Source organism: Escherichia sp. MOD1-EC6300, from assembly GCF_002965045.1.
Classification (GTDB): domain Bacteria; phylum Pseudomonadota; class Gammaproteobacteria; order Enterobacterales; family Enterobacteriaceae; genus Escherichia; species Escherichia coli_F.
Genome location: NZ_PTRH01000006.1, coordinates 115343 through 230685 on the forward strand (window position 1 = coordinate 115343; position 115343 = coordinate 230685).

Consider the following 115343-nt stretch of genomic DNA (forward strand, 5'->3'; position numbering starts at 1 on the left):
AATCGTTACGCAATGTTTGTGTTATCTTTAATATTCACCCTGAAGAGAATCAGGGCTTCGCAACCCTGTCATTAAGGAGGAGCTATGTCGTCAACCCTACGAGAAGCCAGTAAGGACACGTTGCAGGCCAAAGATAAAACTTACCACTACTACAGCCTGCCGCTTGCTGCCAAATCACTGGGCGATATCACCCGTCTGCCTAAGTCACTCAAAGTTTTGCTCGAAAACCTGCTGCGCTGGCAGGATGGTAACTCGGTTACCGAAGAGGATATCTACGCGCTGGTGGGATGGCTGAAAAATGCCCATGCTGACCGTGAAATTGCCTACCGCCCGGCAAGGGTGCTGATGCAGGACTTTACCGGCGTACCTGCCGTTGTTGATCTGGCGGCAATGCGCGAAGCGGTTAAACGCCTCGGCGGCGATACTGCAAAGGTTAACCCGCTCTCACCGGTCGACCTGGTCATTGACCACTCGGTGACCGTCGATCGTTTTGGTGATGATGAGGCATTTGAAGAAAACGTGCGCCTGGAAATGGAGCGCAACCACGAACGTTATGTGTTCCTGAAATGGGGAAAGCAGGCGTTCAGTCGTTTTAGCGTCGTGCCGCCAGGCACAGGCATTTGCCATCAGGTTAACCTCGAATATCTCGGCAAAGCAGTGTGGAGCGAATTGCAGGACGGTGAATGGATTGCTTATCCGGATACACTCGTTGGTACTGACTCGCACACCACCATGATCAACGGCCTTGGCGTGCTGGGGTGGGGCGTTGGTGGGATCGAAGCCGAAGCCGCAATGTTAGGCCAGCCGGTTTCCATGCTTATCCCGGACGTAGTGGGCTTTAAACTCACCGGAAAATTACGTGAAGGTATTACCGCCACAGACCTGGTTCTCACCGTTACCCAAATGCTGCGCAAACATGGCGTGGTGGGGAAATTCGTCGAATTTTATGGTGATGGGCTGGATTCACTACCGCTGGCGGATCGCGCCACCATTGCCAATATGTCGCCAGAATATGGTGCCACCTGTGGCTTCTTCCCAATCGATGCTGTCACCCTCGATTACATGCGTTTAAGCGGGCGCAGCGAAGATCAGGTCGAGTTGGTCGAAAAATATGCCAAAGCGCAGGGCATGTGGCGTAACCCGGGCGATGAACCGATTTTTACCAGTACGTTAGAACTGGATATGAATGACGTTGAAGCGAGCCTGGCAGGGCCAAAACGCCCACAGGATCGCGTTGCACTGCCCGATGTACCAAAAGCATTTGCCGCCAGTAACGAACTGGAAGTAAATGCCACGCATAAAGATCGCCAGCCGGTCGATTATGTTATGAACGGACATCAGTATCAGTTACCTGATGGCGCGGTGGTCATTGCTGCGATAACGTCGTGCACCAACACCTCTAACCCAAGTGTGCTGATGGCCGCAGGTTTGCTGGCGAAAAAAGCTGTAACTCTGGGCCTCAAGCGGCAACCGTGGGTCAAAGCGTCGCTGGCACCAGGCTCGAAAGTCGTTTCTGATTATCTGGCAAAAGCGAAACTGACACCGTATCTGGATGAACTGGGATTTAACCTTGTGGGATACGGTTGTACCACCTGTATTGGTAACTCTGGTCCATTGCCCGATCCTATCGAAACGGCAATCAAAAAAGGCGATTTAACCGTCGGTGCGGTGCTGTCCGGCAACCGTAACTTTGAAGGCCGTATCCATCCGCTGGTTAAAACTAACTGGCTGGCCTCGCCGCCGCTGGTGGTTGCCTATGCGCTGGCGGGAAATATGAATATTAACCTCGCTTCTGAGCCTATTGGTCACGATCGTAAAGGCGATCCGGTATATCTGAAAGATATCTGGCCATCGGCACAAGAAATTGCCCGTGCGGTAGAACAAGTCTCCACAGAAATGTTCCGCAAAGAGTACGCAGAAGTTTTTGAAGGCACAGCAGAGTGGAAGGAAATTAACGTCACACGATCCGATACCTACGGTTGGCAGGAAGATTCAACCTATATTCGCTTATCGCCTTTCTTTGATGAAATGCAGGCAACACCAGCACCTGTGGAAGATATTCACGGTGCGCGGATCCTCGCAATGCTGGGGGATTCGGTTACCACTGACCACATTTCTCCGGCGGGCAGCATTAAGCCCGATAGCCCGGCGGGGCGATATCTACAAGGTTGGGGTGTTGAGCGCAAAGACTTTAACTCCTACGGTTCGCGGCGTGGTAACCATGAAGTGATGATGCGCGGCACCTTCGCCAATATTCGCATCCGTAATGAAATGGTGCCTGGCGTTGAAGGGGGGATGACGCGGCATTTACCTGACAGCGAGGTCATCTCTATTTATGATGCCGCGATGCGCTATAAGCAGGAACAAACGCCGCTGGCGGTGATTGCCGGGAAAGAGTATGGATCAGGCTCCAGCCGTGACTGGGCGGCAAAAGGTCCGCGTCTACTTGGCATTCGTGTTGTGATTGCCGAATCGTTTGAACGAATTCACCGCTCGAATTTAATTGGCATGGGCATCCTGCCGCTGGAATTTCCGCAAGGCGTGACGCGTAAAACGTTAGGGCTAATCGGGGAAGAGAAGATTGATATTGTCGATCTGCAAAGTCTACAACCCGGTGCGACGGTTCCGGTGACGTTTACGCGCGCGGATGGTAGCCAGGAAGTCGTACCCTGCCGTTGTCGTATCGACACCGCGACGGAGTTGACCTACTACCAGAACGACGGCATTTTGCATTATGTCATTCGTAATATGTTGAAGTAACGAGTATTTGCTTGCCGGTTATTTTGCTTCCGGCAAGCAAATGAATTACACAATGCAAGAGGGTTATTTGTTCAGCAAATGACCCATTTTCTCGGCTTTGGTATCGAGATAATGTTCGTTATTGGGGTTACGACCTACAATCAACGGTACGCGTTCAACAATATTAATCCCAGCTTCGGTCAGAATTTCGACTTTTTTCGGGTTGTTGGTTAACAAGCGGACTTCATTGACGCCAAGGAGTTTGAACATATCAGCGCAAAGAGTGAAGTCGCGCTCATCAGCGGCGAAGCCTAACTGGTGGTTAGCCTCTACAGTATCGTAACCTTGATCCTGCAGTGCATAAGCGCGGATTTTATTCAGCAGACCAATGTTACGACCTTCCTGACGGTGATACAGCAAAATACCACGGCCTTCTTCGGCAATTTGCGTCAGTGCCGCTTCGAGCTGGAAGCCACAATCGCAGCGCAAGCTGAACAGGGCGTCACCGGTCAGACATTCGGAATGGACGCGCGCAAGTACCGGGGTATGCCCGGAAATATCGCCATAGACTAGCGCGACATGATCGTGTCCGGTTGCCAGTTCTTCAAATCCCACCATCAGGAAATCGCCCCATGGGGTTGGCAGTTTGGCTTCTGCCACACGTTTAAGCTGCATGAAATTCTCCAGATAATGCTGGTTCTGTATTGGCTTATTTTGCCATAACGAGAAGGGGTTCACCTAATCACGACGCGTCGATCGTTCACGGAATGGCACAAATCTGTCAATTTTTCCTGGAACTGGCATTTTCAGTTATGATTGTGGGACTTATCAAAAAGGAGATGCCATGCGTTCGATTGCCAGACGTACCGCAGTGGGAGCTGCACTATTGCTTGTTATGCCGGTAGCCGTATGGATTTCTGGCTGGCGTTGGCAACCTGGAGAACAAAGTTGGCTACTAAAAGCGGCTTTTTGGGTTACTGAAACCGTTACCCAACCCTGGGGTATCATCACGCATCTGATTTTATTCGGCTGGTTTCTCTGGTGTCTGCGTTTTCGCATTAAGGCCGCCATTATGTTATTTGCCATTCTGGCGGCGGCAATCCTTGTGGGACAAGGCGTTAAATCCTGGATCAAAGACAAAGTCCAGGAACCACGACCTTTTGTAATCTGGCTGGAAAAAACACATCATATTCCGGTTGATGAGTTCTACACTTTAAAGCGAGCAGAACGCGGAAATATAGTGAAAGAACAGTTGGCTGAAGAGAATAATATCCCACAATATTTGCGTTCACACTGGCAGAAAGAGACGGGGTTTGCCTTTCCTTCCGGTCACACGATGTTTGCTGCCAGTTGGGCGCTGTTGGCCGTTGGGTTGCTGTGGCCGCGTCGGCGAACGTTAACCATTGCTATCTTGCTGGTCTGGGCAACAGGAGTCATGGGAAGCCGCCTGCTACTCGGGATGCATTGGCCGCGCGATCTGGTGGTAGCTACGTTGATTTCGTGGGCGCTGGTGGCGGTGGCAACGTGGCTTGCACAACGAATTTGTGGGCCATTAACACCACCTGCGGAAGAAAATCGCGAAATTGCGCAACGAGAACAAGAAAGTTAACGCTGGTTGATTTTCTGAATTTAGCCCTTAAATCATCAACAATGCGCGTGGTTGCCATTTCGCAGACGGCGCGAAAATGGTACTTTAAAGGGCTATTGCGGTAAGTTGACCATAATTTATTCGCTCTAACCACATAACGGGAAGTAATGTGAAATATTTACTCATTTTCTTACTGGTGTTAGCGATCTTCGTGATTTCGGTCACGTTGGGTGCGCAGAACGATCAACAGGTGACGTTTAATTATCTGTTAGCGCAAGGGGAGTACCGTATTTCCACATTGCTGGCGGTATTGTTTGCTGCGGGGTTTGCTATCGGTTGGCTGATTTGCGGCCTGTTCTGGCTGCGAGTTCGTGTTTCCCTGGCGCGCGCTGAACGTAAAATAAAGCGACTGGAAAACCAGCTTTCACCCGCGACTGACGTGGCTGTAGCGCCGCATTCGTCAGCGGCGAAGGAATAACTTTCTATGCTGGAGTTGTTGTTTCTGCTTTTGCCTGTAGCCGCTGCCTATGGCTGGTATATGGGCCGCAGAAGTGCGCAACAAAACAAGCAAGATGAAGCCAACCGCTTGTCGCGTGATTACGTAGCGGGGGTTAACTTTCTGCTTAGTAATCAACAGGATAAAGCGGTAGACCTGTTTCTCGATATGCTTAAAGAGGATACGGGTACCGTTGAAGCCCACCTTACGCTCGGAAACCTGTTCCGTTCGCGTGGCGAAGTTGATCGCGCTATTCGCATCCATCAGACCCTAATGGAAAGCGCCTCGCTGACCTATGAACAGCGTCTGTTGGCGATTCAACAACTGGGGCGTGATTACATGGCCGCCGGGTTATACGACCGCGCGGAAGACATGTTCAATCAACTGACCGATGAAACTGACTTCCGCATTGGCGCGCTGCAACAGTTGCTACAAATCTATCAGGCTACCAGCGAGTGGCAGAAAGCAATTGATGTTGCCGAACGCCTGGTGAAGCTGGGTAAAGATAAGCAGCGCGTCGAAATTGCTCATTTCTACTGCGAGTTAGCCCTACAGCATATGGCCAGCGACGATCTCGATCGTGCCATGGCCTTGTTAAAAAAAGGTGCGGCGGCAGATAAAAACAGCGCCCGCGTATCCATCATGATGGGACGCGTATTTATGGCGAAAGGAGAATACGCCAAAGCCGTCGAAAGTTTGCAACGCGTGATATCCCAGGACAGAGAATTGGTCAGCGAAACGCTGGAAATGCTGCAAACCTGCTACCAGCAGTTGGGTAAAACTGCCGAATGGGCAGAGTTCCTGCAGCGCGCGGTGGAAGAGAACACCGGTGCCGATGCTGAACTAATGCTTGCGGACATCATCGAAGCGCGCGACGGTAGTGAGGCCGCACAGGTCTATATTACGCGTCAGCTTCAGCGTCATCCGACCATGCGTGTGTTCCATAAGCTAATGGATTACCACTTAAATGAAGCGGAAGAAGGGCGTGCTAAAGAGAGTCTGATGGTGCTGCGTGACATGGTTGGCGAGAAGGTGCGTAGTAAGCCTCGTTATCGCTGCCAGAAATGTGGTTTTACCGCATACACCCTCTACTGGCATTGTCCATCTTGTCGGGCCTGGTCAACCATTAAACCGATTCGCGGTCTTGATGGCCTGTAATTTTTAAAAAAATCCGACTTTAGTTACAACATACTGGTTATTAATGTTCCATTGTGCTCCGGTAACTCGGGCGCAGAAAAGCCTGCCAGGGGGAAATCGCAACTGTTAATTTTTTATTTCCACGGGTAGAATGCTCGCCGTTTACCTGTTTCGCGCCACTTCCGGTGCCCATCATCAAGAAGGTCTGGTCATGACGTTAACTGCTTCATCTTCTTCCCGCGCTGTTACGAATTCTCCTGTGGTTGTTGCCCTTGATTATCATAATCGTGATGCCGCGCTGGCCTTTGTCGACAAGATCGACCCACGCGATTGTCGTCTGAAAGTCGGCAAAGAGATGTTTACGCTGTTTGGACCTCAATTTGTACGCGAACTTCAACAGCGTGGTTTTGATATCTTCCTCGACCTGAAATTTCACGATATTCCCAACACTGCAGCGCACGCTGTCGCTGCTGCAGCTGACTTAGGCGTGTGGATGGTGAATGTTCACGCCTCCGGTGGGGCGCGTATGATGACCGCAGCGCGTGAGGCACTCGTCCCGTTTGGCAAAGATGCACCGCTTTTGATTGCTGTGACGGTGTTGACCAGCATGGAAGCCAGCGACCTGGCCGATCTTGGCGTGACGCTGTCACCTGCAGATTATGCAGAACGTCTGGCGGCACTGACGCAAAAATGTGGCCTTGATGGTGTGGTGTGTTCTGCTCAGGAAGCTGTGCGCTTTAAACAGGTATTCGGTCAGGAGTTTAAACTGGTTACGCCGGGCATTCGTCCGCAGGGGAGTGAAGCTGGTGACCAGCGCCGCATTATGACGCCAGAACAGGCGTTGGCGGCTGGTGTTGATTATATGGTGATTGGTCGCCCGGTAACGCAATCGGTAGATCCAGCGCAAACGCTGAAAGCGATCAACGCCTCTTTACAGCGGAGTGCATGATGAGTGATTCCAACAGCCGTCTGGTCTACTCAACGGAAACCGGACGTATTGATGAGCCAAAAGCGGCCCCTGTACGCCCTAAAGGCGACGGTGTGGTGCGTATTCAGCGTCAGACCAGTGGACGTAAAGGTAAGGGCGTTTGCTTGATTACCGGTGTCGATCTCGATGATGCCGAACTGACAAAACTGGCAGCGGAACTGAAGAAAAAATGCGGCTGCGGCGGGGCAGTTAAAGATGGAATTATTGAAATCCAGGGTGATAAGCGCGATTTATTAAAATCACTGCTTGAAGCGAAAGGGATGAAGGTAAAACTCGCCGGCGGTTAACATAAAAAGCCACGGATATATCCGTGGCTTTAGAATATTTTACTGTGTGTATTATTCAGTTATTTCGTACTGAACAGAATCAAGTGTATTATAATTGCGAGTCGATAATCGACATTTATTTACGATTATTTACCGACCTGGTGACCAATAACACCACCGACGGCTGCACCACCTAATGTACCCAGCGTACTGCCATCGGTCAGTACTGCACCGCCTAATGCACCTGCGCCCGCGCCAATTGCGGTGTTACGGTCTCGTTTAGACCAGTTAGAACAGGCACTCAGAGACATTGCCAGGGTAATTGCCAGAACAGCCGCGGTCATTTTTTTGCTCGTTACAAACATAATACTCTCTCCTGAATTTATGATTCACGGAAGTAAGCTCTCTATAACTATAATAGCTAAGAATAAGCTTGGTGAAATTATTCCGTGAAATCCGCTCGCGCGCAGGGTTATATCACGCAGGTGATAATGACTTCCTGTTATATCGCTGATAATAATTTTATATCTTGAGAGTGTTAATAACAGGTAAATAGTCTTAATTATCAACCAGGAATCATCTTAGAGCGGATGATTTGCAAAACAGCAAATCATCCGTAGAGAAGGGAAATGGTTAAATGTCAACGACGTGAACGGTGAGTTTACTGTGCTCAAGATGCATCAGATCGCTGGCGCGTATTTTCGAATCGGTAATCACGCGATTGAATCGCTCAACGGGGCCGATGGAGTATGAATGTACAGCACCAAATTTCGAGCTGTCAGTCAGGACTATCGCTTCGCACTCTTTTTCCAGCACGGCATTGACCACATCGGTACGCATCATATCGCGACCGGTAAACCCAGTTTCAGGCTGCCAGCCATCAATACCAATAAATGCTTTGCTGAAATGCACCTGTTGGATGCACTGGCGTGTCAAAGGACCAACCATACTTTCGCTTTTTTTCTGGTACACGCCACCGAGCAAAATGACTTCACAAGGCGCGTCTTTAAGCAAATGTGCAATATAGCTGCTGACCGTGATGATCGTGACATTTTTCTTCTGCTCGCCCAGAGTCCGGGCGAGCAGGGCATTGCTGCTGCCATTTTCGATAAAGATAGTTTCGCCCGGTTGAACCAGTGACGCGGCAAACTCGGCGAGTTCACGCTTCAGTGTATAGTTGCTCATCATACGGGTTTCGACGTCATCACTATCAAGCGAAACTGCAAAGCCATGTGCACGGCGGAGGTAACTCAGTTTTTCGAGGGTGTTGAGATCCTGGCGAATGGTAACTTCAGAAACTCCAGTGGCTTTTGCCAGATCGGTTACGCTAACCTGACCCTGGTCAATGACCATCTGTAGAATAGTTTGTTGTCGGGAATTCATCGCTGTAATTCTTATAACGTTATAATACTTAATAAAAAAATACTGACGCGCCGGGCATCCTCAAATAGGAAAACCTGAAGGCACGATTGTTAAATCTCCCACGGTGCCTTCGGGATGTCTGGCGTAGATTCAGCAACCTGGCGCAAGAGTTCTGCTTTAAGTATCTCGAGATTATGGATCGCAGAGTGGTAATCGCCTGCCACAAGGATATCTAACACAATATCAATACGTTCGGCAACGCGCTGGGCATCAAATTCAGACATCAAGGACATCCTTATAGCAAAAGGGAGAAAATGAATAATGCAAAAATTGCCGCTAAAAGAGAAGTGTTTAACGGCAACGGCTAATTATCATCCGGGAATACGATATATAATGACGGAATACATCGCTAAGTATATATATTCATCTACTTATGAGCGCTTCAGATAGCGTTTATACCAGCGTTCGAAGGCGACGGCGGGCATTGGTTTGGCAAACAAAAATCCTTGCCGCTCATTGATCCCGTTCTTGGTTAAAAAAGCATCTTCCTTTTTACTCTCCACTCCTTCAGCGATCACCTGAAGATTCAATGCCTGGGCCACAGCGACGATCGCCCGGACCAGCGACTGCGATACAGGTTGTTTGTGAATATCTCGAACAAAAACCTGGTCAAGTTTAATCGCATCGATCGGAAAGCGCGCCAGTTGCGAAAGTGAAGAGTAGCCGGTACCAAAATCGTCCAGATGCACTTGCGCACCTAGTTGGCTAAATTGTTGAATAACAGACAGTGCCAGTTCATCATTCTCAATCAGGCAGCTCTCCGTCAGTTCAACATCAATAGGGCAGTATTCAAAATTGAGTTCCTGGAGAACCTGTTTCAGGGCGGTGAAAATGGTTTGATCGGCGAGCTGACGTGCAGAAATGTTTACCGCCACTCGCAGGTTAATGCCTTTATCCCGCCACTTCGCCACCTGGCGTACGACATCGAGAATCACCCAACGGCCTAAAGGCACAATTAGCCCTGACTCTTCGGCGTAGGAAATAAAGTCCAACGGTGGAATCAACCCACGTTCAGGTGACTGCCAACGTACTAAAGCTTCCAGACTGCGTACTTCGCCACGCCAGGTGATTTTCGGTTGATAGTGAATAACCAACTGATCGTTTTCCAGTGCTTTACGCAAGTTGGTATCCAGCCAGAGATATTCAAATACCCGCTGATTCATTTCTGGGGTAAAAACGCAAAATTGTCCTCGTCCGCCTTCCTTCGCTGTGTACATTGCTGTGTCGGCGTGACGAATAATAGCCGCGCTGTCCGAACCATGTTCGGGAGAGAGTGAAATACCCACTGAACAGCTGGTATAAACTTCAATTAAACCAATGCGGAAGGGGAGTCGTAAGCGGGTCAAAATTCGTGATGCCATTGCTTCCAGCGCGCTTTGTGAGGTATTGGATGCCAGTACCAGAAACTCATCGCCACCTGGACGCGCCAACACCTGATCATGTTCGAGACAGCTTAAAATGGCCAATGACACTTCGCGTAATAGCTGGTCACCAAACAAATGCCCATAAGCGTCGTTGACCTTTTTAAAATTATCCAAATCAAGATACACAACCCCAACTTTATTGTTATCTGCCTGATTAATGGCGTGATCGATTAACTCCTGCATTGCGTTACGATTCGGCAGTCCGGTGATACTGTCGGTATTTGCCAGAATACGCAGTCGCTCCTGAGCGCGGCGCTCTTCGGTAATGTCGGTGCCGGAACAGATTAAAAAAATCTCGTTCTTGCCACTGCCGCTGTGGACAAATTTATTGCGAAACAGAAACAGCCGCTGGCCTTTACGTGTTGGTATCCACAGTTCGACTTCATATGCATTGCCGCTTCGAAAAAATACACGGTTATTGCGCCTGGATGCCGCAGCTTCACGACGGCTCATAAACAGTTTAAACACGCTTTGCCCAATGACGTCGTGTTCTTTCAACCCTGTGTAATCTTCACATAACCGATTGAAGCGTTGGATATTCCCCCGACTGTCGAGAATCACTATTGCGGAATGTGCTTCAGAAACTACCTGCTCAGCAAAGGAAAGCCCGTGTGATAAATCACGAGCAACCGCCGGTGTGTCATGCCATGCCGACGCGTTGCCAGCCCATTCCCGTTTATTGATTTTTCGTCCTACCAGATGCACAGAAAGATCGCTTTCATCGACGGTCAGACTCATCATCAGGCTGGAAGTGATGACCGTCATTTCCCTGATGCGAGCAGCCTGTTCGGCAGATAACTGCAACGTACGTTCAGGTTCTGTGGTTTCGGTGGTAGAAAAGCGCAAAACATCGCTGCTTTCCGTCAACCGCCAGTATGGATTGTGCGATCCGAGAAAGTTGTACAACGTTGTGGACTCCCTAACGGTTTTCATGATGCATATCCTCCGGTTAACAGCGGAGTCCGCAGTTAAATAAAAGGAACAACATGACTTACATGAAATTAACGGCGGCTAAACGCATTGTTTTTTTTATCTATTTATTTGTAATCCAGTTTTGGAAAAACGCCAGTTTTCAAACGAAAGTCAGTTAAAAATCTGCCGGGATATGGCGAAGGTGGAGCGGGGAAATAAACGGCCCATTCATGAGGAATGGGCCGTGAAAGGAGATTACGCGACCGGGCGTGCAATAATGCTGCGGGTTTCCATGCGGACTTCGGCAATGGTGACGTCAATAACGTCGGTCACTTTGTAAGCCGTTTCACCTTTAATTTGTACAGTGCCGTTTTCCTGGCTGCAAACCAGTTCATCGCGCACAGCGTGTAAGAAAGGTGCTGGAATAAAGGCGATAGCGCCGTTATCAACCAAACGCACACGCATGCCGCCACGGCTGATATCGACAATTTCCGCCGCGAAATGGGTGTCGGTCCCGGCTTTGTCTTTCAGGAAGCGTGCGTATAACCAGTCGCCAACATCACGTTCTGCCATTCGGTTGAGACGGCGACGCTCGGCCATTTGGACAGTGATTTCATCCTGCGGACGCGTCGCAGTTTCGCCTTTGATAACCGCTTTCAGCAGACGGTGGTTGATCATGTCGCCATATTTACGGATTGGCGAAGTCCAGGTGGCGTATGCTTCCAGACCGAGGCCAAAGTGAGGACCGGGTTCAGTGCTAATTTCAGCAAATGACTGGAAGCGACGAATGCGGCTGTCGAGGAAACCAGTTGGTTGCGCATCCAGTTCACGACGCAGTTTGCAGAAACCGTCCAGCGTGAGCACTTCTTCGGCATCGACATGCAGACCGTGGGTTTTCAGCAACGCTGCCAGCGCGTCGGCATTCGCCGGATCAAAGCCCATATGCACGTTATAGATGCCAAAACCGAGCTTATCGCGCAGTACGCGGGCCGCACAAATGTTAGCGGCAATCATCGCTTCTTCGACGATACGATTGGCAATGCGACGAGGCTCGGCGACGATATCCAGCACTTCACCTTTTTCACCGAGAATAAAGCGGTAATCCGGGCGATCTTTAAATACCAGTGCGTGGCTATTACGCCACTCGCCACGGCGTTGGCAAATTTGCGCTAACAAACGGACTTGTTCGGCAATTGCTTCACTTTCAGGCTGCCAGTCACCGGTATTTTCCAGCCAGTCAGAGACCTGGTCATACACCAGCTTCGCTTTGGATTCGATGGTGGCGGCAAAGAATTCGATATTATCTTCAATGGTGCCATCAGCGGAGAGCGTCATGCGGCATGCCAGTACCGGGCGGACTTCATTGGCGCGCAGTGAGCAGAGATCGTCAGAAAGCTCGCGAGGCAGCATAGGGATGTTGAAGCCAGGCAGATAGTTGGTGAATGCGCGAATTTTCGCGGCTTTGTCCAGCTTGCTGCCTTCAGCAATCCACGCGGTTGGATCGGCAATCGCCACAATCAGCTGAAGTTTGTCATCCGGCAACGCCTTAGCGAAAAGGGCGTCATCCATATCTTCTGTGCTGGCACTGTCGATGGTGACAAAATCCAGCGCTGTCAGATCTTCACGAACCAGACCTTCATCGAGCATTTCGGTAGCGACGCCGTCTGGTGCTTCTTTTTCCAGGTTATGGCGCGCCAGGGTAACCCACCACGGTACAAAGTGGTCGTCACCAAAAGTGATGTATTGTGTTAGTTCAGCATAGAAAGAACGATCGCCTTTCAGCGGATGACGGCGCATTTCGGCAACCGCCCAGTCGCCTTCTTTAAACTCGTGGTTCAGGCCACGGGCTGCGCGGCAAGGAATGGCGTCTTTTAAGAGTGGATGATCAGGAACGATGGCCAGACGGTCATTTTTGCCCTGAACTTTACCCACGAAACGAGTCAGAAACGGTTCAACCAGTTCTTCTGGCTCTGCGGATTCACGTTCTTTTTCACTGTGGATCACCGCGATAATTCGGTCGCCATGCATGACTTTTTTCATCTGCGGCGGCGGAATGAAATAACTTTTTTGCGCGTCGACTTCCAGGAAGCCAAAGCCTTTTTCTGTGGCTTTTACCACCCCTTCAGCGCGTGGCGTCTGGGAATGCAGTTGCTGTTTAAGCTGCGCTAGCAGCGGGTTGTCCTGAAACATAATTGTCTATTTTGGTGGCCATTAGAGCGGCTGACAGTTTTACGCGAATCTGTCTGACGCGGCAAGGTTAATATGTCTCACCCAACGCGATTTTTAAGCGATTTATCCAGCCACACAGCCCGCTCCATACCAGCAGATTAATAATCTGCGTTGATGATTTTTCGTGTTCGAGTAATGGGCTGAACTGGGCGGCGCTAAAGCGATCGGGTGCTCGGGTCAGCCATTGTATCGCCTGAACGGTAGCGCGCTCAACAGAATCACGGTCAGCCCATTGGTTAATTTCATTTTCGCCCTTGCGCAGAAGGGGGCTGATTTTTTTATATTCATTTGATGAATTCATACAGGCGGCAAAACAAGCAGGACTGCCATTAATACGCGCGCATAACAACGCCGCAAGCTTATTATCCGGCTGTGTATTGACCCGTGTGCTGTTTAACAACTTTTCGAGAAGGGAAAGTGAAATAGGGTGGAGAGAGAGCGTTTCAGCCAGTTGGCACAGTTCTGCCGTTGAACTTTTTGCCTGTTCTTCAGGGAGTTTTTCCACCTCATAGCAGCTTCGCCAGCGTATTGATTCAACCGTAAACAGCGACGCGTCGGCGTAGTTTTGTATCTCCAGACCGGGTAACCAGCGTACCGAATGCCCGAGATAAGCCTGAAATGTCGCAATTGCCCGCGCCTGAAAGCCAATAAAACCAATGATTTGGTTGATAATCACACAGTCCCAGGCAGTAAGACCGACGTCATTCAGATGTTGGCGCGATCGGTTGTCGATAATAGAAGGCGAGCTGGCCAGTTGGCGGGCATATTGCGTGATTTGTGCCAAACGATGATTACTTTCCCTGGAGGAATCAGGCCCGGGGAGCGGCGTAAGTCGCGCCGAATAGTAGTTACATAACCGCTGGACGCCGCAAACCTGAGCAACCGTCAGGGCCGTCGACAAGCGTTCATAAGCGGTGAAGGTCTGTGAACGGGTCACAGTAAGCTGGTCAGGGAACAACTCCGCTGCAAGAATGCGCGCCGGGACCATCCATGAAAGGAAGGGGGCCAGCGTTTCTTTATCAAGGATCACGTCGAGCAGAAAGGGATCGCGAACCTTTGCGGCTTCCGGGACCAGAGGCAGAACGTCATTCTCCGCAGTACTGGATTGCGTTTCATGATACCAGTGGCTTTTGCCGGTGATGTGGCGTTGTTCCATGGGCGCTCCTTGGTCGTAAAGGAAATCGTTATCCTGACGCAAGGCGGGAAGGGGAGAAAGACGGATCGGCGATAACAAATATCAGAAAGGTATAACAGAGATAATGGGCGGCAGAACGCCGCCCATCTTGACCAACAGAACGATTATTTCAGTTCGAGTTCGTTCATAGCAGCGATGCTGAAACCGCCGTCAACATGGACCACTTCACCGGAGATACCGGCAGAGAGATCGGAGCACAGGAACGCTGCGGAGTTACCGACGTCTTCGATGGTAACGGTGCGACGAATCGGGGTAACGGCTTCGCAATGAGCCAGCATTTTGCGGAAGTCTTTGATACCGGAAGCCGCCAGAGTACGGATCGGACCAGCAGAGATGGCGTTAACACGCACACCTTCCGGACCCATCGCGTTCGCCATATAGCGCACGTTCGCTTCCAGAGACGCTTTTGCCAGACCCATAACGTTGTAGTTCGGGATAGCGCGCTCAGCGCCAAGGTAGGAAAGGGTCAGCAGGGCAGAACCCGGATTCAGCATGGAGCGGCAAGCTTTTGCCATTGCAACGAAGCTGTAGGAGCTGATGTCGTGGGCAATTTTGAAGCCTTCACGAGTAACGGCGTTAACATAGTCACCATCCAGCTGATCGCCAGGTGCAAAACCAATAGAGTGTACGAAACCGTCAAATTTCGGCCAAACTTTCCCCAGTTCAGCGAACATGGTGTCGATGCTGGTATCTTCGGCAACATCGCACTGCAGAACGATGTCAGAACCCAATTGAGCGGCAAATTCTTCTACGCGGCCTTTCAGTTTGTCGTTCTGGTAGGTGAATGCCAGTTCAGCTCCTTCGCGGTGCATCGCCTGAGCGATACCGTAGGCGATGGACAGTTTGCTGGCAACACCGGTTACCAGAATGCGCTTACCGGAAAGAAAACCCATAGCTTTAATCCTTATTGTTGATGCTTGTTGTGCCTGAAAATCAGGCGATTCGTCGTTTTAGTAAACAGTACGAACAGATAAACGGTTATTATAATCAACCTGGCTGTGGGTGGCTATAGTTGCGCTTTCTGTAGCGGAGAGAAGCTGCGGTACAGAGCATTTTGCGTTATCTACTCCTGACGCCTGCAAGGGGGAGGTTGGGGAAATATCTTATAGAATCTGACTTTGAAACTATTCGTATTAGCTCCGATAAGTTTGATGATGAAAACAGAACTGGCGACAACAAGTCGCTGTCTTTCTGATGAATTGACTCCAACTTAATATTGTCAACTATCTTCACAGAATCTCCACAATCTCTTCATTATCAGAATATGCATCATGAATAAATAAAAATACTTTCCATTACTTTGGAGAAACGTATAATTAGCAAAAATGAGAATGATCATTCTCACTAAGTGATAGGCCAGGAGACAGAAATGACCAGCAAGCTGGAGATACGCCACAAACAGCGTCAGGATGAAATCATTAACGCCGCCCGTCGGTGTTTTCGTCGCTGCGGATTTCATGCCGCCAGTATGTCGCAAATTGCCAGTGAAGCTCAGCTTAGCGTGGGTCAGATATATCGTTACTTCGCCAACAAAGACGCCATTATTGAAGAGATGGTTCGCCGTATCATCGACTTTCGTATTGCCCAAATGGACATTGACGCGCGTACCGATCACTTCCCGGAAGTCCTTGCCTTGCGTAAATCCTTAAATGAGGACGACGACGCGCTGATGCTGGAAGTGGCTGCAGAAGCCACACGCAACCCGCGGGTTATGGCAATGCTTGAAGAAGCTGACGCCAGAATGTTCGCTAACGGTTGTGCACATATGAAAAGAATGCATCCCCATCTTAGCGACGATCACATTCGTTGCTGCGTTGAAGTGTTTGCTACCATGATGGAAGGTACGGTTTATCGTCGTTTAACACCGCAAAAAAGCGATCCACAACATCTGCAGGAAATATATCAGGATATTGTTAGTATGTTGATAAATAAATAAGAACAGAATTAACCAATAGCGGGGGATATTAATCCCCCTTATTTCATTGCGAAATTCATTTCGCGATGCGGGTTCGTTATAACTGAATATCCCTGACATATCCTCATTAATTTCAATGAGGAGGGTATTTCTCACCCTGGAGAAAATAATGAAGTATATAGCAACATCTGTAGTGGCAATGCTGCTCTTATCGGGTTGTGATAATACGCAAAGTAACAATTCATCCCCGTCAGAAACAGAAGTCGGCGTTGTTACGCTCAAATCTCAACCGGTTTCGGTAGTCAGTGAATTAACCGGACGCACCAGTGCTGCGCTCAGTGCTGAAGTACGTCCGCAGGTTGGGGGAATTATCCAGAAACGCTTATTTAAGGAAGGTGATCTGGTCAAGGCTGGACAGCCTCTCTACCAGATTGATGCGGCCAGTTATCAGGCTGCATGGAATGAAGCCCGGGCAGCATTACAACAAGCACAGGCACTGGTAAAAGCCGATTGCCAGAAAGCGCAGCGTTATGCCCGACTGGTGAAAGAGAATGGTGTTTCACAACAGGATGCTGATGATGCTCAGTCTACCTGTGCACAAGATAAAGCCAGTGTAGAGGCGAAAAAAGCCGCACTGGAAACTGCGCGCATTAATCTTGACTGGACCACGGTAACCGCACCGATTTCAGGGCGCATTGGCATTTCGTCGGTAACCCCTGGCGCACTGGTGACCGCGTCGCAAGATACAGCGTTAACGACTATTCGTGGTCTGGATACAATGTATGTCGACCTCACTCGCTCCAGTGTCGATTTATTACGTCTGCGTAAACAGTCACTGGCGACCAACAGTGACACCATGAGCGTCTCACTTATTCTGGAAGATGGCACAACCTACAGCGAAAAAGGGCGTCTGGAACTCACCGAAGTCGCTGTAGATGAGTCTACCGGTTCGGTGACATTACGGGCGATTTTCCCCAATCCACAACAGCAGTTATTACCGGGAATGTTTGTTCGCGCTCGTGTCGATGAAGGCGTGATGGAAGACGCTATTCTCGCGCCGCAACAGGGCGTCACGCGCGATGCTAAAGGCAATGCAACTGCGCTGGTGGTGAATAAAGACAATAAAGTAGAGCAGCGAACGCTCGAAACGGGAGAAACGTATGGTGATAAATGGCTGGTGCTGAACGGCCTGCACAACGGCGACCGACTGATTGTTGAAGGTTCTGCCAAAGTCACTTCAGGGCAGACCGTCAAGGCTGTTGAAGTTCAGGCTAATGGAGGCAACGCCTGATGTTTTCGCGCTTTTTTGTTCGCCGCCCGGTCTTTGCCTGGGTTATCGCCATTTTGATTATGTTGGCGGGGATTCTGGCTATTCGCACATTGCCCGTCGCGCAATATCCTGACGTTGCGCCACCGACCATTAAAATTTCAGCCACTTATACTGGTGCTTCTGCCGAAACGCTGGAGAACAGCGTGACTCAGGTTATCGAGCAACAACTCACTGGGCTTGATAATTTACTCTATTTCAGCTCAACCAGCAGCTCTGATGGTTCGGTCAGTATTAATGTGACCTTTGAACAAGGTACCGATCCAGATACTGCACAGGTTCAGGTGCAGAATAAAATTCAGCAGGCGGAGTCGCGCCTACCCAGCGAAGTGCAGCAAACGGGTGTTACGGTGGAGAAATCACAAAGCAACTTTTTGCTGATTGCTGCCGTGTATGACACCACTGACAAAGCCTCCAGTTCGGATATCGCCGACTGGTTGGTTAGTAACGTTCAGGACCCGCTGGCGCGTGTTGAAGGTGTGGGGAGTCTGCAAGTCTTTGGCGCGGAATACGCTATGCGCATCTGGCTTGACCCGGCCAAACTGGCGTCTTACTCGCTAATGCCTTCAGACGTGCAAAGTGCTATTGAAGCGCAAAACGTGCAGGTTACTGCCGGGAAAATAGGGGCATTGCCTTCACCGAATACTCAGCAACTGACCGCAACGGTACGTGCGCAGTCTCGCTTGCAGACGGTGGATCAGTTCAAAAATATTATCGTGAAAAGCCAGTCAGACGGCGCAGTTGTTCGTATAAAAGATGTGGCTCGCGTTGAGATGGGCAGTGAAGATTATACCGCTATCGGCAAACTTAACGGTCACCCGTCTGCCGGGGTTGCTGTAATGCTTTCGCCCGGTGCGAATGCGCTGAATACGGCGACGCTGGTCAAGGATAAGATTGCCGAATTCCAGCGGAACATGCCGCAGGGATACGACATCGCATACCCGAAAGACAGCACTGAATTTATTAAAATCTCTGTAGAGGACGTAATTCAGACGCTGTTTGAAGCCATCGTATTGGTGGTTTGCGTGATGTATTTATTCCTGCAAAACCTGCGTGCCACACTGATTCCGGCGTTAGCTGTCCCCGTCGTTTTGCTGGGCACATTCGGCGTTCTTGCGTTGTTTGGCTATTCGATTAATACCCTGACGTTGTTTGCAATGGTGCTGGCGATCGGCTTGCTGGTGGACGATGCCATTGTGGTGGTGGAGAACGTCGAACGCATTATGCGTGACGAAGGGTTGCCCGCGCGTGAAGCCACGGAAAAATCAATGGGCGAGATTTCTGGCGCACTGGTTGCCATTGCGCTGGTGTTGTCAGCCGTATTCCTGCCGATGGCCTTCTTTGGGGGATCTACGGGCGTAATTTATCGTCAGTTCTCCATCACCATCATCTCCGCAATGCTGCTTTCCGTGGTGGTGGCATTGACCTTGACTCCCGCCCTGTGCGGTTCCGTCCTCCAGCATGTTCCGCCACATAAAAAAGGCTTTTTCGGCGCATTTAACCGCTTTTACCGCCGTACTGAAGATAAATATCAGCGAGGCGTAATTTATGTCCTGCGCCGTGCAGCCCGAACGATGGGGCTTTATGTCGTGCTGGGTGGTGGAATGGCCCTGATGATGTGGAAACTGCCGGGCAGTTTCTTACCCACTGAAGACCAGGGCGAAATCATGGTGCAGTACACGCTGCCGGCCGGGGCGACCGCTGCCCGTACAGCAGAAGTGAATCGCCAGATTGTTGACTGGTTCCTGATTAACGAGAAAGCAAATACCGATGTCATCTTTACCGTTGATGGTTTCAGTTTTAGCGGCAGCGGACAGAACACCGGGATGGCGTTTGTTTCGTTGAAAAACTGGTCTCAACGTAAAGGGGCAGAAAACACCGCCCAGGCTATCGCCCTACGGGCAACCAAAGAGCTGGGCACAATTCGTGATGCCACGGTATTTGCGATGACGCCGCCAGCCGTTGATGGGCTGGGGCAAAGCAATGGTTTTACGTTTGAATTGTTAGCTAACGGTGGAACCGATCGTGAAACACTGCTGCAAATGCGTAATCAGTTGATAGAAAAAGCGAATCAAAGTCCGGAGTTACATTCTGTACGCGCCAATGATTTGCCACAAATGCCGCAATTGCAGGTAGATATTGATAGTAATAAAGCGGTGTCATTAGGGTTGAGTTTGAATGATGTCACCGACACCCTGTCCAGTGCGTGGGGCGGTACTTATGTGAATGACTTTATTGACCGTGGTCGTGTGAAAAAAGTCTACATTCAGGGCGACAGCGAATTTCGTTCCGCGCCGTCAGACTTAGGTAAATGGTTTGTGCGCGGCAGCGATAACGTCATGACACCATTCTCTGCTTTTGCGACCACCCGCTGGCTGTATGGACCGGAAAGACTGGTGCGCTACAACGGCTCGGCAGCCTATGAAATTCAGGGCGAAAACGCGACTGGCTTTAGTTCCGGCGATGCAATGACAAAAATGGAGGAACTGGCAAACAGTCTTCCTGCGGGAACAACCTGGGCCTGGAGTGGTTTGTCATTGCAGGAGAAACTGGCCAGCGGTCAGGCATTAAGTCTGTATGCAGTTTCTATTCTGGTGGTTTTCCTCTGCCTTGCAGCACTGTACGAAAGCTGGTCAGTCCCGTTCTCGGTCATTCTGGTGATCCCTCTGGGGCTTCTTGGCGCGGCGCTGGCGGCCTGGATGCGTGATTTAAACAACGACGTTTACTTCCAGGTAGCGCTATTAACTACTATCGGCTTGTCGTCGAAAAACGCCATTCTGATTGTGGAATTTGCTGAAGCGGCGGTTGCAGAGGGCTATTCCTTGAGTCGTGCGGCATTACGCGCGGCGCAGACTCGTTTACGCCCAATCATCATGACCTCGCTGGCGTTTATTGCGGGGGTAATGCCGCTGGCGATAGCAACCGGCGCAGGGGCGAACAGCCGCATCGCCATTGGTACGGGCATTATTGGCGGCACGCTGACCGCTACATTACTGGCCATTTTCTTCGTTCCTCTGTTTTTTGTACTGGTGAAACGTTTGTTTGCCGGTAAACCGCGCCGTCAGGAGTAAGTTATGTTGCGCCGTTCTCTTATTTTTCTGGTGTTGTTGAGTGCGGGATGTGTCTCGCTCGATCCTCACTACAGTACGCCTGAATCCCCAATCCCGGCGACCTTGCCGGGAGCACAGGGCCAGGGGAAGGCAATCAGCCATGACTGGCAGCAGGTGATCCACGATCCCCGATTGCAGCAGGTAGTAACCATTGCACTGAACAGTAACCGCGATGTGCAAAAAGCGATTGCTGATATTGACTCAGCACGGGCGCTCTATGGGCAAACTAATGCGTCGTTATTTCCGACGGTGAATGCGGCCTTAAGTTCGACTCGCAGTCGTTCGCTGGCGAATGGTACGGGAACAACTGCCGAGGCTGACGGCACGGTGTCCAGTTATACGTTAGATCTGTTTGGTCGTAATCAGAGTTTATCTCGGGCGGCGCGGGAAACCTGGCTTGCCAGTGAATTTACAGCCCAGAACACTCGTTTAACGCTGATTGCTGAAATCAGCACCGCCTGGCTGACACTGGCGGCCGATAACAGCAACCTGGCCCTGGCAAAAGAAACGATGGCCAGTGCAGAAAACTCATTGAAAATTATCCAGCGCCAGCAACAGGTTGGCACGGCGGCAGCGACAGATGTCAGTGAGGCGATGAGTGTTTATCAGCAAGCGCGCGCCAGCGTTGCCAGCTATCAGACACAAGTGATGCAGGATAAAAATGCGCTGAACTTACTGGCAGGTACAACGCTTGCGGAAAATCTGCTACCGGGAACACTGGAAAGCCTGCCGGAACAAATGATAAGTCTGGTTCCTGCGGGAGTATCATCTGATGTTCTGCTGCGTCGCCCGGATATCCAGGAAGCGGAACATAATTTGAAGAGCGCCAATGCAGATATTGGCGCGGCGCGGGCTAACTTTTTCCCGACGATTTCGCTGACTGCCAGTGCCGGTGTGGGCAGTGACGCATTGTCGTCGTTGTTCAGCCACGGAATGCAGATCTGGTCATTTGCACCATCGGTCACATTACCGCTGTTCACTGGCGGAAGTAATCTGGCGCAGCTTCGTTACGCAGAAGCACAAAAGCGTGGGCTCATTGCCACCTATGAAAAAACCGTTCAGAGCGCATTTAAAGATGTCGCTAACGCACTGGCGCGGCGGACCACGCTTGAAGAGCAACTGGATGCACAGCGCCAGTATGTTAAAGCTGAGCAACAAACGGTCGATGTTGGCTTGCGTCGCTATCAGGCGGGTGTTGGTGATTACCTGACCGTGTTGACGGCGCAGCGCAGCTTGTGGAGCGCACAGCAGGAGCTGCTGGCACTGCAACTGACTGATTTTACAAACCGAATCACGCTCTGGCAGTCGCTGGGCGGCGGCATGTCATCACTCAAGTAAGGAATAATATGGCTAGAGTCTCTCTTTCATGGGCATTGATTCTTGGTCTTTTAGCCGGTATCGGCCCGATGTGTACCGATCTTTATTTGCCGGCTTTGCTGGAGATGTCTGAGCAACTGGCGGCAACCACGACCATAACGCAATTAACCCTGACTGCATCACTGATCGGTCTTGGCGTCGGACAACTGTTATTTGGCCCTCTGAGCGACAAAATAGGGCGTAAACGTCCGTTAATCTTGTCGTTGCTATTGTTTATTGTTTCTTCCATTTTGTGCGCGACAACGAACAATATTTACTGGCTGGTGGTCTGGCGTTTTATTCAAGGGATCGCGGGGGCGGGTGGTTCGGTGCTCTCTCGTTCTATTGCTCGTGACAAATATCAGGGAGTAACGTTGACCCAGTTTTTTGCGCTGTTAATGACGGTGAATGGCCTGGCACCGGTGTTGTCGCCAGTGCTGGGCGGGTACATTGTTAGCACTTTTGACTGGCGCACTTTATTCTGGGTAATGGCTGAAATTAGCACCGTACTGTTGCTGGGCTGCCTGTTATTTATTAATGAGACCTTGCCAGAAAATAAAAGGGGCTCATCATTGCTATTAACCGGACGAAGCGTGGTGCAGAACCGCCTTTTTATGCGCTTTTGCCTGATTCAAAGTTTTATGCTGGCCGGTTTGTTTGCGTATATCGGCTCTTCGTCGTTCGTGTTGCAGAAGGAATTTGGCTTTAGTCCAATGCAATTTAGCCTGGTGTTTGGCCTTAACGGCATCGGACTTATCATTGCTTCATGGATCTTCTCGCGCCTGGCGCGACGGATTAACGCGATGACATTGTTGCGAGGTGGCCTGATAGCGGCAATTTTGTGTGCATTGCTCACGGTCTTATGCGCATGGGTACAATTGCCCATTCCGGCACTGGTGGCATTATTTTTCACCATCGCATTTTGTAGCGGCATCGGCACTGTTGGCGGGGCAGAGGCTATGAGTGCAGTAGGGACGCAGGAATCTGGAACGGCGTCTGCGTTGATGGGGATGAGCATGTTTGTCTTCGGCGGTATAGCCGCGCCATTGTCGGGAATTGGCGGAGAAACACTGTTAAAAATGAGTCTGGCAATTACGGTGTGTTATACGCTGGCATTGCTGGTTGCTCTCACCAGAATCGACAATCAAAAGTAATGAACACCTCATCCTGAGGGGGGCCCTGTCAGGATGAGGTGCAAAACACTAACGGTCCTTACGCCACGCATCCGCCGTCAATGCCTCGCCAAAATGACCGGCAATCAGTCGTTTAGTGAGGTCGTGCAGCGGAGAGGCGAGCACATCCGCAGTACTACCTCGCTCGACAACCTCGCCCTGATGCATCACCAGCACCTGGTCGCTAATGTGCTTCATCATTCCGATATGCTGGGTAACATAAATATACGAAATGCCCTGTTTTTCCTGTAACTCCAGCATCAGATTAATCAACTGCGAACGCATCGACATATCCAGTGAGGCGAGGGCTTCATCGGCAATAATCACTTTTGGGCGCAATATCAGCGCGCGCGCCAGACCCAGACGCTGTTTTTGCCCGGGTGCTAACATATGCGGATAGTAACTGACGTGATCCGGTAGCAGCCCAACCATCCGCATCGTTTCAATAATCTGTTTGCGACGCTGTTCAGGTTCCAGATCGGTGTTCAGACGCAGTGGAAAATCCAGAATTTGCGAGATACGTTGACGGGGATTCAACGAGGTCGAAGGATCCTGAAAAATCATGCGAATACGCTGACTGCGGAAGGAATAATCGCCAAAATGCAGCGGATGATCGTCAATCAATAACTCGCCGCTGGTAGGTTCTATCATTCCCGCCAGCATTTTTGCCAGCGTGGATTTACCAGAACCATTCTCGCCAATGATCGCCAGTGTCTGGCCTTCACGTAGCGTAAAGCTCAAGGGTTTTACCGCTTCTACGGTCTGACGACGAAACCAGCCGGTCCGGTAGCGGAACGTTTTACTTAAATTACGCACTTCAAGCAGCGTTTCGATCATCTCACTCTTTCTCCATGTTCAGCGGGAAATGACAGGCATAGAGATGATTTTTCGCCCCCGTCAAACGTGGCGTCACAATGCATTCTCGTTGTGCATACGGGCAACGCGGCCCCAGACGACACCCAATCGGTAACTGTTCCAGCAGTGGGATAGCGCCGGGCAGCGTATTGAGGCGACTTTTATGCGGCATCGCGCTGCCGAAGTCTGGTATCGCGCGGATCAGCGCCTGGGTATAAGGATGGTGTGGCATCGTCACCAACTCTTTACTCGGCGCGGTTTCCACCGTTTGACCGCAGTAAAGCACGTTAATTTTATCCGCCCATTGGCTAAGCATTTGTAAGTCATGGCTGATAAGCAAAATAGTGGTATTGCTGTTTTGGTTGAGACGCGTCAGCAGGCGAAAGATTTGCGCCTGGGTTGTTGGCTCCATTGAGTTTGTCGGTTCGTCAGCAATCAGCAGACGCGGTTGATTCGCCAGTGCAATGGCTATCATCACTTTCTGACATTCACCTTCGGTCAACTCATAGGGAAAACTGCGCATCGCATCTTTGTGATCTTTAATCCCCACGCGGTGCAGCAGTTCAATGGCACGGCGTTTGCGCCAGCCAAAACGCTGCCACCAACGGCCTTTATAGGTCCAGGCTGGGATGTTTTGCATCAACTGGCGACCCACACGTTCTGAAGGGTCAAGACACGACTGCGGTTCCTGGAAAATCATCGACACGTTGTGACCAACCAGCTTGCGCCGTTCGCGTGCGGAGAGACGCAGCAAATCGATATCATCAAAACGCATACGATCAGCTGTAACACGCCAGTTATCTTTATTCACCCCACAAATTGCTTTCGCAATCAAACTTTTGCCGGAACCTGATTCGCCAACAAGACCGCGGATTTCACCTTCGGTTAAGGTCATACTTACGCGGTCGACGGCTTTAACCCACTCATCACCGGTTTTAAATTCAATGGTCAGGTTACGAATATCGAGTAATGGCATTATTCCACCCCCGCAATAATTGCACGACGGACACCGTCGCCAAGGAGGTTAACCAACAGCACGCTAATCATAATTGCCGCACCTGGCAGCATGACAGTCCACGGGGCGACATAAATCAGTTCCAGCGCATCACCGAGCATCGCTCCCCATTCAGGCGAGGGGAGTTGTGCGCCGAGATCGAGAAAGCCCAGCGCGGCGATATCGAGAATTGCCATCGACAGTGCGCGGGTGATCTCGGTGACCAGCCCGGCGGTGATGTTTGGCATCACAGCAAACCAGAGAATATTCAGCGTTGATGCGCCATCCAGACGGGCGGCGATAACGTACTCTTTTTCCAGTTCGTCATGCACCATGCTGTAAATCGAACGTACCATACGAGGCAGCAGCGCCAGCCAGACGGCAAACATGGCGTGCGACAAACTCGGTCCGGCAAACGCTACAACGATAATTGCCAGCAGTAGGGAAGGGATCGCCAGTAAGGTATCCAGAATATGGTTAAGCACCGCTGAGCGTAGGCCGTGCGTCGCCCCGGCGAAGGTGCCCAGTACCAGGCCACAGATCGTCGCGGCAAGCGTCACCACAAATGCGCCACCTACGGTTGGCGCAGCTCCGCTCAGTAAACGGCTTAAAACATCGCGTCCGAGGTCGTCAGTCCCCAGGAAGAAAGAAACTTCGCCATAGCGCGACCATGACGGCGGCAATAATTGATAACCGAGAAATTGTTGGTCGATGCCGTAAGGCGCAAACCAGCCGCCAAAAATACACAGTACAGCCAGTCCCGCGCAGCCGTACAGACCGACCATCGCAGAGGCGTCACTATAAAATTTGCGCCAGGCGGTACGCAGCGTGCCCGGCGGGCGCTTTTCGCTGTATACGCTATCGTAAGGCATACCATTCCTTATGTTTCAGAGGGTTAGCCATGGCACCCAAAATATCAGAAATCACGTTAACAATAATGACCAGTGAGCCACACACCATCACTCCGGCGGAAATGGCCGCGTAATCTTGCTGGCGGATGGCGTTAATTAACCAGCGCCCTAAACCCGGCCAGCTAAAAACCATTTCGGTGATCATCGCCAGCGTCAGCATGGTAGAAAACTGTAAGCCCAGGCGAGGAATAACCGGAGGTAACGCGTTATGCAGAACGTGGCGACGCAAAATAGTAAAGCGCGACAAACCGCGGGTCGCCGCTGCTTTAACATAGTTCTGGTCATACACTTCGATAGTGCTGATACGCATCAGTCGGATCACTTCAGTTGTTGGCGCAACCGACAGGGTGATAACGGGCAATATCATATGGCGGATTGCGCTCATGACCATTTCATCCCGCCATGGTGAGTCCGAAAGCCAGGCATCAATCAACGCAAAACCGGTAATCGGTTTCACTTCGTAGAGCAGATCGAAACGCCCTGAAACGGGCAACCAACCTAGCGTGAGTGAACAAAACAGCGTCAACAGAAGCGCCAGCCAGAACACCGGGATGGAAAAACCCAGTAAGGCGATGGCGTTGATCAAGTTATCCTGCCACTTATGGCGCGTAATCCCGGCAATCATCCCCACGGGGATCCCGACAATCAACGCAAATCCGAAAGCGAGGATGCACAACTCCATTGTTGCCGGAAAGACTTCTTTTAACTGTTCGGCAATCGGCTGACCGTTAATGCTGGAAACACCAAAATCCCAATGGATCAGGCCGTTAAACCAGAACACCCAGGCATTCCACAGTGACGCACCTTGTAACGGCGCATGTGGGGTGAAATAGCTCAAGCTAAAGCCAACGAACGTCAGCAGGAACAAGGTGACAATCAATAACAAAATGCGGCGTAAGGTGAAGATAATCATGGTTTTTTCACCTCATCCTGTTTCTCGCGATACACACCAGCAAAGGAGGCGTTACCAAACGGGCTAAGAACCAGCCCTTTGATATCGTAACGGTAGGCTTGCAAGCGCAATGACGACGCCAGCGGCAAAATGGGTAATTCCTGCGCCAGAATACTTTGCGCTTCGTCATAGGCTTCAATACGCGCCGCCAGCTGCTGCGAGGAGAGCGCCTTACGCAACACGCTGTCGAATTTCGGATCGCACCAGTGGGCGAGGTTGGTCTGGGAATGTATTGCTGCGCAGCTCAGTAGCGGACGAAAGAAACTGTCCGGATCGTTACTGTCTGTCGCCCAACCGGATAACGTCAGATCATGGCTCATATCCATCAACCGCGCCTCCTGAAAACGACCTTCTACCGGCACAATCACCACTTTTACGCCAACCTGCGCCATATCCGCCTGAATCAGTTCGGCGGTTTTCAGTGGGCTGGGGTTCCACGCCTGCGAACGTGTGGGCACCCAAAGTTTCAGCGTTAAGTTTTCCAGCCCTAACGCCTTCAACTGTTCGCGCGATTTCGCCGGATTGTATTCAGTAATTTTAGCCTCGTTGTCATAGGCCCACGAGGCGCGCGGTAAAATAGAGGCCGCCGTTTCAGCCGTACCATAATAGATGGATTGCATCAGGCGTTGGTTATTGATCGCCAGAGCCAGCGCATGGCGCACGGCGGCATTATTAAGCGGCGGTTTGGCGGTGTTAAATGCCAGATAGGCGACATTCATCCCCGGACGCAGCGTTAAACGCAAGCGCGGATCGTCACGCAAAATAGATAGCTGGCTGGCAGCAGGCCAGGCCAGAACGTCGCACTCCCCGGTCAGGAGTTTCGACAGACGTCCGGTACCGCCGGAGCCTAAATCCACCACCACCTGCGGCATTAACGGTTTGCCGCGCCAGAAGTCATCATGACGTTGTAGGCGAATAAATTGCCCGGCGCGGTATTCCGATAACTGATACGGTCCAGTGCCAACCGGTTGACGGTCGAGTTGCTCCTGGCGATCTTCTTTCTCTAACTTCCCGGCATATTCTGCCGACATGACCGATGCATAATGGGTCGCCAGGTGCCACAAAAAAGAAGCATCCGGCTGGGCGAGTCGGAACTCAACGGTATGATTATCCAGTTTGCGGACGCTTTTCACGTTATCGGCAAATTGCAGGCTGTCGAAGTAGGGAAAGTTGCTGCCGTTGACGTTATGCCACGGGTTGTTGCGGTCAAAAATTCGCTGGAAGGTAAACACCACATCGTCGGCATTCATTTTACGAGTGGGAGTAAACCAGTCGGTTTTTTGAAACGGAACATCGCGACGCAGGTGGAAGCGATAGGTCGCGCCGTTGTCGAGCACTTCCCAGCTTTCGGCAAGTTCCGGCATCAGGCGATAGGTATAGGGATCGACATCCAGGAGTCGATCATAAAACTGGGCGGCAAGGGTATCGACAATTAACCCACTGCTCGCTTTGGATGGGTTAAAGGTGTTGACTTGCCCGCTGACGCAATAGACAAAACCGCTGTCGCGGATATCAGCATGCGGGGGGGATTCAGGCGCGGCGATTGCCTGACCACTCACAAGTCCAGCAATCACCAAAAGAGACGATAATACCTGGCGCATAATATTAAGAGATTTTATGTAAAGAGGCTATCTTACTAATATTTAATGACATTTGCCATTACCGTTTGTGTTCAGGGGTCGTAATGAGGGCCGTGTGGTTGGTCGTTGAACAGGTGACGTCGCCATCTGTTCAACATTCGTACCCGTGATTTCTCTATAACTATAACTCACAGAACAACTTAGCGAGGAGCAGAGCGGTACGATCGTGAGAAACCCATTAAAGCACGCTGCAGTGCGTGTCATTTTTAGCCGGATGCGGCGTGAACGCTTTATCCGGGCAACGATACTGACCGAGCGTCCGCAATGAAATAATTACTCATTACCCCATTGATTCAAAAACTCTGCGATCTCATCAATGCGTACGGGATTAATCCCCGCTTCAGCAGCCATTTCATGTTGGGCTTCTTCGCTGATCTCTTCATTGTTCATCAAACGGGTGAGCAGTAACTGGAAGTAGTGGGCCAGCGGTGTGCGTTCAGCGTCTGCGACAGGCTCTGCGCATTCGGTCGCGTACTCATCGGCAATATCAAAATATTTTAGCGGGATATCGTGGTTCATTATTTGCCCCTGGGGTTAATGCGCTAAGCATAAGGGCGGATGATAGCACTCGTGATCCGGGTCATACATCTTTTTATAGTTAATGGCGCGGCGCATTACCCTCAGGCAGGATAATGCGCCGCGCATCCGACTATTACGTTTCGCTCACCGGCGTTCTGTCACCATCATACAACGGCACTTTGCGATAGCGGCGGATCAGATACCACAAATATGCGCCGCCTAATGAAGCCCATACCAGACCGAGTGTCAGTGACGTTGACTCGAGGTTAACCCACAGCACGCCCACCGTCAGCGCGCCAACCAGCGGCATCAGCAAATAGTGAAAGTGTTCCTTCCAGCTTTTATTCATGCCTTTACGCCGCCAGAAGTGATTAAACACCGACAGGTTAACGAAGGTGAACGCCACCAACGCGCCGAAGTTAATCAGTGCCGTGGCAGTGACTAAATCAAAGAACAGCGCTGACAACGCGACAATCCCGACCATAATGACATTCAATGCCGGAGTCCGCCATTTCGGGTGCACATAGCCAAACACGCGTTCCGGAAACACATTGTCGCGCCCCATCACATACAGCAGACGCGACACGCTGGCATGTGACGCCAGGCCAGACGCTAACGTGTTCACAAACGTCGTGCAGAGGAAAATCGACTGGAACAACTTGCCGCCAACGTACAGTGCGATTTCCGGCAGTGCGGCGTCCGGATCTTTAAAGCGGCTGATATCCGGGAAGAACAGCTGCATAAAGAACGACGCCGCGATAAAGATAACGCCGCCGTATACCGCCGTCAGGAAGATGGCTTTCGGAATAACACGCGCGGCGTCCGGCGTCTCTTCCGAAAGCGTGGTCACCGCATCGAAACCGAGGAACGAGAAACAGACAATCGTCGCCCCGGTAATAATCGGGATCAGGTGCGCGTTCTCGCTGATAAACGGCTGAAGTGACCAGACGGTGCCAACGCCTTCTCCTTTATGTAGTCCCTGAACCACCAGGAAGATAAACACCACCATGATGGAGATTTGCACCAGTACAAACAAGGTATTGAAGTTAGCGACCAGGTTGACGCTCTTCAGATTCGCGGCGGTTAAAATGGCGACGAAGGTTACCACCCACACCCACGGCGGCACTTCCGGGAAGAGGGCGGAGAGATAGATTTTCGCCAACAAAACGTTGATCATCGGCAAAAAGAGATAATCCAGCAGCGATGACCAGCCGACCATAAATCCGACGTGCGGGTTAATCGACTTTTGCGCGTAGGTATAGGCCGAACCGGCCTCCGGAAACTGGCGAACCAGTTTGCCGTAGCTGATCGCGGTAAACAGCACACCCGCCAGCGCCAGCAAATAGGACGCCGGAACGTGACCGTCGCTAATGCCGGAAACAATGCCAAAGGTATCGAACACAGTCATCGGCGTGAGATAGGCCAGACCCATCATCACCACCTGCCACAATTTCAGTGATTTTCGCAGACGGGTTTTGCCGGGTTGCGCAGCAATATTCAGTGGTGAATTAATAGCCATAATTGCTGCCTCCCCTGCGTAATAAGGTTTGCGGTCGTGTTGACCTGAAATCAAACCTGTTTAGCAAGGGAAGCAAAGGGGGCGGAGTCCAGTCAGTCGCAGGAGGGGCGCATACGCAGCCTCCCTCGCCATGCGGGGATTTAATCATCGGCATCATCTCATTTCCTCGTCACAGTCTTAATCGTTAACGGAAGCCCGTTGCCGCCTGCGCTCCATAACGCGACATCCGGGAAATGTCTGGATTACCAGCAAATGTCAGGCCAGGCTCCGCTCAGGCCGGTGATACATACCCCGCAAGGGGTCACTACGCGTTTTTCAACATCCACTCAATTTCGGTTTCTGTGATGAGGCGCTCAAACTGCAACAGCTCATCATTCTTACAGGCGTGATACACATGGCAGAAACGCTCGCCCAGATAGTGGCGCAGGTCGTCGTTTTGCATAAACTCCCACAGCGCATCGCTCTGACGAATCGGGAAGGGTAAGCCTTCCTGTTCCAGCCCGTTGCCTTCGACTTCTTCCTGTAATGGCAGTTCGTTATCAAGGCCATGCAAAATACCGGCAAAAATCGCTGCCATCACCAAATACGGGTTGGCATCGGCACCCGCCACGCGATATTCCACGCGGTGATTATGGCGATCGCCGCAGGGAATACGCAGGGCGACGGTGCGGTTGTTATGGCCCCACGACGCCTGCGTCGGTACATACATCCCCGGCTGGAAGCGGCGATACGAGTTCACGTTTGGTGCCAGCAACGCCATTGATGACGGCATCAGGTCAATCATCCCGGCGAGCATCTTTTTCAGCAGCGGCGAATCTTCGCCTTCCGCGTCAGAAAGCACGTTCTCGCCACGATTATTTTGCATACTGATATGGATATGCATCCCGCTGCCCGCGTGCTCTTCATACGGCTTCGCCATAAAAGTGGCGTGCATCTTATGCTTTTCTGCCATCAGACGCACCAGGCGTTTTAGTGCCAGCGCATCATCGCAAGCTTCCAGCACGTTATCGGTATGGTAAAGATTGATTTCAAACTGACCTGGCGAGGCCTCGGCGACCGCGCCATCTGCCGGAATCAGCTGTAACTGCGCCAGCTCATCAATATCATTGAGCACGTCGGCGAAGTGGTTGAGGTTATCAACGGAGTAAACCTGACTTTGTGTATTGCGGTCATCGGTGCCGGGCGCGCAGGGCGGTTGCAGATACCCTTCAGCGTCGCGCTGGCGATCCAGTAAATAGAACTCCAGCTCTACCGCTACGACCGGGAACAAGCCGCGCTGGCGTAGCTGCTGCCACAGGCGGTTGAGAACGTTCCGTGGCTCAACGTCAAAGGGAGCGCCATCTTCATCGACCATGGTCAGGAGCATCTGACCGATAAACTCAGGATCTGCAGCAGAAGGGGTTAAGGAACCGAGAACAGGAACACAGGTACGATCCGGCTCGCCCATTTCCTGACCCAGGCCCGCTTCTTCTACTACGTTGCCCAGAATATCCATTGCAAACACCGAGGCCGGGAAATAACACCCTTTCTCCAGCTTCTTCAGACTTGAAACAGGAATACGTTTCCCGCGAAAACAACCATTCAGATCGGTAAGTAAAACATCAACATATTGCGTATTTGGGTAGCGCTCCAGGTAGCGTTTCACTTCCTGCGTAAAGGCGCTACCCCGCCTCTCTTCTGACTGCTGAACAAAGTTTTCTACTTCAACGATATTGGTTTCCATGATTCTTCGCCTTTGGTTTGTTTTCCGCTCGTTATCAAAACGTAAAATATAATGACCACTCTTCGAATCTGTATGCAAACTAAATGTTTGTCAAATGTTAAATTGAGTTTGCAAAAATGAAAACCCACTGCTAGATTGAAAAAATATTGAACATAAAGGTCATTTAAAGCGCAGTAATGGCGATAATTTAGTCCACTTTGTGAGATTGAGCATGGAAAATATAATGAACAATCCGGTTATCGGTGTCGTAATGTGCAGGAACAGGCTTAAGGGTCATGCGACCCAGACTCTGCAAGAAAAGTACCTGAATGCCATCATCCACGCAGGCGGCTTGCCAATTGCGCTGCCACATGCGCTGGCGGAACCGTCATTACTTGAACAACTTTTGCCGAAACTCGATGGTATTTATCTTCCTGGTAGTCCCAGCAATGTGCAGCCGCACCTATATGGTGAAAACGGCGATGAGCCTGACGCCGATCCCGGGCGTGATCTTCTGAGCATGGCGTTAATTAATGCCGCACTCGAAAGGCGCATCCCCATTTTCGCCATCTGCCGGGGTTTACAGGAACTGGTGGTGGCAACCGGTGGTTCGTTGCATCGCAAGCTGTGCGAACAGCCTGAATTGCTGGAACATCGGGAAGATCCCGAACTGCCGGTGGAACAGCAATATGCACCGTCGCATGAAGTTCAGGTTGAAGAGGGGGGATTACTGTCTGAGTTGTTACCTGAATGTAGCAACTTTTGGGTAAACTCTCTGCATGGACAAGGGGCGAAGGTCGTTAGCCCACGGTTGCGTGTTGAAGCTCGCTCGCCGGATGGCTTAGTTGAGGCGGTTAGCGTCATCAATCATCCTTTTGCGCTGGGCGTACAGTGGCACCCGGAATGGAACAGTAGCGAGTACGCGCTTTCGCGTATATTGTTCGAGGGCTTTATCACCGCTTGTCAGCACCATATCGCTGAAAAACAGCGACTCTGACCACTACAGTTTAAGGAAATGCAAATATGAGTGATGAGGGACTGGCGCCAGGAAAACGCTTGTCGGAAATCCGCCAGCAGCAGGGGCTTTCACAACGTCGTGCCGCCGAACTCTCCGGGCTGACTCACAGTGCTATCAGTACGATAGAACAAGATAAAGTCAGCCCTGCCATCAGTACGCTGCAAAAGCTGCTGAAGGTGTATGGTCTGTCACTCTCGGAATTCTTTTCCGAGCCGGAAAAACCTGATGAACCGCAGGTCGTCATTAATCAGGACGACTTAATTGAAATGGGTAGTCAGGGTGTGTCGATGAAGTTGGTGCATAACGGTAACCCGAATCGTACGCTGGCGATGATATTTGAAACGTACCAGCCAGGCACAACCACTGGGGAAAGAATTAAGCATCAGGGTGAGGAAATAGGCACTGTACTGGAAGGTGAAATCGTTCTGACGATTAATGGTCAGGATTATCACCTTGTCGCGGGGCAAAGTTATGCCATTAATACCGGCATTCCGCACAGTTTCAGTAATACGTCGGCAGGCATTTGCCGAATTATCAGCGCCCATACGCCCACCACGTTTTAATCTTTTTGTTCTGTAAGCCGGGTAAGCGCAATGCGCCCGGCAATCCATAAAGAATGTCGCCGGAAATAAACGGGCTTATCGCTCGGGGATCTCTGCGCCCTGACGTTCACAAATTGCATATATCTGATAGACGTGAAACAGGAGTCATAATGAATTTTCATCATCTGGCTTACTGGCAGGATAAAGCGTTAAGTCTCGCCATTGAAACCCGCTTATTTATTAACGGTGAATATACTGCTGCGGCGGAAAATGAAACTTTTGAAACCGTTGATCCGGTCACCCAGGCACCGCTGGCGAAAATTGCCCGCGGCAAGAGCGTCGATATCGACCGTGCGGTGAGCGCAGCACGCGGCGTATTTGAACGCGGTGACTGGTCACTCTCTTCTCCGGCAAAACGTAAAGCGGTACTGAATAAACTCGCCGATTTAATTGAAGCCAACGCCGAAGAGCTGGCACTGCTGGAAACTCTCGACACCGGCAAACCGATTCGTCACAGTCTGCGTGATGATATTCCCGGCGCGGCGCGCGCCATTCGCTGGTACGCCGAAGCGATCGACAAAGTGTATGGCGAAGTGGCGACCACCAGTAGCCATGAGCTGGCGATGATCGTGCGTGAACCAGTCGGCGTGATTGCTGCCATTGTGCCGTGGAACTTCCCGCTGCTGCTGACCTGCTGGAAACTCGGCCCGGCGCTGGCGGCGGGAAACAGCGTGATTCTAAAACCGTCTGAAAAATCACCGCTCAGTGCGATTCGTCTCGCCGGGCTGGCGAAAGAAGCAGGTCTGCCGGATGGCGTGTTGAACGTGGTGACGGGTTTTGGTCATGAAGCGGGGCAGGCGCTGTCGCGTCATAACGATATCGATGCCATCGCCTTTACCGGTTCGACCCGTACCGGCAAACAGCTGCTGAAAGATGCAGGCGACAGCAACATGAAACGCGTCTGGCTGGAAGCGGGCGGCAAAAGCGCCAACATCGTTTTCGCTGACTGCCCGGATCTGCAAAAAGCCGCGAGTGCCACCGCTGCAGGTATCTTCTATAACCAGGGCCAGGTGTGCATCGCCGGAACGCGTTTGTTGCTGGAAGAGAGCATTGCCGATGAGTTCTTAGCCCTGTTAAAACAGCAGGCGCAAAACTGGCAGCCGGGCCATCCACTTGATCCCGCAACCACCATGGGCACCTTAATCGACTGCGCTCACGCCGACTCGGTGCATAGCTTTATTCGCGAAGGCGAAGGTAAAGGGCAACTGCTGCTGGATGGTCGTAATGCCGAACTGGCTGCGGCCATCGGCCCGACCATCTTTGTGGATGTCGACCCGAATGCGTCCTTAAGCCGCGAAGAGATTTTCGGCCCGGTGCTGGTGGTCACGCGTTTCACATCAGAAGAGCAGGCGCTACAGCTTGCCAACGACAGCCAGTACGGCCTGGGCGCGGCGGTGTGGACGCGCGACCTCTCCCGCGCGCACCGCATGAGCCGCCGCCTGAAAGCCGGTTCCGTCTTCGTCAATAACTACAACGACGGCGATATGACCGTGCCGTTTGGCGGTTATAAGCAGAGCGGCAACGGTCGCGATAAATCCCTGCATGCCCTTGAAAAATTCACCGAACTGAAAACCATCTGGATAAGCCTGGAGGCCTGAAATGACCGAACATACCAGCAGTTATTACGCCGCCAGTGCGAATAAATACGCGCCATTCGACACGCTGAATGAGTCGATTTCCTGCGATGTTTGCGTGGTCGGCGGCGGCTATACCGGGCTTTCCTCCGCGCTGCATCTGGCAGAGGCGGGCTTTGACGTGGTGGTTCTTGAAGCCTCACGTATCGGCTTCGGCGCAAGCGGACGCAACGGCGGGCAGCTTGTGAACTCCTACAGCCGCGACATCGACGTGATCGAAAAAAGCTACGGCATGGATACCGCCCGTATGCTCGGCAGCATGATGTTTGAAGGCGGCGAGATCATCCGCGAACGTATCAAACGTTATCAGATTGACTGCGACTATCGCCCCGGCGGCCTGTTTGTGGCGATGAATGATAAACAACTCGCCACACTCGAAGAGCAGAAAGAGAACTGGGAACGCTACGGCAATAAACAGCTGGAGCTGCTGGACGCCAACGCTATTCGCCGCGAGGTCGCCAGCGATCGCTACACTGGTGCGCTGCTGGATCACAGCGGTGGGCATATTCATCCGCTAAACCTCGCCATTGGTGAAGCCGATGCCATTCGCCTGAACGGCGGGCGCGTGTATGAGCTTTCCGCCGTGACGCAGATCCAGCACACCACGCCAGCCGTGGTGCGGACTGCCAATGGTCAGGTGACGGCGAAGTATGTGATTGTCGCCGGGAATGCGTATCTGGGCGATAAAGTAGAGCCGGAACTGGCGAAACGCAGCATGCCGTGCGGCACGCAGGTGATCACCACCGAGCGGCTGTCGGAAGATTTAGCCCGTTCGCTGATCCCGAAAAACTACTGTGTGGAAGACTGTAACTATCTTCTTGATTACTACCGCCTGACTGCCGATAACCGCCTGCTGTACGGCGGCGGCGTGGTCTACGGCGCGCGCGACCCGGATGACGTTGAGCGTCTTGTTGTGCCGAAACTGCTGAAAACCTTCCCGCAGCTGAAGGGCGTGAAAATTGATTACCGCTGGACGGGCAACTTCCTGCTGACCTTGTCGCGCATGCCGCAGTTCGGTCGCCTTGATACCAACATCTACTACATGCAGGGCTACAGCGGTCACGGCGTTACCTGTACCCATCTCGCCGGGCGTCTGATTGCCGAACTGCTGCGCGGTGACGCCGAACGCTTCGACGCCTTCGCCAATCTGCCGCATTACCCGTTCCCCGGCGGGCGCACGCTGCGCGTGCCATTTACCGCGATGGGCGCGGCTTATTACAGCCTGCGCGATCGTCTGGGTGTTTAATTTCCGATTAACAGTGAAGAGTCAAAAGGTGTGAAACATGAGCAACAATGAATTCCATCAGCGTCGTCTTTCTGCTACCCCACGCGGGGTTGGCGTGATGTGTAACTTCTTCGCCCAGTCGGCAGAAAACGCCACGCTGAAGGATGTAGAGGGCAACGAATATATCGATTTCGCCGCAGGCATTGCGGTGCTGAATACCGGGCATCGCCACCCTGATCTGGTCGCGGCGGTGGAGCAGCAATTGCAACAGTTTACCCACACGGCGTATCAGATTGTGCCCTATGAAAGCTACGTCACCCTGGCGGAGAAAATCAACGCCCTTGCCCCGGTGAGCGGGCAGGCTAAAACTGCGTTCTTCACCACCGGTGCGGAAGCGGTGGAGAACGCGGTGAAAATCGCCCGCGCCCATACCGGACGCCCTGGCGTGATTGCGTTTAGCGGCGGCTTCCACGGTCGTACATATATGACCATGGCGCTGACCGGAAAGGTCGCGCCGTACAAAATCGGCTTCGGCCCGTTCCCCGGTTCGGTGTATCACGTACCTTATCCGTCAGATTTACATGGCGTTTCAACGCAGGACTCCCTCGATGCCATCGAACGCTTGTTTAAATCGGACATTGAAGCGAAGCAGGTGGCGGCGATTATTTTCGAACCGGTGCAGGGCGAAGGCGGTTTCAACGTTGCGCCAAAAGAGCTGGTTGCCGCCATTCGCCGCCTGTGCGACGAGCACGGTATTGTGATGATTGCCGATGAAGTGCAAAGCGGCTTTGCGCGTACCGGTAAACTGTTTGCCATGGATCACTACGCCGATAAGCCGGACTTAATGACGATGGCGAAAAGCCTCGCGGGCGGGATGCCGCTTTCGGGCGTGGTCGGTAACGCGAATATTATGGACGCGCCCGCGCCGGGCGGGCTTGGTGGTACCTACGCCGGGAACCCGCTGGCGGTGGCTGCCGCGCACGCGGTGCTCAACATTATCGACAAAGAATCACTCTGTGAACGCGCTAATCAACTGGGCCAGCGTCTGACAAATACGTTGATTGATGCCAAAGAAAGCGTTCCGGCCATCGCGGCGGTACGCGGTCTGGGGTCGATGATTGCGGCAGAGTTTAACGATCCGCAAACGGGCGAGCCGTCAGCGGCGATTGCACAGAAAATCCAGCAACGCGCGCTGGAGCAGGGGCTGCTCCTGCTGACCTGTGGCGCGTACGGCAACGTGATTCGTTTCCTGTACCCGCTGACCATCCCGGACGCGCAGTTCGATGCGGCAATGAAAATATTGCAGGATGCGCTGCGCTTATCAGGCCTGTAAACGACGTATTGATTATGTATGCCGGATAAGGCGTTCACGCCGCATCCGGCAAGTTGTATTGCCCAACTTCGCTAAATCTGGTGCTTTTTCAACAACGCGCGGAACTGATGATAGGTTAACCCCAGTAATTCAGCCGCGCGCTTCTGGTTATATTTCCCTTGTTGCAAACTGAGTTGCAGTAACTCTTTTTCCTGCTGCATCTGAAACTCACGTAAATCCAGCGGCAGCGTTGGAAGCGAGGTGGTTTCTGAAACGGCGATAGCGTCTTCAGGCGGACGCCGTTTAAAAGGATCAATAATAATGTCATCAAGCGGATAATCGCTGGTGCCGTGGCGATACACCGAACGTTCCACCACGTTTTTCAATTCACGAATATTTCCCGGCCAGCGATAATTCAGCAATGTTTCTCTGGCGTGCTCGGTAAAACCCGGGAACAGAGGCAGCTTGATTTCCCGACACATCTGGATGGCAAAGTGTTCTGCCATCAACATAATGTCGCTTTCACGCTCGCGCAGTGGTGGCAGTTGCACAACATCAAAAGCCAGCCGGTCGAGCAGGTCAGCGCGAAAAGTCCCTTCATTGACCATCGCCGGGAGATCGGCATTCGTCGCGCATACCAGCCGCACATTCACCTGCAATGGCTGGCTGCCGCCAACGCGCTCCAGTTCACCGTACTCAATCACGCGCAATAATTTTTCTTGCACCATCATCGGTGCCGTAGCGAGTTCATCAAGAAATAGCGTACCGCCGTCGGCACGTTCAAATCTCCCTGGATGACGTTTTTGCGCACCGGTAAACGCGCCCGCTTCGTGACCAAACAGTTCGGAATCCAGCAGATTTTCATTTAACGCCGCGCAGTTAAGGGAAATAAACGGCCCCTGCCAACGGGAGGAGAGATAATGCAGACGGCTGGCAATCAGCTCTTTACCTGTGCCGCGCTCGCCGATGATGAGCACCGGTTTGTCCAGCGGTGCGAGATGCGAAACCTGTTCCAGCACTTCGAGAAAGCTGTTCGCCTCACCGAGTAAATTATCTTTGTATTCTGCCATGATGAAATTCGCCACTTGTTAGTGTAATTCGCTAACTCATCCTGGCATGTTGCTGTTGATTCTTCAATCAGATCTTTATAAATCAAAAAGATAAAAAATTGGCACGCAAATTGTATTAATAGTTCAGCAGGACAATCCTGAACGCAGAAATCAAGAGGACAACATTATGGGTATTTTTTCTCGCTTTGCCGACATCGTGAATGCCAACATCAACGCTCTGTTAGAGAAAGCGGAAGATCCACAGAAACTGGTGCGTCTGATGATCCAGGAGATGGAAGATACACTGGTTGAAGTACGTTCTACTTCGGCGCGTGCGCTGGCAGAAAAGAAACAGCTGACTCGCCGTATTGAACAAGCGTCGGCGCGTGAAGTTGAATGGCAGGAAAAAGCCGAACTGGCGCTGCTGAAAGAGAGAGAAGATCTGGCGCGTGCGGCGTTAATTGAAAAACAGAAACTGACCGATCTGATTAAGAGCCTGGAACATGAAGTGACGCTGGTGGACGATACGCTGGTGCGTATGAAGAAAGAGATCGGCGAGCTGGAAAACAAATTGAGTGAAACACGCGCTCGCCAGCAGGCATTGATGTTACGCCATCAGGCGGCAAACTCGTCGCGCGATGTGCGTCGTCAGCTGGACAGTGGCAAACTGGATGAAGCAATGGCTCGTTTCGAATCTTTCGAACGTCGAATTGACCAGATGGAAGCGGAAGCAGAAAGCCACAGCTTCGGTAAACAAAAATCGCTGGACGATCAGTTTGCCGAACTGAAAGCCGATGATGCAATCAGCGAGCAACTGGCACAATTAAAAGCCAAAATGAAGCAAGACAATCAATAATAACATCCAGGCGGCGTCCGAACGCGCCGCCGCTCATCGTCTAAGGAGTCCTTATGAGCGCGCTATTTCTGGCTATTCCGTTAACCATTTTTGTGCTGTTTGTTTTACCGATCTGGTTATGGCTGCATTACAGCAATCGTTCTGGTCGCAGTGAATTGTCGCAAAGTGAGCAGCAACGATTAGCGCAACTGGCTGATGAAGCAAAACGGATGCGCGAACGTATTCAGGCACTGGAATCCATTCTTGATGCAGAACATCCGAACTGGAGGGATCGCTAATGGCGGGCATTAATCTCAATAAAAAATTATGGCGTATTCCACAGCAGGGCATGGTACGCGGCGTCTGCGCCGGGATTGCCAACTATTTTGATGTACCGGTAAAACTGGTACGTATCCTGGTGGTGCTGTCGATTTTCTTCGGCCTGGCGCTGTTTACCCTGGTTGCTTACATCATTTTGTCATTTGCGCTTGATCCAATGCCGGACAACATGGCCTTTGGTGAACAACTGCCTTCCAGCAGCGAATTGTTAGATGAAGTCGATCGTGAACTGGCGGCCAGTGAAACGCGCTTACGCGAGATGGAACGTTATGTCACTTCCGACACCTTCACGCTACGTAGTCGTTTCCGTCAACTGTGAGGAAAGATATGAATACTCGCTGGCAACATGCCGGGCAAAAGATGAAGCCTGGTTTCAAATTAGCAGGCAAGCTGGTACTTCTTACTGCACTGCGCTATGGCCCGGCGGGTGTGGCTGGCTGGGCGATAAAATCAGTTGCTCGCCGACCGCTGAAAATGTTGCTGGCCGTGGCGCTGGAACCGCTGTTAAGTCGGGCTGCCAATAAACTGGCGCAGCGTTATAAAAGGTGAGGGGAGTTTCGCAAAAATTGTTAAAGCTAAGGCGTATTATGGATGGCAATTTTCATCCATAGAAGGACGCTTACATGTTTAAAAAAGGCTTACTTGCTCTGACACTGGTGTTTTCACTGCCCGTTTTCGCCGCTGAACACTGGATCGATGTTCGTGTTCCAGAGCAGTATCAGCAAGAGCACGTTCAGGGAGCCATCAATATTCCCCTGAAGGAAGTGAAAGAGCGCATTGCCACCGCCGTTCCGGATAAAAACGACACCGTGAAAGTGTATTGCAATGCCGGACGCCAGTCAGGGCAGGCAAAAGAGATCCTTAGCGAGATGGGATATACCCACGTTGAGAACGCTGGCGGCCTGAAAGACATCGCAATGCCGAAGGTCAAAGGTTAAAAGAATCCACCCTAAGCGGCGCTTATGCGCCGTTTACTTTTTCTGTCACACCTTATTTACATCCCCATAGATTATTTGCGTCAGCTCACAAATACGCTTTTTCCCTGGTAAAAAATGATTTCCTGCGTGACTAAAACCCTTGTGCTCAATTGACAGTTTATTTTCTGCGGAGTAGTCTCTCGTTTCATGGGACCGCTACCACGGAAAGGCAACATGAAACAGAAAATTACGGATTACCTGGACGAAATCTACGGTGGAACATTTACCGCGACTCATTTACAGAAACTTGTAACGCGTCTTGACAGTGCGAAAAGATTAATTACACAGCGACGTAAAAAACACTGGGATGAAAGTGATGTCGTGTTAATTACCTATGCCGATCAATTTCACAGTAATGATTTAAAACCACTACCCACATTTAATCAGTTTTACCATCACTGGCTGCAAAGCATTTTTTCACATGTTCATTTGTTGCCGTTTTATCCATGGTCATCTGATGATGGCTTTTCGGTAATTGATTATCATCAGGTCGCCAGTGAAGCAGGGGAGTGGCAGGATATTCAGCAACTCGGTGAATGCAGTCATTTAATGTTTGATTTTGTCTGCAACCATATGTCGGCAAAAAGTGAATGGTTTAAAAACTATTTACAACAGCAGCCAGGTTTTGAAGATTTTTTTATTGCCGTTGACCCGCAAACCGATCTCAGCGCCGTCACTCGCCCGCGTGCGTTACCGTTATTAACGCCATTCCAGATGCGCGATCATTCAACGCGCCATTTATGGACCACCTTTAGCGACGATCAAATTGACCTGAATTACCGTAGCCCTGAAGTGTTACTGGCGATGGTGGATATTTTACTGTGTTACCTTGAGAAAGGTGCTGAGTATGTCCGCCTGGATGCCGTTGGCTTTATGTGGAAAGAGCCGGGAACAAGCTGCATCCATCTGGAAAAAACACATCTGATTATCAAGCTGTTACGGTCGATTATTGATGACGTAGCACTAGGTACAGTGATCATTACCGAGACCAATGTTCCGCACAAAGACAACATTGCTTACTTTGGAAACGGTGATGACGAAGCGCATATGGTGTACCAGTTCTCGCTGCCGCCGCTGGTGCTGCATGCGGTGCAAAAACAGAACGTTGAGGCGCTTTGTGCGTGGGCGCAAAACCTGACACTACCTTCCAGCATCACCACCTGGTTTAACTTCCTCGCCTCTCACGATGGCATCGGGCTTAACCCACTGCGTGGCTTGCTACCCGAAAGCGAAATATTAGCGCTGGTCGAGGCATTACAGCAGGAAGGGGCATTAGTAAACTGGAAAAATAATCCCGATGGTACGCGCAGTCCGTATGAAATGAATGTGACCTACATGGACGCATTGAGCCATCGCGATTGCAGTGACGAAGAACGCTGTGCCCGGTTTATTCTTGCTCATGCCATATTGTTAACCTTTCCCGGTGTGCCTGCTGTCTATATTCAAAGTATTCTGGGTTCACGTAATGATTACGCTGGTGTCGAAAAGCTGGGATATAACCGCGCGATTAACCGTAAGAAATATCGTAGTGAAGAGATAGCCAGTGAACTGAATGATGAAACGACACTCAGGCACGCAGTATATCATCAGTTGTCACATTTAATTACGCTTCGTCGCCGTCATAAAGAATTTCATCCGGATAATAGTTTTACCATCGATACGGTTAATTCATCCGTAATGCGTATTCAAAGAAGCAACGCGGATGGTAATTGTCTGACAGGATTGTTTAATGTCAGTGAAAATATTCAGCATATAAATATTACTGACCTGCACGGTCGGGATCTGATTAGTGAAGTTGATATAGTGGGTAATGAAATAACGCTGCGCCCCTGGCAGGTTATGTGGATTAAATAAAAAGGAACATCTCATGATTAAATCAAAAATCGTGCTGTTATCAGCACTGGTTTCCTGCGCCCTGATTTCAGGCTGTAAAGAAGAAAATAAAACGAATGTCTCCATCGAGTTTATGCATTCTTCGGTGGAACAGGAACGCCAGGCGGTAATTAGTCAGTTAATTGCGCGTTTTGAAAAAGAAAACCCAGGCATCACTGTTAAACAAGTGCCGGTGGAAGAAGATGCCTATAACACCAAAGTCATCACCCTTTCCCGTAGCGGCTCGCTGCCGGAAGTGATCGAAACCAGCCATGACTACGCCAAAGTGATGGACAAAGAACAGCTTATCGATCGCAAAGCGGTTGCTACGGTCATCAGTAATGTCGGTGAAGGCGCGTTTTATGACGGCGTTCTGCGGATTGTGCGCACCGAAGATGGTAGCGCCTGGACCGGTGTTCCTGTCAGCGCATGGATTGGCGGTATCTGGTATCGCAAAGATGTGCTGGCAAAAGCCGGGCTGGATGAGCCGAAAAACTGGCAACAGTTGCTGGATGTCGCACAGAAACTGAACGATCCGGCGAATAAAAAATACGGTATTGCACTGCCGACGGCAGAAAGCGTACTGACGGAACAATCGTTCTCTCAGTTTGCGTTATCCAATCAGGCCAACGTTTTTAACGCCGAAGGCAAAATCACTCTTGATACGCCGGAGATGATGCAGGCGCTGACCTATTACCGCGACCTTGCTGCCAACACCATGCCGGGTTCTAACGACATTATGGAAGTGAAAGACGCCTTTATGAACGGCACCGCGCCGATGGCGATTTACTCCACCTATATCCTTCCGGCTGTGATTAAAGAAGGCGACCCGAAGAATGTCGGTTTCGTGGTGCCAACCGAGAAAAACTCGGCGGTCTACGGCATGTTGACCTCGCTGACCATTACCGCCGGGCAAAAAAGCGAAGAGACGGAAGCGGCGGAAAAATTTGTCACCTTTATGGAGCAGGCAGACAACATTGCCGACTGGGTGATGATGTCACCAGGCGCGGCGCTGCCGGTGAACAAAGCGGTTGTGACGACTGCCACCTGGAAAGATAACGACGTGATTAAGGCGCTGGGAGACTTGCCGAATCAGTTGATTAGCGAACTGCCAAATATTCAGGTCTTTGGCGCAGTAGGGGATAAAAACTTTACCCGCATGGGCGATGTGACGGGTTCTGGCGTGGTGAGCTCAATGGTGCATAACGTCACCGTGGGTAAAGCCGATCTCTCTACCACGCTGCAAGCGAGCCAGAAAAAGCTGGATGAGTTGGTCGAACAGCACTAAACCCAGGACAGGAATCCGCAATGAACAGGCTTTTTTCAGGTCGTTCCGATATGCCCTTTGCGCTGCTGCTTCTCGCGCCCAGCTTATTACTGCTGGGCGGTCTGGTGGCGTGGCCGATGGTGTCGAATATCGAAATCAGTTTTTTACGTCTGCCGCTCAATCCCAACATCGAATCAACGTTTGTTGGGGTGAGTAACTATGTGCGTATCCTCTCCGATCCCGGTTTCTGGCACTCGCTGTGGATGACGGTCTGGTATACCGCGCTGGTGGTGGCGGGCAGCACCGTGCTCGGGCTGGCGGTGGCGATGTTTTTCAACCGCGAGTTCCGCCTGCGCAAAACCGCGCGTTCGCTGGTGATCCTCTCCTACGTAACGCCGTCTATTTCGCTGGTGTTCGCCTGGAAATACATGTTCAACAACGGCTACGGCATTGTGAACTACCTCGGCGTCGATCTTCTGCATCTCTATGAGCAGGCACCGCTGTGGTTCGATAATCCGGGCAGTAGCTTTGTGCTGGTGGTGCTGTTCGCCATCTGGCGCTACTTCCCGTATGCCTTTATTTCGTTTCTGGCGATTTTGCAGACCATCGACAAATCGCTGTACGAAGCGGCAGAGATGGATGGCGCTAATGCCTGGCAGCGGTTTCGCATTGTCACGCTGCCCGCGATTATGCCGGTCCTGGCGACGGTGGTGACTCTGCGTACCATCTGGATGTTCTACATGTTCGCTGACGTTTATTTGCTGACGACCAAGGTCGATATTCTCGGCGTCTATCTCTACAAAACCGCCTTTGCCTTTAATGACTTAGGGAAAGCGGCGGCGATCTCGGTGGTGCTCTTCATCATTATTTTCGCTGTCATTCTGCTGACCAGAAAACGGGTGAACCTCAATGGCAACAAATAAACGCACACTCAGTCGTATCGGTTTTTACTGCGGGCTGGCGCTGTTTCTCATCATCACGCTGTTTCCGTTTTTTGTGATGCTGATGACCTCGTTTAAGAGCGCGAAAGAGGCGATATCGCTGCATCCTACGCTGCTGCCGCAACAGTGGACGCTGGAGCATTACGTCGACATTTTTAACCCGGTGATTTTCCCGTTTGTCGATTATTTCCGTAACAGCCTGGTGGTGTCGGTAGTTTCATCCGTGATAGCAGTATTTCTCGGCATTCTCGGGGCTTACGCGCTTTCCCGCCTGCGCTTTAAAGGGCGAATGACCATCAACGCCAGCTTCTACACGGTGTACATGTTCTCCGGCATTTTGCTGGTGGTGCCGCTATTCAAAATCATCACCGCGCTTGGCGTTTACGACACCGAGATGGCGCTGATCATCACCATGGTTACGCAAACCCTGCCTACCGCCGTGTTTATGCTGAAAAGCTACTTCGACACCATCCCCGATGAAATCGAAGAAGCGGCGATGATGGATGGCCTCAACCGGCTGCAAATCATCTTCCGCATCACGGTACCGCTGGCGATGTCCGGGCTGATATCCGTGTTCGTCTACTGCTTTATGGTGGCGTGGAACGACTATCTGTTTGCCTCGATTTTCCTCTCCAGCGCCAGCAATTTCACTTTACCGGTAGGCCTGAACGCGCTGTTCAGTACCCCTGATTACATCTGGGGCCGAATGATGGCGGCCTCGCTGGTGACCGCATTGCCGGTGGTGATTATGTATGCACTTTCGGAACGTTTTATTAAGAGTGGTTTGACCGCCGGTGGCGTGAAGGGCTAAAGCGGCCAGTTTCTTGACAAGGAGTTTTACATGAAAAAGTTAGTAGCCACAGCACCGCGCGTTGCCGCATTGGTGGAGTATGAAGACAGAGCGATTTCAGCCAATGAAGTGAAGATCCGCGTGCGGTTCGGCGCGCCGAAACACGGGACGGAAGTGGTCGATTTTCGCGCCGCCAGCCCGTTTATTAATGAAGACTTTAATGGCGAATGGCAGATGTTCACCCCGCGTCCGGCAGATGCGCCGCGCGGCATTGAGTTTGGCAAGTTCCAGCTTGGCAACATGGTGGTTGGCGACATTATCGAGTGCGGCAGCGAGGTTACCGACTACGCGGTGGGCGACAGCGTATGCGGCTATGGCCCGCTTTCCGAAACGGTCATCATTAACGCGGTGAATAACTACAAACTGCGCAAGATGCCGCAAGGTAGCTCGTGGAAAAACGCCGTCTGTTACGACCCGGCGCAGTTTGCCATGAGCGGCGTGCGCGATGCCAACGTGCGCGTGGGCGATTTTGTGGTGGTGGTAGGGCTTGGCGCGATTGGTCAAATTGCCATTCAACTGGCAAAACGCGCTGGCGCGTCGGTGGTGATTGGTGTCGATCCTATCGCTCATCGCTGTGATATTGCCCGTCGCCACGGGGCGGATTTCTGCCTTAACCCCATTGGCACAGATGTAGGCAAAGAGATTAAAACGCTGACCGGCAAGCAGGGTGCCGATGTGATTATCGAAACCAGCGGCTACGCCGACGCGCTGCAATCGGCACTGCGCGGCCTGGCTTATGGCGGCACCATCTCGTATGTCGCATTTGCCAAACCATTTGCCGAAGGTTTCAACCTCGGACGTGAAGCGCATTTCAACAACGCCAAAATTGTCTTCTCTCGTGCGTGCAGTGAACCGAACCCGGATTATCCGCGCTGGAGCCGCAAGCGTATTGAAGAAACCTGCTGGGAACTGCTGATGAACGGTTATCTCAATTGTGAAGATTTAATCGACCCGGTGGTGACCTTTGCTAACAGCCCGGAAAGCTACATGCAGTATGTCGACCAGCATCCGGAACAGAGCATCAAAATGGGCGTAACTTTTTAATTCTAAGGACGGAAAAATGAAAATCGGTACACAGAATCAGGCCTTCTTTCCAGAAAATATTCTGGAGAAATTTCGTTATATCAAAGAGATGGGGTTTGATGGTTTTGAGATTGACGGCAAACTGCTGGTTAACAATCTCGAAGAAGTCAAAGCAGCAATTAAAGAAACCGGTTTACCGGTGACCACCGCCTGCGGTGGTTATGACGGCTGGATTGGCGACTTTATCGAAGAACGTCGTCTTAATGGTTTAAAGCAGATCGAGCGCATTCTTGAGGCGCTGGCGGAAGTGGGCGGCAAAGGTATTGTCGTTCCGGCTGCGTGGGGCATGTTTACCTTCCGCTTACCGCCGATGACCTCACCGCGCAGCCTGGACGGCGATCGTCAAATGGTGAGCGATTCCCTGCGTTTCCTGGAAAAGGTGGCCGCGCGTACCGGAACGGTGGTGTATCTCGAACCGCTAAACCGCTATCAGGACCACATGATCAACACGCTCGCCGATGCACGTCGTTACATCGTCGAAAACGATCTTAAACATGTGCAGATTATCGGCGATTTCTATCACATGAATATCGAAGAGGATAACCTGGCGCAGGCGCTGCATGACAACCGTGACCTGCTTGGTCATGTGCATATTGCCGATAATCATCGCTATCAGCCGGGCAGTGGCACCCTCGATTTCCACGCGCTGTTTGAACAGCTGCGCGCCGATAACTATCAGGGCTATGTGGTGTATGAAGGGCGCATTCGGGCAGAAGATCCTGCTCAGGCGTACCGTGATTCTTTGGCCTGGTTGCGCACCTGCTAAGAGGTCTTTGTGAAAAGTGCAATGACAAGCTCTCCGCTGCGGGTCGCGATAATAGGCGCGGGCCAGGTGGCGGATAAGGTTCATGCTTCGTACTACTGCACCCGCAACGATCTGGAACTGGTGGCTGTCTGTGACAGCCGTCTTTCCCAGGCGCAGGCGTTGGCAGAGAAATACGGGAACGCATCCGTGTGGGACGATCCGCAGGCCATGCTGCTGGCGGTAAAACCTGACGTGGTAAGCGTCTGTTCACCTAACCGTTTTCATTACGAGCATACCCTGATGGCGCTGGAGGCAGGCTGCCATGTGATGTGCGAGAAACCGCCCGCCATGACACCAGAACAGGCGCGGGAAATGTGCGATACCGCGCGCAAACAGGGCAAGGTGCTGGCCTACGACTTTCACCATCGTTTTGCGCTCGATACGCAACAGCTGCGTGAACAGGTGACCAACGGCGTTTTGGGAGAGATTTACGTTACCACCGCCCGCGCCCTGCGTCGTTGCGGTGTTCCCGGCTGGGGTGTCTTTACCAATAAAGAATTGCAGGGCGGTGGCCCGCTGATCGACATAGGCATTCATATGCTGGATGCCGCGATGTATGTGCTGGGCTTTCCGGCGGTGAAAAGCGTGAATGCGCACAGCTTTCAAAAGATCGGCCCGCAAAAGAGCTGTGGTCAATTTGGTGAGTGGGACCCGGCAACCTACAGCGTCGAAGATTCGCTGTTTGGCACCATTGAATTTCATAACGGCGGCATTCTTTGGCTCGAGACATCATTTGCACTCAACATCCGCGAACAGTCGATTATGAACGTCAGCTTTTGCGGTGATAAAGCCGGAGCCACGCTGTTTCCGGCGCATATCTACACCGATAACAACGGTGAATTAATGACGCTGATGCAACGGGAACTGGCCGACGACAACCGTCATTTGCGCAGCATGGAAGCCTTTATCAATCACGTACAGGGCAAGCCAGTGATGATTGCCGACGCCGAGCAAGGGTACATCATCCAGCAACTGGTGGCGGCGCTGTATCAATCCGCAGAAACAGGGACGCGTGTGGAATTATGACCAGGCCAGTAACATTAACGGAACCCCATTTCAGCCAGCATACCCTGAATAAATATGCCTCATTAATGGCGCAGGGGAACGGCTATCTTGGGCTTCGTGCCAGCCATGAAGAAGATTACACGCGGCAGACGCGCGGCATGTATCTGGCAGGGCTTTATCATCGAGCGGGTAAAGGAGAAATCAACGAACTGGTGAATCTGCCAGACGTGGTGGGAATGGAAATTACCCTAAACGGCGAGATTTTTTCGTTATCCTGCGAAGCGTGGCAGCGTGAGCTTGACTTTGCCAGTGGAGAATTACGCCGCAGTGTTATCTGGCGCACCAGCGACGGCGCAGGGTTCACCCTTGAAAGCCGTCGTTTTGTTTCAACAGATCAACTGCCGCTGGTCGCGCTGGAAATCAGTATTACCCCGCTGGACGCCGACGCGTCAGTGCTGATTTCAACAGGCATTGATGCCACGCAAACCAACCACGGTCGCCAGCATCTGGACGAAACCCAGGTGCGGGTGTTTGGTCAGCATTTGATGCAGGGGATCTACACCACCCAGGATGGGCGCAGTGATGTGGCCATCAGTTGTCACTGTCAGGCGAGTGGTGACGTTCAGCAGTGCTATACCGCAAAAGAGCGCCGTTTGCTGCAACATACCAGCGCGCAACTTCGCACAGGTGAAACACTGACCTTGCAAAAGCGGGTGTGGATTGACTGGCGGGACGACCGACAAGCCGCTTTAGACGAGTGGGGCAGTGCGTCGCTTCGCCAGCTCGAAAGGTGCACGCAACAGAGTTATGACCAACTTCTAGCAGCATCCACAGAAAACTGGCAGCAATGGTGGCAGAAACGTCGTATCACGGTAAACAGTTGCGATGCGCACGATCAGCGGGCGTTAGACTATGCGCTTTATCATTTGCGTATTATGACGCCCGCCCATGACGAGCGTAGCAGCATTGCGGCGAAAGGCTTAACCGGCGAAGGCTACAAAGGCCACGTTTTCTGGGATACGGAAGTGTTCCTGCTGCCGTTCCATCTGTTTAGCGAACCGACGATTGCCCGGAGTTTGCTGCGCTATCGCTGGCACAACTTACCGGGGGCGCAGGAGAAAGCGCGACGCAATGGCTGGCAGGGCGCGCTGTTTCCGTGGGAGAGCGCACGTAGCGGCGAAGAAGAAACGCCGGAATTTGCCGCCATTAACATTCGTACCGGGCTGCGGCAAAAAGTGGCCTCAGCGCTGGCAGAACATCATCTGGTTGCCGATATCGCCTGGGCGGTTATTCAATACTGGCAGGTAACAGGGGATGAAAGCTTCATTGCTCACGAAGGCATGGCGCTACTGCTGGAGACCGCAAAGTTCTGGATTAGCCGCGCGGTAAGGGTTAACGATCGTCTGGAAATTCATGATGTTATTGGGCCAGACGAATATACCGAACACGTTAATAATAACGCATACACCAATTATATGGCCTGCTACAACGTCCAACAGGCGCTGAATATTGCTCGCCAGTTTGGCTGTAGCGACGACGCGTTTATTCATCGTGCCGACATGTTCCTCAAAGAGCTGTGGATGCCAGAAATTCAGCCCGACGGCGTTTTGCCGCAGGATGATTCGTTTATGGCGAAACCGGCGATAGATCTGGCGAAATACAAAGCGGCGGCAGGCAAACAAACCATTCTGCTGGATTATTCACGCGCAGAAGTGAACGAGATGCAGATCCTCAAGCAGGCCGATGTGGTGATGCTCAATTACATGCTACCGGAACAATTTTCAGCGGCCTCTTGTCTCGCCAATCTGCAATTTTATGAACCGCGCACCATTCACGACTCGTCATTGAGTAAAGCGATCCACGGCATTGTTGCCGCGCGTTGTGGCTTGCCTGCGCAGAGTTACCCGTTCTGGCGCGAGGGGAGTGAAATCGATCTTGGTGCTGATCCGCATAGCTGCGATGACGGTATCCACGCTGCCGCAACTGGCGCTATCTGGCTGGGCGCGATTCAGGGTTTTGCCGGAGTCAGCGTGCGCGACGGCGAATTACATCTCAATCCGGCGTTACCTGAGCAGTGGCAACAGTTGTCTTTCCCTCTGTTCTGGCAAGGCTGCGAATTACAGGTCACTCTCGACGCGCAGCGTATTGCGATTCGAACTTCTGCGCCTGTTTCACTGCGGTTGAACGGTCAGCTTATTTCCGTGACTGAAGAATCTGTTTTCTGTTTGGGTGATTTTATTTTGCCCTTCAATGGGACCGCTACCACGCATCAGGAGGATGAATGAAACTACAAGGGGTAATTTTCGATCTGGATGGCGTGATCACCGACACCGCACATCTGCACTTCCAGGCATGGCAGCAGATTGCAGCCGAAATCGGCATCGGCATCGATGTGCAATTTAACGAGACGTTAAAAGGGATCAGCCGCGATGAGTCCCTGCGACGCATTCTGCAACACGGGGGCAAAGAGGGCGACTTTAACGTGCAAGAGCGGGCGCAACTGGCGTATCGCAAAAATCTGCTCTACGTCCACTCACTGCGCGAACTGACGGTTAACGCTGTTCTGCCGGGAATTCGGCCTTTGCTGGCAGATCTTCGGGCGCAAGGCATCCCGGTAGGGCTGGCCTCCGTCTCTCTGAATGCCCCAACAATTTTAGCGGCGCTGGAGCTGCGCGAGTTTTTCACCTTCTGCGCGGACGCTTCCCAACTTAAACACTCGAAACCGGACCCGGAAATCTTTCTCGCCGCCTGTGCCGGGCTGGGCGTGCCGCCGCAGGCATGTATCGGCATTGAAGATGCGCAGGCGGGCATTGACGCCATTAACGCCAGCGGTATGCGCTCGGTGGGGATCGGCGCGGGCTTAACTGGGGCGCAATTACTGTTGCCCTCAACGGAGTCCCTGACCTGGCCGCGGTTATCGGCCTTCTGGCAAAACGTATAGCAAAGGAATCAACATGGCACAGCTTTCGTTACAACATATTCAAAAGATCTACGATAACCAGGTGCATGTGGTGAAGGACTTCAACCTGGAGATTGCCGATAAAGAGTTCATCGTGTTTGTCGGTCCGTCGGGCTGCGGTAAATCGACCACCCTGCGTATGATTGCCGGGCTTGAGGAGATCAGCGGCGGCGATCTGTTGATCGACGGTAAACGAATGAATGACGTTCCGGCCAAAGCACGCAATATCGCGATGGTGTTCCAGAACTACGCGCTGTATCCGCATATGACGGTCTACGACAACATGGCGTTTGGCCTGAAGATGCAAAAAATCGCCAAAGAGGTGATTGATGAGCGGGTTAACTGGGCGGCGCAAATCCTTGGCCTGCGTGAGTACCTGAAACGCAAGCCGGGTGCGCTTTCCGGCGGGCAACGCCAGCGTGTGGCGCTCGGACGGGCGATTGTGCGCGAAGCGGGCGTGTTTTTGATGGATGAACCGCTCTCTAACCTGGATGCCAAGCTGCGCGTACAAATGCGCGCGGAAATCAGCAAGCTGCATCAGAAACTGAACACCACCATGATCTACGTGACCCACGATCAGACCGAAGCGATGACCATGGCGACGCGGATTGTCATTATGAAGGATGGGATTGTTCAGCAGGTCGGTGCGCCGAAAACGGTCTATAACCAACCGGCGAATATGTTTGTTGCCGGCTTTATTGGGTCACCAGCAATGAATTTTATTCGCGGCACGATCGATGGCGATAAATTCGTTACGGAAACGCTTAAATTAACCATTCCCGAAGATAAATTAGCGGTTCTGAAAACGCAGGAAAGCTTGCATAAGCCCATCGTGATGGGAATACGCCCGGAAGATATTCATCCGGATGCGCAAGAGGAAAATAACATTTCCGCCAAAATTAGCGTGGCAGAATTAACCGGTGCGGAATTTATGCTCTACACCACGGTTGGGGGGCACGAGTTAGTGGTCCGTGCTGGTGCGTTAAATGATTATCATGCAGGAGAAAACGTCACTATTCATTTCGATATGACCAAATGTCATTTCTTTGATGCAGAAACGGAAATAGCAATTCGCTAAATACAGGGGGAAGGCATTCCCCCAGGATAATACAAGGAACAATAATGAAAAAGTTATTACCCTGTACCGCACTGGTGATGTGTGCGGGAATGGCCTGCGCACAGGCTGAGGAAAAAAACGACTGGCACTTTAATATCGGCGCGATGTACGAAATAGAAAACGTCGAGGGTTATGGCGAAGATATGGACGGGCTGGCGGAGCCTTCCGTCTATTTTAATGCTGCCAATGGGCCGTGGAGAATATCGCTGGCTTATTACCAGGAAGGGCCGGTAGATTATAGCGCGGGTAAACGTGGAACCTGGTTTGATCGCCCGGAACTGGAAGTGCATTATCAGTTTCTCGAAAGCGATGATTTCAGTTTCGGCCTGACCGGTGGTTTCCGTAACTATGGTTATCACTACGTTGATGAACCGGGTAAAGACACGGCAAATATGCAGCGCTGGAAAATCGCGCCAGACTGGGACGTGAAACTGACTGACGATTTACGTTTCAACGGATGGCTGTCGATGTATAAATTTGCCAACGATCTGAATACAACCGGTTATGCTGATACCCGTGTCGAAACGGAAACGGGTCTGCAATATACCTTCAACGAAACGGTTGCCTTGCGAGTGAACTATTATCTCGAGCGCGGCTTCAATATGGACGACAGCCGCAATAACGGTGAATTCTCCACGCAAGAAATTCGCGCCTATTTACCGCTGACGCTCGGCAATCACTCGGTAACACCGTATACGCGCATTGGGTTGGATCGCTGGAGTAACTGGGACTGGCAGGATGATATCGAACGTGAAGGCCATGATTTTAACCGTCTTGGTTTGTTTTACGGTTATGATTTCCAGAATGGTCTTTCCGTTTCGCTGGAATACGCGTTTGAGTGGCAGGATCACGATGAAGGCGACAGCGATAAATTCCATTATGCAGGTGTCGGTGTGAATTACGCGTTCTGATAATGTGCTAAATTGCCGGATGCGGCGCGAGTACTTTATCCGGTTTATAAATGTAGGCCGGATAAGATGCGCCAGCATCGCATCCGGCATTCAGGCAACGTAGCTGGCATTTATTTCAACGACATATGCGTGGCAACGGTAATATTTTGTGGTGACGGTTTTCCGGCAATTAAGCGGAATAATAACTCGCAGCTTTGTTGACCTAACTCCTGCGTCGGAACATCGATGCCGCCCGGTGCAGGCGTTAATATAAACGACAGCGTTTCATTACTATAACCCACCACCGCTAACTGCTGCGGAATAGCAATGTTTTTCTCTGCCGCCGCACGATAAATGCTCATTAATTTCAGGCTGTCAGTAGCAAACACTGCCTCAGGCAACGGTGACTGGCTTAATAATTCCCGCGCGGCTTGCAGTGCTGTCTCATGGGTATAACCGCCGTCAACGATCCACTCATTGCGCACTGCAATATTATGATCTTCCAGACTTTGCTTATAACCATTAACGCGGTCAACCGAAACATGGACATCAAGCGGAGCATGTAGGCAGGCAATATTTTTATGTCCACTTTCAATTAATGCATCGGTCAGCGCAATACTGTCGCCAAAATTATCGGTATCGACAGAATAAACATGGGCATATTCACCTTCAACTTTGCCAATTACTACCACCGGAATATCGTATTTATCGAGTTGGGCGAAAAAAGACTCATCTGCTGGCGAACTTAGCATAATAATGCCTTTAATCATTTTCTGCTTAATTTTGCTTTCACATTTTTGTAAGTCTTCAGCTGGGTTGTGCGACGTCTGCAATATCACGTCGAAACCCTCATCTTCCGCTTTGGCGGTAATGGCATGCAAAACTTCGGAGAAAAACGGGTTACCCGCCGTAGTTTTGGTCGAGCGGGTAGAAATCACCATAATGGCATCAAAGCCCGAAGAGGTCAGCGCGCGGGCCAGTTTATTTGGCTGATACTGTAATTCTTCAATGGCCCGTAACACTTTTTCGCGCGCTTCCGGGGAGATATTGGTTTGCTTATTCAGCACGCGTGATACGGTGGATTTTGATACGCCGGCAACCCTGGCAATATCATAAATAGTAGGGGACATAGGTCAGGAACTCCGTCCGAACGTGAATGCTGCACATCTTATGGAGTTCGCCTCAAGATGACAACACGGGCAGTTGATAATCAAGGGCATGGCCCCCACATTCATATCCTTACGAATGATTTTTTTCTGGTCCACAGGACAGCAATGAAGCGACTTAAAAATGAACTTAATGCGCTGGTGAATCGGGGTGTCGACAGACATCTGCGCCTCGCTGTAACCGGACTTAGCCGCAGCGGCAAAACCGCGTTTATCACTGCGATGGTCAATCAGTTGCTCAATATTCATGCCGGAGCACGCTTGCCGCTATTAAGTGCGGTGCGTGAAGAGCGCCTGCTGGGCGTAAAACGCATTCCCCAGCGTGACTTTGGCATTCCACGCTTCACCTACGATGAAGGGCTGGCGCAGTTATATGGCGATCCTCCCGCCTGGCCGACCCCAACACGCGGCGTCAGTGAGATTCGCCTGGCGCTACGCTATAAATCGAACGATTCGCTGTTGCGTCACTTCAAAGACACTTCCACGTTGTATCTGGAGATAGTGGATTATCCTGGCGAATGGTTACTCGACTTGCCGATGTTGGCGCAGGACTATTTAAGCTGGTCGCGCCAGATGACGGGCTTACTCAATGGTCAGCGCGGCGAATGGTCGGCAAAATGGCGAATGATGTGCGAAGGGCTGGACCCACTAGCACCTGCCGACGAAAACCGTCTTGCAGACATTGCTGCCGCATGGACCGATTATCTCCACCACTGCAAACAGCAGGGGCTGCACTTTATTCAGCCTGGACGTTTTGTCTTGCCGGGCGATATGGCAGGTGCGCCCGCGCTGCAATTCTTCCCGTGGCCCGATGTCGATGCCTGGGGCGAATCAAAACTTGCACAGGCCGACAAGCACACCAATGCCGGAATGCTGCGCGAACGATTTAATTATTACTGCGAGAAAGTGGTGAAGGGGTTCTATAAAAATCACTTCCTGCGTTTTGATCGGCAGATTGTGCTGGTGGACTGCCTGCAACCGCTCAACAGTGGGCCACAGGCATTTAATGATATGCGTCTGGCGCTGACGCAGCTGATGCAAAGTTTCCACTACGGGCAGCGAACCCTGTTCCGGCGTTTGTTTTCGCCGGTTATCGATAAGCTATTGTTTGCTGCCACTAAAGCAGACCATGTGACCATCGATCAGCACGCCAATATGGTTTCATTACTGCAACAACTGATTCAGGATGCCTGGCAAAATGCGGCGTTCGAAGGGATCAGTATGGACTGCCTGGGGCTGGCGTCAGTTCAGGCGACCACCAGCGGCATTATTGATGTTAACGGTGAGAAAATCCCGGCGCTGCGCGGTAATCGACTCAGTGATGGTGCACCGCTCACTGTTTATCCTGGCGAAGTTCCCGCACGTTTGCCTGGTCAGGCGTTCTGGGATAAGCAAGGCTTCCAGTTTGAGGCGTTTCGTCCGCAGGTGATGGATGTCGACAAACCGCTGCCGCATATTCGTCTTGATGCTGCGCTGGAATTTTTAATAGGAGATAAATTGCGATGACCGAACCGTTAAAACCACGTATTGATTTCGACGGTCCACTGGAGGTCGATCAGAATCCAAAATTCAGGGCGCAGCAGACCTTTGACGAAAATCAGGCGCAAAATTTTGCCCCGGCCACGCTCGACGAAGCGCAGGAAGAAGAGGGGCAAGTTGAAGCGGTGATGGACGCAGCGTTACGTCCGAAACGCAGCCTGTGGCGCAAAATGGTGATGGGCGGGTTGGCTCTGTTTGGTGCAAGCGTTGTCGGGCAGGGCGTGCAGTGGACGATGAATGCCTGGCAAACTCAGGATTGGGTAGCGCTGGGTGGATGTGCCGCTGGGGCATTGATTATCGGCGCTGGCGTAGGTTCAGTGGTAACAGAGTGGCGGCGCTTATGGCGCTTGCGACAGCGCGCCCATGAACGCGACGAAGCGCGCGATTTGTTGCACAGTCACGGCACGGGTAAAGGCCGTGCATTCTGCGAAAAACTGGCGCAGCAGGCGGGCATCGACCAGTCGCATCCGGCACTGCAACGCTGGTATGCCTCAATCCATGAAACGCAGAACGATCGTGAAGTGGTCAGCCTGTATGCTCATCTGGTCCAGCCGGTTTTAGATGCCCAGGCGCGGCGCGAAATCAGTCGCTCAGCGGCGGAATCAACGTTAATGATCGCCGTTAGCCCGCTGGCGCTGGTGGATATGGCATTTATCGCCTGGCGCAATCTGCGTTTGATCAATCGCATCGCCACGCTGTATGGCATTGAACTGGGATATTACAGCCGTTTGCGCCTGTTTAAGCTGGTATTGCTGAATATCGCTTTTGCCGGAGCCAGCGAATTGGTGCGCGAAGTGGGGATGGACTGGATGTCGCAAGATCTCGCTGCGCGTTTGTCTACCCGGGCAGCTCAGGGGATTGGTGCTGGACTTCTGACGGCACGACTGGGGATTAAAGCTATGGAGCTTTGCCGCCCGCTGCCGTGGATTGACGATGACAAACCTCGCCTCGGGGATTTCCGTCGTCAGCTTATCGGTCAGGTGAAAGAGACGCTGCAAAAAGGCAAAACGCCCAGCGAAAAATAATGCAATATCGGGTGCTGACCGGATATCTTTACGCCGAAGTGCCCGTTTTTCCGTCTTTGTGTCAATGATTGTTGACAGAAACCTTCCTGCTATCCAAATAGTGTCATATCATCATATTAATTGTTCTTTTTTCAGGTGAAGGTTCCCATGCGTCTGGAAGTCTTTTGTGAAGACCGACTTGGTCTGACCCGCGAATTACTCGATCTACTGGTGCTGAGAGGCATTGATTTACGCGGTATTGAGATTGACCCCATTGGGCGAATCTACCTCAATTTTGCCGAACTGGAATTTGAAAGTTTCAGCAGTCTGATGGCCGAAATACGCCGTATTGCAGGTGTTACCGATGTGCGCACTGTTCCGTGGATGCCTTCCGAACGTGAGCATCTGGCGTTGAGCGCGTTACTGGAGGCGTTGCCTGAGCCTGTGCTTTCTGTTGATATGAAAAGCAAAGTGGATATGGCGAACCCGGCGAGCTGTCAGCTTTTTGGGCAAAAATTGGATCGCCTGCGCAACCATACCGCCGCGCAATTAATTAACGGCTTTAATTTTTTACGCTGGCTGGAAAGCGAACCGCAAGACTCGCATAACGAGCATGTCGTTATTAATGGGCAGAATTTCCTGATGGAGATTACGCCTGTTTATCTTCAGGATGAAAATGATCAACACGTTCTGACCGGTGCGGTGGTGATGTTGCGCTCGACGATTCGTATGGGCCGTCAGTTGCAGAATGTCGCTGCACAGGACGTCAGTGCCTTCAGTCAAATTGTCGCCGTCAGCCCGAAAATGAAGCATGTTGTCGAACAGGCGCAGAAACTGGCGATGCTAAGCGCGCCGTTGCTGATTACGGGTGACACCGGTACAGGTAAAGATCTCTTTGCCTACGCCTGCCATCAGGCAAGCCCACGAGCGGGCAAACCTTACCTGGCGCTGAACTGCGCGTCTATACCGGAAGATGCGGTCGAGAGTGAACTGTTTGGTCATGCTCCGGAAGGTAAAAAAGGGTTCTTTGAGCAGGCGAACGGTGGTTCGGTGCTGTTAGATGAGATAGGCGAGATGTCGCCAAGGATGCAGGCGAAATTACTGCGTTTCCTTAATGATGGCACTTTCCGTCGAGTTGGTGAAGATCATGAAGTGCATGTCGATGTAAGGGTGATTTGCGCTACGCAGAAGAATTTAGTCGAACTGGTGCAAAAAGGCGTTTTCCGTGAAGATCTCTATTATCGTCTGAACGTGTTGACGCTCAATCTACCGCCGTTACGTGACTGTCCGCAGGACATCATGCCGTTAACTGAGCTGTTCGTCGCTCGCTTTGCCGACGAGCAGGGCGTGCCGCGTCCGAAACTGGCCGCTGACCTGAATACTGTACTTACGCGTTATGCGTGGCCGGGAAATGTGCGGCAGTTAAAGAACGCTATCTATCGCGCACTGACACAACTGGACGGCTATGAGCTGCGTCCTCAGGATATTTTGTTGCCGGATTATGACGCCGCAACGGTAGCCGTGGGCGAAGATGCGATGGAAGGTTCGCTGGACGAAATTACCAGCCGTTTTGAACGCTCGGTATTAACTCAGCTTTATCGCAATTATCCCAGCACGCGCAAACTGGCAAAACGTCTCGGCGTTTCGCATACCGCGATTGCCAATAAGTTGCGGGAATATGGCTTAAACCAGAAGAAAAGCGAAGAGTGATTGTGCTGGCTGCGCCGTTCAGGCGCAGCGGCAACGTTCATTTGATGCCAAACTTTTTATGCCAGGCTTCCACATGGCGCGCCGTTTGACGCAGCGGCGCATTCACTAAATAGTTCTGAATCCAGGGTGTTTCCATCCAGTAGCGGACTTTTTCCGGCGCGTGCTCAAGGCAGTGCATCACGGCGGCATGATGAAATGAATTTGCTGAATTATCATAACCATCATAGGCACCTTCACCGATCCCACGCACTAATACGCCATGTTCCAGCATGGTCGCCAGAACGGGAATTTGTTCTGGAATATGCACAAAGAAATTTAAAAGTTGACCGCCTTTTGCCAAAGCATAGTGTTCCAGCCCCTGAAGGTACCAGTTAACCTGCGGCATATAGTTTGAGTAGATGTGCAGGTTGTAACGCAGGAGGGCCGTTGCTAGCGCATGTGAAAATCGCGGCTGATTTTTACCAAACTCAGCGATGGTAAGTACGCTGTCGAGCGATAACCTCGAACTGAAAGCCAGTGCCATTATTTCCGGTAGTTCCGGTTGTCCAAAGTGCGCGGCGGCGGCGCTACGGCAATCAGAGCGGTCAAACGTGGCGAGCATGGCGTAAATAGGGTCAGCAACGTCATGCGGCTCGTGGGCCAGTTGTTTGAAAATGTCGCCAGCATGTCCGCATTTCATAGCCATCCAGCAGAGATTAACAAATTCACCCGCCATATTGTCATTTACGAAATAGGCATCCGGATACTGATGTAATTCAAAGGACAACCCGGCAACCCATATGAAACGCATCGGAAAGACAAACGGTTCCGCAATCAGTGGTATAAACTCTGCGGCATCAAAGCATTTTCCTTCCTGGCGCTCAAACAAATAACGGGCAATATCTGGGTGAGAAAGTGAACCCCGACGAGGCCATTGGGCGGCAAATTCATGCCACTGATAACTATCATTATGATGCCGGTGGGCGATATTATTTAGCTCAGATGTCTGAAAGGCCGCTTTCGCTGCAATATATTCCACACTATCCAGCTGACGATATTCATAAACCGCTTCGCCGGGCGAGATTAATTTTCGACTAATCGCGCAGCGCTTTCGGGACTTACCGCCAAGAACCTTTTCATAAAGTGACATGAAGGGACCAGAATGCACAACATCATGTCCGACGGTGAGATATTTATCCTGCAACGCCTGAAACTCTGCGCTGTGCAAGAGATTATTCAGCAAGGTACTAAGTTCAGGCTTTATGCGGCGCTTTGCGCCAGTTGAAACGAAAAGATCATGGAAATGACCATCATTGTTGCGGATTAATTGTTTTACCCAGGTTAGCGCTTCACTTAGCTGATCAGTAGAAGAAAATAAACCAATCGCATAGAGATAAAAGTCTGAGTAGGTATGGATATGATTTAATGGTTCTTTTTTACTGCGTACAAAAGAGATCGCATCGGAAAACTGTGCATTGTGGATCAAATGGCGCAAATGGCGGGTATATTGCTTCCAGGTATTGCATGTTCGCTCATCCAGAACGCCCGCATTAATTAACCACGCTTGTTTTGCCAGCAACCAGGTTTCATCATAATAAGCAGGCCCTAACGGGAGGTTATCCGCGATAATATCTTTCAGCGCATAAGGGGTAAAATTGGGGGCGACAGGGTTATCTTCCGGGACATCGCTGGCATTGAAAAGCGATTCAAGAACAGCGGATGCTTTATTCCAGTCTTCCATTGCGCAAGCGGCGTTAAATAACACCATTTTTAATGCCGGGTAACGCGATATTGCTGTAAAAACAGGCGTACTGCCTCTCCATGAACTATATCCGTTTGGATTAAAGAAATGGTAATCAGTAATGGCTGCTTCGAGCCAGGTTTCTGCACCACTGGCCTCGCCGCAGTGAACCATCGCCGCTGCGCCAAGAAAAATACCAGCTGCAGCTGCCGGCGGTAAGCATGAACTACCTTGATCAATAGGATCTGGCGCTAGCTCTAAAAGCCATTCTGCATGGTTCGTTAGTGCCTCGGCAATGGCAGGAATGTCCGTTGAACAGCAATTGTGTTTAAGCCAGACCGTAATTTGTTTATCATCCATAATAGTCATCACTCCGCTGGGCTAATAATGGCAAAGAGCAATCTTAATGCACAACGGTTAGGGGGAATAGTGGCAGGAACTCTGGAAAATAGTGGGACTGGTAGATCAAAAACTGCCGTTCACCGGTGGTGATTCAGTGAACGGCACAGTTGTTTAGCGCAGTACAGCCAGAGCTGCTTCGTAATCCGGCTCGGTGGTGATTTCATCCACCAGCTGGCTGAAAATCACATTGTCATTTTCATCAATAACCACAACGGCACGCGCTGCCAGACCTTTCAGTGGGCCATCAGCAATTGCCACACCGTAGGCTTGCAGGAATTCAGCGTTACGGAAAGTGGAGAGGGTGATAACGTTGTTCAGACCTTCTGCGCCGCAGAAACGAGACTGGGCGAACGGAAGATCGGCAGAGATACACAGCACAACGGTGTTGTCGATCTCGGTTGCCAGTTGGTTAAACTTACGTACTGATGCGGCGCAAACACCGGTATCAATACTCGGGAAAATGTTCAGCACTTTGCGTTTACCCGCAAACTGACCGAGGGTGACGTCAGACAGATCTTTTGCCACGAGAGTAAAAGTCTGCGCTTTGCTACCCGCCTGCGGGATGGAATTGGCGACTGTAACCGGGTTGCCCTGGAAATGAACGGTTTGTGACATGATTATCTTTCCTGTTTACATATAGTTAACGTCACACCTAGTTTATGCTAACTGTCAATAACACAGCAAACGCTATTTGCGCTTAATCCGCAGACCACCGCGACAACAAGGAGTAAAGATGAGAACCGTTAAGGTATTTGAGGAAGCCTGGCCCTTACATACCCCGTTTGTGATTGCTCGGGGAAGTCGTAGTGAAGCGCGCGTGGTGGTGGTTGAACTGGAAGAAGAAGGTATTAAAGGCACCGGTGAATGCACGCCGTATCCGCGTTATGGAGAAAGTGATGCCTCGGTAATGGCGCAAATTATGAGCGTCGTGCCGCAATTAGAGAAAGGGCTGACACGGGAGGAGTTGCAAAAAATTCTCCCTGCCGGCGCAGCACGTAATGCGCTGGATTGTGCATTGTGGGATCTGGCGGCGCGAAAACAGCAGCAATCGCTGGCTGATTTGATCGGCATAACGCTTCCCGAGACAGTCACCACTGCCCAGACGGTAGTCATCGGTACGCCTGATCAGATGGCCAATAGTGCATCAACACTGTGGCAGGCAGGCGCGAAATTGCTGAAAGTGAAGCTGGATAACCATCTTATCAGTGAGCGGATGGTAGCAATTCGCACGGCTGTGCCCGACGCGACGCTTATCGTTGATGCAAATGAATCCTGGCGTGCAGAAGGGTTGGCGGCGCGTTGCCAACTGCTCGCGGATTTAGGCGTTGCGATGCTTGAACAACCGCTTCCTGCGCAGGACGATGCGGCACTGGAGAATTTTATTCATCCGTTACCGATTTGTGCTGATGAAAGTTGTCATACCCGTAGCAATCTGAAGGCGCTGCAAGGGCGCTATGAGATGGTTAACATCAAGCTCGATAAAACGGGTGGCCTGACGGAGGCGCTGGCGCTGGCGACCGAAGCGCGTGCACAAGGTTTCAGTCTGATGCTGGGCTGCATGTTGTGTACCTCTCGTGCCATTAGCGCCGCTTTACCGCTGGTGCCGCAGGTCAGTTTTGCTGATCTTGACGGACCGACCTGGCTGGCGGTAGATGTGGAACCGGCGCTTCAATTCACGACGGGCGCATTGCATCTTTAGGATGCCAGCGCAGCAAGTTAGCCATCGCAAAGAGGTATTTTTCGCTGGCTTCGTCGGAGGAGATGGGCGGAAACTCTGCGGTGATGCAATGCAGGTTGAGATCCGCACACCAACTGCCGAAAGAGCCAGGCGTTTCATAACCGACGCTGGTGACCAGTGGCAATTCAAACGCCTGGGCCAGCCATTCACCTAATTCGCTGTGTCTGGGGTCTTCAATACAGGCCAGTGGATCGTGGAATGAGACCACCCAGGCAGGTTGAATGCGATGTATAAGCTGGCACAGCGCCTGAGTTTCAGGTTCGGAGCCAGGTTTGTCACCTGTCAGTAAAACGACATCACGTTCTTCAGCGGCGCTGTTCCAGCGATAAACCGTTTCACCTTCCTTCCAGTTTGCTGCCGGAAAGTTTCTATTTAAATCCACGCCATTAGCATTGGCCCGTAACCCTAACTGGCAGCCGTCAGGATTCACACACAGCACCACATGATGGCGGCGCAAAGAAGGTGTCAATGTCCGCAAAGCACAGGAGAGGGTCACGACCGAAGAGTTTTCATCACCGTGGGTGCCAGCCAGAATCAAACCACTTTCGTGACTGGCGGCTGGGGCCGGAAACCAGATCAAAGGCGCGCCCAATAATGAACGTCCGTAATGTTCTGTACCGGGCGGAAATGCGCCGCGTTCGGCGCGTGGGCGAGTTACGGTCATGATCGTCTCTGGTTCAGGAAGTATTACAGGCAGTGTTGTGCAAATTTTGCGGATTATCAAATCCTTTTCTTCAACGCTATGTTATCGATCTTGTATCACTTTTTTGCCGGAAGTTGTTTGCATTTCTTTAAGGCGAAACAAATAATTACGCATGATTATTAACGCAGGTTTGAGGGTAACTTATGAAGCACTCTGTTTCAGTCACGTGTTGTGCGCTGTTGGTCAGCAGCATTTCTCTTTCGTATGCTGCAGAAGTTCCGAGCGGCACAGTACTGGCAGAGAAGCAGGAGCTGGTGCGCCATATTAAAGATGAGCCTGCGTCGCTGGATCCCGCTAAAGCCGTGGGTCTGCCAGAGATTCAGGTCATTCGCGATCTTTTTGAAGGACTGGTGAATCAGAACGAGAAAGGGGAGATTGTCCCCGGCGTTGCGACTCAGTGGAAAAGTAATGACAACCGTATCTGGACTTTCACCCTGCGCGATAACGCAAAATGGGCGGATGGCACACCGGTAACGGCACAGGATTTTGTCTACAGCTGGCAACGTCTGGTTGACCCAAAAACGTTGTCGCCGTTTGCCTGGTTTGCCGCGCTGGCGGGAATCAACAACGCACAGGCGATTATTGATGGTAAAGCTACGCCTGATCAGCTAGGCGTCACCGCGGTTGATGCCCGTACTTTGAAAATCCAGCTTGATAAACCGTTGCCATGGTTTGTGAATTTAACAGCCAATTTTGCCTTCTTCCCGGTGCAAAAAGCTAACGTAGAAAGCGGGAAAGAGTGGACGAAACCCGGAAATCTGGTCGGCAATGGCGCTTATGTTCTTAAAGAGCGTGTAGTCAATGAAAAACTGGTCGTGGTGCCAAATACTCATTATTGGGATAACGCCAAAACGGTGTTGCAAAAAGTGACCTTCCTGCCAATTAATCAGGAATCCGCAGCCACTAAGCGTTATCTTGCGGGGGATATTGATATCACCGAATCCTTCCCAAAAAATATGTATCAGAAGCTGTTGAAGGATATTCCGGGGCAGGTTTATACACCGCCGCAGCTCGGGACCTATTATTATGCGTTTAACACGCAAAAAGGGCCGACGGCAGATCAGCGCGTTCGTCTGGCATTAAGTATGACGATAGATCGCCGCCTGATGACCGAAAAAGTGTTGGGGACGGGCGAAAAACCAGCGTGGCATTTTACGCCAGATGTTACTGCCGGATTCACGCCGGAGCCTTCGCCGTTTGAACAAATGAGTCAGGAAGAACTGAATGCGCAGGCAAAAACTTTGTTGAGCGCAGCCGGTTATGGTCCGCAAAAACCGCTGAAGCTGACGCTTTTGTATAATACTTCAGAAAACCATCAAAAAATTGCGATTGCTGTGGCATCGATGTGGAAAAAGAACCTTGGTGTAGATGTCAAACTGCAAAATCAGGAATGGAAAACCTATATCGATAGTCGTAATACAGGTAATTTTGATGTTATCCGCGCCTCGTGGGTGGGGGATTATAATGAACCCTCCACCTTCCTGACATTATTAACGTCAACGCATTCAGGGAACATTTCACGTTTTAACAACCCGGCCTACGACAAAGTTTTGGCCCAGGCATCAACGGAAAATACCGTTAAAGCGCGTAATGCCGATTACAATGCGGCAGAAAAAATCCTCATGGAGCAAGCACCGATTGCACCAATTTATCAATATACCAATGGACGATTAATCAAGCCGTGGCTGAAAGGTTATCCCATTAATAACCCGGAAGATGTGGCGTATAGCCGGACTATGTATATTGTGAAACATTGATGTGAACTGGCGTTACCCTTGTGGGTAACGCCAGTGATGTCTGAATTAACGACCCTGGTCTGGTGGTGTAATGTTATCCATATACAGCGTCTGGCTTGGGAACGCGAAATCCGCGCCGTGTGACTGTACAATATCGATAATCTTCAAATAAACATCCTGCTGGGCGGCAAGCCATTCAGCCCATACTGTGGTTTTGGTAAAGCAATAAACCATAATATTCAATGACGAGTCAGCAAACTGGTTGAAATAAACCAGTAAGGTTTGTCGCTGGTCGATGGCTGGGTGATTTTTAAGCATCTCACGTACGGCTTCGACAATGGCTCCCACTTTTGCCGCATCCTCATAACGTAAACCGATTGTCGTGGTAATACGTCGGTTGGTCATTCGTCCTGGGTTTTCTACGCTGATAGACGAAAACAGCGAGTTCGGGACGTATAACGGACGATTATCAAAGGTCGTAATTTTGGTAATTCGCCAGCCAATTTCCGCTACTGTACCTTCGATATTTCTGTCCGGTGAACGGATCCAGTCGCCAATACTAAAAGGACGGTCGAAATAGAGCATAATCCCGGAAAAGAAGTTACTCAAAATATCTTTACCGGCCATACCGACAGCCAGACCACCAATACCACCAAAGGTCAGCAAGCCAGAAAGGCTCATACCGAAATGTTCGCCATAAAGCAAAACAAGTACCACAATAATGGTGATTTTGATAATACGCGACATAATCCGCGCACTGGTGATATCGCGACCTTTTTTAATCTGCTGTTTTTCAAACTGATTTATCAGCAGAAATAGTTTAATCGTCAGAATAACCGCAATCAGGGACGTACAGATAAAATCGATAACGCCTGGGGTGATAAATTTGAGTTTATAGTTTTCTATAACATAATTAATGATGCTACCAACAGCACTGATAATTATGGTGTAGATTAAAAATTGCACCGCATGGAATAAAAATCCTTTTCTTTTACGATTTCCGCGGCGAAACCAAAAGCTCATCAGAATCAATGCTGCGCAGCTACCGAAAATAATGACCAGATTAAGCGCATTATTTGTAAACAGTTCAGCGATCATTGTTTTATCAGGCTCCTCCAGATAATTGTCGTCATGCCGGAAACCCCTGGCGGGGATATTTTACCGCGACAATTCATTCAGATCATCAATAGTCAGGGAAGGAAGTAGCAACATTAGCTAACTAATCAATGCGTTGATTGTAAATCCAGCTAAGAGGTGAGGTTTTCAGAGCAGACAACGGTGAAATGTCATGGTATTGTTACGGTTAGGTAACAAGAAATTTGTCTGCACAAGGATTACATCATGATCATGGCGAAACTGAAGTCAGCGAAAGGGAAGAAATTTCTCTTTGGTTTGTTGGCGGTTTTCATTATTGCGGCGTCGGTTGTGACTCGCGCGACCATCGGCGGCGTGATAGAACAGTACAATATTCCGCTGTCTGAGTGGACGACATCAATGTATGTGATTCAGTCATCAATGATTTTTGTTTATAGCCTGGTCTTTACTGTGTTGCTGGCAATCCCGTTGGGAATTTATTTCCTTGGCGGCGAAGAGCAGTAAGTAAAAAATAGGCCCGTTAACTCGGGCCTTGTCAGTTATTGAAGAGTCGTTAATCGTCTTCTTCGTCATCCAGTTCAACGGGTGTCTGATACTGGTCAGGTTTAATGACCAGCAGGTCGCAGCGAAGATGATCAATCACCTGTTCCGCCGTGTTGCCAAGGAATGCTGCTGAAATACCGGTGCGTCCGACCGTGCCCAGAACCACAATCCCCGCCTGTAAGTGCTCCGCCAAATCAGGAATCACCTCTTCTGGTAGACCTTTTTCTACGTGCGTCATGTTTTCATTAATGCCGAATTTCTGCCGCAGGGCTTTCATAGCCAGCAAATGTTGCCCACGAATGGCATCGTTATAAACGCTCGGGTCAAATTCCGGCAGTTCAATCGCGATATTAATTGGCGTTACCGGATAAGCGCCTACCAGATGAACTTCGGTATGATTAACTTGTTCCGCCAGTTCGATCGTCTCTTTAACCAGTTTTTCATTGAGCGCATTATGGTACGGCTCTTCACTGGCGAGATTCACCGCCACCAGCGCCTTACCCCCTTCCGGCCACGGCTGGTCTTTCACCATCCACACCGGGCTTGGGCATTTGCGTAACAGATGCCAGTCCGTTGGCGTAAAAATCACCGCTTCCAGACGGTCATGTTGGTGCGCCATTTTTAGCACCAAATCGTGTCCGCCGCTGATCACTTCCTGAATGATGGCTTCGAATGGACGGTTATGCCAGACCACTTTAATTTCAATGGGAACGCCAGCATTGAGATAATATTTTGCCTGCTCGTGGATCCAGGCTGTTCGCTGGCTGATGACGCCCTGACGCATAGCGGTACGTTCGTCCGGGGAGAGCAGGGTGGTCATTTCGTATGAGAAGTCATAGATCGGCAAAAAGGCTTTAATTTTGCCACCAATCCGTTGATGTAAATAAACAGCTCGCCGCAATGCTGGTTGGTCGTCCTGGTTGGGATCGATAACAACGAGCATGTTCTGATACATAGCCATACAGGGTCTCCTTACAACAACTGTCAACGCAGTTTGTAATTAAAAGATTAACCCATATCTGGTGAATGAAACAGTGATGAACCTTCTGTCAGATCAATAAATCAGAAAAATTTAATGATATGACAGAAGGATAGTGAGTTATGCGGAAGAATCAGGCAACGTTACGCGTGTGACCAGCAAGCTGGGCCAGCGCATCGTTATTTTCGATGGTGATGTATTTACCTTTGACTGCAAGCATGCCGCTTTTCTGGAAGCGACCCAGCAGACGGCTGATGGTTTCTACCGTCAGGCCCAGATAGTTACCGATATCGCCACGAGTCATCGTCAGGCGGAATTCACGAGGGGAGAAGCCGCGTTGGGCAAAACGACGGGACAGGTTGTAGATGAATGCAGCCAGACGCTCCTCGGCATTTTTCTTCGACAACAGCAGGATCATGTCCTGATCGCCTTTGATTTCACCGCTCATCAGACGCATCATCTGCTGACGCAGATTCGGCATTTTACCGGACAAATCGTCCAGCGTTTCGAACGGAATTTCACATACCATCGAGGTTTCCAGCGCCTGCGCGAAGCTCGGGTGATGACCGCTGCCGATTGCATCAAATCCCACCAGGTCACCAGCTAAATGGAAACCAGTGATTTGCTCGTCGCCTTGCTCAGTAATGGTATAACTTTTAATCGTACCGGAGCGGATGGCATAAAGCGATTTAAGTTCATCACCAGCCTTAAACAGCGTCTGGCCTTTCTGAATAGGCTTCTTTCGCTCAATGATATTATCAAGCTGATCAAGCTCATGTTCGTTGAGTGTGAACGGGATGCAAAGCTGGCTGATGCTGCAATCCTGGCAATGGATAGCACAACCGCCAGACTGAATGCGCCGTATAATTCGCTTTTCCGGGATCATAGGTCTGCTCAAGCCGTAATTGATATTTGTCAATTTTAACATCTTTTTAGGGAGCAAGTAAGTCTAAGCAAACCTTAACAGCAGAGAATTCCGATATTAGATGTAAATATATGTCTATCTATTTGAAAACCCTTAAGTTATTAAGGGTAACTTTACATAAAAGTGTGAACAAGCTGGCACAAATTGTTTAATGTTTACAGCAAAAGATAACCTTCGTGGCGTAATAACCACTCTTTTCGCTGAACTCCGCCTGCATATCCGGTCATGGTACCGTTTCTGCCAATGACCCGATGACAAGGCACAACAATGCTGATGGGATTCGATCCATTTGCCGCACCTACGGCACGCGCCGCGCCGGGGCGGCCCAATTGTTCAGCCAGTTGGCCGTAATGCATTACCTGCCCGCAGGGGATTGTGCGTAATGTTTTCCAGACTTCGCGCTGAAATGGCGTCCCCCCCGTGGCAGTGGGAAGCGTATCAATAATGCTAAGATTACCGGCAAAATATTCACGAAGCTTGTCGCTTAAACCACCTGGGTTGGTGGCAGAAATGCGCTCATAGCCTTCTTTGCGGTAATGGATGTCCAGCAGCTGCACCATGCGTTCGCTGTACTCTTCCCATTCAACCGCCCGCAAGTGAAATTGCTCATCGCAAATCACCCACAGTGGACCTAGTGGCGTGGCAATTTTTTCTTCAAGTAATCTCAGCATCCGTTCTCTCTTAAGACAAACGAGGGTAAATCCCCGGACCTATCGGCAGACCGACAAGATACCACGCCAGCAACATCAGCAGCCATACCACCAAAAAGAAAAGTGGATAGGGCAAAACTAACGAATAGTAAGTACCCAGTTTCGCGTCAGGTTTGTAGCGTTGCAGGAATCCAAGAAACAGTGGAACAAAAGGAGATACCGGCGCTAAAGGCAATACGGATGAGTCGGCAATACGAAAGAGGATTTGCGCAAATGCCGGGTGAAAGCCAAGTAGCATAAACATTGGTACGAAAATGGGGGCCAGAATCGACCAGATTGCGGAACCGCTGGCGATAAACATGCATAAGAAAGAGGAAAGCAACGCCAGACCGACAAACGCCGGGATGCCGCTAAGCCCTGAACTTTCGAGTATATCGGTCAGCCCCACCGCGATGAATTTCCCCATGTTGCTCCAGTTAAACATGGCGACAAACTGGGCCAGGGGAAAAACCATCACGATAAATCCCGCCATCTCTTTCATCGGTTCAATCATTAAATGCGGTAAATCCGCCTGACGTCGAATTGTGCGGGTAGCGATGCCATAAGCCAGCGAAACCACAAAGAAAAAGAGAATGATCAGTGGCACGATACCTTTAATAAAGGGGGATGGCATCACGGTGTGATTAATCGGATCGCGCAATATCCCATTTTCCGGGATCACCATCAGCGCAATTGCGGCAATAAAAAGTAGCGATACGACACCTGATATGCGTAAACCAAAACGCTGACTTTCGGTCAAGGTTTGCAGTTTCTCATCGCAATTTCCCTGCCATTGACCTAACCGCGGCTCAATGATTTTGTCGGTTATCAGGCCGCCAACAATCGTCAGTACGACTACGGAGCTGGCCATAAAATACCAGTTATCAATTACACTGACGTGCATTTGCGGATTGAACGCAGCCGCAGCCTCCGTGCTGATCCCCGACAGCAACACGTCGGTTGTGACAATCAGTAAATTAGCCGTAAAGCCGCAACCTACGCCTGCAATGGCGGCCAGTAAGCCTGCAACTGGATGCCTGCCCACCGCCAGAAAAATCAGCGCACCCATCGGTGGCATGATCACTAACGCCGCATCGGAAGAAATGTGGCTGAAAAAAGCAATAAACAGCGCCATATAACTGGCGTAGCGAGCATTCACATGCGATGCCATTTTAACCATCAACGCTGGCAGTAAGCCGACGCGCTCCGCCAGACCGGCACCTAAAACCAGCGCCAGGATCGCGCCAAGTGGAGCAAAACCGCTAAAGTTTTTAATAACATTGGGTAAAAACCAGTGTAATCCTTCCACACTGAGCAGGTTTTTCACGACCACTGGCGTACCATCGGTCGGGTTTTTCGCACTGACGCCAAAGGCCGACAAAATTGCCGTCGTCACCATGAGTACGATAATCAAATAGATAAAGAGCAAAAAAGGATGGGGAACCTTGTTACCAATTCTTTCGACCCAGCCATAGAGCTTCCCGGATTGGGAGGACGACGGTATGGATGACATACTCATGGGCATTCCTCGATTGTTGTGTTTGCGTTGTTGTTGTTATTTTAAAGGTGACGGTGTCACGTTTTTCGGAATAGGGCAGTGATACGGTTGCGTGTCCGTAACTTGCTGATGCTCTTGTTGGCATTCTTGCAATAGCCCTGAAACAGTGAAGAGATTGAGTGTGGTTGCTGCCATAGTTTTCGCCGCCAGCAGCATTCCTTTATGAGCAATAGACGTTCGCCCCTGGCTAACCAGTTGCCACGTATGTAGCGGTGTACCGACGGCGAAACAGGGGCTGAAACACTGGGCAACAGGCAGTTTCCAACTGACGTCGCCGACATCAGTCGATGCCGCAAGCACGTTATCGGTGGCGGCATATGGAGCGACTTCATTCGCCAGTACCGTTTCACGATGACGTATTGCAAAAGCCTTGCCGTTTTCTCCACCGGTTGCGGCGATATTATTCAGACTGTTTTGCCGATCGTTGGGGGTGAGCGTAGCCTGAATTTGTTTCGCAAAAGCCAGTTCTTCGGATTTCCATTCAGGGGTTCCAAAATGGGACAGAGCCTGGTACATGGCCTTTTCTAAGGTGCGATTAGGGAGATAACTGGAACAGGCTTTGTCGAAGCGGCATTCAACCGTGGTTTCGGTCATCAATGCCGCACCTTCGGCGATTTTGGCTACCCGATCATAAATATGCTGCACGTCGGTCATTTCGGGGGCGCGGATAAGATAAAGCACTTCTGCCTGCGCCTGGACCACGTTGGGCGAGATCCCGCCGCTCTCTGTGATGGCATAGTGTACGCGCGCTTTTTCAATAATATGTTCGTTGAGGAAGTTGGTGCCAGTGGTCATCAACGTTACGGCATCAAGGGCGCTGCGTCCCAAATGAGGGGAATTTGCAGCATGTGCTGCGATCCCTTTAAAGCGCCATGATGCTTGAATATTTGCCAGCGTGCGGGTATTGAACATACCGGCAAAGGCTTCCGGGTGCCAGGTGAGTGCCGCATCCACATCATCAAATACCCCCTCGCGGACCATGAACGTTTTACCCGAGCCGCCTTCTTCGCCAGGACAACCATAAAAGCGCACCGTGCCGCCTTGCCCATATTGTTCCAGCCATTTCTTGACGGCTATTGCTGCGGCAAAGGCGGCGGTTCCGAGCAAATTGTGTCCGCAACCGTGACCATTTTCACCTGGCGTCGTGGATGTAGGCTGCGCGCAACCTGCTTGCTGACTTAAACCTGCCAGGGCGTCATATTCCCCCAGCAAGGCGATAACCGGTTTGTCTTGACCAAACGAAGCAATAAAGGCATTTGGGATATTGCCTACGTTGCGAGTCACGGTGAAGCCTGCAGATTCCAGCGCCGAAGCCAGATGTTCCGCTGACCAGAACTCTTCAAAACGTGTTTCTGGATGATCCCAGATTTGATCAGCAATATCGGTATAACGTTGGCGATCGGCTTCAATCGCATCGTCGATAAAACGATAGATTTCCTGCATCAGATACCTCGCGTCCAGGGAAAATTGAGCGCGGTGCGCGCCAGCGTTTCGACGGCAATAGCGAGAACCTGCTCGTCAAAATCGAATTTTTCGTTGTGATGACCTGCCGCCAGCTGTGTGCCAAATACCATGTAGGAGGCTTGCCCTTGATGTCGCTGCACGCGGGCCATCATTAATGTGGCATCTTCGGAACCCGCAGGCGCTTCAACACGTTCAATGGCCTGATTGACCCCCGCGACCTGAGCCGCCTGGCTTTGTAACCATGCGACCCATTGCGGCGAAGGAGAACTGGCGGTAGCTGCACCCATCAGCCGAGTTTCAACGCCGACACCATACATGGCTGCTGCGCCCTGAATCGCTTGTTGTGCACGGTCAAAAACATATTGATTAATGACGTCGCTGGCCCCGCGTGTTTCCACTTTCAGCAACGCTGAGGCGGGAACCACATTACGACCGCTTCCTGCCTGCATAACGCCCACGTTTACTCTGGAAGCGCCTTCGCTGTGCGGGGCGATTGCATGCAGTGCAAGAGTTGCTTGTGCTGCCGCCAACAAGGCATTGTGACCATCTTCTGGTTTTGCGCCTGCGTGAGCGGCGGTCCCGGTGAAGTACGCGTCAAATTTGGTTGTTGCCATAAAATTATCACTGCCGCACACCACGGTGCCCGCAGGTACGCCAGTGCCAATGTGCACGGCAGTAAAATAATCAACATCATCCACTACACCTGCATCGACCATCGCCCGCGCGCCACGCGTACCTTCCTCTGCAGGCTGAAAAATCAGTTTGATGATGCCATGTAGTCCGGACTCGAACTGTTTAAGGGTGTGCGCCAGCCCAAGCCCAATAGCGGTATGTCCATCATGACCACAGGCATGCATCATTCCGGCGTTACATGACGCAAAACCGTCGCGGTAGGGGCGATGGCTGACATCCCGTTCTTCACTGAGATCCAGCGCGTCCATATCGACACGGAAAGCCATCACCGGACCGGGGCGACCGGTATCCAGGGTGGCGACGATGCCAGTGAAACCACCTTCAAAAGCCGCAATCCATTGTGCTAACGCACCTTGTTGAAGAGCGCGCTCGAATTCGCGCTGTAGAGTGAATTCATCAGGTAGTCCCATCCGACTACTTTCATTAACGACTTCGCGGCCCAGCGCCAGTGAATAGCCGAGCTGGTGCAATTCTTCTGCAACAAGGGTGGCTGTGCGGAATTCCACCCAGCCAGACTCTGCATAGCGATGAAAATCACGTCGCCAGTGCGATAATCTTGGGGCAAGCGAATTAACAAATTGATTCAAAGACTCCATAACCTTTCCCGTCATCAGTAAAAAATGTGACCCGGTTCACGTAGTGATAGTTTTTACTTATCACTAACTGATTTTTCACAGTTTTAACCGTTCATAAATTACCCTGACACAATCATCTGCATTAAAGTAGATGCCAGTTTCTTTGGTCTGATAAATAACGGTTATCGGTGGCGTCATGGCTTTTCAGGTAAAAATTCATCAAATTCGGGCTTTTGTTGAAGTGGCTCGTCAGGGCAGCATTCGCGGAGCGAGCCGAATGTTGAATATGTCGCAACCGGCACTGAGTAAATCTATTCAGGAGCTGGAAGAAGGGTTAGCGGCGCAACTCTTTTTTCGCCGTAGTAAAGGCGTGACGTTAACTGATGCCGGTGAAAGTTTTTATCAGCACGCCAGTCTTATTCTTGAAGAGCTGCGCGCAGCGCAAGAGGATATTCGCCAACGACAAGGGCAACTGGCAGGGCAAATTAATATCGGCATGGGGGCCAGTATTTCCCGCAGTCTGATGCCAGCTGTCATATCTCGTTTTCATCAGCAGCATCCGCAGGTAAAAGTACGCATTATGGAAGGGCAACTGGTGTCGATGATTAATGAATTGCGCCAGGGAGAACTGGATTTCACCATCAATACCTATTATCAGGGACCCTACGACCACGAATTTACTTTTGAGAAATTACTGGAAAAGCAATTCGCGATCTTTTGCCGCCCAGGACATCCCGCCATTGGTGCCCGTTCGATCAAACAGTTACTGGACTACAGCTGGACAATGCCGACGCCACACGGCAGCTACTACAAACAGTTGAGTGAATTGCTTGACGATCAGGCGCAAACGCCACAGGTCGGCGTAGTCTGCGAGACGTTTTCAGCCTGTATCAGTCTGGTGGCAAAAAGCGATTTTCTCAGCATACTACCTGAAGAAATGGGCTGCGATCCCTTGCACGGACAGGGGCTGGTGATGTTGCCGGTTAGCGAAATTTTACCGAAAGCGGCCTATTATTTGATTCAGCGGCGTGATAGTCGCCAGACACCACTGACCGCGTCATTAATCACGCAATTTCGGCGAGAAAGCGGCTATCTGCAAAGTTAAAACTGCATAAAAAAATAGAGTCTGTCGACATCCGCCAGACTCTACAGTACACACAGCAGTGCATCCGCGTCTTAAATCCGGCATGGTCTCCTCTGCGCCGGTGACTGTGTTATAACGGTTTTAACCTTTAGTTGCCAATTTTCTTCAGTGACAGATTTCACGAAAATATAAGTTACATTATTAACATCGTGAATGAATAATCATGCATAAGCATTTTGCTTAAAATATCGGCAATATTTGGAACTTATTACTGGAATTTTGGGTAATACGTTGTTGGACCGACCCGGTCTGGTTATCATATCGCGCTCTTAATTGCGGGAGGATGTAACATGAACCTTGACGACAAATCGCTGTTTCTTGACGCCATGGAAGATGTCCAGCCGCTGAAACGTGCTACAGATGTCCACTGGCATCCAACGCGTAACCAACGTGCGCCGCAGCGTATCGACACGCTGCAACTTGATAATTTCCTCACCACCGGATTTCTCGACATCATCCCGCTAAGCCAGCCGCTGGAGTTTCGGCGGGAAGGGTTGCAACATGGGGTGCTGGATAAGCTGCGCAGTGGTAAATATCCGCAACAGGCGAGCCTGAATCTTTTGCGCCAGCCGGTGGAAGAGTGCCGCAAAATGGTGTTCAGTTTCATTCAACAAGCCCTGGCGGATGGTTTGCGTAATGTGCTGATTATTCATGGTAAAGGGCGGGAAGATAAATCGCATGCCAATATTGTCCGCAGCTATGTGGCGCGCTGGTTGACCGAATTTGATGATGTCCAGGCATATTGTACCGCGCTACCGCATCATGGCGGCAGCGGGGCGTGTTACGTCGCACTACGTAAAACGGCGCAGGCAAAGCAAGAAAACTGGGAGCGCCACGCTAAGCGCAGTCGTTGATCTCGAGACGCATCCGCGGCTTATGCCGCCAGCACGCGGTTGCGTCCATCATTTTTCGCCCGATACAAAGCATCATCAACGCGTTTAAACAGTTCATCGATGCTTTCATTTCCTTCGTGATGCGCCACACCAATGCTGACGGTAAAGCGTGGTAAGCCCGAAATACTCACTTTTGCCACGCTTACGCGGATAGTTTCAGCCAGCGCAAGCGCGGTATCCAGTGGGGTTCTTGGTAGCAATAAGACAAACTCTTCGCCTCCCCAACGAAACACCAAATCGCCTTTGCGAGCGCAACTTTCGAGAGTGCGGGCGAGGGCGCATAACACCTCATCACCTTTAGAATGCCCATAGAGATCGTTAATGTGTTTAAAACGATCGGTGTCGATGAGCAATAAGCTGTAATCCTGAGCGATGGCGAGGTGCTGCATTTGGCCTGGCTCGGTAATGTGATAAAACTGGCGCCGATTCAGTAATCCGGTCATCGCGTCATGGTGGGCAGCATGTTCCAGCTGCTCCTCCAGCCGTTTTTGCTCAGTAATATCATGCACAATACATAACATGAGCTTGTCGCCATAAATTTCAATCGGCCCAGCATAGGTCTGCACATGACGAGTCGAACCATCCGCCAGTTTATGAACAAAATTCAAAGGCTTATGACCACCGGGTAAATGCGAGATTTCATGCATGATAGGCATGACGCGACGCCCGAGCATATTAATTTCCCAGGTATGTTTCTGGCACATCGTTTCATGGTTATAACCATAGAAATTGAGCGCGGCGAGGTTAGCATCGACGATTTGGCCATCTCGTGAGGGGTCAATCAACAACATTGGTGCAGAGTTAGTCAGAAAAAAGCGCGCATAAAAACCTTGTTTTTTGCGCTGATAATTTGCCGAGCGACTGGCTTTTAAACCCAGCGTTGCCGGCGCTTCGATACCTTCGAAAATAATCACCGGTTCTGCTTCTGTCAGCTCTCGCAAAACAAGCCGACAGCTTAATGCTGTTTCCTCTTCTTTACGTTGAACGGTGAGGATTTCGATAATATCGTGTTGGTTTTGCAGATCGGAGAGGTATTTCGGCAGTTCTTTTTGTGAGGAGACGGAATAGGGACCGGTTCGTAGCTGACTAAACGTGAGGTCTTGCATCAACAGTCGCGCCGCGCTGTTGGCATAAATTAACTGTTCCTCAAAGGGCGAAACGATCCAGACAGGACTGGTGAGTAAGTCCAGGGTATTGAAGTTGTGCGTAATCATTGAGATCCCGTTATTTTTATCAATTTTTGTTGCTATCCGATCGCAATAAAGCCACGTCATATGATCAGATAATTCTGATAATGATAGACGCTATTTAACACTTCACACGGTTTGTATATGGAAAAGCATTTTGCTTTTTGTATTCAATTTAGACAGAATTTTATTAATCATTTCAGGGTAATGGGGTGATGAGATGTTGCGTAACAGGGCCAGAAGGCTAGACTACAAAATAATGCGTTGATGATGGAGGCACTGTGGAAGCGATTAAGGGATCGGACGTTAATGTCCCGGATGCAGTATTTGCCTGGATGCTGGATGGTAGAGGCGGCGTTAAACCGCTGGAAAATACAGATGTGATTGATGAAGCGCATCCCTGCTGGCTCCACCTTAATTATGTACACCATGATAGCGCCCAATGGCTGGCGACAACACCGCTGCTTCCCAATAACGTACGTGATGCGCTGGCGGGCGAGAGCACACGGCCCCGAGTCAGCCGTCTCGGTGAAGGTACGCTGATTACATTGCGCTGTATAAACGGCAGCACCGATGAACGCCCCGACCAACTGGTCGCCATGCGTGTATATATGGACGGGCGGTTAATTGTTTCGACCCGACAACGCAAAGTGCTGGCGCTGGACGATGTGGTAAGCGATCTGGAAGAAGGCACTGGTCCGACCGATTGCGGAGGATGGCTGGTGGATGTGTGCGATGCGTTGACCGATCATTCCAGTGAATTTATTGAGCAGCTGCACGATAAAATTATCGACCTTGAAGATAATCTCCTCGATCAACAAATTCCACCGCGTGGATTTCTGGCGCTGCTGCGCAAACAATTAATTGTTATGCGTCGCTATATGGCACCGCAACGTGATGTTTATGCTCGTCTTGCCAGTGAGCGTCTGCCGTGGATGAATGATGATCAACGCCGCCGAATGCAGGATATTGCCGATCGCCTTGGGCGCGGCCTGGACGAAATTGACGCCTGTATAGCACGGACTGGCGTGATGGCGGATGAAATCGCTCAGGTGATGCAGGAAAATTTAGCCCGTCGCACCTATACAATGTCATTAATGGCAATGGTCTTTTTACCCAGTACGTTTCTGACCGGGTTATTTGGTGTCAACCTTGGTGGGATCCCTGGTGGCGGGTGGCAATTCGGATTTTCAATTTTTTGTATTCTGTTAGTCGTTCTTATTGGTGGTGTTGCTTTATGGTTGCATCGTAGTAAATGGTTGTAACAACAGCAATTTTCCCTACTATCTGTATACAAAAACGCCGCAAAGTTTGAGCGAAGTCAATAAACTCTCTACCCATTCAGGGCAATATCTCTCTTGCAGGTGAATGCAACGTCAAGCGATGGGCGTTGCGCTCCATATTGTCTTACTTCCTTTTTTGAATTACTGCATAGCACAATTGATTCGTACGACGCCGACTTTGATGAGTCGGCTTTTTTTTGCCTGTTATATATCAGCGTCTACCCTTTAAGAGTCCACCCAATGACCGGAGGGAAATATGACGACACTCATTTATTTGCAAATTCCTGTCCCTGAACCGATTCCTGGCGATCCTGTTCCAGTGCCCGATCCAATCCCTCGCCCGCAACCCATGCCTGACCCACCACCCGATGAAGAACCGATTAAATTGTCGCATCGTGAGCGTAGATCTGCGAGGATACGCGCTTGCTAATTTTTGCGTCGATGACCACGAGAACAGATTGTGACCGCTTTTTCTACCCTGAATGTTTTGCCTCCCGCCCAACTCACGAACCTTAATGAGTTGGGTTATTTGACTATGACGCCGGTGCAGGCTGCCGCGCTTCCGGCGATCCTTGCCGGAAAAGATGTTCGCGTGCAGGCGAAAACCGGCAGCGGCAAAACGGCGGCTTTTGGCCTCGGGCTGCTACAGAAAATTGATGCGTCGCTATTTCAGACCCAGGCTTTAGTGCTGTGCCCTACGCGTGAACTGGCGGATCAGGTGGCAGGTGAATTGCGTCGGCTGGCGCGTTTTCTGCCAAATACCAAAATTTTGACTTTGTGCGGTGGTCAACCGTTCGGTATGCAGCGTGATTCGTTGCAACATGCGCCGCATATTATCGTGGCAACCCCAGGTCGTTTGCTGGACCATCTGCAAAAAGGCACGGTATCACTGGATGCGTTGAATATGCTGGTGATGGATGAAGCCGATCGCATGCTGGATATGGGATTTAGCGATGCCATTGATGATGTTATCCGTTTTGCGCCAGCATCTCGACAGACGCTTCTGTTTTCGGCAACCTGGCCGGAAGCCATCACCGCAATCAGCGGACGAGTTCAACGCGAGCCATTGGCGATTGAAATTGACTCAACAGATGCTCTGCCTCCCATTGAACAACAATTTTATGAGACATCCAGCAAAGGCAAAATTCCGCTGTTGCAACGGTTATTAAGTTTGCATCAGCCATCCTCTTGCGTGGTGTTTTGCAATACCAAAAAAGATTGTCAGGCTGTCTGCGACGCGCTGAATGACATAGGGCAAAGTGCATTGTCGTTACATGGCGATCTGGAGCAACGTGACCGCGATCAGACCCTGGTACGTTTTGCTAACGGTAGCGCTCGTGTGCTGGTCGCGACGGATGTTGCTGCGCGTGGTCTTGATATTAAATCGCTTGAGCTGGTAGTGAACTTTGAACTGGCGTGGGACCCTGAAGTTCATGTACATCGCATCGGTCGTACAGCGCGTGCAGGAAATAGCGGTCTGGCGATCAGTTTCTGTGCCCCGGAAGAAGCACAGCGGGCCAATATCATTTCTGACATGTTGCAGATAAAACTTAACTGGCAAACGCCGCCAGTTAATAGTTCCATTGTGCCGCTGGAAGCAGAAATGGCAACGTTATGTATCGATGGCGGGAAAAAAGCCAAAATGCGCCCGGGTGATGTATTAGGTGCGCTGACAGGAGATATCGGGCTTGATGGCGCAGATATTGGCAAAATCGCCGTGCATCCGGCGCATGTCTATGTCGCGGTGCGTCAGGCTGTTGCTCATAAAGCATGGAAACAGTTACAGGGCGGGAAGATTAAAGGAAAAACGTGCCGGGTGCGGTTATTAAAATAATGAAATGTTGAATCGCAGGGTGCAAGAGTAAACATCTTCTTCGGGATTGCCGGATGCGACGCTGGCCGCGTCTTATCCGGCCTCCATAAGAGTAGCCCGATAAGCTTGCGCATCGGGCGCTATCCGGGTTATTTCACTTCAACCACATTCAGTCGTAACTCATCCAACTGATTTTCATCTTCTTCAGGCTGCCAACCCGCCGGTTGTAGAGGGATCTCTTCGCGATCAAACGCCAGATCACCCCCGTTAACCACTTCAGAACCGTGGGTAATGCCTTTGAAATCGAACAGGTTGGTATCGCACAGATGCGACGGCACCACATTCTGCATCGCGCTGAACATCGTCTCGATACGCCCCGGATAACGTTTATCCCAGTCACGCAACATGTCAGCAATCACCTGACGTTGCAGGTTAGGCTGTGAACCGCACAGGTTGCACGGAATAATCGGGAACGCTTTTGCATCGGCAAAGCGCTGAATATCTTTCTCGCGGCAGTAGGCCAGCGGACGAATCACAATATGTTTGCCATCATCGCTCATCAGTTTCGGAGGCATACCTTTCATCTTGCCGCCGTAGAACATATTTAAGAACAACGTTTGCAGGATATCGTCACGATGGTGACCCAGCGCGATCTTCGTCGCTCCCAGTTCCGTTGCGGTACGGTAAAGAATTCCGCGACGAAGACGAGAACACAGTGAGCAAGTGGTTTTGCCCTCCGGAATCTTCTCTTTCACGATACCGTAAGTGTTCTCTTCCACAATCTTGTACTCAATGCCCAGCTTTTCAAGATACTCGGGCAGAACGTGTTCCGGGAAGCCCGGTTGCTTTTGATCGAGGTTAACAGCCACCAGCGAAAAATTGATTGGCGCGCTTTGCTGCAAATTGCGCAGAATCTCCAGCATGGTATAGCTGTCTTTACCCCCGGAGAGGCAAACCATGATGCGATCGCCTTCTTCAATCATATTGAAGTCAGCAATGGCTTCGCCCACGTTACGACGCAGACGTTTTTGTAATTTGTTGAGATTGTATTGTTCTTTCTTACTAATTTCTTGATTTTGCGACATTTAAAAGCGACTCAATTCGTTATATGGCATCAGAAGAGTATGCGTCATGCCGGAACGCCCAGCATAAGAAATCTGATATAAAAACTGTGGCGTGTATGGTACGGATTAGAGGGGAAAATGTCAGCACATTTGCGAAATGAATCAAAAAGCCCGCAGCAATGTGCGGGCGTTAGTGTCAGCGCACAACCAGCACGGAGCACTCTGCGTGACGCACTACAGCTGCGGCGTTAGAACCGAGCAGATAAGTGGTGATATCCGGTCGATGGGAAGCAATGATGATCATATGAGCGGGGATCTTCTTCGCCAATTCCAGAATGCGGTCTTTGGGCGAGCCTTCCTCAACATGGACATGCACTCTGTCGGTTGGCAGTTTAAATTTTTTAATGATCTCTTCCAGTTGCGATTTGGCTTCCGCTTTCAGGTCATCCATTGCCGGTAATTCTGCGGAATACGCTAAACCCAGAGAGGCATAGTAGGGCAGTGAAGGTATTACCGTCAGGAAATGAACCTCTGCATCATCAATCTTTGCCTCTGCCTCAACGTGGCTAATCACGCGTTGAGTTAATTCTGAATCGGAAATATCGATAGGGACAAGAATCGTTCTGTTCATAAAACCTCCTGTTTTAGTATCCGCATAAAGTGTAACGCCAGATGACACTTTTTGTGTAATGACGGAGTTCACATTTTTAATTTAGATCAAAGGAGGAAGAATAAGCAGAAAAAGCCCGCCATAACAGCGGGCAGGAGGATTTAGAACTGATAAACCAGACCTAAAGCGACAATATCATCGGTAGAGATGCCGTTGGCAGCGTAGAAGCTGTCATCTTCATCCAACAGGTTGATTTTATAGTCAACGTAGGTGGACATATTTTTGTTGAAATAGTAAGTCGCGCCAACATCGGCGTATTTAACCAGATCTTTATCATCAACACCTGCCGGGTTGTCTGCACCACCGGCAGCGTGCAGGTCACGGCCTTTAGACATCAGGAAAGAGACTGCCGGACGCAGACCAGAATCAAACTGGTACTGTGCAGTGACTTCAAAGTTCTGGGTTTTGTTTGCAACAGCATAATCGCTGTCGCCAAACGGGGTCATATTACGCGTTTCTGAATACATGGTTGCCAGGTAAATATTGTTAGCATCGTATTTTAGCCCAGCAGTCCACGCGTCTGCTTTATCACCATCAGCCGCAGTATGGTTAACCTGGTCATTGGTGCGGTCAGAAGAGGTGTATGCCGCACCAGCGCTAAAGCCCATGCCTAAATCATATGTTGTGGAAAGACCCCAGCCGTCACCGTTTTCATGGCGAACATCACGTCCGTTGTTGGTGCCTTCCTGACCATTACTGGCTCCTTCGTTGTTACCTTGATACTGCACCGCGAAGTTCAGACCATTTACCAGACCGAAGAAATCAGTGTTACGATAAGTCGCGACGCCATTGGCACGACCAGTCATAAAGTTGTCTGCATTGGTATAAGAGTCACCGCCAAATTCAGGCAGCATATCGGTCCAGCCTTCGATGTCGTACAGTACGCCATAATTACGTCCGTAATCGAAAGAACCGTAATTTGCAAATTTCAGTCCGGCAAATGCCAGACGGGTCCATGACTGGTTTTTTGAAGATTCAGTGTTGTTTGCCTGAATATTGTATTCCCATTGACCGTAGCCAGTAAGTTGATCGTTAATTTGGGTTTCGCCTTTAAAACCCAGACGCGCATAGCTCTGGTCGCCATCTTTCGCTGAATTATCAGAAAAATAATGCAGGCCATCAACTTTGCCATACAGATCTAATTTGTTGCCGTCTTTATTATAAACTTCGGCTGCATGTGCAGCACCTGCGGCGAGCAGGGCAGGAATTAAAAGTGCCAGTACTTTGCTTTTCATTGAATAAATCCTTTAGTTATTTTATTTGCCTTTTATCCCCATTTCGGGGAATGAAAACATCCTAAAGGAGAAGTTCAGTTAGCCGATAAATATCATTTGTTACGCCTTAAGTAAAACCTTAATCAAATAATTCCTCTGAAATGATAATAAGTCTGGTGAATGTATCGAAGATAATACATACAAAATAAAAATTATACTTTTAATTTGCTATACGTTATTCTGCGCGAGTTATATGCCTTTATTGTCACAGATTTTATTTTCTGTTGGGCCATTGCATTGCCACTGATTTTCCAACATATAAAAAGACAAGCCCGAACAGTCGTCCGGGCTTTTTTTTAGAATTGGATAATCCTTATCCAGAGCATTTAATCGGTGTTGCTTTTTTCCGCTTTTCCGGCCATTTGTGCCAGGAAGTCATAGCGTTTTTGCAAATCAGCTGCGGCATCTTTCCATAACTGTTCTGCCACTTCTGGCTGCTGCGAATTCAGACGACGGAAACGCTGCTCGTGAAGTAACGTTTCTTCCAGTGCTTCTGACGGCGGTCGTGAATCCAGCGCCAGCGGCAGTTTGCCTTCATCGGCACGACGCGGATCAAAGCGATATAGCGGCCAGAAGCCGGTAGCAGTGAGTTGGCGCATCTGGTCGTGACTGAGTGCCAGATCGTAACCATGCTCTTCACACGGGCTATAAGCGATGATCAGCGATGGCCCCGGATACGCTTCCGCTTCCTGAATCGCTTTCACCGTCTGGTTGAGCTGCGCGCCGAGAGAAATCTGCGCCACATAAACATGACCGTACATCATCATACTGACGCCAAGATCTTTACGCGCTTTACGTTTGCCGTGCTCGCCAAACTTAGTCACCGCGCCAAGCGGCGTGGCTTTTGACGCCTGACCACCGGTATTGGAATAGCATTGCGTATCCAGCACCAGAATGTTGACGTTTTCCGTCAAACTCAATACATGATCCAAACCGCCAAAGCCGATATCGTAAGCCCAGCCATCGCCACCAATCAGCCAGATCGATTTTTCCACCAGTGCATCTGCATCACGTAGCAGTTCATGTGCTTCGGCAACATCGTTGAGTTGCTGACGTAAAGCTGCAACCTGTTCACGACGAACCTCTGGCGTGGCGTCTGATTTCAACGCAGTCAGTAATTCCGCCGGGATTTTATCGGCAAATTGATCCAGCAGACGCAGCACGCGGACACGGTGTTGATCGACCGTCAGGCGGAAACCAAGGCCAAATTCGGCGTTATCTTCAAACAGCGAGTTCGCCCATGCCGGTCCACGACCGTTGGCATCGGTAGTATACGGTGTAGAGGGCAGGTTACCGCCATAAATTGAAGAACAACCCGTAGCGTTAGCGATCAACATCCGATCGCCATAGAGCTGAGTCAGCAATTTAATATACGGCGTCTCGCCACAACCAGAGCAAGCACCTGAATATTCAAACAGCGGTGTAATCAGTTGCGATGTACGAATATCAATACGTTCCAGTTTGCTGCGATCGATTTCTGGTAAATTCAGGAAGAAGTCGTAATTGATTTTCTCTTCCTCGACATGTTCCAGGCGCGACATCATATTGATGGCTTTAATCTCTGGATCCTGACGGTCTTTCGCCGGGCAAACTTCGACGCACAGGTTACAGCCGGTGCAATCTTCCGGAGCTACCTGCAAGACATATTTCTGCCCGCGCATATCACGCGATTTTACATCCAGCGAATGCAGGCTGGCAGGGGCATTTTCCATTGCTTCAGGCGGCACCACTTTGGCGCGAATAGCTGAGTGTGGGCAAGCGGCAACGCAGTGGTTACATTGGGTACAGAGTTCCTCTTTCCAGATGGGGATCTCTTCGGCAATATTGCGTTTTTCCCAGCGGGTGGTACCCATCGGCCAGGTGCCGTCTGGCGGCAGCGCCGAAACGGGGAGAGCATCGCCAAGTCCGGCGAGCATCGCAGCGGTAACGGTTTTCACGAAATCAGGAGCAGCATCGGAAACCACAGGCGGTCGATTGGCGCTGTGCGGATTAACCGGCTGCAGCGGAACTTCTTCTACCGATTCACGCGCCAGTGCCAGAGCCTGCCAGTTGCGTTCCACCAGATCCTGGCCTTTGCTGCTGTAGCTTTTGGCAATCGCGCCCTGCAATTCGGCCAGGGCGCTATCGCCAGGCAGAATTTGTGTCAAATGGAAAAATGCCATCTGCATGACAGTATTAATACGGGCCGCCAGGCCACATTCGCGGGCAATTTTCGCCGCGTTAATCACATAGAAACGCGCTTTTTTCTGGTTTAGCACGGCCTGAACTTCCTGCGGTAAGCGCGACCACACTTCCTCTGCGCTGTACGGCGTGTTGAGCAGGAAAATGCCGCCAGGTTTCAAACGTTCAGCCATCTGATATTTGTCGATAAACTGCAACTGGTGACAGCCAACAAAATCAGCCTGGGAAATGAGATAAGCGGAACGAATCGGCTGCTCGCTCACGCGAAGGTGAGAAACCGTCAGGCCGCCTGCCTTTTTGGAGTCGTAAACAAAATAGCCCTGTGCGTACCACGGCGTGGAATTACCGATAATTTTGATATTGTTTTTGGTCGCGGAAACGCTGCCATCACTACCAAGACCATAAAACAAGGCTTCCAGTTTCGCCGAGTTTGGCAGGGTGTTTTCCGGTAACGGAAGTGACAGATTGGTCACATCATCGTAAATACCAACCGTAAAGCGCGCTTTCGGTTTAGCCGCGTTGAGCTCGGCAAATACCGCCAGTACACAGTCCGGGCCAAATTCTTTGGATGAAAGACCATAGCGCCCGCCGATGACACGGGGCAGGGTTTCGCGCTCGCCATTATTAAAGGCTTCTGCCAGTGCAGTCATCACATCCAGATACAGGGGTTCCGCTTGCGCACCTGGCTCTTTGGTGCGATCCAGCACCGCCACTATCCGAACAGAGTCCGGCAATGCTTGCAGTAAGTGTTTGGCGGAGAAGGGGCGGTACAGGCGAACTTTCAGCACGCCGACTTTTTCGCCACGGGTCAGCAATTCATCAACCACTTCTTCACATGTGCCAATGGCAGAGCCCATCAGGATAATCACCCGTTCCGCTTGTGGATGCCCGTAATACTCAAACGGCTGATACTGGCGACCTGTCGCGGCAGCGAAATCATTCATTGCCTGTTCAACATGGTCATAGACTGCGTTGTACCATGGGTTGGTGGCTTCGCGAGACTGGAAATAAGTGTCAGGATTGGCGGACGTACCGCGGATCACCGGATGTTCCGGGTTGAGTGCACGGGCGCGATGAGCATCAATTTCTGCCTGCGGCATCAGTTCAAGAATAGTGTCATCGGCCAGCGGGACAATTTTATTGATCTCGTGGGAGGTGCGGAAACCATCAAAGAAATGAATAAATGGCACGCGACTTTTCAGCGTCGCAATGTGCGTAATGAGAGCAAAGTCTTGCGCCTCCTGGACGTTTGCTGCACACAACATCGCGCAACCCGTCTGGCGCACTGCCATGACGTCGGAATGATCGCCAAAAATAGAGAGTGCATGTGTGGCAACGGTACGAGCCGCAACATGCAGGACAAACGGCGTCAGTTCGCCTGCCAGTTTGTACAGCGTTGGGATCATCAGCAGCAAACCCTGCGATGACGTAAACGATGTTGAGAGGGCGCCAGTTTGCAAAGCACCATGCACGGTAGCGATAGCACCCGCTTCCGACTGCATTTCAACCACGCGTGGTGTGTCTCCCCAAACGTTTTTCAAGCCGTTTCCGGCCCATGCATCAGCCTGTTCTGCCATCGTGGAACTGGGGGTAATAGGGTAGATGGCGATAACTTCACTGGTGCGAAACGCCACCGAAGCAACCGCGCCATTACCGTCAATAGTAATCATATGACACCCTTACATTGCGCAAATGAGGGGCGCACGAAATTGCTGCGCGCCCAGTAGTTATCTTTCAATTTTAGCAAATGGCTTTCTTCTGCATTTTCGCTTTTGTGTCCCCCACATCAGCGTAATGAATGTTTTGATCAAACAGAGGGCAAAAAAATAGCCATAAAAAAGTAAAAATGCGGGGCAACGCGCAGGACAGCTCTCGACGCCGCCCTCTGTGCTGCCTATTATTTATGGCGGTGTCGTTTGGCTTGAAGATCAGAGGAAGAAAAGATGCGAGCAGCGTTTTGGGTAGGGTGTGCCGCTTTATTATTGTCGGCGTGTAGTAGTGAACCTGTTCAGCAGGCGACTGCGGCGCACGTAGCGCCAGGTTTAAAAGTGTCGATGTCCAGTAGTGGAGAAGCAAATTGTGCAATGATCGGCGGTTCGCTTTCTGTTGCCCGTCAACTGGATGGTACGGCGATTGGGATGTGTGCATTACCCAACGGCAAACGCTGTAGCGAACAGTCACTTGCCGCCGGGAGCTGTGGCAGCTATTAATTCATTAAATCCGCCAGCTTATAAGTTAATGTCTGTTTCGCGGTCGCCAGCGTTAACTGGTTCGCGGTCAGATCCACTTGTGCACCTTCTTTCAGCATTTCGCTAATGGTGTTATCGAGTTCATTAAGCTGCGGGTTAGCGCACATCATACGGGTCATTGCCAGCCCTTTGGCTGTCAGTTCACCATTTGACAGTTTGCCTTCACCGCTAAAGCGGTTACACATGCTGCCGGAAATCATCATCTTTTCACCAAAGCTGATTTCTGGCGGGTTTTTATCGCTGGTCACGGGCTTACCGTTTACGCTTTCCAGCACAAAGCGATGATGCTGTAGCTGTTCTGGGGTTACAGCAATTTTGTCATTACTTACACATCCCGCCATCAGCAGGCTTAGCGCAACAAGCGCGGCTACTTTCTTCATTGTGGTTCTCAATTACGGTTTCTGACTGAGGAATATTTTAAGAATAGAGGATGAAATATCTTTGGGGATTATCTGAATAAGCTCCCCTGGCGTACAGGGGAGCGGCAAGATTAAACCAGTTCGTTCGGGCAGGTTTCGCCTTTTTCCAGATTGCTTAAGTTTTGCAGGGTAGTTTGGGAAATACTGGTCAGAGCTTCTGCTGTCAGGAATGCCTGGTGCCCGGTAAACAGCACGTTGTGGCAGGCAGACAGACGACGGAAGACATCATCCTGGATTACGTCGTTGGATTTATCTTCAAAGAACAGATCGCGTTCGTTTTCATACACGTCCATACCCAACGAACCAATTTTCTGATTTTTCAGCGCTTCAATTGCCGCCTGAGAATCAATCAATGCACCGCGACTGGTATTGACGATCATCACGCCATTTTTCATCTGATCGAAGGCGGCTTCGTTCAACAGATGGTAGTTTTCCGGTGTCAGCGGGCAGTGCAGAGAGATAACGTCTGATTCAGAGAACAGGGTTGGCAGATCGACATACTCCACACCGAGTTCCAGCGCCGCCGCACTTGGATACGGATCGAACGCCAGCAGACGCATTCCAAAACCTTTGAGAATGCGCAGCATCGCCACACCGATTTTACCAGTACCGATAACGCCTGCCGTTTTGCCATACATGGTAAAGCCGGTCAGACCTTCCAGAGAGAAGTTGGCGTCACGCGTACGCTGATATGCGCGATGGATACGGCGGTTCAGCGTCATCATCATACCGATGGCGTGTTCAGCAACAGCTTCTGGATCATAGGCTGGAACACGGACTACTTTCAGCCCTAGTTCTTTTGCTGCGTCAAGGTCAACGTTATTGAAACCGGCACAGCGCAGGGCGATATATTTAACGCCGTGCTTTTTCAGTTCTTCCAGCACCGGGCGGCTGCCGTCATCGTTTACGAAAATACATACCGCTTCGCAGCCATTGGCCGTTTTAGCGGTTTTTTCCGTCAGCAGAAAGTCAAAAAATTCCAGCTCAAAGCCAAAGGACTCGTTCACCTGTTGCAGGTACTTCTTGTCGTACTGTTTTGTGCTATAAACGGCGAGTTTCATAAGACTTTCTCCAGTGATGTTGAATCACATTTAAGCTACTGAAAATATTTTACAAAATTTCAAATATAATTGAAAGCTATGGCGATATTGAAAAATTCATCAACAACTATGCTTAGTGTAGGCGCAACCTTCAACTGAACGGTTAAACATGCCACAATACCCGTATTGAATGCTTAATTTTTCGCTAAATCAGGATATTAACTACCCATGTTGGGTAAATATAAAGCCGTTCTCGCGCTGCTATTACTGATTATTCTTGTGCCGTTGACGCTACTGATGACGCTCGGGTTGTGGGTTCCCACGCTGGCGGGCATCTGGCTACCGCTCGGCACACGTATTGCTTTAGATGAAAGCCCACGCATTACGCGTAAAGGTTTAATCATTCCCGATCTCCGTTATCTGGTAGGAGATTGTCAGCTTGCACATATCACAAACGCCAGCCTTTCTCATCCCAGCCGCTGGTTATTGAACGTCGGCACGGTAGAACTTGATTCTGCTTGTCTGGCGAAATTGCCGCAGACGGAGCAATCGCCAGCCGCTCCGAAAACCCTCGCGCAGTGGCAGGCCATGTTGCCTAACACCTGGATCAATATCGATAAACTGATTTTTTCTCCCTGGCAGGAATGGCAGGGAAAACTCTCTCTCGCATTAAACTCCGATATCCAGCAACTGCGTTATCAGGGCGAAAAAGTTAAATTTCAAGGCCAGCTGAAAGGGCAACAACTTACAGTCAGCGAACTGGATGTCGTCGCGTTTGAAAATCAGCCGCCAGTTAAACTGGTGGGGGAATTTACTATGCCGCTAGTGCCGGATGGACTTCCTGTAAGTGGTCATGCTACTGCGACGTTAAACTTGCCGCAGGAGCCTTCACTGGTGGATGCCGAGCTGGACTGGCAGGAAAATAGCGGGCAATTGATTGTGCTGGCACGGGATAACGGCGATCCGTTGCTCGATCTGCCGTGGCAAATTACTCGCCAACAATTGACCGTAAGCGATGGTCGCTGGAGCTGGCCGTATGCAGGTTTTCCTTTGAGTGGACGACTGGGTGTCAAAGTCGACAACTGGCAGGCAGGGCTTGAGAATGCTCTGGTCAGCGGACGACTGAGTGTGCTGACCCAGGGGCAAGCGGGTAAGGGCAACGCGGTGCTTAATTTTGGCCCAGGAAAATTAAGCATGGATAACAGCCAGCTGCCTATGCAACTGACCGGTGAAGCGAAACAGGCGGACCTCATTTTATATGCCCGTTTACCTGCGCAGCTAAGCGGAAGTCTGACTGACCCAACGCTGGCCTTTGAGCCAGGCGCGTTATTACGTTCGAAGGGAAGAGTCATCGATTCGCTGGATATTGATGAAATCCGCTGGCCTTTAGCGGGTGTAAAAGTCACCCAACGTGGTGTTGACGGACGTTTGCAGGCCATTTTGCAGGCGCATGAAAATGAACTGGGCGATTTCGTACTGCATATGGATGGGCTGGCGAATGATTTTCTCCCTGACGCTGGCCGCTGGCAGTGGCGCTACTGGGGAAAAGGGAGTTTTACACCGATGAATGCCACCTGGGATGTCGCAGGAAAAGGTGAGTGGCATGACAGCACGATTACGCTGACCGATCTCTCAACCGGCTTTGACAAATTGCAATACGGGACAATGACGGTAGAAAAGCCGCGATTGATTCTCGACAAGCCCGTCGTCTGGGTACGTGATGTGCAGAATCCTTCGTTCAGCGGCGCGCTGTCACTGGACGCCGGGCAAACGCTGTTCACGGGTGGCAGTGTGTTACCGCCATCAACCTTAAAATTTAGTGTCGATGGACGCGATCCGACATATTTCCTCTTCAAAGGGGATTTACATGCTGGTGAGATTGGGCCGGTGCAGGTAAATGGACGCTGGGACGGCATTCGCCTGCGCGGTAACGCCTGGTGGCCTAAGCAATCGTTGACTGTGTTTCAACCGTTGGTGCCACCCGACTGGAAGATGAACTTACGCGATGGCGAGCTGTATGCCCAGGTTGCATTTTCTGCTGCGCCTGAACAAGGATTCCGCGCGGGAGGGCACGGTGTGTTGAAAGGCGGTAGTGCCTGGATGCCAGATAATCAGGTCAACGGTGTCGATTTTGTCCTGCCTTTCCGTTTTGCCGATGGAGCCTGGCATCTGGGGACTCGCGGCCCCGTTACGTTGCGAATTGCCGAAGTGATTAATCTGGTGACAGCGAAAAATATTACGGCTGACTTGCAAGGGCGTTATCCGTGGAGTGAAGACGAACCATTGTTGTTGACCGATGTTAGCGTCGATGTGTTAGGCGGTAACGTGCTGATGAAACAATTACGCATGCCGCAACATGACCCGGCGCTGTTGCGGCTGAATAATCTCTCATCCAGCGAACTGGTTAGCGCCGTCAATCCGAAACAATTCGCCATGTCCGGGGCATTTAGTGGGGCATTGCCTTTATGGCTGAACAATGAAAAATGGATAGTTAAAGACGGCTGGCTGGCAAATAGCGGACCAATGACTTTGCGGCTGGATAAAGACACCGCAGATGCGGTGGTGAAAGACAATATGACTGCGGGTTCAGCGATTAACTGGTTGCGCTATATGGAAATTAGCCGTTCATCGACAAAAATTAATTTAGATAATCTTGGTGTGTTAACCATGCAGGCCAATATTACAGGTACCAGTCGCGTCGACGGTAAAAGTGGTACGGTAAACCTTAATTACCATCATGAAGAGAATATTTTTACCCTGTGGCGCAGTTTACGCTTTGGCGATAATCTCCAGGCATGGTTGGAGCAGAACGCGCGTCTGCCGGAAAATGGCTGTCCGCAAGGAAAAGGGTGTGAGGAAAAACAATGAAAATTTTACTGGCTGCGTTGACGTCATCTTTTATGCTGGTTGGCTGTACGCCTCGCATTGAAGTCGCTGCACCTAAGGAACCGATCACTATCAATATGAACGTTAAAATTGAGCATGAGATCATCATTAAGGCAGACAAAGATGTCGAAGATTTACTCAAAACCCGTAGCGATCTTTTCTGAGGGGATGATGAAGAAAACATTACTTCTTTGTGCGTTTCTTGTTGGACTGGTAAGCAGCAATGTAGTGGCATTAACACTGGACGAGGCCAGAATTCAGGGGCGGGTAGGTGAAACATTTAACGGTTATTTGGTTGCGTTGAAAACGGATGCTGAAACAGAGAAATTAGTAACCGAGATTAATGCCGCACGTAAAGTGAGTTATCAACAACTGGCAAAGCAAAATAATGTATCGGTAGATGATATCGCGAAGCTTGCCGGACAAAAGCTTGTAGCTCGGGCCAAACCGGGGGAATATGTGCAGGGAATTAACGGGAAATGGTTGCAAAAATAAGCACTATGCAACAGCGATATTTCAATGATTTAATTTAAAGGCTGTATAGATATTTTATGGGTGTCCTATTTTTCCAATGCCATCATGAATATCATCATCAACCTCAATATTAAGGGTTTTTATAGTCAACCCAAATATGGACGGCATCGCTCATTTAAGTGAAGTTACGAGGTTTATGGGATTGCTTGTAACACCACATTGTTTTTAGCATCTTGCAAGCCTCATCTTCTGTCAACGCCTGGTAAACCTGTCAGGGGCAGTCAACAACAAACCGCAGTAGATAACCTCCAGATTTTCAGTGGGTTGATTAAATGGAACATGGTTGAAATGTTAATATTTTCACGATGAATGAATTTCCGGAGTGGTCAGTAATATGAATCAGCTACCCAATTTGACGCTGACATTGCTTTTTGTCTGATTATTGTTAGAGGATGTGTATTAATGCAACAAATAGCCTAAGTAATCGAATAATTTGTTTTTTATGTGTCTACATTGAGGTTTCGAAATACTAATTAAGTTGAATGTTCTGGGATTGCTAAATAAAATTTCAAGAGCAGGCATTAAATCATGACACAGCCTGTGGCTATTTCTTATCTATTACTCATATTTTATTATTTGAAATGTCATTCATTGAAAAGGATTTCTCATGCAAAAGAAAACGTTATTATCAGCGTGTATCGCTATAGCGTTAAGTGGCCAAAGCTGGGGGGCGGAAATAACAGAAGGCGAGAGTGCAGACAGTATGCGCAGAAGCTCTCAAATGACATGTCAGTCAGAAGGGCACGCCCGACCGTCAACGAAGTTGAAAACAGTGCCAGAAAAATGTGCTGTTGTTACAAATAATGGTTTCAGCTCGTTACTGGCATTAGGTGCCACGGCGGTACTGGCAACACTCGCAGTGATTGAATTGTCTCATGACAATGATCATTCTGCTCACTCTTCTTTTCCCCAGCCCATACCGCCAGATGATAATGGCCCTCTACCGCTACCCGTTCCCAGTGATGAAGATTCAGGTATACCTGTAAAGCCAGATAACGGCGGTAATGTTACTCCACCCGACAATAGCGGTGATGATGTTGACCCCCCGAGAACAGAACCCGTTGTCTTTGATAACAATGTGACATGGGACAAGGACGCGCAAACCCTGAAGATTCGCGGGGCGACGTTCACTTATACCCAAAATGAAGATGGTAGCTACACGCTGACGGCAAAAGATGGCCGAAAAACCATTGTGACTGAGTGGGAAAACCATGAAGAGACTCATACCGCCATGTTTAGTGGTGTGAGTACCACAGGTGATATGGAATGGCGCTACGATGACGAAGGTAAACTCCACGTCACACAGTTAGCCAGTGTCGTGTCTGATGGAACAACGGACAGAATAATTACCGTTAATGATGCGATTATCACTGACCAGGGCGGTAACACGGCCCTGAATGGCGGCACGGTGATGATGATTAATGGTAACAACATTGCGCTGACAAACGAGGGTAAAACAGAGGCTGTCGGTGAAGGTTCGGTGGTCGGTATCCTGACCGGCGATAATATAACCATCAATAATAACGGTCAGACGGTGGTCGATGCTGGCACGGCGGTTATCGTCAATGGCGATCGTACAATCTTAAATAACACTGGCGACTCCACTGTCAATAACGGCGGAATAGGGGCCGTTATTAGCGGTAATGATGTCAGGACCGATAATAAAGGACATATGACGGTTGATGGGCAAAATTCAACGGGCAGCAAAATCGTTGGTAATAATGCGACGGTTATACAGGAAGGGGATTTATACGTTAGCAATGCTGCACGGGGTATTGATGTTGAGGGTAATGGCGCGATCGTCAGCAACAAAGGAAATATAACGGTCGTGGATGAAAATTCGCAGGGTGTTTCTCTCAGTGGTGATGCGTCGACGTTCATTAACAGGGGGGATATATCCGTCAGTAATGGTAGTTCAGAGGCCAATGCGACAGGGATTCTGATTGAGGGTAATCATTCTACCCTTATCAATGTGGGGGACATCATTGCTGATAATTTCAGTACCGGGATTCGCATCATCGGAGATGATGGTCTGATTTCTCTGGCTGGCCGTGTGGATGTAGGGGATTATTCAACCGGTCTGGATGTCTCTGGAAATAATAACGCCATGACGCTGGCGACAAATGAGCTTAATGTGACCGGCAGTGTTGCGACAGGGGTAAATGTAGCCGGTGATGGCAATGAAGTTGAAATTACCGGTAATATTCTGGTGGATAAAAATCAGGCCGGAGAGCATTCAATAAATGACTTTTTTACCCCTTCTGTTGGCATTCAGGTGCAGGGACACGACAATAATATCGTATTAAATGGCAATCTTACCGTTGTTGCTGACAGTGAAGTCACTTCTCGTATCTATAATGAAATGGATGGCAGCCAGGAAAATATTAATGGTCTGGTTGTGTCGGGTGACGGTAATACCGTCGAAATTAATGGTGGTATCCATTTAGCTGGCGAAGAAAATACTCTACAGGATGGCTCCACACCTGCTTTAAAACGTAATGGTTATGGCGATACGCCTGTTATCAAAATCGATGGGCACTCTACTCTGTATCTAAATGGGGATTCAACAATCAGTGGTGTTTTTCCGCTTGGATTAGGCGATATCATTCAACTGAATAACCGAGCCCATTTAGAACTTGGCCGCAACGCCACTTTTATCCTAAAAGATATAAATACATTTGAACATTATAATAGTGACACATCACAGGTTGTACTGGTGAATTCCGGTTCGCAGATGATAAATAATGGTGATGTAGAACTGGGTAATATTGGCTTTGCCAGGGCTACTGGTGAAGAGTCGCTAGCTGTAAATAATAACAACGTAACGATTTCTATCTACGGCGTAGAGGGGAATACATCAGACTCTGCTAGTTCTGCGTATTTGAGCGTCTATGGTGGTCGAGTTGTTAATAACAGTGCCATCACCAGTAAGGTACTCGCGCAGGGACGTATTTTCAATAGTCTGAACGCTCAAGGTTTGAGTGACCCTTTAATTTTTAATAATCAAGTCATTAGTCTGACGGGGATGACGGCAGGCAACAATGGCACCGCTTTAAATAATACTGCCGGTGAGATCCAAATGTACGGCCGGGGGAGTGTTGGCATGCTGGCCTCCAATAATTCAACCATTGACAATATGGGTAAGATTTTCATTGACGCATTATGGGTTGATGAAAACGATACTTCCAGTCTGGCGTCCAATATCGCTCATGACAGCGCCAAAGATTATGCTGTCGGGATGGCTGTGGGTACAGACAGTTCTGGTGCCAGCGTTAATTCTACCGCCATTAACCAGCAGGGTGGTGAAATAACACTCTATAATTCCGGTGCCGGTATGGCTGCGATGAAGCCAGGTAACATTATTATTAACCAGGGAACTATAAATCTGGAAGTAAATGAAAATGATGATGATACGCTGGGGCCAAATAAATTGGTCGGCATGGCTGTTTACAATGGTGCCACTGCGATTAATGATCAGACGGGCATCATCAATATTAATGCTGAAAACGGGCAGGCGTTCTATAACGATGGCAGCGGGACTATCGTTAATTACGGATCCATCTGTACTTTTGGGAAATGCCAGGACAATAACGCCTATAACCCGACTGACGGGTTTGTTTCATTAAGCTGGAGAAATGGTGACATTATTTCGGCTGACGGGGAAACGCTTAACCTGTATTCATATGGCGGTACTACTGATATCACGGCAACCGCCGAAACCCTGGTAACAAACACGGGTACGGTCACCGGGGGACCTGTCACCGTGGCTGACTTTGGTCATCTGGTCAATGAAACCACGGGCAGTATTATTGAGGTTGATATCGCAACCGGTGGGGAATACACCAACCACGGCACGACAAAAACTGTTTCTGTGGATGGCGGCGTGTTCACTAACGAAGGTACGGTGAGCGGGCAAGTCGGAACGACTGTTGCAGGATCGGTTATTCACAACTCAGGCAGCATCAACACGGTTGACCAGTGGGCCAGCAATTTTTATAACACCGGAACGGTGAACGCCTGGAAAGGTTCTTCCGGGTCTGCCGTAATGAATAATCAGGCCGGTGGAAAAGTAGAGAAAATAACTTTTGCTGCAGCCTCTACCTTTAATAATGCTGGTACCGTAAATAATGCATCGGTTGATAAAGGTGGCACCTTCAACAATCTGGAAGGCAGTGTGGCAACGGTGGCGACGAATGCGCTGTGGACAGGACATTTTAATAATTGGGGGACAGTAGAAGGTGACATGAGAATTAGCACCGGTGGTGATGGGCATACGTTCTATAATGGCCAGTCTGGCTTCATCAACGGGCAGATCCTGACATCAAACACGGCCAGCAAGGCAATAAACGACGGCATTATTAATATCGACAAAAATAGTAATGTGGCGATGTCGGCGCACGGTAAAGCCAAAATGATCAACAACGGCACCATTAACGTTGGCACGCAAGGAACTACCAGGACAGGCATGGTAGGGATGCAACTGGAATCCGATGCCACGGCTGATGCGGTGATTGAGAATAACGGCACCATCAATATATATGCCAGCAATTCATATGCCTTCAGCAAGCTCGGGAGCAATGGTCATATTGTTAACAACGGCACTGTTTATATTGACGACAGCGTGAATGGTTCCGGATTAATTAAACAATCTGGCACGGTGATGGAGGGCAGTGGTGAAGGGGGAGACGGTACGGAAGTACACTATGTCGACTTTACCGCGCCGGAAGAACCCACCATTACGCCATACGACGACAGTCATTCTTCTTCCGTTAGCCGCAACGATGGCATGAACAACCTCAATGGTTACGTGGTGGGGACGAACGCCGATGGTAGCGCTGGTAAGCTGATGGTCAATAACGCCAGTATGAAAGGCGTGGAGATCAACACTGCTTTTGCGGCGGGAACGGCGGACAAAACCGCCAGCTTTGATGATGTGGTGCAAGGCAGCAACCTGACCGATGCGCAAGCGATCACTTCGACATCTGTTGTCTGGCAGGCGACAGGCAGTACCGACGCCAGCGGCAACGTTGACGTGACCATGAGCAAAAAAGCCTACACCGATGTGGCGACGGATGCCTCAGTGAATGACGTGGCAAAAGCGCTGGATGCGGGTTACACCAACAATGAGCTGTATACCAGTCTGAACGTCGGCACCACTGCAGAGCTGAACAGCGCACTTAAGCAAATTAGCGGTAGCCAGGCGACCACGGTATTCCGCGAAGCGCGTGTGTTAAGCAATCGCTTTAGTATGCTGGCAGACGCAGCACCGAAGATGGGCAACGGTCTGGCATTTAACGTGGTGGCGAAAGGCGATCCGCGTGCAGAGCTGGGGAATAATACCGAGTACGACATGCTGGCGCTGCGCAAAACCCTCGACCTGAGCGAAAACCAGACCATGAGCCTGGAGTACGGTATCGCCCGTCTGGACGGCGATGGTGCGCAGAAAGCGGGTGATAATGGTGTTACAGGCGGCTACAGCCAGTTCTTTGGCCTGAAGCATCAGATGTCCTTTGACAACGGTATGAGCTGGAATAACGCGCTGCGCTACGATATTCACCAACTGGACAGCAGCCGTTCGGTGGCTTACGGCGACATCAGTAAGACGGCAGACACGAATGTGAAACAACAGTACCTGGAGTTCCGCAGCGAAGGGGCGAAAACCTTTGAACCGCGCGAAGGGCTGAAAATCACGCCATATGCGGGTGTGAAACTGCGTCACACGCTGGAAGGCGACTATCAGGAGCGCAATGCCGGAGACTTTAACCTGAGCATGAACAGCGGCAGCGAAACGGCGGTGGACAGCATCGTCGGGCTGAAGCTGGACTACGCAGGGAAAGACGGCTGGAGTGCGAACGCCACGCTGGAAGGTGGGCCGAACCTCAGCTACAGCAAGAGCCAGCGCACGGCAAGCCTGGCAGGCGCAGGCAGCCAGCACTTTAATGTCGATGATGGGCAGAAGGGCGGCGGCATCAACAGTCTGGCAAGCGTCGGCGTGAAGTACAGCAGCAAAGAAAGTTCGCTGAATCTGGATGCTTACCACTGGAAAGAGGATGGTATCAGCGATAAAGGCGTGATGCTGAACTTCAAGAAAACGTTCTAATTTTTAGTATGTGATGCATAAACCGCAACGCTGATACAGGTTGCGGTTTTTTATTGCCGGATGCGGCGCTTGACGCGTTTTGTTTTGGTGTTTTTCAGGACAATAGAGCAACTCATCCAGTAATCTTGTTTACGCCTTCGCATTATTTAACTCTTTTCGTTTCTATACTGATTTTTCTTAATCCGTTTTATTACAGGGCAGGGTGCGATGAGCAGCAACACATTTACTCTCGGTACAAAATCCGTTAACCGTCTTGGTTATGGCGCGATGCAACTGGCAGGTCCTGGAGTTTTTGGTCCCCCAAGGGATCGCCACGTCGCTATAACCGTGCTGCGCGAGGCGCTGGCATTAGGCGTTAATCACATTGATACCAGTGACTTTTATGGTCCACACGTCACCAATCAGATTATCCGCGAAGCGCTTTATCCTTACTCTGACGACCTGACCATTGTTACTAAAATTGGGGCGCGGCGTGGAGAGGACGCCTCCTGGTTGCCCGCATTTTCTCCGGCAGAGTTGCAAAAAGCGGTACACGATAATCTACGTAATCTCGGACTGGACGTACTGGATGTGGTCAACCTGCGCGTTATGATGGGGGATGGTCATGGCCCAGCGGAAGGATCGATTGAAGCCAGCCTGACCGTGCTGGCAGAGATGCGACAACAAGGCCTGGTAAAACATATTGGCCTGAGCAACGTCACACCGACGCAGGTTGCAGAGGCACGCAAGATTGCCGAAATCGTCTGCGTGCAGAACGAATACAACATTGCTCATCGTGCTGATGACGCAATGATTGATGCTTTGGCTCGTGACGGCATTGCCTACGTGCCGTTCTTCCCGCTCGGGGGCTTTACGCCGCTGCAATCCTCCACGCTTTCCGATGTTGCTGCGAGCCTTAATGCGACACCAATGCAGGTAGCGCTGGCGTGGCTGTTACAACGTTCACCGAATATTTTGTTGATTCCTGGAACATCTTCTGTTGCGCATTTACGGGAGAATATGGCTGCTGAAAAATTGCATCTTTCTGCGGACGTGTTGTCTACGTTGGATGGTATTTCGCGAGAATAACGAATATACAAAAGGGAAAGATGCATTTCCCTTTTGTTTCTTTTTTAATGGCATGGAGTGCATATGTTTAAGGCCAGGATTTGCGGCTGGATACGTTTACTTCCCCTGTTTATCCTGAGTCTTCCAGTACAGGCGGAACTTCGATGTGTTGCAAATGCAGTTGATATTAATCCATTTTTATCTGCGGCTACCGCTGAAGATAAACAGCAAGTTGAACAAGCTATCAACAGTAGCGTGAATCTTGTCCCCTTCGGTTTATCTGCATCGGACTGGAAAGTGCATCGTGGCGATTTAGTGGTAGAAGGTAATATAGAGAGTAATCAAAAATTGATTGTTCTTGGCAATTTGACAGTCAAAGGTAATATTTCCACTTTCTCTCTTTCTAATCCATGGGTTATTCTCGGTAACGTGACGGCAACGAATATAGTTACGGATTCACCACTGTTAATTACCGGTTCGATAAATGCAAGTGGACTGGTATTTATCGATTCATATTACGATAATCCGTCTACGATTAAGGGGAGTATTAATGCGCGTGGGATATTTATCAATGACATAATTGCACCTGTTGTTGCGTCTTCGACAAATAGTGAATTCATGGTCCGTGCGAGTGATAAAAATGACACTGAAAATGTCAAAAAAGCGCTGATGATAATAAATCCTGATGCATATTATTGGGGTCTAATAAATGATGAAGATGCTCTGAAAGAAATTTTTAAGCGAAGCAATATTCGCATGGCAGGGAATGTCTGTAATCAGATGAAAAAAGAAGCGCTGTTTCGCCCTAAGCCTTCTCCTGAGTTAGTGCAGGAATTGCAAATTCTGGATGAAGGCAACGTTGCTGCATTTGAAGGACGAGATATTGCGACATTTGATCTTGCCATAATGCGAACTCTCCCAAGGCTTAAAGGAATTTCAGCTAACCTACGCAAACAACTTATTAATAGCAATGATGAAAAAACGATTGCAAGTATGGCGAGATATATGCCTGACAATGAGATTCTGGAGTTGACCGATCAGCAATTAGGTTACCAGCCTGTTGTTCTGGGGTTGCTCGACCGTGAACCGCTCTCTGTCGAAATAATGACGCGAATGAGTCATCTACCTGATGGTGTCGGTCCGTTGAATCTTGCGCTACGTGAAAATCTCCCTCTGGATATCGTCATGACTCTGGCGAAAAGAGATTGGGATATGATCATTCAGGAGCTTTATAAAGATGCGTGGTTATTGCCCGAATCCATTATTGATGGCTATATCCGCAGTGATGATTCCTCTATTCGTCAAGTCGGTGCTGGAGGACAACTCACCTACAATCAGGCAATGCAGTTGGCGAACGATTCATCAAACGATGTTGTCACAAGATTAGCGTTCAAACTGGCAGAGATGAAACACCATGGTCAATTGTTGCGGATGACGCCACAAGAGAGTGACAAAATAGCAGTATATTTATACCAAAAATTCGAGAATGACGATGATCTAATACGTGTGTTATTTTTAGCATTGCCAGATAACTTACAGTTTAATTTTGTTAAAAGGATGGAGAAAAAATCCCCTGCCTACTTTTGCTGTCGGGATATGCAGGTAATTCACTCTGACGCTGCTCTACAACGGTTATTGACACGTTTCAACGATCCTGAGGGGTGGAGTAATCTGGCGAAAAATCAGTATCTGAGCACGTCGATGAAACAAAAAATTTGGCAACGTGCTTTATCGCATCGGAAAAATAATCCCAAAGCAGATTCAGATGCATATGAAACCAGCGCTGATATGATTTTGTCTGAGCTTATCAGCTACGGTGAAGTTGATGACCAGATGCTATTAAATGCCACCTCTCTGATACGTTCGGACGACTGGGACTTTTTAGAGAGTGCATTAATTAGTTGGGATGATTTACCCGCTGTTGTTCTCAAGGAATTACAGCAAAACACGCCACGCAATGATATTTGGGCGAAGTTTTTTCTGAGGCAGGAAAACAGTTCCCGTGCGCAGGTTAACGAAGCGTTACGTGTTTATTATGCACTCGACCCCGATGCGTTAGCACAACTGGATGTACTGGCAAAACAACCGGATCGTATATGGTGGAGTACACTGGCGAAAAGCAATCTCACATTTTTCAAGTTCGGCGCACTTAGCAACCGCCACACCCCCCCTGCGGCACTGGCGGCAGAAATTGATCCCGAGTGGTGGATTGTGGCGATGAATAATCCCCGCTTTCCAGTTGATGTATTGAAGGCGAGGCTGAAACGTGATCCTTTGCTGGCGTTAGAGCTTGTTAACCCTGAACTGGATTTAGTTCGCCAGCTGGCGCTTAACGGTAAGACGCGCGCAATACGGGAACAAGCGATGAGAAAACTTGATGAGTTGTATTGAATAACAGCGTAATAATTTTTAACCACTTGATCTATTGGGGATAATCATTCCTGACGGTGAGTCCCCAATACCTTGATATATTCTGAATTTTTAATGAAGCGGCGTGTTGCGATATCTCCGTCAGGGGAATTGATGCACCATAGCGCAAACCGAATTATCAAGGATTGATAATGACGCTCTACCAGATAAAACCGCTCTTTCAGTCGCTGTTAAGGCCGACGATGTTTTGGCTTAATAAGCACCATGTTACAGCGAATCACATCACTCTTGCTGCACTGGCGCTTTCTCTTCTTACCGGATTGCTGTTGATGTTGGTGGCACGCCCCATCCTCTTTTTGCTATTGCCCATCGTGCTTTTTGTCCGTATGGCACTCAATGCGCTGGATGGCATGATGGCGCGTGAGTGTAATCAGCAAACACGTCTTGGGGCGATTTTGAATGAAACTGGCGATGTTATTTCCGATATTGCGCTTTATTTACCGTTTTTATTTTTACCGGAAAGTAACGCATCACTCGTAATACTCATGTTATTTTGCACCATATTGACTGAGTTTTGCGGTTTACTCGCGCAGACGATTAACGGTATTCGCAGTTATGCCGGTCCATTTGGCAAAAGCGATCGTGCGTTAATATTTGGGTTGTGGGGGCTGGCCGTTGCCATTTATCCACAGTGGATGCAATGGAATAATCTTTTATGGAGCATTGCTTCAATTCTGCTTATCTGGACTGCGATTAATCGTAGTCGGAGCGTGCTTTTTATGAGTGCTGAAAAGTAATGCTGGAAAAATCTCTGGCAATACTTTTCGTGTTGTTAATTTTAGCAACGCTGATAAACCGTTTTCTGGTATGGCGGTTACCAAAGAGAAAAGGGGATGAAGTTACATTACGTATTCGTACCTGGTGGGGCATCGTCATTTGTTTTTCACTGGTCATTTCAGGTCCACACTGGATGACATTGACGTTTTTTGCGCTGATAAGTTTTATGGCATTGAAAGAATATTGTACGCTTATATCCGTTCATTTTCCGCGTTGGTTATATTGGGTTATTCCTCTTAACTATTTGCTTATCGGTTTTAATTGCTTTGAGCTGTTTCTGTTATTCATACCTTTGGCTGGGTTTCTGATATTAGCCACCTGGCAAGTTTTTGTGGGTGACCTCTCCGGTTTTCTGCATACCGTGAGCGCCATTTTTTGGGGCTGGATAATGACCGTTTTCGCCTTGAGTCATGCCGCCTGGTTATTAATGTTGCCAACCATAAATATCCAGGTCGGGGCGTTACTGGTGTTATTTCTTTTGGCATTAACCGAGTCAAACGATATTGCACAGTATTTATGGGGGAAATCCTGCGGCAGAAGAAAAGTGGTCCCTAAAGTCAGCCCGGGAAAAACATTGGAAGGTCTGATGGGCGGCGTAATCACCACCATGATTGCGTCACTGATTATTGGACCGTTGCTGACACCGCTAGATACATTACAGGCATTATTAGCGGGTTTGTTAATTGGTATTAGTGGTTTTTGCGGCGATGTAGTGATGTCAGCCATCAAACGAGATATTGGTGTTAAAGATAGTGGAAAACTATTACCAGGACATGGCGGACTCCTTGACAGGATTGACTCATTAATTTTCACCGCTCCGGTATTTTTTTATTTTATTCGCTACTGCTGTTACTGAAGGAAAATAGAGAAAATGGAAAATTCACGCATCCCTGGGGAATGTTTTTTTACAGCCAGTGATAATACAGCGTTGTTTTATCGGCACTGGCCCGCTTTACAGCCAGGGGTTAAAAAGGTCATCGTCTTATTTCATCGCGGTCATGAACATTCTGGTCGTCTACAACATATCGTTGATGAACTGGCGATGCCAGATACTACTTTTTATGCCTGGGATGCCCGAGGGCATGGACAAACTTCGGGGCCGCGTGGTTATAGCCCATCTCTTGCGCGTTCAGTGCAGGATGTCGATGAATTTGTCCGTTTTGCTGCCAGCGACAGCCAGGTCGGGCTGGAAGAGGTGGTTGTGATCGCGCAAAGCGTCGGCGCAGTGCTGGTTGCCACATGGGTTCATGATTATGCGCCTGCTATTCGCGGGCTGGTGCTGGCTTCTCCGGCCTTTAAGGTTAAATTGTATGTGCCGCTGGCACGTCCTGCGCTGGCGTTATGGCATCGTCTGCGTGGTCTGTTTTTTATTAATTCCTATGTGAAAGGACGCTATTTGACCCACGATTGGGAACGGGTAGCGAGTTTCAATAATGATCCGCTGATCACACGGGCGATTGCCGTCAATATCTTGCTCGATCTCTATAAAACGTCTGAACGTATTGTTAGCGATGCGGCGGCGATTACGCTCCCTACGCAACTACTGATATCGGGCGATGACTATGTGGTACATCGCCAACCGCAGATTGATTTTTATCAGAGATTACGTAGCCCTCTGAAAGAGCTGCATCTGCTGCCGGGCTTTTATCACGACACGTTGGGTGAAGAGAACAGGGCACAGGCATTTGAAAAAATGCAAAGCTTTATTAGTCGCTTATATGCTAACAAGTCGCAAAAATTTGATTATCAGCATGAAGACCGCACAGGACCATCTGCGGATCGATGGCGGCTCCTTTCTGGTGGACCCGTGCCATTATCGCCAGTTGATTTGGCGTATCGCTTTATGCGAAAGGCGATGAAACTGTTCGGGGCGCAATCTGCGGGCCTGCATCTCGGAATGAGCACCGGCTTTGATTCAGGCAGTTCGCTGGATTATGTCTATCAAAATCAACCTCAAGGCAGTAACGCATTCGGGCGTTTTATCGACAAAATCTACCTGAACAGTGTTGGCTGGCGCGGTATTCGCCAGCGCAAAGCCCATTTACAAATGCTGATGAAACAAGCCGTTGCCGATCTCCACGCCAATGGTTTAGCCGTCCGCGTGGTTGACATTGCCGCAGGGCATGGGGGCTATGTACTGGATGCGCTGGCAAACGAGCCTGCCGTAAGCGATATTTTGTTACGTGATTACAGTGAGTTAAATGTTGCACAGGGGCAAGAGATGATTGCCCAAAAGGGAATGTCTGGGCGGGCGCGTTTTGAACAGGGCGATGCGTTTAATACTGCAGAACTCAGCGCGTTAACTCCGCGGCCTACGTTGGCGATTGTCTCTGGCCTGTATGAGCTTTTTCCCGAAAACGAGCAGGTAAAAAACTCCCTCGCTGGTCTTGCCAATGCCATCGAACCGGGTGGCATTCTCATCTACACCGGGCAGCCGTGGCACCCACAACTGGAGCTGATTGCCGGGGTGTTAACCAGTCATAAAGATGGTAAACCGTGGGTAATGCGCGTGCGTTCGCAAGGGGAGATGGATTCGCTCGTGCGTAATGCCGGATTTGATAAATGCACACAACGGATTGATGAGTGGGGCATTTTTACGGTTTCGATGGCGGTGCGTCGTGACCACTGAACGCCGGAGCGTATTGCTACAAGGAGCTGGCTGGTTATTGTTGCTGGCCCCGTTTTTCTTCTTCACATATGGATTTCTTAATCAGTTCACCGCGTTTCAGGATCTTAACAACCATGATATCCCCAGTCAGGTGTTCGGTTGGGAAACGGCGATCCCTTTTCTTCCCTGGACTATTGTTCCTTACTGGAGTCTGGATCTTTTATATGGATTTTCGCTGTTCGTTTGTCGCTCGACATTCGAACAGCGCCGACTGGTCCACCGGCTTATTCTGGCAACGGTAATGGCCTGTTGCGGTTTTTTGCTCTATCCGCTGAAGTTTAGTTTTATCCGCCCTGAAGTGAGTGGGGTGACGGGATGGCTATTTTCGCAACTTGAACTGTTTGATCTGCCTTATAACCAGTCCCCTTCGCTGCATATTATTCTCTGCTGGCTACTTTGGCGTCACTATCGTCAGCATCTGGCTGTGAGGTGGCGTAAAGTCTGTGGCGGATGGTTTTTACTCATCGCTATTTCTACGCTGACGACCTGGCAGCATCATTTTATTGATGTCATCACAGGGCTGGCGGTAGGTATGTTGATTGACTGGATGGTGCCCGTCGACCGTCGCTGGAACTACCAGATACCTGATCAACGTCGAATCAAAATAGCACTGCCTTATGTCGTAGGCGCGTGTTCGTGCATAGTATTGATGACGCTAATGATGATGAATCAGTTACGGTGGTCAGTCTGGTTATGTTGGCCAGTATTATCGCTACTCATTATTGGCCGTGGGTACGGTGGGCTTGGCGCGATAACAACAGGGAAAGATAGTCAGGGGAAACTCCCGCCTGCCGTTTACTGGCTGACGTTGCCCTGGCGCATCGGGATGTGGCTGTCTATGCGTTGGTTTTGCCTTCGCCTGGAGCCAGTGAGCGAAATTACTGCGGGTGTTTATTTAGGGGCGTTTCCACGACATATTCCGGCACAGAATGCAGTTCTGGACGTCACCTTTGAATTCCCTCGCGGACGCGCGACAAAAGATCGACTCTATTTTTGTGTACCGATGTTGGATCTGGTGATTCCGGAAGAGGGGGAGCTCCGACAGGCCGTGGCGATGCTGGAAACATTACGCAAAGAGCAAGGCAGCATTCTGGTCCATTGCGCGTTGGGATTATCGCGCAGTGCGTTGGTTGTGGCCGCATGGCTGTTATGTTACGGACACTGTAAAACCGTTGATGAAGCGATTAACTATATTCGCGTCAGACGCCCGCCGATTGTGCTGACAGAAGAGCACAAAGCGATGCTGAGATTGTGGGAAAACAGGTAAGTGGATTGAGATGTGGACTGAATATCTACAGTCCACATCAAAATAGTGTCCGGTTATGCAGCAACAATACTGTCGATGGCTGCTTTCGCGTCAGACTGCGCTTTCGCTGCCATTTCCGGGCCGTACGCGATCCCTTCGGCGAAGACAAATTTCACATCGGTAATGCCGATAAAGCCCAGGAATGTGGACAGATACGGCGTTACCAGATCCGTTGGGCCATCTTTATGGATCCCACCGCGGCTGGTAATAACGATGGCTTTTTTACCCGTTACCAGACCTTCCGGACCGTTCTCGGTATAGCGGAAAGTAACGCCTGCACGTGCCACCAGGTCAAAATAGTTTTTCAACTGAGTTGAGATGTTGAAGTTATACATCGGTGCCGCAATAACGATAACGTCGTGGGCTTTCAGCTCGGCAATCAGCTCATCGGAAAGCGCCAGAGCTTCCTGCTGACGCGGAGTCAGCGGCGCATCGCTCGGACGCAGTGCACCAACCAGTTCGCCATCCAGTACCGGAATCGGATTTGCAGCCAGGTCACGCACGGTGATTTCATCAGCGGAGTGCTTTTCGCGCCATTGTTCAACAAAATAATCGGACAACTGATTAGACTGAGAGTACCCTGCCAGGATGCTGGATTTAAGAACTAATACCTTGCTCATGGTGTTTCCTTATAGATGTTTGAATGGGCGATGCCCCGTTGCTTGTTGACACTTTATTCACAATCCTGCCACAGAGATAGCGCAATAAATCGAAGCCTATGTTCGAATTTATTGAACAACGCATAGAAAGCCGCGATGTGGTACTCTATATCTATCATTTAAAAGAAAATTAATCAGGCAGCCAACTGCCCACTAACGTTATGACAGAACAACAAAAATTGACCTTTACGGCCTTGCAGCAACGGTTGGATTCGCTGATGCTGCGTGACAGACTGCGTTTTTCCCGCCGTCTGCATGGTGTGAAGAAGGTTAAAAATCCTGATGCACAACAGGCCATTTTCCAGGAGATGGCGAAAGAGATTGACCAGGCGGCAGGGAAAGTCCTGCTGCGTGAAGCAGCACGACCGGAAATCACTTATCCGGACAATTTGCCGGTTAGTCAGAAAAAGCAGGACATTCTCGAAGCAATCCGTGATCACCAGGTGGTGATCGTCGCCGGGGAAACGGGTTCCGGTAAAACGACTCAGTTACCGAAAATCTGTATGGAACTGGGCCGCGGGATTAAAGGGCTGATCGGCCATACCCAGCCGCGTCGTCTGGCGGCACGAACGGTGGCGAACCGTATTGCGGAAGAGCTGCAAACGGAGCCGGGCGGTTGCATCGGGTATAAAGTGCGTTTCAGCGATCACGTCAGTGATAACACGATGGTCAAGCTGATGACCGACGGTATCCTGCTGGCAGAGATCCAGCAAGACCGCCTGCTGATGCAGTACGACACTATCATTATTGACGAAGCGCACGAACGTAGCCTGAATATCGATTTTCTCCTCGGTTATTTGAAAGAGTTACTGCCGCGGCGTCCTGACCTAAAAATCATTATCACTTCCGCGACTATCGACCCGGAACGCTTTTCGCGCCACTTTAATAATGCGCCGATTATCGAAGTCTCCGGTCGTACCTATCCGGTGGAGGTGCGCTATCGCCCGATTGTTGAAGAAGCTGATGACACCGAGCGCGACCAGTTGCAGGCGATTTTTGACGCCGTAGACGAACTGAGTCAGGAAAGCCCTGGCGACATTCTGATTTTTATGAGCGGCGAGCGAGAAATTCGCGATACCGCCGATGCGCTGAACAAGCTGAACTTACGCCATACGGAAATTCTTCCGCTTTATGCACGGCTTTCGAACAGCGAGCAGAACCGCGTCTTCCAGTCGCACAGCGGACGGCGCATTGTGCTGGCGACTAACGTCGCGGAAACCTCGCTGACTGTGCCGGGGATTAAATACGTTATCGACCCAGGTACGGCGCGTATCAGCCGCTACAGCTATCGCACCAAAGTGCAGCGTCTGCCGATTGAGCCCATTTCGCAGGCTTCAGCTAATCAGCGTAAAGGCCGCTGTGGTCGTGTGTCAGAAGGGATCTGCATTCGTCTTTATTCCGAAGACGATTTCCTCTCGCGCCCGGAGTTTACCGATCCGGAGATTCTGCGTACCAACCTGGCCTCGGTTATTTTGCAGATGACCGCGCTGGGGCTGGGCGATATCGCTGCGTTCCCGTTTGTAGAAGCGCCGGATAAACGCAATATCCAGGATGGCGTGCGTCTGCTCGAAGAGCTGGGCGCGATCACCACTGATGAACAGGCCAGCGCCTATAAACTGACGCCGCTCGGTCGCCAGCTCTCGCAACTGCCAGTCGATCCTCGTCTGGCGCGAATGGTGCTGGAAGCGCAGAAACATGGCTGCGTGCGTGAGGCGATGATTATCACTTCCGCGCTCTCTATTCAGGACCCGCGTGAGCGGCCAATGGACAAGCAGCAGGCATCGGACGAAAAACATCGTCGCTTTCACGATAAAGAATCCGACTTCCTGGCGTTTGTAAATCTGTGGAATTATCTCGGCGAGCAGCAAAAGGCGCTCTCTTCAAACGCCTTCCGTCGCCTGTGCCGTACCGATTACCTTAACTATCTGCGCGTGCGCGAATGGCAGGATATCTACACCCAGTTGCGCCAGGTGGTGAAAGAACTTGGCATTCCGGTTAACAGCGAACCGGCGGAGTATCGCGAAATTCACATCGCCTTACTGACAGGTTTGCTTTCGCATATCGGCATGAAAGATGCCGATAAACAGGAATATACCGGCGCACGTAACGCGCGTTTCTCCATCTTCCCCGGTTCTGGTTTATTCAAGAAGCCGCCGAAATGGGCAATGGTGGCGGAACTGGTAGAAACCAGCCGCCTGTGGGGGCGCATTGCGGCACGCATCGATCCAGAATGGGTGGAGCCAGTTGCTCAGCATTTGATTAAACGCTCCTACAGCGAACCGCACTGGGAACGGGCGCAGGGCGCGGTGATGGCAACTGAAAAAGTCACCGTTTACGGGTTGCCGATTGTTGCTGCGCGTAAGGTCAACTACAGCCAGATTGATCCGGCGTTGTGTCGTGAACTTTTTATTCGCCACGCGCTGGTGGAAGGTGACTGGCAGACGCGTCACGCATTCTTCCGTGAAAACCTGAAACTACGGGCAGAAGTGGAAGAACTGGAACACAAATCACGTCGCCGCGATATTCTGGTGGATGACGAAACGTTGTTTGAGTTCTACGACCAGCGCATCAGCCATGATGTGATCTCTGCACGACACTTTGATAGTTGGTGGAAAAAAGTCAGCCGCGAAACACCTGATTTGCTCAACTTTGAAAAGAGCATGTTGATCAAAGAAGGGGCGGAAAAAATCAGCAAGCTGGATTACCCGAACTTCTGGCATCAGGGCAATCTCAAGCTGCGTTTAAGCTATCAGTTTGAGCCGGGGGCGGATGCTGACGGTGTGACCGTGCATATTCCGCTGCCGTTACTTAACCAGGTTGAGGAAAGCGGGTTTGAGTGGCAGATCCCCGGCCTGCGCCGTGAACTGGTGATTGCTCTAATCAAATCGTTGCCGAAACCGGTACGGCGTAATTTTGTGCCCGCGCCAAACTACGCCGAAGCGTTTTTAGGTCGCGTCACGCCGCTGGAACTGCCGTTGCTCGACAGCCTTGAGCGCGAGCTACGGCGGATGACCGGCGTTACCGTTGACCGCGAAGACTGGCACTGGGATCAGGTGCCCGATCACCTGAAAATCACCTTCCGTGTGGTGGATGACAAAAATAAGAAGCTAAAAGAAGGGCGCTCATTACAGGATCTGAAAGACGCCCTGAAAGGCAAAGTGCAGGAAACGCTTTCCGCCGTTGCCGATGATGGTATTGAGCAAAGCGGGTTACATATCTGGAGTTTTGGGCAACTGCCGGAAAGCTACGAACAGAAGCGTGGCAACTACAAAGTGAAGGCGTGGCCAGCGTTGGTGGATGAGCGCGACAGCGTGGCGATCAAACTGTTTGATAACCCGCTGGAGCAAAAGCAGGCAATGTGGAACGGTCTTCGCCGTTTACTGCTGCTGAATATTCCGTCGCCAATCAAATATTTGCATGAGAAGTTGCCAAACAAAGCCAAACTTGGGCTGTACTTTAACCCGTATGGCAAAGTGCTGGAGCTGATAGACGACTGTATCTCCTGCGGTGTGGATCAACTGATCGACGCCAATGGTGGCCCGGTCTGGACGGAAGAAGGCTTTGCTGCGCTTCATGAAAAAGTGCGCGCTGAACTGAACGACACGGTGGTGGATATTGCGAAGCAGGTCGAGCAAATCCTCACAGCGGTGTTCAATATCAACAAACGCCTGAAAGGGCGGGTGGATATGACTATGGCGCTGGGGCTTTCTGACATTAAAGCGCAGATGGGCGGGCTGGTGTATCGCGGTTTTGTCACTGGCAACGGTTTTAAACGGCTGGGCGACACGCTGCGTTATTTACAGGCGATTGAAAAACGTCTGGAAAAACTGGCGGTTGATCCGCACCGTGACCGTGCTCAGATGCTGAAAGTTGAAAACGTCCAGCAGGCGTGGCTGCAGTGGATCAACAAACTGCCGCCTGCACGTCGTGAGGATGAAGACGTGAAAGAGATCCGTTGGATGATAGAAGAGTTGCGCGTTAGTTACTTCGCTCAACAACTTGGTACGCCTTATCCGATTTCAGATAAGCGTATTTTGCAGGCGATGGAGCAGATTAGCGGTTAACACTGCTATTTGCCTGATAAATCTAAAACCCGGTAAGCATTTAGCGCCGGGTTTTTTATTAATTCTAAAACGGTAAGGGCAAAAATTCAGGAATTCAGAAAAATACAATTCTCTGCTGCAAGATGAATAATGTTTATCTACAGCATTTCCTTAAAAGATATGTCAGGCTTGCGGAGTGGCGGTTAAGGAAATACGACTTCCTCCTTTCAGAGTGCTCCGCTTCTCATTATTATCTCACGCAGTATTCTTAAGGGAACGATAAGGAGGAACCATGAACATTACCCCGTTTCCGACGCTTTCGCCGGCAACCATAGATGCCATAAATGTTATCGGTCAGTGGCTGGCGCAGGATGATTTCTCCGGTGAGGTGCCGTATCAGGCCGATTGCGTGATCCTTGCAGGCAATGCGGTTATGCCGACTATCGATGCGGCATGTAAGATTGCCCGCGATCAGCAAATTCCTCTACTGATTAGTGGTGGTATCGGTCACTCGACAACTTTTTTGTATAGCGCCATCGCACAGCATCCGCACTACAACACTATCCGCACCACTGGCAGAGCAGAAGCTACCATCCTGGCGGATATCGCTCATCAGTTCTGGCACATTCCGCATGAAAAAATCTGGATTGAAGACCAGTCAACAAACTGCGGTGAAAACGCACGCTTTAGCATCGCGCTATTGAATCAGGCCGTAGAAAGAGTTCATACGGCTATCGTTGTTCAGGACCCCACCATGCAGCGGCGCACGATGGCGACGTTCCGCCGTATGACCGGGGACAATCCAGATGCACCTCGCTGGTTAAGTTATCCCGGATTCATTCCTCAGCTAGGAAACAACGCAGACAGTGTAATCTTTGTTAATCCGTTGCAAGGATTATGGCCGGTTGAGCGTTATCTCTCACTACTCACTGGCGAGCTGCCACGTTTACGCGATGATAGCGATGGCTACGGTCCCCGCGGGCGAGATTTTATCGTTCACGTTGATTTTCCGGCAGAAGTCATCCAGGCATGGCAAACGCTGAAACACGATGCGGTGCTCATCGAGGCGATGGAAAGTCGCTCGTTACGTTAAAAATTGCCCGTTTGTTAACCATTTGTTTGCAAACGGGCATGACTCCTGACGTTTATTTCTGCCTTTTATTCCTTTTACACTTGTTTTTATGAAGCCCTTCACAGAATTGTCCTTTCACGATGCCGTCTCTATGATGATTGATGTTAATTAACAATGCATTTACCAAAAGCAAACATATAAATCACAGGAGTCGCCCATGTCAGTACCCGTTCAACATCCTATGTATATAGATGGACAGTTTGTTACCTGGCGTGGAGACGCATGGATTGATGTGGTAAACCCTGCTACAGAGGCGGTCATTTCCCGCATTCCCGATGGTCAGGCCGAGGATGCCCGTAAGGCAATCGATGCAGCAGAACGTGCACAACCAGAATGGGAAGCGTTGCCTGCCATTGAACGCGCCAGTTGGTTGCGCAAAATCTCCGCCGGGATCCGCGAACGCGCAGGTGAAATCAGTGCGCTGATTGTTGAAGAAGGGGGCAAGATCCAGCAGCTGGCTGAAGTCGAAGTGGCTTTTACTGCGGACTATATCGATTACATGGCGGAGTGGGCACGGCGTTATGAAGGCGAGATTATTCAAAGCGATCGTCCAGGAGAAAATATTCTTCTGTTTAAACGTGCGCTTGGCGTGACTACCGGCATTCTGCCGTGGAACTTCCCGTTCTTCCTCATTGCCCGCAAAATGGCTCCCGCTCTTTTGACCGGTAATACCATCGTCATTAAACCCAGTGAATTTACGCCAAACAATGCGATTGCTTTTGCCAAAATTGTCGATGAAATAGGCCTTCCACGCGGTGTGTTTAACCTTGTGCTGGGGCGTGGTGAAACCGTTGGGCAAGAACTGGCGGGTAACCCAAAGGTCGCAATGGTCAGTATGACAGGCAGCGTCTCTGCAGGTGAAAAGATCATGGCGACTGCAGCAAAAAATATCACAAAAGTGTGTCTGGAATTGGGTGGTAAAGCACCAGCTATCGTAATGGACGATGCCGATCTTGAACTGGCAGTCAAAGCCATCGTTGATTCACGCGTCATTAATAGTGGGCAAGTGTGTAACTGTGCAGAACGTGTTTATGTACAGAAAGGCATTTATGATCATTTCGTCAATCGGCTGGGTGAAGCGATGCAGGCGGTTCAATTTGGTAACCCTGCTGAACGCAACGATATTGCGATGGGGCCGTTGATTAACGCCGCGGCGCTGGAAAGGGTCGAGCAAAAAGTGGCGCGCGCAGTCGAAGAGGGGGCGAGAGTGGCGTTGGGGGGCAAGGCAGTAGAGGGGAAAGGATATTATTATCCGCCGACATTGCTACTGGATGTTCGTCAGGAAATGTCGATTATGCACGAGGAAACCTTTGGCCCGGTGCTGCCAGTGGTCGCATTTGACACGCTGGAAGAGGCTATCGCAATGGCTAATGACAGTGATTACGGCCTGACCTCATCACTCTATACCCAAAACCTGAACGTCGCGATGAAAGCTATTAAAGGGCTGAAGTTTGGTGAAACTTACATCAACCGTGAAAACTTCGAAGCTATGCAAGGATTCCACGCCGGATGGCGTAAATCCGGTATTGGCGGCGCAGATGGTAAACATGGCTTGCATGAATACCTGCAGACCCAGGTGGTTTATTTACAGTCGTAATGAGTGAAAGAGGCGGAGGCTTTTCCCTCCGCCTTTGCTCGTCAGAGTTTAGCGAATTTTTCGAGGGTGCGAATAAGCTGCGTGACGAAGCCATATTCGTTATCATACCAGGCGACCGTTTTCACCAGCTGTAAATCGCCCACGGCGGTAATTTCGGTTTGCGTGGCATCAAACACCGACCCGAAATGGCTGCCAATGATATCAGAAGAGACTATTTCTTCATCGGTATAACCAAATGACTCGTTATTGTTTGTCGCGTTTTTAAGCGCGTTGTTCACCTCTTCGGCAGTCACTTTTTTTCCAAGAATAGACACCAGTTCAGTCACCGAACCTGTTTTCACGGGTACGCGTTGCGCATGACCTTTCAGTTTGCCGCTCAGTTCTGGGATCACCAGACCAATGGCTTTTGCCGCGCCTGTAGTGTGGGGAATGATATTTTCTGCCGCTGCACGTGAAGCGCGTAGATCTTTACCTCGCGGGCCATCCACCAGTGACTGGGTGCCAGTATAGGCATGAATGGTCGTCATCGTGCCGACTTCTATTCCGAAACTGTCGTGCAA

98 protein-coding genes (1 of these 98 cut by a window edge) are annotated in these 115343 nt (G+C 50.4%); 60 read left to right on the plus strand and 38 right to left on the minus strand.

Annotation, left to right across the window (positions count from 1 at the left end):
* Nucleotides 1-84: 84 nt before the first annotated feature.
* Nucleotides 85-2760: an aconitate hydratase AcnA gene (gene acnA, locus BGE37_RS11555; protein ID WP_105288038.1), complete on the plus strand. Its 2676-nt coding sequence runs from the start codon at nucleotides 85-87 to the stop codon at nucleotides 2758-2760.
* Nucleotides 2761-2823: 63 nt separating this feature from the next.
* Here acnA and ribA read toward each other — a convergent pair whose 3' ends face one another.
* Nucleotides 2824-3414 carry a GTP cyclohydrolase II gene (gene ribA, locus BGE37_RS11560; protein WP_001176295.1) on the minus strand — a complete coding sequence of 197 codons (591 nt, stop codon included), beginning with the start codon at nucleotides 3412-3414 and terminating at the stop codon, nucleotides 2824-2826.
* Nucleotides 3415-3583: 169 nt separating this feature from the next.
* On the opposite strand from ribA, the gene pgpB reads away from it, so the two are divergent.
* From pgpB to yciH, 5 genes are all read left to right on the plus strand, one after another.
* Nucleotides 3584-4348, plus strand: a complete 765-nt coding sequence (gene pgpB, locus BGE37_RS11565; RefSeq protein ID WP_105288039.1) for a phosphatidylglycerophosphatase B — start codon at nucleotides 3584-3586, stop codon at nucleotides 4346-4348.
* Between the two features lie 148 nt (nucleotides 4349-4496).
* Complete coding sequence (gene lapA / locus BGE37_RS11570; protein WP_000876284.1) at nucleotides 4497-4805, plus strand: lipopolysaccharide assembly protein LapA; 309 nt, start codon at nucleotides 4497-4499, stop codon at nucleotides 4803-4805.
* Between the two features lie 6 nt (nucleotides 4806-4811).
* Nucleotides 4812-5981, plus strand: coding sequence for a lipopolysaccharide assembly protein LapB (gene lapB, locus BGE37_RS11575; protein ID WP_000891338.1), 1170 nt, complete (start codon nucleotides 4812-4814; stop codon nucleotides 5979-5981).
* 190 nt (nucleotides 5982-6171) lie between these two features.
* Nucleotides 6172-6909: an orotidine-5'-phosphate decarboxylase gene (gene pyrF / locus BGE37_RS11580; protein ID WP_000176265.1), complete on the plus strand. Its 738-nt coding sequence runs from the start codon at nucleotides 6172-6174 to the stop codon at nucleotides 6907-6909.
* Nucleotides 6909-7235: a stress response translation initiation inhibitor YciH gene (gene yciH, locus BGE37_RS11585; RefSeq protein WP_001353236.1), complete on the plus strand. Its 327-nt coding sequence runs from the start codon at nucleotides 6909-6911 to the stop codon at nucleotides 7233-7235. The genes pyrF and yciH overlap by 1 nt, the downstream gene beginning before the upstream one ends.
* A 125-nt stretch (nucleotides 7236-7360) precedes the next feature.
* On the opposite strand, the gene osmB is transcribed toward yciH, so the two are convergent.
* The 3 genes from osmB to BGE37_RS11600 form a co-directional block, all read right to left on the minus strand.
* Complete coding sequence (osmB, locus tag BGE37_RS11590) at nucleotides 7361-7579, minus strand: osmotically-inducible lipoprotein OsmB (protein ID WP_000498253.1); 219 nt, start codon at nucleotides 7577-7579, stop codon at nucleotides 7361-7363.
* A 268-nt stretch (nucleotides 7580-7847) separates the two neighbouring features.
* Nucleotides 7848-8597 (minus strand): DNA-binding transcriptional regulator YciT, encoded by a 750-nt coding sequence (gene yciT, locus BGE37_RS11595; RefSeq protein WP_001088621.1) that lies wholly within the window; start codon nucleotides 8595-8597, stop codon nucleotides 7848-7850.
* Nucleotides 8598-8686: 89 nt separating this feature from the next.
* Nucleotides 8687-8860 carry a YciZ family protein gene (locus BGE37_RS11600; protein WP_001288368.1) on the minus strand — a complete coding sequence of 58 codons (174 nt, stop codon included), beginning with the start codon at nucleotides 8858-8860 and terminating at the stop codon, nucleotides 8687-8689.
* Between the two features lie 37 nt (nucleotides 8861-8897).
* On the opposite strand from BGE37_RS11600, the gene ymiD reads away from it, so the two are divergent.
* On the plus strand, nucleotides 8898-9026 hold the full coding sequence (gene ymiD / locus BGE37_RS25600; RefSeq protein ID WP_213054491.1) for a protein YmiD: 129 nt from the start codon (nucleotides 8898-8900) through the stop codon (nucleotides 9024-9026).
* Here the strand turns inward: ymiD and pdeR are convergent.
* The gene (gene pdeR, locus BGE37_RS11605; protein ID WP_000859969.1) at nucleotides 9008-10993 is read right to left on the minus strand and encodes a cyclic di-GMP phosphodiesterase; all 1986 of its coding nucleotides are present in this window, start codon (nucleotides 10991-10993) and stop codon (nucleotides 9008-9010) included. The genes ymiD and pdeR overlap by 19 nt on opposite strands.
* A gap of 53 nt (nucleotides 10994-11046) precedes the next feature.
* On the opposite strand from pdeR, the gene BGE37_RS11610 reads away from it, so the two are divergent.
* The gene (locus BGE37_RS11610) at nucleotides 11047-11151 is read left to right on the plus strand and encodes a hypothetical protein (protein WP_000221855.1); all 105 of its coding nucleotides are present in this window, start codon (nucleotides 11047-11049) and stop codon (nucleotides 11149-11151) included.
* Nucleotides 11152-11227: 76 nt separating this feature from the next.
* Here the strand turns inward: BGE37_RS11610 and rnb are convergent, their stop codons facing one another.
* The 3 genes from rnb to fabI all read right to left on the minus strand — a co-directional run bounded on the left by rnb (nucleotide 11228) and on the right by fabI (nucleotide 15289).
* Nucleotides 11228-13162 carry an exoribonuclease II gene (gene rnb, locus BGE37_RS11615; RefSeq protein ID WP_105288040.1) on the minus strand — a complete coding sequence of 645 codons (1935 nt, stop codon included), beginning with the start codon at nucleotides 13160-13162 and terminating at the stop codon, nucleotides 11228-11230.
* A gap of 67 nt (nucleotides 13163-13229) precedes the next feature.
* The gene (locus tag BGE37_RS11620; protein ID WP_105288041.1) at nucleotides 13230-14357 is read right to left on the minus strand and encodes a carboxymuconolactone decarboxylase family protein; all 1128 of its coding nucleotides are present in this window, start codon (nucleotides 14355-14357) and stop codon (nucleotides 13230-13232) included.
* 143 nt (nucleotides 14358-14500) lie between these two features.
* Entirely contained in the window at nucleotides 14501-15289 is a 789-nt protein-coding gene (gene fabI / locus BGE37_RS11625) for an enoyl-ACP reductase FabI (protein ID WP_000506492.1), read from the minus strand.
* Between the two features lie 476 nt (nucleotides 15290-15765).
* On the opposite strand from fabI, the gene BGE37_RS11630 reads away from it, so the two are divergent.
* From BGE37_RS11630 to BGE37_RS11650, 5 genes are all read left to right on the plus strand, one after another.
* Nucleotides 15766-16332 (plus strand): TetR/AcrR family transcriptional regulator, encoded by a 567-nt coding sequence (locus BGE37_RS11630; RefSeq protein ID WP_105271235.1) that lies wholly within the window; start codon nucleotides 15766-15768, stop codon nucleotides 16330-16332.
* A 148-nt stretch (nucleotides 16333-16480) separates the two neighbouring features.
* Nucleotides 16481-17602: an efflux RND transporter periplasmic adaptor subunit gene (locus BGE37_RS11635; protein WP_000873802.1), complete on the plus strand. Its 1122-nt coding sequence runs from the start codon at nucleotides 16481-16483 to the stop codon at nucleotides 17600-17602.
* Nucleotides 17602-20709 carry an efflux RND transporter permease subunit gene (locus BGE37_RS11640; RefSeq protein ID WP_198598466.1) on the plus strand — a complete coding sequence of 1036 codons (3108 nt, stop codon included), beginning with the start codon at nucleotides 17602-17604 and terminating at the stop codon, nucleotides 20707-20709. The genes BGE37_RS11635 and BGE37_RS11640 overlap by 1 nt, the downstream gene beginning before the upstream one ends.
* Before the next feature lie 3 nt (nucleotides 20710-20712).
* Nucleotides 20713-22086: an efflux transporter outer membrane subunit gene (locus tag BGE37_RS11645; protein WP_000946226.1), complete on the plus strand. Its 1374-nt coding sequence runs from the start codon at nucleotides 20713-20715 to the stop codon at nucleotides 22084-22086.
* A gap of 8 nt (nucleotides 22087-22094) precedes the next feature.
* Complete coding sequence (locus tag BGE37_RS11650; protein ID WP_105288042.1) at nucleotides 22095-23258, plus strand: multidrug effflux MFS transporter; 1164 nt, start codon at nucleotides 22095-22097, stop codon at nucleotides 23256-23258.
* A 48-nt stretch (nucleotides 23259-23306) separates the two neighbouring features.
* Here BGE37_RS11650 and sapF read toward each other — a convergent pair whose 3' ends face one another.
* The 9 genes from sapF to puuA form a co-directional block, all read right to left on the minus strand.
* Nucleotides 23307-24113, minus strand: a complete 807-nt coding sequence (gene sapF, locus BGE37_RS11655) for a peptide ABC transporter ATP-binding protein SapF (protein WP_000573406.1) — start codon at nucleotides 24111-24113, stop codon at nucleotides 23307-23309.
* A 1-nt stretch (nucleotide 24114) separates the two neighbouring features.
* Nucleotides 24115-25107, minus strand: coding sequence for a peptide ABC transporter ATP-binding protein SapD (gene sapD / locus BGE37_RS11660; RefSeq protein WP_001128858.1), 993 nt, complete (start codon nucleotides 25105-25107; stop codon nucleotides 24115-24117).
* Nucleotides 25107-25997 carry a peptide ABC transporter permease SapC gene (sapC, locus tag BGE37_RS11665; protein ID WP_001146163.1) on the minus strand — a complete coding sequence of 297 codons (891 nt, stop codon included), beginning with the start codon at nucleotides 25995-25997 and terminating at the stop codon, nucleotides 25107-25109. The genes sapD and sapC overlap by 1 nt, the downstream gene beginning before the upstream one ends.
* Nucleotides 25984-26949, minus strand: coding sequence for a putrescine export ABC transporter permease SapB (sapB, locus tag BGE37_RS11670; RefSeq protein ID WP_000583281.1), 966 nt, complete (start codon nucleotides 26947-26949; stop codon nucleotides 25984-25986). The genes sapC and sapB overlap by 14 nt, the downstream gene beginning before the upstream one ends.
* On the minus strand, nucleotides 26946-28589 hold the full coding sequence (gene sapA / locus BGE37_RS11675) for an ABC transporter substrate-binding protein SapA (protein ID WP_105288043.1): 1644 nt from the start codon (nucleotides 28587-28589) through the stop codon (nucleotides 26946-26948). The genes sapB and sapA overlap by 4 nt, the downstream gene beginning before the upstream one ends.
* 312 nt (nucleotides 28590-28901) lie before the next feature.
* On the minus strand, nucleotides 28902-29147 hold the full coding sequence (locus BGE37_RS11685) for a YmjA family protein (protein WP_001015099.1): 246 nt from the start codon (nucleotides 29145-29147) through the stop codon (nucleotides 28902-28904).
* Between the two features lie 133 nt (nucleotides 29148-29280).
* On the minus strand, nucleotides 29281-30666 hold the full coding sequence (gene puuP, locus BGE37_RS11690) for a putrescine/proton symporter PuuP (protein ID WP_032184027.1): 1386 nt from the start codon (nucleotides 30664-30666) through the stop codon (nucleotides 29281-29283).
* Nucleotides 30656-30820, minus strand: a complete 165-nt coding sequence (locus tag BGE37_RS25160) for a YmjE family protein (protein ID WP_120795382.1) — start codon at nucleotides 30818-30820, stop codon at nucleotides 30656-30658. The genes puuP and BGE37_RS25160 overlap by 11 nt, the downstream gene beginning before the upstream one ends.
* 150 nt (nucleotides 30821-30970) lie before the next feature.
* Nucleotides 30971-32389 carry a glutamate-putrescine ligase gene (gene puuA / locus BGE37_RS11695; protein WP_105288044.1) on the minus strand — a complete coding sequence of 473 codons (1419 nt, stop codon included), beginning with the start codon at nucleotides 32387-32389 and terminating at the stop codon, nucleotides 30971-30973.
* A gap of 211 nt (nucleotides 32390-32600) precedes the next feature.
* Between puuA and puuD the strand changes: the two genes are divergently transcribed.
* The 5 genes from puuD to puuE all read left to right on the plus strand — a co-directional run bounded on the left by puuD (nucleotide 32601) and on the right by puuE (nucleotide 38180).
* Nucleotides 32601-33365 (plus strand): gamma-glutamyl-gamma-aminobutyrate hydrolase, encoded by a 765-nt coding sequence (gene puuD / locus BGE37_RS11700; RefSeq protein ID WP_105288045.1) that lies wholly within the window; start codon nucleotides 32601-32603, stop codon nucleotides 33363-33365.
* 26 nt (nucleotides 33366-33391) lie between these two features.
* Nucleotides 33392-33949, plus strand: coding sequence for an HTH-type transcriptional regulator PuuR (gene puuR / locus BGE37_RS11705; RefSeq protein WP_001278727.1), 558 nt, complete (start codon nucleotides 33392-33394; stop codon nucleotides 33947-33949).
* 149 nt (nucleotides 33950-34098) lie between these two features.
* Complete coding sequence (puuC, locus tag BGE37_RS11710; protein ID WP_105288046.1) at nucleotides 34099-35586, plus strand: aldehyde dehydrogenase PuuC; 1488 nt, start codon at nucleotides 34099-34101, stop codon at nucleotides 35584-35586.
* Between the two features lies 1 nt (nucleotide 35587).
* The gene (puuB, locus tag BGE37_RS11715) at nucleotides 35588-36868 is read left to right on the plus strand and encodes a gamma-glutamylputrescine oxidase (protein WP_000134848.1); all 1281 of its coding nucleotides are present in this window, start codon (nucleotides 35588-35590) and stop codon (nucleotides 36866-36868) included.
* Between the two features lie 37 nt (nucleotides 36869-36905).
* Nucleotides 36906-38180 (plus strand): 4-aminobutyrate transaminase, encoded by a 1275-nt coding sequence (gene puuE / locus BGE37_RS11720; protein ID WP_105288047.1) that lies wholly within the window; start codon nucleotides 36906-36908, stop codon nucleotides 38178-38180.
* Nucleotides 38181-38251: 71 nt separating this feature from the next.
* On the opposite strand, the gene pspF is transcribed toward puuE, so the two are convergent.
* Nucleotides 38252-39229, minus strand: coding sequence for a phage shock protein operon transcriptional activator (gene pspF, locus BGE37_RS11725; RefSeq protein WP_001361677.1), 978 nt, complete (start codon nucleotides 39227-39229; stop codon nucleotides 38252-38254).
* Between the two features lie 166 nt (nucleotides 39230-39395).
* Between pspF and pspA the strand changes: the two genes are divergently transcribed.
* The 16 genes from pspA to ompG all read left to right on the plus strand — a co-directional run bounded on the left by pspA (nucleotide 39396) and on the right by ompG (nucleotide 54169).
* Nucleotides 39396-40064: a phage shock protein PspA gene (gene pspA, locus BGE37_RS11730; RefSeq protein WP_000511033.1), complete on the plus strand. Its 669-nt coding sequence runs from the start codon at nucleotides 39396-39398 to the stop codon at nucleotides 40062-40064.
* 53 nt (nucleotides 40065-40117) lie between these two features.
* On the plus strand, nucleotides 40118-40342 hold the full coding sequence (gene pspB, locus BGE37_RS11735; RefSeq protein ID WP_001274963.1) for an envelope stress response membrane protein PspB: 225 nt from the start codon (nucleotides 40118-40120) through the stop codon (nucleotides 40340-40342).
* Nucleotides 40342-40701 carry an envelope stress response membrane protein PspC gene (gene pspC / locus BGE37_RS11740; protein ID WP_000907387.1) on the plus strand — a complete coding sequence of 120 codons (360 nt, stop codon included), beginning with the start codon at nucleotides 40342-40344 and terminating at the stop codon, nucleotides 40699-40701. The genes pspB and pspC overlap by 1 nt, the downstream gene beginning before the upstream one ends.
* Before the next feature lie 8 nt (nucleotides 40702-40709).
* Nucleotides 40710-40931 (plus strand): phage shock protein PspD, encoded by a 222-nt coding sequence (pspD, locus tag BGE37_RS11745; RefSeq protein ID WP_064527286.1) that lies wholly within the window; start codon nucleotides 40710-40712, stop codon nucleotides 40929-40931.
* A 74-nt stretch (nucleotides 40932-41005) separates the two neighbouring features.
* Nucleotides 41006-41320, plus strand: coding sequence for a thiosulfate sulfurtransferase PspE (gene pspE, locus BGE37_RS11750; RefSeq protein ID WP_000473128.1), 315 nt, complete (start codon nucleotides 41006-41008; stop codon nucleotides 41318-41320).
* 213 nt (nucleotides 41321-41533) lie between these two features.
* Nucleotides 41534-43213, plus strand: coding sequence for a glucosylglycerate phosphorylase (gene ycjM, locus BGE37_RS11755; RefSeq protein ID WP_088542047.1), 1680 nt, complete (start codon nucleotides 41534-41536; stop codon nucleotides 43211-43213).
* A 13-nt stretch (nucleotides 43214-43226) separates the two neighbouring features.
* A complete protein-coding gene (locus tag BGE37_RS11760) occupies nucleotides 43227-44519 on the plus strand; it encodes an ABC transporter substrate-binding protein (protein WP_105288048.1) in 1293 nt (430 codons plus the stop codon).
* A 20-nt stretch (nucleotides 44520-44539) separates the two neighbouring features.
* Nucleotides 44540-45421, plus strand: coding sequence for a carbohydrate ABC transporter permease (locus BGE37_RS11765; RefSeq protein ID WP_001080790.1), 882 nt, complete (start codon nucleotides 44540-44542; stop codon nucleotides 45419-45421).
* The gene (locus BGE37_RS11770) at nucleotides 45408-46250 is read left to right on the plus strand and encodes a carbohydrate ABC transporter permease (protein WP_000224670.1); all 843 of its coding nucleotides are present in this window, start codon (nucleotides 45408-45410) and stop codon (nucleotides 46248-46250) included. The genes BGE37_RS11765 and BGE37_RS11770 overlap by 14 nt, the downstream gene beginning before the upstream one ends.
* A gap of 30 nt (nucleotides 46251-46280) precedes the next feature.
* Nucleotides 46281-47333 carry a zinc-dependent alcohol dehydrogenase gene (locus BGE37_RS11775; protein ID WP_000737371.1) on the plus strand — a complete coding sequence of 351 codons (1053 nt, stop codon included), beginning with the start codon at nucleotides 46281-46283 and terminating at the stop codon, nucleotides 47331-47333.
* Nucleotides 47334-47349: 16 nt separating this feature from the next.
* Nucleotides 47350-48138, plus strand: coding sequence for a sugar phosphate isomerase/epimerase family protein (locus tag BGE37_RS11780; RefSeq protein ID WP_032184031.1), 789 nt, complete (start codon nucleotides 47350-47352; stop codon nucleotides 48136-48138).
* Nucleotides 48139-48147: 9 nt separating this feature from the next.
* Nucleotides 48148-49203 carry a Gfo/Idh/MocA family protein gene (locus BGE37_RS11785; protein ID WP_039020823.1) on the plus strand — a complete coding sequence of 352 codons (1056 nt, stop codon included), beginning with the start codon at nucleotides 48148-48150 and terminating at the stop codon, nucleotides 49201-49203.
* Nucleotides 49200-51467: a kojibiose phosphorylase gene (ycjT, locus tag BGE37_RS11790; RefSeq protein WP_105288049.1), complete on the plus strand. Its 2268-nt coding sequence runs from the start codon at nucleotides 49200-49202 to the stop codon at nucleotides 51465-51467. The genes BGE37_RS11785 and ycjT overlap by 4 nt, the downstream gene beginning before the upstream one ends.
* A complete protein-coding gene (gene pgmB, locus BGE37_RS11795; protein ID WP_104917315.1) occupies nucleotides 51464-52123 on the plus strand; it encodes a beta-phosphoglucomutase in 660 nt (219 codons plus the stop codon). Before ycjT ends, pgmB begins: the two co-directional genes overlap by 4 nt.
* Before the next feature lie 13 nt (nucleotides 52124-52136).
* Complete coding sequence (locus BGE37_RS11800) at nucleotides 52137-53219, plus strand: ABC transporter ATP-binding protein (protein ID WP_000057969.1); 1083 nt, start codon at nucleotides 52137-52139, stop codon at nucleotides 53217-53219.
* 44 nt (nucleotides 53220-53263) lie between these two features.
* A complete protein-coding gene (gene ompG / locus BGE37_RS11805; RefSeq protein ID WP_000735245.1) occupies nucleotides 53264-54169 on the plus strand; it encodes a monomeric porin OmpG in 906 nt (301 codons plus the stop codon).
* A gap of 110 nt (nucleotides 54170-54279) precedes the next feature.
* Here the strand turns inward: ompG and BGE37_RS11810 are convergent, their stop codons facing one another.
* Nucleotides 54280-55278 carry a LacI family DNA-binding transcriptional regulator gene (locus tag BGE37_RS11810; protein WP_032302950.1) on the minus strand — a complete coding sequence of 333 codons (999 nt, stop codon included), beginning with the start codon at nucleotides 55276-55278 and terminating at the stop codon, nucleotides 54280-54282.
* 144 nt (nucleotides 55279-55422) lie between these two features.
* On the opposite strand from BGE37_RS11810, the gene BGE37_RS11815 reads away from it, so the two are divergent.
* From BGE37_RS11815 to tyrR, 3 genes are all read left to right on the plus strand, one after another.
* Nucleotides 55423-56820 (plus strand): YcjX family protein, encoded by a 1398-nt coding sequence (locus BGE37_RS11815; protein WP_000825801.1) that lies wholly within the window; start codon nucleotides 55423-55425, stop codon nucleotides 56818-56820.
* Nucleotides 56817-57878, plus strand: coding sequence for a YcjF family protein (locus BGE37_RS11820; protein ID WP_000138728.1), 1062 nt, complete (start codon nucleotides 56817-56819; stop codon nucleotides 57876-57878). Before BGE37_RS11815 ends, BGE37_RS11820 begins: the two co-directional genes overlap by 4 nt.
* Nucleotides 57879-58025: 147 nt before the next feature.
* Nucleotides 58026-59567, plus strand: coding sequence for a transcriptional regulator TyrR (gene tyrR / locus BGE37_RS11825; RefSeq protein ID WP_032184038.1), 1542 nt, complete (start codon nucleotides 58026-58028; stop codon nucleotides 59565-59567).
* A gap of 37 nt (nucleotides 59568-59604) precedes the next feature.
* On the opposite strand, the gene BGE37_RS11830 is transcribed toward tyrR, so the two are convergent.
* On the minus strand, nucleotides 59605-61647 hold the full coding sequence (locus BGE37_RS11830) for a hypothetical protein (protein ID WP_105288050.1): 2043 nt from the start codon (nucleotides 61645-61647) through the stop codon (nucleotides 59605-59607).
* 153 nt (nucleotides 61648-61800) lie between these two features.
* A complete protein-coding gene (gene tpx / locus BGE37_RS11835) occupies nucleotides 61801-62304 on the minus strand; it encodes a thiol peroxidase (RefSeq protein ID WP_000084388.1) in 504 nt (167 codons plus the stop codon).
* Nucleotides 62305-62422: 118 nt separating this feature from the next.
* Here tpx and ycjG point away from each other — a divergent pair, with 118 nt between their 5' ends.
* Nucleotides 62423-63388 (plus strand): L-Ala-D/L-Glu epimerase, encoded by a 966-nt coding sequence (gene ycjG / locus BGE37_RS11840; protein ID WP_105288051.1) that lies wholly within the window; start codon nucleotides 62423-62425, stop codon nucleotides 63386-63388.
* On the opposite strand, the gene mpaA is transcribed toward ycjG, so the two are convergent.
* Entirely contained in the window at nucleotides 63363-64091 is a 729-nt protein-coding gene (mpaA, locus tag BGE37_RS11845; protein WP_001353227.1) for a murein tripeptide amidase MpaA, read from the minus strand. The genes ycjG and mpaA overlap by 26 nt on opposite strands.
* A 182-nt stretch (nucleotides 64092-64273) precedes the next feature.
* Here mpaA and mppA point away from each other — a divergent pair, with 182 nt between their 5' ends.
* Nucleotides 64274-65887 (plus strand): murein tripeptide ABC transporter substrate-binding protein MppA, encoded by a 1614-nt coding sequence (gene mppA / locus BGE37_RS11850; RefSeq protein ID WP_000683032.1) that lies wholly within the window; start codon nucleotides 64274-64276, stop codon nucleotides 65885-65887.
* A 45-nt stretch (nucleotides 65888-65932) separates the two neighbouring features.
* Here mppA and ynaI read toward each other — a convergent pair whose 3' ends face one another.
* Nucleotides 65933-66964, minus strand: a complete 1032-nt coding sequence (ynaI, locus tag BGE37_RS11855; RefSeq protein ID WP_000559893.1) for a low conductance mechanosensitive channel YnaI — start codon at nucleotides 66962-66964, stop codon at nucleotides 65933-65935.
* Between the two features lie 243 nt (nucleotides 66965-67207).
* On the opposite strand from ynaI, the gene BGE37_RS11860 reads away from it, so the two are divergent.
* Nucleotides 67208-67465, plus strand: coding sequence for a DUF2534 family protein (locus tag BGE37_RS11860; RefSeq protein WP_000605090.1), 258 nt, complete (start codon nucleotides 67208-67210; stop codon nucleotides 67463-67465).
* 49 nt (nucleotides 67466-67514) lie between these two features.
* On the opposite strand, the gene uspE is transcribed toward BGE37_RS11860, so the two are convergent.
* From uspE to abgA, 6 genes are all read right to left on the minus strand, one after another.
* A complete protein-coding gene (uspE, locus tag BGE37_RS11865; protein ID WP_001262123.1) occupies nucleotides 67515-68465 on the minus strand; it encodes a universal stress protein UspE in 951 nt (316 codons plus the stop codon).
* 151 nt (nucleotides 68466-68616) lie between these two features.
* The gene (gene fnr, locus BGE37_RS11870; protein ID WP_000611911.1) at nucleotides 68617-69369 is read right to left on the minus strand and encodes a fumarate/nitrate reduction transcriptional regulator Fnr; all 753 of its coding nucleotides are present in this window, start codon (nucleotides 69367-69369) and stop codon (nucleotides 68617-68619) included.
* 194 nt (nucleotides 69370-69563) lie between these two features.
* Nucleotides 69564-70079 carry a methylated-DNA--[protein]-cysteine S-methyltransferase gene (gene ogt, locus BGE37_RS11875; protein WP_039020832.1) on the minus strand — a complete coding sequence of 172 codons (516 nt, stop codon included), beginning with the start codon at nucleotides 70077-70079 and terminating at the stop codon, nucleotides 69564-69566.
* A 10-nt stretch (nucleotides 70080-70089) separates the two neighbouring features.
* Nucleotides 70090-71616, minus strand: coding sequence for a p-aminobenzoyl-glutamate transporter (gene abgT, locus BGE37_RS11880; RefSeq protein WP_105288052.1), 1527 nt, complete (start codon nucleotides 71614-71616; stop codon nucleotides 70090-70092).
* 36 nt (nucleotides 71617-71652) lie between these two features.
* Nucleotides 71653-73098, minus strand: a complete 1446-nt coding sequence (gene abgB, locus BGE37_RS11890; protein WP_088542037.1) for a p-aminobenzoyl-glutamate hydrolase subunit AbgB — start codon at nucleotides 73096-73098, stop codon at nucleotides 71653-71655.
* On the minus strand, nucleotides 73098-74408 hold the full coding sequence (gene abgA / locus BGE37_RS11895) for a p-aminobenzoyl-glutamate hydrolase subunit AbgA (protein ID WP_105288053.1): 1311 nt from the start codon (nucleotides 74406-74408) through the stop codon (nucleotides 73098-73100). Before abgA ends, abgB begins: the two co-directional genes overlap by 1 nt.
* A gap of 175 nt (nucleotides 74409-74583) precedes the next feature.
* On the opposite strand from abgA, the gene BGE37_RS11900 reads away from it, so the two are divergent.
* Entirely contained in the window at nucleotides 74584-75492 is a 909-nt protein-coding gene (locus BGE37_RS11900) for a LysR family transcriptional regulator (protein WP_088542035.1), read from the plus strand.
* A 329-nt stretch (nucleotides 75493-75821) separates the two neighbouring features.
* Nucleotides 75822-76385, plus strand: a complete 564-nt coding sequence (gene smrA, locus BGE37_RS11910) for a DNA endonuclease SmrA (protein ID WP_001046832.1) — start codon at nucleotides 75822-75824, stop codon at nucleotides 76383-76385.
* A 20-nt stretch (nucleotides 76386-76405) separates the two neighbouring features.
* Here smrA and dgcM read toward each other — a convergent pair whose 3' ends face one another.
* Nucleotides 76406-77638, minus strand: coding sequence for a diguanylate cyclase DgcM (gene dgcM, locus BGE37_RS11915; RefSeq protein ID WP_088542074.1), 1233 nt, complete (start codon nucleotides 77636-77638; stop codon nucleotides 76406-76408).
* Between the two features lie 193 nt (nucleotides 77639-77831).
* Between dgcM and ydaN the strand changes: the two genes are divergently transcribed.
* The 4 genes from ydaN to dbpA all read left to right on the plus strand — a co-directional run bounded on the left by ydaN (nucleotide 77832) and on the right by dbpA (nucleotide 80728).
* Nucleotides 77832-77879 (plus strand): protein YnaN, encoded by a 48-nt coding sequence (gene ydaN / locus BGE37_RS25605; protein ID WP_211180494.1) that lies wholly within the window; start codon nucleotides 77832-77834, stop codon nucleotides 77877-77879.
* Between the two features lie 13 nt (nucleotides 77880-77892).
* Nucleotides 77893-78876 (plus strand): zinc transporter ZntB, encoded by a 984-nt coding sequence (gene zntB / locus BGE37_RS11920; RefSeq protein ID WP_000387385.1) that lies wholly within the window; start codon nucleotides 77893-77895, stop codon nucleotides 78874-78876.
* 274 nt (nucleotides 78877-79150) lie between these two features.
* On the plus strand, nucleotides 79151-79324 hold the full coding sequence (gene ynaL / locus BGE37_RS25830; protein ID WP_001296046.1) for a proline-rich small protein YnaL: 174 nt from the start codon (nucleotides 79151-79153) through the stop codon (nucleotides 79322-79324).
* Between the two features lie 30 nt (nucleotides 79325-79354).
* Complete coding sequence (gene dbpA / locus BGE37_RS11930; RefSeq protein WP_088542034.1) at nucleotides 79355-80728, plus strand: ATP-dependent RNA helicase DbpA; 1374 nt, start codon at nucleotides 79355-79357, stop codon at nucleotides 80726-80728.
* Between the two features lie 128 nt (nucleotides 80729-80856).
* On the opposite strand, the gene ttcA is transcribed toward dbpA, so the two are convergent.
* The 4 genes from ttcA to nifJ all read right to left on the minus strand — a co-directional run bounded on the left by ttcA (nucleotide 80857) and on the right by nifJ (nucleotide 87566).
* Nucleotides 80857-81792 (minus strand): tRNA 2-thiocytidine(32) synthetase TtcA, encoded by a 936-nt coding sequence (ttcA, locus tag BGE37_RS11935; protein ID WP_000081415.1) that lies wholly within the window; start codon nucleotides 81790-81792, stop codon nucleotides 80857-80859.
* A gap of 175 nt (nucleotides 81793-81967) precedes the next feature.
* The gene (gene uspF / locus BGE37_RS11940) at nucleotides 81968-82402 is read right to left on the minus strand and encodes a universal stress protein UspF (protein WP_001295593.1); all 435 of its coding nucleotides are present in this window, start codon (nucleotides 82400-82402) and stop codon (nucleotides 81968-81970) included.
* A 140-nt stretch (nucleotides 82403-82542) separates the two neighbouring features.
* A complete protein-coding gene (gene ompN, locus BGE37_RS11945; RefSeq protein WP_088542033.1) occupies nucleotides 82543-83676 on the minus strand; it encodes a porin OmpN in 1134 nt (377 codons plus the stop codon).
* A 365-nt stretch (nucleotides 83677-84041) separates the two neighbouring features.
* Entirely contained in the window at nucleotides 84042-87566 is a 3525-nt protein-coding gene (nifJ, locus tag BGE37_RS11950; RefSeq protein WP_105288054.1) for a pyruvate:ferredoxin (flavodoxin) oxidoreductase, read from the minus strand.
* Between the two features lie 273 nt (nucleotides 87567-87839).
* Between nifJ and BGE37_RS11955 the strand changes: the two genes are divergently transcribed.
* Nucleotides 87840-88106: a putative hemolysin gene (locus BGE37_RS11955; protein ID WP_088542031.1), complete on the plus strand. Its 267-nt coding sequence runs from the start codon at nucleotides 87840-87842 to the stop codon at nucleotides 88104-88106.
* Here the strand turns inward: BGE37_RS11955 and hslJ are convergent.
* Together hslJ and ldhA are read right to left on the minus strand one after the other, a co-directional pair.
* Nucleotides 88103-88525 carry a heat shock protein HslJ gene (gene hslJ, locus BGE37_RS11960; RefSeq protein WP_001309480.1) on the minus strand — a complete coding sequence of 141 codons (423 nt, stop codon included), beginning with the start codon at nucleotides 88523-88525 and terminating at the stop codon, nucleotides 88103-88105. The two genes, BGE37_RS11955 and hslJ, sit on opposite strands and share 4 nt — an antisense overlap.
* Nucleotides 88526-88635: 110 nt before the next feature.
* A complete protein-coding gene (gene ldhA / locus BGE37_RS11965; RefSeq protein ID WP_000762229.1) occupies nucleotides 88636-89625 on the minus strand; it encodes a D-lactate dehydrogenase in 990 nt (329 codons plus the stop codon).
* A gap of 207 nt (nucleotides 89626-89832) precedes the next feature.
* Here ldhA and BGE37_RS11970 point away from each other — a divergent pair, with 207 nt between their 5' ends.
* The 10 genes from BGE37_RS11970 to BGE37_RS12015 all read left to right on the plus strand — a co-directional run bounded on the left by BGE37_RS11970 (nucleotide 89833) and on the right by BGE37_RS12015 (nucleotide 107313).
* Nucleotides 89833-92472 (plus strand): YdbH family protein, encoded by a 2640-nt coding sequence (locus BGE37_RS11970; RefSeq protein ID WP_088542030.1) that lies wholly within the window; start codon nucleotides 89833-89835, stop codon nucleotides 92470-92472.
* A complete protein-coding gene (locus BGE37_RS11975) occupies nucleotides 92469-92654 on the plus strand; it encodes a YnbE family lipoprotein (protein WP_000698143.1) in 186 nt (61 codons plus the stop codon). The genes BGE37_RS11970 and BGE37_RS11975 overlap by 4 nt, the downstream gene beginning before the upstream one ends.
* A 4-nt stretch (nucleotides 92655-92658) precedes the next feature.
* Nucleotides 92659-92985: a YdbL family protein gene (locus BGE37_RS11980; protein ID WP_160530660.1), complete on the plus strand. Its 327-nt coding sequence runs from the start codon at nucleotides 92659-92661 to the stop codon at nucleotides 92983-92985.
* A 646-nt stretch (nucleotides 92986-93631) separates the two neighbouring features.
* The gene (locus BGE37_RS11985) at nucleotides 93632-99124 is read left to right on the plus strand and encodes a BigA/YdbA N-terminal beta-barrel domain-containing protein (protein ID WP_088542029.1); all 5493 of its coding nucleotides are present in this window, start codon (nucleotides 93632-93634) and stop codon (nucleotides 99122-99124) included.
* A 207-nt stretch (nucleotides 99125-99331) separates the two neighbouring features.
* Entirely contained in the window at nucleotides 99332-100192 is an 861-nt protein-coding gene (pdxI, locus tag BGE37_RS11990) for a pyridoxine 4-dehydrogenase (protein WP_088542028.1), read from the plus strand.
* A gap of 63 nt (nucleotides 100193-100255) precedes the next feature.
* Complete coding sequence (locus tag BGE37_RS11995; RefSeq protein WP_105288055.1) at nucleotides 100256-102562, plus strand: DUF2773 domain-containing bactofilin; 2307 nt, start codon at nucleotides 100256-100258, stop codon at nucleotides 102560-102562.
* A 170-nt stretch (nucleotides 102563-102732) separates the two neighbouring features.
* On the plus strand, nucleotides 102733-103338 hold the full coding sequence (locus BGE37_RS12000; protein ID WP_088542026.1) for a CDP-alcohol phosphatidyltransferase family protein: 606 nt from the start codon (nucleotides 102733-102735) through the stop codon (nucleotides 103336-103338).
* Nucleotides 103338-104234: a phosphatidate cytidylyltransferase gene (locus BGE37_RS12005; protein WP_088542025.1), complete on the plus strand. Its 897-nt coding sequence runs from the start codon at nucleotides 103338-103340 to the stop codon at nucleotides 104232-104234. The genes BGE37_RS12000 and BGE37_RS12005 overlap by 1 nt, the downstream gene beginning before the upstream one ends.
* Nucleotides 104235-104249: 15 nt before the next feature.
* Entirely contained in the window at nucleotides 104250-106007 is a 1758-nt protein-coding gene (locus BGE37_RS12010) for a bifunctional alpha/beta hydrolase/class I SAM-dependent methyltransferase (protein ID WP_088542024.1), read from the plus strand.
* Nucleotides 106008-106020: 13 nt separating this feature from the next.
* Nucleotides 106021-107313: a phosphatase PAP2/dual specificity phosphatase family protein gene (locus BGE37_RS12015; protein WP_088542073.1), complete on the plus strand. Its 1293-nt coding sequence runs from the start codon at nucleotides 106021-106023 to the stop codon at nucleotides 107311-107313.
* A gap of 53 nt (nucleotides 107314-107366) precedes the next feature.
* On the opposite strand, the gene azoR is transcribed toward BGE37_RS12015, so the two are convergent.
* A complete protein-coding gene (gene azoR, locus BGE37_RS12020) occupies nucleotides 107367-107972 on the minus strand; it encodes an FMN-dependent NADH-azoreductase (protein ID WP_000048948.1) in 606 nt (201 codons plus the stop codon).
* A 200-nt stretch (nucleotides 107973-108172) separates the two neighbouring features.
* Between azoR and hrpA the strand changes: the two genes are divergently transcribed.
* The 3 genes from hrpA (at nucleotide 108173) to aldA (ending at nucleotide 114783) form a co-directional block, all read left to right on the plus strand.
* On the plus strand, nucleotides 108173-112075 hold the full coding sequence (hrpA, locus tag BGE37_RS12025) for an ATP-dependent RNA helicase HrpA (protein WP_088542023.1): 3903 nt from the start codon (nucleotides 108173-108175) through the stop codon (nucleotides 112073-112075).
* Between the two features lie 271 nt (nucleotides 112076-112346).
* A complete protein-coding gene (gene ydcF, locus BGE37_RS12030) occupies nucleotides 112347-113147 on the plus strand; it encodes a DUF218 domain-containing protein YdcF (RefSeq protein WP_088542022.1) in 801 nt (266 codons plus the stop codon).
* Nucleotides 113148-113343: 196 nt separating this feature from the next.
* Nucleotides 113344-114783 (plus strand): aldehyde dehydrogenase, encoded by a 1440-nt coding sequence (gene aldA, locus BGE37_RS12035; protein ID WP_088542021.1) that lies wholly within the window; start codon nucleotides 113344-113346, stop codon nucleotides 114781-114783.
* A gap of 41 nt (nucleotides 114784-114824) precedes the next feature.
* Here the strand turns inward: aldA and gap are convergent, their stop codons facing one another.
* Nucleotides 114825-115343, minus strand: partial view of a type I glyceraldehyde-3-phosphate dehydrogenase gene (gene gap / locus BGE37_RS12040; protein ID WP_088542020.1) — the 3' portion only. 483 nt of this gene lie beyond the right edge of the window; 519 of the gene's 1002 nt are visible here — the last part of the coding sequence; the start codon falls outside the window, past its right edge — the gene reads right to left on this strand; its stop codon occupies nucleotides 114825-114827.

Coding starts and splice junctions, on each gene's coding strand:
- BGE37_RS12000 (WP_088542026.1), top strand. CDS start 102,733: ATGACGCTCTACCAGATAAAACCGCTCTTTCAGTCGCTGTTAAGGCCG.
- pyrF (WP_000176265.1), top strand. CDS start 6,172: ATGACGTTAACTGCTTCATCTTCTTCCCGCGCTGTTACGAATTCTCCT.
- BGE37_RS11645 (WP_000946226.1), top strand. CDS start 20,713: ATGTTGCGCCGTTCTCTTATTTTTCTGGTGTTGTTGAGTGCGGGATGT.
- puuR (WP_001278727.1), top strand. CDS start 33,392: ATGAGTGATGAGGGACTGGCGCCAGGAAAACGCTTGTCGGAAATCCGC.
- BGE37_RS11975 (WP_000698143.1), top strand. CDS start 92,469: ATGAAAATTTTACTGGCTGCGTTGACGTCATCTTTTATGCTGGTTGGC.
- ycjM (WP_088542047.1), top strand. CDS start 41,534: ATGAAACAGAAAATTACGGATTACCTGGACGAAATCTACGGTGGAACA.
- puuD (WP_105288045.1), top strand. CDS start 32,601: ATGGAAAATATAATGAACAATCCGGTTATCGGTGTCGTAATGTGCAGG.
- BGE37_RS25160 (WP_120795382.1), bottom strand. CDS start 30,820: ATGCCGATGATTAAATCCCCGCATGGCGAGGGAGGCTGCGTATGCGCC.
- abgT (WP_105288052.1), bottom strand. CDS start 71,616: ATGAGTATGTCATCCATACCGTCGTCCTCCCAATCCGGGAAGCTCTAT.
- puuP (WP_032184027.1), bottom strand. CDS start 30,666: ATGGCTATTAATTCACCACTGAATATTGCTGCGCAACCCGGCAAAACC.
- BGE37_RS11610 (WP_000221855.1), top strand. CDS start 11,047: ATGACTTACATGAAATTAACGGCGGCTAAACGCATTGTTTTTTTTATC.
- fnr (WP_000611911.1), bottom strand. CDS start 69,369: ATGATCCCGGAAAAGCGAATTATACGGCGCATTCAGTCTGGCGGTTGT.
- ycjG (WP_105288051.1), top strand. CDS start 62,423: ATGAGAACCGTTAAGGTATTTGAGGAAGCCTGGCCCTTACATACCCCG.
- pspF (WP_001361677.1), bottom strand. CDS start 39,229: ATGGCAGAATACAAAGATAATTTACTCGGTGAGGCGAACAGCTTTCTC.
- rnb (WP_105288040.1), bottom strand. CDS start 13,162: ATGTTTCAGGACAACCCGCTGCTAGCGCAGCTTAAACAGCAACTGCAT.
- fabI (WP_000506492.1), bottom strand. CDS start 15,289: ATGGGTTTTCTTTCCGGTAAGCGCATTCTGGTAACCGGTGTTGCCAGC.
- BGE37_RS11830 (WP_105288050.1), bottom strand. CDS start 61,647: ATGGATGATAAACAAATTACGGTCTGGCTTAAACACAATTGCTGTTCA.
- BGE37_RS11765 (WP_001080790.1), top strand. CDS start 44,540: ATGAACAGGCTTTTTTCAGGTCGTTCCGATATGCCCTTTGCGCTGCTG.
- BGE37_RS11620 (WP_105288041.1), bottom strand. CDS start 14,357: ATGGAACAACGCCACATCACCGGCAAAAGCCACTGGTATCATGAAACG.
- uspE (WP_001262123.1), bottom strand. CDS start 68,465: ATGGCTATGTATCAGAACATGCTCGTTGTTATCGATCCCAACCAGGAC.
- sapD (WP_001128858.1), bottom strand. CDS start 25,107: ATGCCATTACTCGATATTCGTAACCTGACCATTGAATTTAAAACCGGT.
- BGE37_RS11775 (WP_000737371.1), top strand. CDS start 46,281: ATGAAAAAGTTAGTAGCCACAGCACCGCGCGTTGCCGCATTGGTGGAG.
- BGE37_RS11810 (WP_032302950.1), bottom strand. CDS start 55,278: ATGTCCCCTACTATTTATGATATTGCCAGGGTTGCCGGCGTATCAAAA.
- abgA (WP_105288053.1), bottom strand. CDS start 74,408: ATGGAGTCTTTGAATCAATTTGTTAATTCGCTTGCCCCAAGATTATCG.
- BGE37_RS11685 (WP_001015099.1), bottom strand. CDS start 29,147: ATGAACCACGATATCCCGCTAAAATATTTTGATATTGCCGATGAGTAC.
- BGE37_RS11980 (WP_160530660.1), top strand. CDS start 92,659: ATGATGAAGAAAACATTACTTCTTTGTGCGTTTCTTGTTGGACTGGTA.
- pgpB (WP_105288039.1), top strand. CDS start 3,584: ATGCGTTCGATTGCCAGACGTACCGCAGTGGGAGCTGCACTATTGCTT.
- BGE37_RS11780 (WP_032184031.1), top strand. CDS start 47,350: ATGAAAATCGGTACACAGAATCAGGCCTTCTTTCCAGAAAATATTCTG.
- BGE37_RS11900 (WP_088542035.1), top strand. CDS start 74,584: ATGGCTTTTCAGGTAAAAATTCATCAAATTCGGGCTTTTGTTGAAGTG.
- BGE37_RS11985 (WP_088542029.1), top strand. CDS start 93,632: ATGCAAAAGAAAACGTTATTATCAGCGTGTATCGCTATAGCGTTAAGT.
- ycjT (WP_105288049.1), top strand. CDS start 49,200: ATGACCAGGCCAGTAACATTAACGGAACCCCATTTCAGCCAGCATACC.
- puuB (WP_000134848.1), top strand. CDS start 35,588: ATGACCGAACATACCAGCAGTTATTACGCCGCCAGTGCGAATAAATAC.
- sapA (WP_105288043.1), bottom strand. CDS start 28,589: ATGCGCCAGGTATTATCGTCTCTTTTGGTGATTGCTGGACTTGTGAGT.
- sapF (WP_000573406.1), bottom strand. CDS start 24,113: ATGATCGAAACGCTGCTTGAAGTGCGTAATTTAAGTAAAACGTTCCGC.
- BGE37_RS12005 (WP_088542025.1), top strand. CDS start 103,338: ATGCTGGAAAAATCTCTGGCAATACTTTTCGTGTTGTTAATTTTAGCA.
- pspA (WP_000511033.1), top strand. CDS start 39,396: ATGGGTATTTTTTCTCGCTTTGCCGACATCGTGAATGCCAACATCAAC.
- dgcM (WP_088542074.1), bottom strand. CDS start 77,638: ATGATTACGCACAACTTCAATACCCTGGACTTACTCACCAGTCCTGTC.
- BGE37_RS11630 (WP_105271235.1), top strand. CDS start 15,766: ATGACCAGCAAGCTGGAGATACGCCACAAACAGCGTCAGGATGAAATC.
- pspC (WP_000907387.1), top strand. CDS start 40,342: ATGGCGGGCATTAATCTCAATAAAAAATTATGGCGTATTCCACAGCAG.
- BGE37_RS11635 (WP_000873802.1), top strand. CDS start 16,481: ATGAAGTATATAGCAACATCTGTAGTGGCAATGCTGCTCTTATCGGGT.
- aldA (WP_088542021.1), top strand. CDS start 113,344: ATGTCAGTACCCGTTCAACATCCTATGTATATAGATGGACAGTTTGTT.
- ynaL (WP_001296046.1), top strand. CDS start 79,151: ATGACGACACTCATTTATTTGCAAATTCCTGTCCCTGAACCGATTCCT.
- BGE37_RS11600 (WP_001288368.1), bottom strand. CDS start 8,860: ATGTCTGAATTTGATGCCCAGCGCGTTGCCGAACGTATTGATATTGTG.
- ymiD (WP_213054491.1), top strand. CDS start 8,898: ATGCAAAAATTGCCGCTAAAAGAGAAGTGTTTAACGGCAACGGCTAAT.
- BGE37_RS11760 (WP_105288048.1), top strand. CDS start 43,227: ATGATTAAATCAAAAATCGTGCTGTTATCAGCACTGGTTTCCTGCGCC.
- ogt (WP_039020832.1), bottom strand. CDS start 70,079: ATGCTGAGATTACTTGAAGAAAAAATTGCCACGCCACTAGGTCCACTG.
- pdeR (WP_000859969.1), bottom strand. CDS start 10,993: ATGAAAACCGTTAGGGAGTCCACAACGTTGTACAACTTTCTCGGATCG.
- azoR (WP_000048948.1), bottom strand. CDS start 107,972: ATGAGCAAGGTATTAGTTCTTAAATCCAGCATCCTGGCAGGGTACTCT.
- mppA (WP_000683032.1), top strand. CDS start 64,274: ATGAAGCACTCTGTTTCAGTCACGTGTTGTGCGCTGTTGGTCAGCAGC.
- BGE37_RS11970 (WP_088542030.1), top strand. CDS start 89,833: ATGTTGGGTAAATATAAAGCCGTTCTCGCGCTGCTATTACTGATTATT.
- puuE (WP_105288047.1), top strand. CDS start 36,906: ATGAGCAACAATGAATTCCATCAGCGTCGTCTTTCTGCTACCCCACGC.
- BGE37_RS11820 (WP_000138728.1), top strand. CDS start 56,817: ATGACCGAACCGTTAAAACCACGTATTGATTTCGACGGTCCACTGGAG.
- mpaA (WP_001353227.1), bottom strand. CDS start 64,091: ATGACCGTAACTCGCCCACGCGCCGAACGCGGCGCATTTCCGCCCGGT.
- yciH (WP_001353236.1), top strand. CDS start 6,909: ATGAGTGATTCCAACAGCCGTCTGGTCTACTCAACGGAAACCGGACGT.
- ribA (WP_001176295.1), bottom strand. CDS start 3,414: ATGCAGCTTAAACGTGTGGCAGAAGCCAAACTGCCAACCCCATGGGGC.
- pspD (WP_064527286.1), top strand. CDS start 40,710: ATGAATACTCGCTGGCAACATGCCGGGCAAAAGATGAAGCCTGGTTTC.
- ldhA (WP_000762229.1), bottom strand. CDS start 89,625: ATGAAACTCGCCGTTTATAGCACAAAACAGTACGACAAGAAGTACCTG.
- acnA (WP_105288038.1), top strand. CDS start 85: ATGTCGTCAACCCTACGAGAAGCCAGTAAGGACACGTTGCAGGCCAAA.
- tyrR (WP_032184038.1), top strand. CDS start 58,026: ATGCGTCTGGAAGTCTTTTGTGAAGACCGACTTGGTCTGACCCGCGAA.
- tpx (WP_000084388.1), bottom strand. CDS start 62,304: ATGTCACAAACCGTTCATTTCCAGGGCAACCCGGTTACAGTCGCCAAT.
- sapC (WP_001146163.1), bottom strand. CDS start 25,997: ATGCCTTACGATAGCGTATACAGCGAAAAGCGCCCGCCGGGCACGCTG.
- hslJ (WP_001309480.1), bottom strand. CDS start 88,525: ATGAAGAAAGTAGCCGCGCTTGTTGCGCTAAGCCTGCTGATGGCGGGA.
- BGE37_RS11800 (WP_000057969.1), top strand. CDS start 52,137: ATGGCACAGCTTTCGTTACAACATATTCAAAAGATCTACGATAACCAG.
- BGE37_RS11650 (WP_105288042.1), top strand. CDS start 22,095: ATGGCTAGAGTCTCTCTTTCATGGGCATTGATTCTTGGTCTTTTAGCC.
- uspF (WP_001295593.1), bottom strand. CDS start 82,402: ATGAACAGAACGATTCTTGTCCCTATCGATATTTCCGATTCAGAATTA.
- pdxI (WP_088542028.1), top strand. CDS start 99,332: ATGAGCAGCAACACATTTACTCTCGGTACAAAATCCGTTAACCGTCTT.
- BGE37_RS11815 (WP_000825801.1), top strand. CDS start 55,423: ATGAAGCGACTTAAAAATGAACTTAATGCGCTGGTGAATCGGGGTGTC.
- sapB (WP_000583281.1), bottom strand. CDS start 26,949: ATGATTATCTTCACCTTACGCCGCATTTTGTTATTGATTGTCACCTTG.
- osmB (WP_000498253.1), bottom strand. CDS start 7,579: ATGTTTGTAACGAGCAAAAAAATGACCGCGGCTGTTCTGGCAATTACC.
- hrpA (WP_088542023.1), top strand. CDS start 108,173: ATGACAGAACAACAAAAATTGACCTTTACGGCCTTGCAGCAACGGTTG.
- nifJ (WP_105288054.1), bottom strand. CDS start 87,566: ATGATTACTATTGACGGTAATGGCGCGGTTGCTTCGGTGGCGTTTCGC.
- ydcF (WP_088542022.1), top strand. CDS start 112,347: ATGAACATTACCCCGTTTCCGACGCTTTCGCCGGCAACCATAGATGCC.
- lapB (WP_000891338.1), top strand. CDS start 4,812: ATGCTGGAGTTGTTGTTTCTGCTTTTGCCTGTAGCCGCTGCCTATGGC.
- BGE37_RS11955 (WP_088542031.1), top strand. CDS start 87,840: ATGCGAGCAGCGTTTTGGGTAGGGTGTGCCGCTTTATTATTGTCGGCG.
- BGE37_RS12010 (WP_088542024.1), top strand. CDS start 104,250: ATGGAAAATTCACGCATCCCTGGGGAATGTTTTTTTACAGCCAGTGAT.
- pgmB (WP_104917315.1), top strand. CDS start 51,464: ATGAAACTACAAGGGGTAATTTTCGATCTGGATGGCGTGATCACCGAC.
- smrA (WP_001046832.1), top strand. CDS start 75,822: ATGAACCTTGACGACAAATCGCTGTTTCTTGACGCCATGGAAGATGTC.
- BGE37_RS11770 (WP_000224670.1), top strand. CDS start 45,408: ATGGCAACAAATAAACGCACACTCAGTCGTATCGGTTTTTACTGCGGG.
- puuA (WP_105288044.1), bottom strand. CDS start 32,389: ATGGAAACCAATATCGTTGAAGTAGAAAACTTTGTTCAGCAGTCAGAA.
- BGE37_RS11640 (WP_198598466.1), top strand. CDS start 17,602: ATGTTTTCGCGCTTTTTTGTTCGCCGCCCGGTCTTTGCCTGGGTTATC.
- yciT (WP_001088621.1), bottom strand. CDS start 8,597: ATGAATTCCCGACAACAAACTATTCTACAGATGGTCATTGACCAGGGT.
- BGE37_RS11995 (WP_105288055.1), top strand. CDS start 100,256: ATGTTTAAGGCCAGGATTTGCGGCTGGATACGTTTACTTCCCCTGTTT.
- pspB (WP_001274963.1), top strand. CDS start 40,118: ATGAGCGCGCTATTTCTGGCTATTCCGTTAACCATTTTTGTGCTGTTT.
- ompN (WP_088542033.1), bottom strand. CDS start 83,676: ATGAAAAGCAAAGTACTGGCACTTTTAATTCCTGCCCTGCTCGCCGCA.
- ynaI (WP_000559893.1), bottom strand. CDS start 66,964: ATGATCGCTGAACTGTTTACAAATAATGCGCTTAATCTGGTCATTATT.
- pspE (WP_000473128.1), top strand. CDS start 41,006: ATGTTTAAAAAAGGCTTACTTGCTCTGACACTGGTGTTTTCACTGCCC.
- abgB (WP_088542037.1), bottom strand. CDS start 73,098: ATGCAGGAAATCTATCGTTTTATCGACGATGCGATTGAAGCCGATCGC.
- puuC (WP_105288046.1), top strand. CDS start 34,099: ATGAATTTTCATCATCTGGCTTACTGGCAGGATAAAGCGTTAAGTCTC.
- BGE37_RS11860 (WP_000605090.1), top strand. CDS start 67,208: ATGATCATGGCGAAACTGAAGTCAGCGAAAGGGAAGAAATTTCTCTTT.
- ttcA (WP_000081415.1), bottom strand. CDS start 81,792: ATGTCGCAAAATCAAGAAATTAGTAAGAAAGAACAATACAATCTCAAC.
- ompG (WP_000735245.1), top strand. CDS start 53,264: ATGAAAAAGTTATTACCCTGTACCGCACTGGTGATGTGTGCGGGAATG.